This is a genomic window from Roseivivax marinus, from assembly GCF_900109705.1.
Classification (GTDB): Bacteria; Pseudomonadota; Alphaproteobacteria; order Rhodobacterales; family Rhodobacteraceae; genus Roseivivax; species Roseivivax marinus.
Window position 1 is genome coordinate 390,383 of sequence record NZ_FOAI01000001.1, and the last position, 111,978, is coordinate 502,360.

Below are 111,978 nucleotides of genomic sequence, written 5' to 3' on the forward strand. Positions count from 1 at the left end.
CGCCGCGTAGCCGTCCTTGGTGGTCTTGAACAGCACCCGCCATTCCGGCTCTTCGCGCAGGCCGTCCCAGTCGTAGACCGAGGCGATGGCGGTGATCTGGACGCAGGCGGCAAGCTTTTCGCTCACGGCGCGGCGCGCGAGGTCGCGGGCGCCGTCCTCGCTGTCGATGGTGGTGAAGACGGCGAGGGTGGTGGTCGGCGTGTCGGTCATGTCCGCTCCGTTCTCAGGACGAGTTCGAGGATCACGAGGTAGGGCAGGTAGAAACCCGCGAAATTGAACAAATCGAACGGGCCGGTGAAGTCCGGCGTCGAGCCCGCCCCGCCGGTGGCCGCATACCAGACCCAGTAGTGCAGTCGATAGAGGAACGACCCGAGTGCCAGAACCGTGAGCCTCAGCGCCCAGACCCGGTGCGCCGCACGGTTCTTGTCGAGCGCGTGGTAGACGGTGTTCGCCGCCGCGATCAGCAGGAGCGCGCCGTAGAGCGCGAACCCCGCCGTCATGAGCGGGCCTCCGATGGTGCCTTTCAGCGCGATGTAGAGAAGCCCCGCGATCCCGGTGATCGCGGCCGCGGCAAGCGTGACGTAGCCGAGTGTCCGGTGAACCCGGGGCCGCCGGGTGCGGATACGCTCGATCAGCTGGAACGGCGCGAGGAGGGTGGCGACCGCGCCGGTCGTCATGTGCGCGAAGATCAGCGCGGTCGGCAGCGGCGTGGTGTAGAACCGCGTCTCGCCCGAGAGGTCGGTCGCCAGCCCTGCCAGTCCGAACGCCCCGGCGTAGAGCACGAAGGGCAGGGCGAGGAGTGCGACACCGAGGGTCGCGAGGGTGGCGGCACGGGTCATGAGCGCGATGGTGCGGCGTGCATGGCGGTTGGGCAAGTGGGGTGGGGTGCCGCGTGCTTAGGTTCATTCGGTCGAGCGGTGCCCGGGCGCGGGGCCGAGGGCGACGCCCGCCGCGCCAGCGTCATGCCTCAGGCATGACCCCCCCCGGCGCGGCGCTGGCGCTGTGTCGGGATCGTGCGAGCCGTAGGTCGGCACCGGCGCGCGTGGCGGCTACCGGATGCCGTGCCGTGCGTCTTGGTTCGAGCGGTGCCCCGGGCGCGGAGTCAAGGGCGAAGCCCGCCGCGCCAGCGCCGACCCGCCCCCCGGGGCGGCGCTTTGGCTGGGCCTGGCGGGACCTTCGAGGTCTTTCGGATGTGGGGGGATAAAGCGCACCCGCTCGGAGGGCCGGAGCGCCGCCCCGCGGGTCGGCGCTGTCGCTTTTTGGGAGGTCGACTGGAATAATTTTCCTAAAATTCAGAATAACGTAAATAGCGGATAGCTAAGTCGGTAACCTGGAGTATAGCTCATAAGTAAATGCGCGTGGGCAATATGCGGCGTTGGCTGAAATTGAATTTCTGTAATCCATTTTTCTACATCATAGACGCTAAGCCAGTCTTCGTCAGTGTGTATAATCAAGAAGTCAATGCCGTCGAGGTGCGAGATATCTTTTCGAATTGAGCGCTGTTCATACTTACTATTGGCATCATGAACTATTTCGAGAATTTCTTTCTTAAATCTATCTCTGTTCCATTGTGTCTCATGAAAGACTTCCGGTGATGAGGAGGTAAGTGATATTCCACGTTTCCGAGCCCCATCAATCCTTCGGAGGGCCTCGCCATCAACCAGCTCCTTTAGTTCAACTGAGCGAAAACGCTTATCGATTTCTACGAAGGCATCGGGAGGGTCGTTTTCATTGAGCTGCCAATTTCCAATGCTTTGTTTTCCGCGGAGGGAGAGAGATTCGATCCAAGCTTTCAGAACTTCTGATTCTACAAGCGCTTTGTCTTCTGCGTCTCGTCTTGCGTACGCGGAGGCATGCCCTCGTGAATTTGTAATCTCGATATAATATCGCAGCCTGTTCTGTTCTTTAAGCGCTTTCCAATCTTTCTTATTCTTCACACCAACCTCGACACATCCTTCGCCGCCCGCACGAAATCCCGGAACAGCGGATGCGGGTCAAAGGGTTTCGACTTCAGCTCGGGGTGGAACTGGACGCCGATGAACCACGGGTGGTCGGACCATTCGACGATCTCGGGCAGCTTGCCGTCGGGGGACATGCCCGAGAACGTCAGGCCGCCGTCCTCCAGCGCCTTCTTGTACTGGATGTCGACCTCGTAGCGGTGGCGGTGGCGTTCGTCGATCGCGGTGGTGCCGTAGACGTCGGCCACGCGCGAGCCCTCGGTCAGAACCGCGTCGTAGGCGCCGAGGCGCATGGTGCCGCCCTTGTCGTCGTCGGGGCGGCGGTTGACCTTGGCGTTGCCCTGCACCCACTCCTTGAGGTGGTAGACCACCGGCTCGAAGCGCTTCTTGCCGGCCTCGTGGTCGAACTCCTCGGACCCCGCGCGCGAGACGCCGGCCACGTTCCGCGCCGCCTCGATCACCGCCATCTGCATGCCGAGGCAGATGCCGAGATAGGGCACCTTGTGCTCGCGCGCGAACTGGGCGGCCTTGATCTTGCCTTCGGTGCCGCGCTCTCCGAAGCCGCCGGGCACGAGGATCGCGTGGTAGCCCTGAAGGTGCGTGGCCGGATCCTCGCGCTCGAAGATCTCTGCGTCCACCCACTCGACATTGACCTTCACGCGGTTGGCGAGCCCGCCATGGGTCAGCGCCTCGGCGATGGACTTGTAGGCATCCTCGAGCTGCGTGTACTTGCCGACGATCGCGACCGTGACTTCGCCCTCGGGGTTGTGGATGCGGTCGGACACGTCCTCCCAGCGCGACAGGTCGGGCTTGGGCGCGGGGCTGATCTGGAACGCGTCCAGAACGGCCTGGTCCAGCCCCTCGCGGTGGTATGCGAGCGGCGCGTCGTAGATCGAGGACAGGTCCTGCGCGGCGATCACGCTGTCCGGGCGCACGTTGCAGAACAGCGCAAGCTTCTCGCGCTCCTTCTGCGGGATCGGACCTTCCGAGCGGCAGACGAGGATGTCGGGTGCGAGACCGATCGAGCGCAGCTCCTTCACCGAGTGCTGCGTCGGCTTGGTCTTGAGCTCGCCCGAGGCCTTGATCCACGGCAGCAGCGTCAGGTGCATCAGCGTGCACTGGCCGCGCGGCTTGTCCTGGCTGAACTGGCGGATGGCCTCGAAGAAGGGCAGGCCCTCGATGTCGCCGACGGTGCCGCCGATCTCGCAAAGCATGAAGTCCACCTCGTCCTCGCCGATCGAGATGAATTTCTTGATCTCGTCGGTGACGTGGGGAATCACCTGGATCGTCTTCCCGAGGTAGTCGCCGCGGCGCTCCTTCTCGAGGACGTTGGTGTAGATGCGACCCGACGAGATCGAATCGGTCTTGCGCGCCGGCACGCCGGTGAACCGTTCGTAGTGCCCGAGGTCGAGGTCGGTCTCGGCGCCGTCGTCGGTGACGAAGACTTCGCCGTGCTCGAAGGGCGACATCGTGCCCGGGTCCACGTTGAGATAGGGATCGAGCTTCCTCAGCCGGACGGAAAAGCCGCGCGCCTGCAGCAGCGCGCCGAGTGCCGCGGAGGCGAGACCCTTACCAAGCGAAGAGACCACACCGCCGGTGATGAAGATGAAGCGTGCCATGTCGTTCCCGTAGTCTGCTCGACGTCGTGCGAAATGCGCCTGCGTACCGCAGGACCACGGGATTTAAGTGTAAGCGGATTCGCATGCCGAAGGCAAGGCGAACCGCCAGATGTAGTCCCGCAAAAGCGCGTCGGCCAAGATGTTGTGGATATCTGTCAGGTTTGGGCCCGCCGGGATGGCGGGCCGGGCGCATTCATGGGCCCGCGCGGTCAGTCCGCGCGCGGCACCAGCGGCGCGTCGCCTTCGCCGTCCCCACCCTCGGCCGAGGGTGGCGGCAGCAGGCCGTCGGTGTCGAGGCCGCCGTCGGAGGCGGGCGCATCGCCGTCTTCGACCGTGGCCGGGCCGCCGTTCAGGCGGTCCATGATCGAGCTGCCAGAGCTGTCAGCGGCGGCGAAGATGGTCAGCAGCAGCGACGTGCAGATGAAGGCTGCCGCGAGGATCCAGGTCATCCGTCCCAGGGCCGTGCCGGCGCCACGGGCGCTCATGGCACCGCCGCCACCACCGCCCATGCCGAGGCCACCGCCCTCCGACCGCTGCAACAGCACCACGCCGATGAGCGACAGGGCGAGCAGCAGGTGAACGATGAGGATGACGTTTTCCATGAAGCGGGCCTCGCGCGTTTGCTGCGCGGTATCTAGGGAAATTCGTCACGGGCCGCAAGCCGCGCGGGCCGTGGCGCCCGTGGCGTCGCGTCAGATGTCGCCGGTGCCTGACGGGCCGGGCAGGCGACCCCACGTGATGCGCGCCCAAAGTCGTTCGTAAAGCACGTAGGTAATGAGACCGAGGCCTGCCGAGGCGAGCGCGAGCGTGCCGCCTGCGCCGACCGATCCTGTGACAAGCACGCCGAGCAATGTCATGACCGCAATGCCCAGAACCTGCCAGCCGATCGCCTTCACCCACGTGCGTGCGCGCGTCTCCATCTTGTCCTCCTGATGTTCGGATTTTCGTATCTAACGGAGGGGTAGCTGCACGCGCCGGTGTGGTGTATTCCCAATTTCGTGCCCAAAAATACGCAATTGGCGATAAAAATAAACAATGATTACCGTAACGGACAAACGGCATCGCGCCGAGGTGTTTCGAGAACGTCTGCGCAGCGCGCTGATCCACGCGGACACCAATCGCAGCGCGCTGGCGCGGGCCGTCGGCGCGAACCGGTCCACCATGTCCCAGCTGCTCGACGATGGCGGCGCCCGGCTGCCCAACGCGCACCTCGCGGCGGAATGCGCGCAGGCGCTCGGGGTCAGCACGGACTGGCTGCTGGGCCTGACGGACCGCCCGGAACGGCCGGGCGACGTGGTGGACGCGGCGGTGCAGCTGACCCAGGCCGAGCGCACGGCCTCCGACGACCAGCTTCTCGACTGGCACCGCGAGGCTGCGGGCTACAAGATCCGGCACGTTCCGGCGACCTTGCCCGACCTTCTCAAGACCGAGGCGGTGATGCGCTGGGAATACGCGGCCTTTCTCGGCAAGACGCCGGACCAGGCGATCCGGGCCATGCAGGGGCGAGTGGACCTGCTCTATCAGGGGCTCTCGGACTACGAGATCGCTCTGCCAGCGCACGAGCTCGACGCGCTGGCAGCGGGCGAGGGCTATTACCGGGGGCTGCCGGCGGCCGCGCGGACCGAGCAGATCGAGCGGCTGGCCGCGACATGCGATGAGTTCTACCCCGCGCTCCGGGTGTTCGTCTTCGACGCCCGGCGCGTGTTCAGCGCGCCGATCACGCTGTTCGGGCCACGGATCGGGGTGATCTACGTGGGCCGGTTTTACCTCGCGTTTCGCGAAAGCAGCCGCATCCGGTCACTGACGCAGCATTTCGACGGGCTCATCCGCGAGGCGTCGGTCGATGCACGCGACGCGGCGGCCTACCTCCGCGCGCTGACCGTCACGGGGTGAGGGCGCGGACGGTCCGCGCCCTCCGTCAGGTTCAGAAGTCGACCTGGAACGAGGTCTGGATGCGGTCCGTGCCGTAGGAGCCGCCGCCGAAGGTCTCGCGCTTGCCGTTGAAGTACTCGACCCCGAAGCTCGCCCGCTCGGTGATCTGGTAGCTGGCGTTGAGGTGGACCGACTGCAGGCTCTCGGTGTCGCCCATCAGGCCAGTCTCGTTCTCGCGCCAGCCGTAGATCGCGCGGAAGGTCCAGTCCTCGCCGACCTCCTGCGAGATGCCGGCATAGGCCGACTGCACCTCGATCGGGTCGCCGTTGGCGTCGAGGTCGTCGCCGAGGAACACCAGGTAGGACGCGATGCCCTCGCCGTAGGTGTAGGAGGCGTCGAAGCTGCCGCCTTCCCACAGCTGGGCGGTGGTCGACAGGTTGACGCCCCAGACGTCCTCGTCGCTGCCACCGTCATCCTCGACCTGGCCGCCGATCACCGAGGCGCGCAGCAGCAGCGGGTCGGTGTCGTAGGCCAGGGCGCCGATGACCACCGGCGTGTCGCTTCCCGCGTTCGAGTCCTCGAGCGCGACCGACGCGCTCATGTTGTTGCCGAACTCGTGGGTGTAGCGGATCTGTTCCTGCCGGGCGAAGGGAATGCCCGCAACGCCCTGGAAGTCGAGCGTGATCGGGTAGGACGACAGCGGCATGAACGTCGTCCAGTACTTGCCGATCCGCAGGCCGCCGAGCGTCGCCACGGCATGGCGCAGGCGCGGCTCGGGGCCAGCGTCCGCAAAGGCGCCCGATGCGCCGTAGAAGTCGATCTCGACCTGGGTGCCAAGCTCGCCCATGCCAGTCTGCGTGGTGGTGCGGAACCCGAGACGCGTCTGGTTCACCGTCGCGGTGAAGGCGTCCCCGTCCTCGGCGCCCGGGCCGATGCCCACGAGGCCGAACGTGGTGTTCCCGAGCTTGTAGCCGAAGTCGTAGATGAAGTCGGACTTGAAGTAGCCGTAGAACTCGAGCTGCGTACCGGTCTCGGTGCCGAAGGTCAGCGGCTCGCTGCGCGTCTCTTCGAGCTGCGCGACCCGCGCCTCGAGCGCGGCGATGCGCTGGGCGTCGGTCTGGGCGCTCTGGGCCTGAACCGTGGATGCAAGGCCGGTCGCCGCGAGGGCGACCGCGATGGCGGTCGTCGTGCGTGAAGTCATGTCGCCTCGTTTGTTTGCTTGTGATGCGGACCCGCGTGGTTCGGGACCGATCACTGTCAACCTGACACGACATGCGCGGAGGTCAGCCGATGTCACGGGATCGTGACGGCCGCGAGGCTGATTTTCGTCCGGGTCGATCCGACGCGCACAGAAAGCAGGATCTGCGAAAGTGGTTTTCCCGCCCGGCGCGCATCTGTAAGGAAGGCGCGTTTGACGACATCGAAGCGAGGCAGTGATGGCAAACGTCGTGGTCGTGGGCGCCCAGTGGGGCGACGAGGGCAAGGGCAAGATCGTTGATTGGCTGTCGGAGCGCGCCGACGTGATCGCGCGCTTCCAGGGCGGTCACAACGCGGGCCACACGCTCGTGATCGACGGCGAGGTCTACAAGCTGCATGCACTCCCGTCGGGCGTCGTGCGCCGCGGAAAGCTGTCGGTGATCGGCAACGGCGTCGTTCTCGACCCGTGGCACCTGGTGAAGGAGATCGCCGGCCTGCGCGAGCAGGGCGTCGAGATCACGCCCGAAACGCTGATGGTCGCCGAGAACACGCCGCTGATCCTGCCGTTCCACGGTGAACTGGATCGCGCCCGCGAGGCGCAGAACTCGGTCGCCAAGATCGGCACCACCGGCCGCGGCATCGGCCCGGCCTACGAGGACAAGGTCGGCCGCCGGGTGATCCGGGTGGCGGATCTCGGCGACGACGCCACGCTCGAGCTGCGCGTGGACCGCGCGCTGGTGCATCACAACGCGCTCCGCAGTGGCCTCGGTCTCGATCCCGTGGACCGCGACGCTCTACTGGCGGACCTGCGCGGCATCGCATCCGAGATCCTTCAATACGCCGGGCCGGTCTGGAAGGTGCTGAACGAGAAGCGCCGCGCCGGCCGCCGGATCCTGTTCGAAGGGGCGCAGGGCGCGCTCCTGGACATCGACTTCGGCACATATCCCTATGTCACGTCCTCCAACGTGATCGCGGGGCAGGCAGCCACCGGCACCGGCATCGGGCCGGGCGCCATCGATTTCTGCCTCGGTATCGTGAAGGCCTACACCACCCGCGTCGGCGAAGGCCCGTTCCCGACCGAGCTGCACGACGACGACGGCCAGCGCCTCGGCGAGCGCGGCCACGAGTTCGGCACCACCACCGGGCGTAAACGCCGCTGCGGCTGGTTCGACGCCTGCCTCGTGCGCCAGACCTGCGCGACCAGCGGCGTGAACGGCATCGCGCTGACCAAGCTCGACGTGCTGGACGGCTTCGAGACGTTGAAGATCTGCACGGGCTACGAACTTGACGGCCAGACGCTGGACCACCTGCCCATCGCCGCCGACCAGCAGGCCCGCTGCACCCCGGTCTACGAGGAAATGCCCGGCTGGTCGCAATCCACGGAAGGCGCCCGCAGCTGGGCCGACCTTCCGGCCGAGGCGATCAAGTATGTGCGCCGCGTGGAAGAGCTGATCGAGTGCCCGGTCGCGCTTCTGTCGACTTCACCCGAACGTGACGACACGATCCTCGTGACGGATCCATTTGCCGACTGATGCCTGAGCTGTCCCACAAGACCCGCCGGCGGTTGTCGCTGCTGGTTCTGATCGTCGGCCTGCCGGTCTACATCGTCGTCGCCTCGACGATCGTGACGCTGTTCGAGCGGCCGCCGATCCTTGTGGAACTGGCGATCTACGTGGCTCTGGGCGTGCTCTGGGCATTCCCGCTGCGCTTCGTGTTCAAGGGAGTGGGCCGCGAGGCCCCTCCCGAGGAGTAACGCGCCTCCCGCGCGGTGCTTGACACCCCCCGGCGAAGATCTCACCAACCAAGGCATGTTACGGTGCCGCCGTGGCACCACGGCGCCGTGTGCCCGTCCCGAGAAGGCCGGGCGATCCGCGTGCCCCGGACCCGCGGCACGCATCACTTGGGAGGACACCATGACGAATTTCACCCGACGCGGCGCCCTTGCGCTCGCCGCAGCTCTCGCGGCCGGTCCCGCGCTGGCACAGGACAGTGAGGACCTGACCGAGGTCAGCGTCGGCGCGCTGCGTTTCACCAGCCACGCGCCCAGCTTCATCGCCGCCGAGCGCGGCTACTTCGAGGATGCGGGCCTCGACGTGTCCTTCGAATTCTTCCAGGCGGCCCAGCCGATGGCCATCGCGATCGCCTCGGGCGATGCGGATTACGGCGTGACCGCGATCACCGGCGGCCTGATCTCGCTGGCGCAGAAGGGCGCGGCCAAGGTCATCGGCGGCGCGCTGTCCGAGGAGCCGGGTATCGACGGCCAGAAAATCCTCGCCTCGACGCAGGCCTACGAGGACGGTCTGACCGATCCCTCGCAGCTCGACGGGCGCAGCTGGGGTGTCACGCAGGCGGGCTCGTCCTTCCACTACATGGGGTCGCGCATCGCCGAGGCCGAGGGCGCCGAGCTGACATTCCGCCCGCTCCAGAAGGTCCCTGCGGTGATCGGCGCGCTCAAGACCGGCCAGATCGACGCGTGGTCCATCGTGCCGCACATCGCGAAGCCGCTGGCCGGGGCGGGTGCAGTGCAGGTGATTGGCAACGTCTCGGACTACCTGCCGAACTACCAGGTGACCACGCTCTTCACCTCGACCGACACCGCGGAGAACGAGCGTGAGCAGACCGAGGCCTTCATCGAGGCGTTCTCACGCGGGGCGGCCGACTTCAACGCGGCGCTCGTCGACAAGACCGCTTCGGACTCGGAAGTGGACGAGATCATCTCGATCATCGCGGGCTACGTCTATCCCGACCGCCCGGTCGAGGACGCGCGCGACGCCATCGTCAACGGCGCCATGCGCGTGAACCTCGATGGCGCGCTCAACGAGGAGTCGGTCCGCGATCAGCTCGACTGGTTCAAGTCCGAGGGTCTCGTCGACGAGGGCGTGACCTACGAAACGCTGGTGGACGACAGCTACGCCGGCGGCAATTCCTGACCATCGCGGCGGGGGCGGCGACGCCCCTGCCCATGACTGCCGAGGCGCCGATGGACCTCCGACTGAACTCGATCTCCCACCGCTACGACGATCTCGAGGTCCTGCGGGACATTTCCCTCGACATTCCGGCAGGGCGGATCGTGTGCATCGTCGGGCCATCCGGCTGCGGCAAGTCCACGCTGTTGCGCTTCATCGGAGGGCTCGAAAAGCCGACACGCGGAGAGGTTCTGCAGATCGGCGAGGCGCCCGCCGACAGCCTCAACCCGCTGACCTACGTCTTCCAGGATTTCGCCCTGCTGCCCTGGCGCACGGTCGAGGGGAACATTTCGCTGGTCCTGAACGACCACGGCGTGCGCGGCCGCGAGGCAGAAGAGATCATCGCCGACGTGCTCGCGCGCACTAAGCTGTCCGAGTTCCGCACCGCGTGGCCGCGGCAGTTGTCGGGCGGCATGAAGCAGCGTGTGGCCATCGCCCGCGCGCTGGCCGTGAACCCCGCCGCGCTGCTGATGGACGAACCCCTCTCGGCCCTCGACAGCCAGACCCGCGAGCTTCTCATGGACGACCTCGTGGGGCTTTGGACCCGCGCGCCGTTCACCGCGGTCTACGTCACCCACAACCTGTCCGAGGCGGTGCGCCTCGGGCATCGGATCGTGGTGCTGTCGCGGCGACCCGGCGAAATCCGCGAAATCGTGGAGATCGACTCCCCGCTGGCCGGTCGCGACCTCGCCGAACCGGAACTCGACGCGCGGCAAAAGCACCTCTGGGCGCTCATGCGCGCCGAGGCCGAGGCCGCCGACAAGGAACTTGCCCATGGCTGACGGCAGCCTGACCTCGCCCGGCGGGATCGCCACCGGAGACCGCCCCGAGGCTCGCCCGGTCCGTTTTCGCGGCGGCGGCTTCAACCCCACCTCGCCGCGCTGGGTCGGGGCGGCCGTCTTCGTGGTGCTGATCGCGTTCCTCGAATGGGGCACGCGCGCCGGCGTGATCTCGAACCTGACCATGCCGCGGCCATCGGACGTGTTCGCGACGCTGGTCGACCTCGCCCGCAGCGGCATGCTCTGGACCCACCTCGTGCCGTCCCTGACCCGCCTCGCGGTAGGCAGCGCGCTGGGTACGCTCGCTGGCATCTTCGTGGGCGTGATGATCGGGCTCTTCTCGGTGGCGCGCGCCGGCCTGGTGCCGCTGGTCGCGGCGCTGTTTCCGATCCCCAAGATCGCGCTTCTGCCGCTTTTCGTGATCTGGTTCGGCATCGACGAGGCGTCGAAATACGCGCTGATCGCCTTCGGGACGTTCACGCCCACGGTGGTCGCGACCTATGGCGCCGTGGACACCGTTGACCGGACGCTGATCCGCATGGGCCAGAGCTTCGGGCTGAAATGGCACACCATCGTGCTGCGGATCGTGCTGCCCGGCGCGATGCCGGGGATCCTGTCGGGCCTGCGCGTCAGCCTCGCCATCGCCATCATACTGCTCGTCGCGGCAGAGATGCTGGGCGCGGAATACGGGATCGGCGCCTATATCCTGCAGGCCGGTTCGCTCTACGACCTCGAGCGTCTTTTCGCAGGCGTGGCGATCCTGTCGCTTCTCGGTGTGCTGGTGAGCGCGGCCATCGGGCGGATCGAAGCGCGCCTCCTGCGCTGGCGGGGATAGGCCGCGCGGAGGTCTGAGGCGGCCGCCGGGTCAGGAGTGACCGGGTCGCCGATGGGCATTGTCCCTTCCGGAGCATGCGGTTGTCCCCCGGAAACGAAATCGGGGCGCCCCGGCCGGGACGCCCCGTTTCGGGACCGTCATGCTGCCGGTATCAGCCGGCGGCACGCTTGGGACGGAAGCCGATGCGGTCGGAGGCGGTGAAGCGACCGCCTTCGATCTTTGCGATCTTGCCCTCGCGCAGCAGTTGGCCGAACGAGCGCAGCCGATCTTCGCGGCTGGTGTCTGCGGGCTCGGCCTCGCGCAGCATGGTCATGAGCTGCGGGCGCGAGAATTGCGGACGCTGCTCGACGAAGGACAGATAGGCCGCCGCAGCCTCCAGCAGCTCCGAAAGGTCGTGCGCGCCGACCTTGGCGGCGTAGTCGGCAAAGCTCGGGCCGTCGGCGGCGGGCGCTTCGGTCGCCTCGACCGCGTCGCGATGGATACGGCGCGGACGAACGGCCTCGGCGGCCTCGGCCTCTTCGGCATTCACGCGCTGCTCGGCCACCAGCTTGAGCGGGGCTGGCCGCGCCGGGCTAGGACGCTGGCTGCGCGTTGCGGTTTCCGGAGCGTCGGCGACCGGCTGGGGCCGGCGCGGCCGCACGACGGTGGCCAGATCCTCGCGATAAGGTTCGGTCGCGGCGCTGTCATCCTTGCGCTTGCCCAGCAAGCGGTCGGCGCGGGTCGCGGCGACGGCGGCCCGCAGGTGCGCGATGGCCGAACGCCGGCGGTTGCCCTCGGGCTCGCGGAACTCGCGGTCGGTCTCGTCCATGAGGCGCGAGACGGCGGGTTCGTCCTCCTCGACCTTCTGCTCGGTGAGCATGGCGCGTGCCGGGCTCGACATCTTGACCGCGCGGCGGGCCTGCTCGTAGCGGGCGGCGTCCTCGCGAAGCGCCTCGTCGTCATCCTCGAAGCTGTCGTCGTGCTCGAGCGGCCTGCGGGCAGCGGGAGCGACCTCTTCGTCGTCCTCGTCCGGACCGAAATCGGCATCGGCGAAGGCGGCGTCGAGCTCGCGGCCGAACGCCTCGTCGTCGTCGGCATCGTCCTCGGAGGTATCGTCGTCCTGATCTTCCGTGGCCTCGTCCTCTGCCACGTCGTCCCAGTCTTCCTCCTCGTCGAACGCGTCCTCGTCGCTTTCGTCTGTCGCCAGGGCATCGGCACCGAGAAGGTAGGCGCCGGGCGCCGCTTCCGCCTCGTCGTCGTCCTCGTCGGGATCGGCCTCGGCGACGACCGGCTCGGGCGCATCGTCGCCTTCCGCGCTGTCGTCCTCGCCGGCAAGCTCCGCGCGAAGGGCGGCAAGCTCGCGGGCCAGGTCGTCCTCGTCCTCGTCGCTCAGGCTGCTGTCGCCCGGCGCGGGCGCTGTCGTTTCTGCCTGTGGCGCCTCGTCCTCGTCTTCTTCGAGCGCGCCGGACGCGACCACGGCATCGAAGTCGGCCTGTTTCACGCGCAGCACGCGGGGCGCTTCGGATGCAGCCTCGGGCAGGGTGTCGCCCTCGTCCTCGGCAGTTTCCTCCGATGCGACCTCGGCCTCGGTGTCGTCCTCGGCGAGATTCGCTTGGGCGTCGTGCTCGACGTCCACCTCGTCCTCGGGCGTGTCGGCGACTGCCTCGCTCTCGACCGTGTCCGAGAGGTCATCGGCCTCGTCCTCGGCGACGGCGGCATCCTCCGTTTCGCCGGTCTCTGCGGCGAAGAGGTTCTCGTCCTCGTCTTCTGCCTCGGCGGCAACAAGGTCGTCCCGCTCCTCGTCGGCGCTACGCTCTTCGGCGAGGTCGCTGAGGAAAGCAGCCAGCGAATCGTCGTCGCCGAGGTCGATGTCGGCTTCGTCGTCGTATTGCTCGACCCGCGGCGTGGGAGCCGCGGCGGCCGCAGCCGTCGCGGCGGCGCCGCCGGCGACCACGGCCCGGATCCGGGCGAGCTTGTCGCTGACGCTGGCATGGGTCTCGGTGGGTGCGGGGGCGATCGTCGCGGTCTTCGGGGCCTCGGCGACCGGTGCGGGCGCGGGAGCCTCGGTGACGGCGATGTCATCCTCGGCCACGTCCGGCGAGCCGGTTTCAGCCGCGTCCGCGATGGCGGGAGCTGCCGGGGCATCGGTGGGGGCGGCGGTCGCCTGCGGCGCATTGGCCTCGTCCGCGTCAGGCGGGAAGAACCCCGAGGCCGTGGCCAGCGGATCGAGCGGCGTCGCGCTGTCGCGATCAACCGGCGCGGCCTCGGCGCGGGTGTCCGGGGCAGGGGCGTCGGCAACCGTAGGTGCAACGGTCGGAGCGGGCGCTTTCGTTTCGACGGGGGCCGCCGCCGTGGGGGCAGGTGCGGCTTGCGCGGGTTGGGGGGCGGTCGCCTGTCCGGGGGCCGGAGTCGCGGCGGCCTGCGGCGGTGCCATCGGCGCCGGGGTCGTATGGGCCCCGGAGGCGGCCGCCGCGGCGAGCGAGGGCCGCAGAACGAAACCGCCGTCCTCAAGCCGCGCATCGACCCGCCGCGAAATCTCGCGCTCCGCGATTCGTGCCAGCATGTCCGCGTCGGGCGTCGGCGGTTCGGCTCCGAAATACCGGTCGTCCTGTGCGAGGTCGCGGAAGTACTCGGCGATCGCCTTCATGGTGTCGAACGAGTCGTCAAAGCCCTCCAGCGTGCAGGAGAACGTCCCGTACGAGACCGTAAGGATTTTGCTCGAACTCACCATATCCAGCTCACTCTCATCCGTGTCGCAACAAAGCGTTTACCATCGTCCTCGGGACGAAAGCGGACCGACTCTGTGCCCGTCACCGTATCATTTCATGACTTCATTGTGTTCCCGTTCGCTGAACGCCATCACGATGGAATGATGGAATCTTTGCTCAGACGGGCCGGACCGGCGCTTCTCGTGGGCGGCGGTGCGGTGGATCCGGGCCGCCTCGCGCGGGCTGCGCGGGACGCGGCCGGCGTGGCGGCGGCCGACAGCGGCGCGGACACATTGCTGGCAGCGGGTATCGTCCCGGACGCGGTGATCGGCGACATGGACTCGATCTCCGGGGCCGCCCGCGCCGCGCTGCCGCCGGGGGTTCTGCACGAGATCGCCGAACAGGACAGCACCGACTTCGACAAGGCGCTGCGCCACATCGAGGCGCCGCTGGTGATCGGCCACGGATTTCTCGGTGCGCGCATGGATCACGCGCTGGCGGTGCTCTCGGTGCTGGCGCGCTACCCCGAGCGGACGTGCCTGCTGGAGGGGCCGGAGGACGCCGTCGCGCTCCTGCCGCCCGAGATCACGCTCGATCTCGCGCCGGGCACGCGGGTGTCGCTCTGGCCGCTCGGTCCGGTGACCGGACGCTCGGAAGGGCTGCGCTGGCCGATCGACGGGCTGTCGTTTGCCCCCGACGCGACCGTCGGCACCTCGAACGAGGCGACGGGGCCGGTGCGCCTCCGGATCGACGCGCCCCGGATGCTGGTCATTCTGCCGGTGGCGGAGGCGGAAGCGTTGCGGCACGGACTTGCCGCGCGGCCCGCGACGTGGCCCGCTCGCGCAGGATGACGTAAAGGCCCGCGGCCATGGTCACCGCGATCCCCGCGGCCGCCATGCCATCGGGCAGGTCGCCGAAAAGCGCCCAGCCGTAGAAAGTGGCGAAAGGGATCTCGAGATACTGCATTGGCGCGAGCGTCGCCCCCGGGGCGAAGCGCAGCGACCACGTCATCAGCAGGTGGCCGACCGTGCCCAGCAGGCCCATCGCCAGCACGATGCCCCAGACGCCGGTCGGTGCGCTCCAGTCGAGCGTGCCCGGGGGGCCGAAGATCAGCACCGGCGCAAGGGCGACCACGGCCATGCCCGCCGACACGGCCTGCATCCCCACCGGATCGACCTCGCGCGCGATGGTGCGCGTGGTCAGCATGAAGGCGGCGAAGGTCACCGCCACCCCAAGAGGCAGGAGCGCCGCCGCGCCGACCTCCTGGAAGGCGGGCCGGATCACCATGAGCACGCCGGCGAATCCCACCGCGCAGGCGGCGATGCGGCGCGGACCGACCTCTTCGCCCAGGAGGAGCCAGCCCAGAAGCAGCAGGATGAAGGGCATCACGAAGGCGATGGCGATGGCGTCGGCCAGCGGAAGCACCCTCAGCGCCGAGAACATGAAGCCGATCCCGGCGATGTGGAACACAGTCCTCAGCGCGATCCGTGCCATCACCCCGCGCGGATAGCGCCAGTCCCGCCCGCTGGCGGCCACCAGCGGGGCGAGGATCGCCGCCTGGATCGCGAAGCGCAGGAACACGAGCTGCACCAGAGGCACGCGGTCCCCGACGATCTTCGCCAGAGCGTCGCCGAACGGGGCGAGCGCGCAGAAGCCGAGCATCAGAAGGATGCCGAGAGGAGGATTGTCGCGGGACATGCTGCCGGACGTTAGGGGCATCCCGCGCGAAACGCCATGAGCGGCGCTCCGCCGCCGGTGCGAAGGCGTCAGGGAACGCACCCCCCGGGGTCGGTGTTTGATCCGTGAAAGGCGAGCGGAGGGCTCGCACACGTAATCGGAGGAAGACCCATGTCGCTTGGAAATATCGTCCGCCGCGCCGTCTCCACCTACACCCGGAGCAAGCGTCGCACCACTGCAACGCCCACGCGCAACCGCCCGGTGCGTCGTCGCACCAGCGCCGAGGGCCAGGCCCTGAAAGGTGCCCTGCGCTTCGCCAAGAAGAAGCTCTGAGCCTGACGGCCAAGCGGAAACGCAAAAGGCCCGCAGCGACGCTGCGGGCCTTTTTCATGTCTGCGGGGGCGGTGCGCGGCCCGGCTCAGCGCGCGAACTTCTTGAACTTCACGCGCTTGGGCTCCACGGCATCGGGACCGAGACGACGTTTCTTGTCCTCTTCGTAGTCCTCGAAATTGCCCTCGAACCATTCCACGTGCGCCTCGCCTTCGAAGGCGAGGATGTGCGTGCAAATCCGGTCCAGGAAGAAGCGGTCGTGGCTGATGACGACGGCGCAGCCCGCGAAATCGGTCAGCGCGTCCTCGAGCGCGCGCAAGGTCTCCACGTCGAGGTCGTTGGTCGGCTCGTCGAGCAGCAGGACGTTGCCGCCGGACTTGAGCAGCCGCGCCATGTGCACGCGGTTGCGCTCACCGCCCGACAGCTGGCCCACCACTTTCTGCTGGTCGCCGCCCTTGAAGTTGAACGCGCCGCAATACTTGCGGCTGTTGATCTCGGCGTCACCCAGCTTGATGATTTCGGCGCCGCCGGTGATCGCCTCCCACACCGTGTCGGTGGGCGTCAGGTCGTCACGGGTCTGGTCGACATAGGACAGGTCCACCGTCTCACCGTATTCCAACGTGCCGGCATCCGGCTGTTCCTGCCCGGTGAGCATCTTGAACAGGGTCGACTTGCCGGCGCCGTTGGGGCCGATCACGCCCACGATGCCGCCCGGCGGCAGCGAGAAGCTCAGATCCTCGATCAACAGCTTGTCGCCCATCGCCTTGCGGAGGCCCTCGACCTCAATGACCTTCGAGCCCAGGCGCTGTCCGTTCGGGATGACGATCTGGGCCTTGCCGACGCGCTCCTTCTCGGACTGGCTGGCCATCTTCTCGTAGGCCGAGATGCGGGCCTTCGACTTGGCCTGGCGGGCCTTGGCGCCCTGGCGCATCCATTCGAGCTCGCGCGACAGGGTGCGCTGCTTGGCCTTGTCCTCGCGCGCTTCCTGCTCGAGCCGCTTCGCCTTCTGCTCCAGCCAGCTCGAGTAGTTGCCCTCGTAGGGAATGCCCCGGCCGCGGTCGAGTTCGAGGATCCAGCCGGTGATGTCGTCGAGGAAGTAGCGGTCGTGCGTGACGCAGAGGATCGTGCCCTTGTACTCGATCAGGTGGTTCTGGAGCCAGGCGATGGTCTCGGCGTCGAGGTGGTTCGTCGGTTCGTCGAGGAGCAGCATGTCGGGCGCCTCGAGCAGCAGCTTGCAGAGCGCCACGCGGCGCACCTCGCCACCCGAGAGGCTGGCCACGTCCGAGTCGTCCGGCGGGCAGCGGAGGGCCTCCATGGCGACGTCGATGCGGCTGTCGAGATCCCACAGGTTCTCGCCGTCGATCTCGTCCTGGAGCTGCGCCATCTCGTCGGCGGTCTCGTCCGAGTAGTTCATCGCCAGCTCGTTGAACCGGTCGAGCTTGGCCTGTTTCTGCGCGACGCCCAGCATGACGTTGCCGCGCACGTCGAGGTTCGGGTCGAGCTGCGGCTCCTGCGGCAGGTAGCCGATACGCGCGCCTTCCGCGGCCCAGGCCTCGCCGGAGAAGTCCTTGTCGAGCCCGGCCATGATCTTGAGCAGGGTCGATTTACCGGCGCCGTTGACGCCGACGACGCCGATCTTCACGCCGGGCAGGAAGTTGAGGCGGATGTTTTCGAAGCAGGTCTTGCCACCGGGATAGGTCTTCGAGACCCCGTCCATGTGGTACACGTACTGGTAGGACGCCATGGTCGCGCTCCGCTGTCTGGGAATGTCGGGTTGGCGGCGCTTGTAGGCGATTCCGCACCGCGCCGAAAGGGGCAGGGTGCACGGGGGCGTGGCATGCGCGCCCTGTCGTGCCGGGACCCGGCGCGGAACGTCCCGATCTTCACGCGACGCGCCGGACGGTGCCGCGGTCCGGCCGTCCGCGGAGCCTTCGAACCGGCACTCCGCGCCTCGATCGCCTCTTCCCGCGCAAAGCCTGCCGGGACCTGGCGCGGCCGGGAGCGTCTGCCGGCGCGTCAGCTCTCGCCGCGGCCCGGCTCCCGCCCTCGCCCGTTGATCGAAGGCCGGCCGCCTCCGCGCGGCCGCCCGCGTCTTCTTCTCGTGACAAATACTCCCGCCGGAGGCATGCCCCGGCCTCGCCGCCCGCGCGGGCGGCAGGTCATCAGACTGACACGGACGTCGCGGCGGTGCGGATCGCGCGGATGTTCTCGCCATAGGGGGCGGGGTCCGCGACCGAGCCGCCACGGAACACCGACGAGCCCGCGACCAGCACGTCGGCGCCGGCGTCCACGAGGCGGCGGGCGTTCGAGGCGCTGACGCCGCCGTCGATCTCGATGTGCAGGTCGGGACCGCCCCAGTCGCGCAGCTGGGCGACCTTGGGTATCGCGCTTTCGATGAAGCTCTGGCCGCCGAAGCCGGGGTTCACGGTCATCACGCAGACGAGGTCCACGAGGTCGAGAACCGGCCGCACCGCCTCGGCCGGCGTGCCGGGGTTCAGGGCCACGCCGGGGCGGCAGCCGGCGGCGCGGATCGCCTGCAGCGTGCGGTGAATGTGGGGCCCGGCCTCGACATGCGCGGTCAGGATGTCGGCGCCGGCCTCGGCGAAGGCGGCGATGTAGGGATCGACCGGTGCGATCATCAGGTGGACGTCCATCACCGTCTTGATGTGCGGACGCAGCGCGCGGCACATGTCGGGACCGAAGGTCAGGTTCGGGACGAAGTGGCCGTCCATCACGTCCACGTGCACCCAGTCGGCGCCCTGCGCCTCGACGGCTTCGATCTCGGCGCCGAAGGCGGCGAAGTCGGCGGCGAGGATGGACGGAGCGATCTTGACGGACATGGGCTGACTCTCCCGGATCAGAGTGCTGGGACGGTTGGGCGCGCGCTTCAGATGGCGTGGCGCGCGGCAAAGCGCAATGGGCTCAGTAGCCGCGGTCCCGGTCGACGAGGCCCTTCAGCGTCTCGCCCCGCTCGCATCGCGCGATGTTCGCCGCGACCTCGCGCGCCGCACTGTCGGTCCGGGTCTCAGAGGCGATGTGCGGCGTCACGGTCACCCGCGGGTGCGCCCAGAACGGGTGGTCCTGCGGCAGCGGCTCGGTGCGGAAGACGTCGAGCGTGGCGTGGGTCAGTTGGCCCTCGTCCAGCGCGGCCAGCAGCGCGTCGTCGTCGATCAGCGGGCCGCGTCCGGGATTGATGACCACGGCGCCGCGCGCCAGCCGGCCGATCGCGGCAGCATCCAGAACGTTGCGCGTCGCGGCGGTGTCCGGAAGCAGCAGGACCACGATGTCCGCGCCGTCCAGTGCCGTTCCGAAGCCCGCGTCGCCGTGGTGACAGGCGACATCCTCCACGGACTTCTCGGTCCGGCTCCAGCCGCGCATGTCGAAGCCCACCGTTGCCAGCATTCGCGCGCATGCCGTGCCCAGAGTGCCGAGTCCCAGGATCGTGACGGTCCGCTCGGCGGCCAGCGGCGGGGCTCGGTGGTCCCAGGCATGCTCGGGATTCACGATATGCGCGTCCATCCCGAGATGGTGGCGCAGCACGTGGCCGGTGACCCATTCGACCATGCCCTGGGTCAGACCCTCGTCATCGACCATGCGCGCCAGCGGCTGGGTCAGCGTGTCGTTGCCGACAATGCCCTCGACCCCGGCCCAGAGCGTCTGCACGGCTTTGGCGTTCGTGTAGGGGGTGAAGTCCTGCACCCAGCCGTTCGGTGCAGTGACGATGTAGTCGACATCCTCCGGCGCGGCCTCTGTCACGAGGCGGGCGTCGAGGCCGGCCTCGGAAAGCGCGCGCGTGAGGGGGGCTTCGTAGTCCGCGAAGGCGGCGTCGCCTGCGGCGAACAGGACAGTAAGAGTCATCGGGGCCTGTGGATGTGGGCGGATTGGACGAGGCCGAAGGCGACCATGAGCACGAGCATCGCCGACCCGCCGTAAGAGACGAGCGGCAGAGGCACGCCCACGACAGGGGCAAGGCCCATGACCATCGACATGTTGACCGCGAAGTAGAGGAAGAACGTCACCCCGATCCCGAGGGTCAGCAGCGACGAGAAGCGGTCGCGGTTCTGGATCGCCGAGACGATGCAGAACAACAGCACCAGCACGTAGAGGGCCAGCAGGGACACGCCGCCGACAAAGCCGAACTCCTCGGCGAGCGTGTTGAAGATGAAGTCGGTGTGCTTCTCGGGCAGGAAGTTCAGCCGCGACTGTGTGCCCTGCATGAAGCCCTTGCCGGTCCAGCCGCCCGAGCCCATGGCGATCTTGGCCTGGGTGATGTGGTAGCCCGCGCCGAGCGGATCCGAGGACGGGTCGAGGAAGGTGTCGATGCGGCGGAACTGGTAGTCCTTCAGAAGCTGCCAGTCGGTGCCCCGCGACTTGAACACGGTGGCCACGAAGCCGGACCCGGCGGCGATCACGGCGCCGAAATAGGCCCAGTGGACGCCGGCGAGGAACATCATCAGGCCGCCTCCGGTGATCAGCAGGATCGCTGTGCCGAGGTCGGGCTGCGTGAGGGTCAGGAAGGTCGGCAGCAGGATGATCAGCACCGGCAGCAGCACCCAGAGCGGCCGCGACACCTTCTTCATCGGCAGCCAGTCGTAATAGGCCGCCAGCACCATCACGAGGGCGATCTTCATCAGCTCGGAGGGCTGGAGACGCATGAAGCCCAGGTCGATCCAGCGCTGCGCCCCCATGCCCACGGTGCCGAAGAACTCCACCATCACCAGAAGTCCGAGCGAGACCAGATAGGCCAGCACCGACATGTTGCGCCAGAACCAGATCGGCACCAGGGCGACCATGAACATGACGAGCAGGCCGAGGATGTAGCGCTTCATCTGCGGCTCGGCCCACGGCGTGAAGCTGCCGCCGGCCACCGAGTAGAGCATCAGGAAACCAACGCCGGCCACCGCCGACAGCAGCAGGATGATCGGCCAGTTCAGGTAAAGCACCTTGCGCCAGCCGCCGGGGACCGTCTTGACGGTGTATTCGAGGTAGCTCATCGCGCAGGACCTTTCGCGAGGGGCAGGGCGCGGCGGTCCACGGCGCCGGGCCAGGGGCCGGCGGCAGCCATGACGCGACCGGACTGCGCGGCGCGCACGGGGCCACCGGTGGCCCGGACGGTCTGACGGAGCCTCGGGGTCATGCTCGGCTCGTGCCTCCGGCGGCGGGGGCGTCTCGGCGCTCGCGCAGTTCCTTCTGCAGTTCCTCGATCCGGCCGCGGTCGGCCGTCGGATAGGCCTCGAGCGGCGGGTCGCCGTCGTAGAGCGCCTGCAGCGTGACGTCGCGCGCGATGGGCGCCGCCGCGGACGAGCCGCCGCCGCCGTGTTCGACCACCACCGACACCGCGATGCGCGGATTCTCGTAGGGGGCGAAGTTGACGAACAGGCCGTGGTCCCGCCGGTTCCACGGCAGGTCCTCGTTGCGGATCACGCCGCGCGCACGCTCGGCCGCGGTGATGTTGCGGACCTGGCTTGTGCCGGTCTTGCCGGCCATGCGCATGTCCTCTGCGATGATGCGCGAGCGGTAGGCCGTGCCGCGCCGGTTGTTCGACACCTGGAACATGGCGTTGCGGATCATCCGCAGATGGTTCTCGTTCAGGCCGAGATCGGCGCCCGCGCGCGAAGGCTCCTCGACGCCGTCGATGGACTTCACGAGCCGCGGCTCGATCGCGCGGCCGGTGGCGACGCGTGCGGCCATCACCGCCAGTTGCAGCGGCGAGGTCAGAACGTCGCCCTGGCCGATCGAGCTGTTCACCGTGTCGCCGATGCGCCACTCCTGGCCCCAGCGTTCACGCTTCCACGCCTTGTCGGGCATGATGCCCTCGCCGACCGCAGACATCGGCACGTCGTGCGCCATGCCGAGGCCGAGCCGGCGGCCCATCTCGGCGATGCGGTCGATGCCCACCCGGAGCGCGAGCTCGTAATAGTAGACGTCGCAGGACTGCATCAGCGAGTTTTCGAGGTTCATGTGCCCGTGGCCCGCACGCTTCCAGCAGTGAAAGCGGCGTGATCCGACCTTGAGGTGGCCGGGGCACCAGACCGTCTCGCCGGGGCCGATAATGTTCGCCTCCAGCGCGGCGAGTGCGGTGACCATCTTGAACGTGGAGCCGGGCGGGTAGAAGCCCTGCACCGTCTTCGACACGAGCGGGTGCCGCTCGTCGCCCTGCAAGGTACCGTAATCGTTGTAGGAAATGCCGCGCACGAACTTGTTGGGATCGAAGCCCGGCGCCGAGACCGCGGCCAGAAGGTCACCGTCCACGAGGTCCATGACCACGACCGAGGCGCTGTCCTCGCCGATGCGGGCGTGGATGTAGTCTTGAAGGCCGGTGTTCACCGTGAGCTGCAGGTCGGCGCCGGCCTCGCCCTCGCGGCGGTCGAGTTCGCGCATGACCCGTCCGGCGGCGTTGACCTCCACGCGCTTCGATCCGGCACGTCCGCGGAGCATGTCCTCGTACTTGGTCTCGACCCCGATCTTGCCGAACTGGAAGCGCGGGATTCGCAGGACCGGGTCCGGGTCCTCGTACCGGGCGAGGTCGCGTTCGGAGACGGGCTGCACGTAACCCACGACGTGGGCGTAGATCTCGCCGTGCGGGTAGTGGCGCGACAGGCCCACCTCGGGGTTCACGCCGGGCAGGGCCGGGGCGTTGGCGGCGACGCGGCTGACCGCGTCCCAGCTCACCCGGTCGGCCACGGTGACGGGCAGGAACGGCGCGGATCGCTGCATCTCGGCCACCGCGCGCTCGATCTCGGCGGGGTCGAGCTCGACCAGCGTGGCGAGACGCGCGATGGTGTCGTCGAGATCGCCCGCGTCCTCGCGCACCACCGTGATGCGGTAGGCAGGCTCGTTCGCGGCGATGACCACGCCCTTGCGGTCGAAGATCTGCCCCCGTGCCGGCGGGATCAGCCGAAGGTTCACGCGGTTTTCCTCGGCGAGCAGGCGGAACTCCTCGCCCTGGTCGATCTGCATGTAGCGCATGCGCATGCCGAGCAGCGTGGCGAAGCCCAACTGCGCGCCGCCGAGGATCATGCCCCGGCGGGTGATCCGGCGCGCGCTGTCGGCGCTGTCCTTGGGTGTGCGTCTCATGTGCCTGTCCCGATTGCCTGTCCGGTCAGCCCAGAAGCGTGCGATCGCCCTCGCCCGGCCGGGCGCGCCGCAGCCCGAAGACCACGTGCGAGACCGCGACCACCGCCGGGTAGACGAGGATGGTCAGCACGGTCTGCGTGAGCAGCAGGGCACCGTTCGCGGTGGGGATTATAAGCAGGAGCAAAACGATTTGATAGGCCAGCGACATCACGATCAGCGCGACCGAGACCGAAACCCATTCGAGCGCGAAGGCGGTCTCGCGGCTGTGCCGGTCGCGGGCCTTCAGGCTCTCGGTCATGACCACGGTGAGTGCGGCCCAGAGCCCCGGCGGCCGTTGCAGCACGAAGTCCGCGAGCAGCAGCATCAGCGCCACCAGCGGTGCCGGCACCACGTCCGGGCGCCGGATCGCCCATGCGAAGGTCAGCGCGACGATCAGGTCCGGCCCCGCCATCCGCGCCGGCGTCATGTCGAGCGGCAGCAGGCTGAAGAACAGCACGGCAAGGCAGAGCGCCACGTAGAGCGCCCGCCGCGCCCAGAGGCGGATGATCGCGGCGTCTAGCATGGGCGGTGTCCCGGCATGGCGCGCATCGGATGGCCGGGGGCGCCGCCCCCGGACCCCCGGAGTATTTCGGACAAGGAGAAGGAAGGCGCGTCGCGCTCTTTCCCGCATGGAGGGAGAGGGTGGGCAGCGTATGCTGCGTGGGTTCTATCCCCGCACCTCCGGGATATTTTCGCCGTGAAGAAGGGATGGGGGTGGAGGTGGCGTTCCGGATGGGCACAGGACTCTTGTTCTGGCCGGCCGCCAGCGGAAGCGGCCAAGGCGGGGCTGGTCGCGCCGTCGCAAGCCGGGGAGCGGGGTGTGATTGTTCCCTCACGCACCGGTGGGCCGCTATCGTCGTGGGCGGTGCGCCTGTCCAGGGGTGGCCGTTGGAATGAAGCCACGTCAGCCATCGACGGCCTCGGGGACCGGAGCGTCCGAGGGTCCGTCCGCGGGGGCCTCCTGCGCCTCGCCCTCGGGGGCGGGCGCGGCCGGCGGCTCTTCCGGAGAGATCAGGCCCGAGGGCGTGGTCACCCGGCGCGCGCCGTGATCGCGCAGGACGCGCAGGAATTCGAGCCGTTCGTAGTCGGCGGCGAGACGGACCCGCAGGCGGCCGCCCGGATCCTGGGCGACCTGTCCGATCAGGAGGCCAGGCGGGAACACGTCGCCGTCGCCGCTGGTGACGATCCGGTCGCCGGGACGCACGAGGTCGGGGCTTTCGAGAAAGTCGATGGGCGGCGCGGAGGAGTTGTCCCCGGTGATCAGCGCGCGCTGGCCGGAGGGCTGGATCACCGCCGGGATGCGGCTGGTGGCGTCGGTCAGCAGGATCACCCGGCTGGTGTTCGCGCCGACGCCCGAGATCCGGCCCACGAGGCCGATGCCGTCCATGGTCGCCCATCCGTCGACGATTCCGTCGCGGCTTCCGACATTGATCAGCACCGTCTGCCGGAAGGGCGAGCCCGAATCCGCGAGCACCACGCCGGTGATGTACGTGAGCTCGGGGTCTAGGCGCACGTTGTTGAGGTCGCGCAGGCGGGCGTTCTCCTGCTCAAGCTGGAGCGCGGCCTCCTTCCAGGCGGTCATCTGGCGCAGCTCGCGGCGCAGTTCGCGGTTCTGGTCGTAGATGTTGCGGTAGCTCTCGAAGTCGCGGAACAGCTGGACGGTGGCCGCCACCGGCGCCATCGCCCAGTCCATGCGGGGGACCACCGCGTCCACCACCTGGGCGCGGAAGCGCTCGACCCTCGGGCTGTCGATGCGCCAGATCAGCAGCAGCGCGATCAGGCACAGGATCAGGACCGCCAGAAGCAGCCGCTTCAGCGGGCCGGCATAATCCTCAGTGGATCGGTCCCGTGCCAATGCATGTCCTCGCCGGGGTCACGGCGTCAGCTGTCGTAGTCGATGGCGTGGCGCAGCTGCTTTTCGTATTCCAGCGCCTTGCCGGTGCCCAGCGCAACGCAGTTGAGCGATTCGTCCGCGATCGACACCGCGAGACCGGTCTGCTCGCGCAGCGCGAGATCGAGGTCGCCCAGAAGCGCGCCGCCGCCGGTCAGCATCACGCCGCGGTCGACGATATCGGCGGCGAGGTCCGGGGGCGTGGCCTCGAGCGCGGTCATTACCGCCTCGCAGATGGTCTGCACCGGCTCGGCCAGCGCTTCGGCCACCTGCGCCTGGCTGATCTCGGTTTCCTTCGGCACGCCGTTCAGCAGGTCGCGACCGCGGATCTGCATCGAGGAGCCGCGCCCGTCGTCGGGCATCCGCGCGGTGCCGATGGAGGTCTTGATCCGCTCGGCCGTCGATTCGCCGATAAGGAGGTTCTGCTGGCGGCGCAGGTAGTTGATGATCGCCTCGTCCATGCGATCGCCCCCCACGCGGACGGAGCGTGCATAGACGATGTCGCCCAGCGAAAGGACCGCGACTTCGGTGGTGCCGCCGCCGATGTCCACGACCATCGAGCCGGTGGGATCGGTGATCGGCATTCCCGCACCGATTGCCGCCGCGATGGGTTCGGCGATGAGACCGGCCTTGCGTGCGCCGGCGGACAGAACCGACTGGCGGATCGCGCGCTTCTCGACCGGGGTCGCGCCGTGCGGGACGCAGACGATGATCTTGGGCTTCGAGAAGGTCGAGCGCTTGTGCACCTTGCGGATGAAGTGCTTGATCATCTCCTCGGCCACGTCGAAGTCGGCGATCACGCCCTCGCGCATCGGCCGGATGGCCTCGATCGAGCCGGGCGTGCGGCCCAGCATGAGCTTGGCGTCCTCGCCCACGGCGAGCACCTTCTTCTGCCCGTCCTTGACGTGATAGGCGACCACCGACGGCTCGGAGAGGATCACGCCGCGGCCCTTGACGTAGACCAGCGTGTTCGCCGTGCCGAGGTCGATGGCCATGTCCGCCGAAAAGGCGCCGAGAAATCTGTCCAACCCGAACATCGCGTGCCGTCCCCCGAATGGAATTGGGCCCGCGACTCTGGGAAAGAGATGCGGGCCGGCGTCCTTATAGGCAGGGCGGGACTATGGCGAAAGGCCCCCGGGGGACCAAATCAGCGTGTTCTTGCCAGATTGCGCTCAGCGCGGCCACGCGGCGGGCAGTCGGTCGCGGATCCGCTTCAGTTTCAGAAGCGGGATGTAGTTGTCGATGCGGTGATCCTCGCCGACCTCGGGCTCGTCCGGGGCCATCCAGTAGAGGCTGCCCATGTGACGGAAGCCCAGGAAAGGCGGCGGCACGTGAGCCACGGTGTCGTCGACGCGGTTGACGTTCACCACCCAGCCCTCGCCGCGAAGCTTGGTGCGGGTCTTGGTGGTGCGGGGCGAGGCGAACGCGATCGTGGGCACGGCGAGCGAGGCGCCCACGATCTGCGCCGAAGCCGCCCCGAGCGAGTGGCCGACAACGAATTTCGGCCGCAGTCCCTTGGCGAAGGTGTAGACGATCTGAGCGTGCTCGAGAAAGCCGCCGTGGTAGATCGCGCCGGAGTCGCCGGGCACCGTCTCGAAGCCGTGCCCCTCCAGCGCGACAGCGCCGATCTGCAGGTTGAAGTCGAACCAGTCGGAGAACTCGTTGGTGCCGGGAATGATCAGGGTGCCGTCGTGCAGATAGTGCGCCTGCACGCCGCGGACGTCGATCGTGGTGTGCAGCCGGTCGCCCAGATCACGGGCGTAGGCGTCGCGGATCAGGAGGGCCGCGTCGTCGAGGGACAGGGTGTGGGGCATGACAAATCTCTTTTGGCGCGAAAACGGAATCTGAAAACTCGCTCAGTATAGCACGTCGCGATCGGACCCGTATGTCGGTTTCGGCGCGGCGGGCGTCGCGCCAAACGAAGTGCGCCGGCATGGACGCGGTATTCGATCTCGAAACACGCTGCGGGAGTCGCGCCATGAAAGCCCAGGTCAAAGCCCTAGTCGTCGGCGGCGGTGCCGTCGGAACCTCGATCGCCTATCATCTGGCCCGGCATGGCTGGGACGACGTGATGCTGCTCGAGCGCGACGAGCTGACGAGCGGATCGACCTGGCACGCGGCCGGCCTGCTGCCCTACTTCAACATGTCGTATGCCACGACACACATCCACGACTACTCGATCAAGTTCTACAAGACGCTCGAGGAAGAGACCGGCCTGGACGCGGGCTTCTTCGTGGTCGGTAACCTGCGCATGGCGCAGACCGAGGAGCGGATGGACGAGTATCGCCTCTATGCCTCGACCGCCGAGACCTGCGACGTGCCGTTCGAGTGGATGACCCCCGACCAGATCAAGGCGCGCTGGCCGCTCATCAACACCGAGGACCTCAAGGGCGCGATCTACCATCCGACGGACGGCTACATTAACCCTGCCGACGTCACCATGGCGATGGCCAAGGGCGCGCGCCAGCGTGGCGTCACGATCGAGCGCAAGTGGCAGGTCGACGGCTACGAGTGGAAGGGCGACCACTGGGACGTGACGCTGACCAAGATGGTCGAGAAGGGGGGCAACCTCGTGCCTTCGGAGGAAACCACCGTGGTCTCCGCCGAGCACGTCGTCACGGCCACCGGCAACCACGCCCAGCGCACCGCGAAGCTTCTGGGCATCAAGATGCCGGCGATTCCGGTCGAGCACCAGTTCATCGTAACCGAGCCCGATCCCGCGCTGGTCGAGTACCGCAAGTCGAACGAGCAGCACCCGGTGATCCGCGACGCCGACGCCAAGTGGTACGTCCGCGAGGAGCGTGGCGGCTGGATCCTCGGCCCCTACGAGCGCAACGCGCCCGCGCGCTTCATCCATGGTGTGCCCGACAGCTTCCGCGCCGACCTCTTCCCGCTCGACCTCGAGCGGATCGAGGAGGAGTACATGTCGTTCATCCACCGCATTCCGTCCTCCGAGACGGTGGGCCTCAAGGACGATTTCAACGGCCCGATCTGCTACACGCCCGACGGCAACCCGCTGATCGGCCCGGCGCCGGGGCTGCGGAACATGTGGCTGGCCGAGGGCTTCAGCTTCGGCATCACCGCCGCGGGCGGTGCCGGTCACTACCTCGCGCAGATGATGGTGCACGGCGAGGCCGAGATCGACATGGCCTCGCTCGACCCCAAGCGCTTCGGCCAGGACTGGATGACCTCGGAATACGCCGCGCGCAAGAACGAGGAAGCCTACGACCACGTCTACGTGCTGCACCATCCCGACGAGGAGCGCCCGGCCTGCCGTCCGCTTCGGACCGCGCCGTGCTACGACCGGCAGAAGGCGCTGGGCGCGCAGTTCGGCTGCGTCAACGGATGGGAGCGTCCCAACTACTACGGCCCGCTCGACGCCGACGACAATTTCGACCACGACGCGCGGTCCTTCCGCCGCGGCGCCTGGTGGGAGCACGCCAAGGCCGAGGCCGAGGCGATCCGTTCGTCCGCGGGCCTGATCGATGCCACGGCCTTCGCCAAGCACGCCGTCACCGGTCCCGGCGCGGCCGAGTTCCTGTCGGGCTTCACCTGCAACAAGCTTCCGAACGTTGGGCGCATCAACCTCACCTACGCGCTGACCGAGGCGGGCACCGTCCGGACGGAGTACACCATCGTCCGGCGCGGCGAGCAGGACTTCTACCTGGTGTCCGCGGGCGCCTGGGCCGCCTATGACGGCGACTACCTCCGCAAGGCGGCCGAAGACTACATGGCGCAGGGCGGCGGCATGGTCATCGTGCAGGACATCACCACCCAGTGGGGCGTCTTCGCCATCGCGGGTCCGAAGTCGCGCGACATCCTGAACGCTCTGGTGGTCGACGCGGAGCCCGGCACCGTGCTGTCGAACAAGCGCTTCCCGTGGCTCTCGATGCGAAACATCGAACTCGGCATGGTCCCGGTCATGGCGCTGCGCGTGGCGTATACCGGCGAACTCGGCTGGGAACTGCACCACCCGATCGAGATGTCGACGTACCTGTGGGACCGGCTGATGGCGGCGGGCGCGGAGCACGGGCTGAAGCCGGTGGGCGGCCGGGCCCAGAACTGGCTGCGGCAGGAGAAGTCCTACCGCGCGTTCGGCCACGAGCTCGGCCGCGACGCGACCCCGCTCGAGGCCGGTCTGGACCGCTTCGTCGACTGCACCCGGCCCTATCACGGCAAGCCCAGGATGCTGGAGACCGGCATCCGTTCGAAGTGCTGCACGGTGCTGATCGACGGCCCGGCCGACGCCGATCCCTGGGGCCGCGAGGCGCTCTACACCCCCGAGGGCGATCGTGTCGGGCGCCTGACCTCGGGCGGTTACTCGGTGGCCTTCGGCAAGTCCATCGGCATGGGCTACGTGCGGCCGGGCCTCGCCCAGCCGGGCACCAAGCTGAAGGTTCGCATGATGGGCGATCTGTGGGATGCCGAGGTGACCGAGGACAGCCCCTACGATCCGAAGAACGAGACCATCCGCAAGGACGGGTGAACGTGGAGAAGGGGGCCGCGCGGCCCCCTTCTTCGTTTCGGGCCGATTGGCGCCGTCGGATGCGAGGGGCCAGCCCCTCGCGCTCCCCGGAGTATTTCGGACGAGAAGAAGCGCCGACGGGCGCCTGACCGGTTCGTGACTCGAAACCCGGGCGGCGGGGCTATCTTTCCGGTCATGTCCACCGGAGAGGAGACCGCCCGGATGAAGACCGTTCTCTGCCTGACCGCCGCGGCGCTTGCGCTGCCCGCCGCCGCCTCGGCGCAGATCGCCGGGGAAACGCACAGCTACACCGTCGGTGACCGCGAATACGAGGGCTATGTCGCGCGCCAGACCACGCTGGACGAACCGCTCGGCACGGTGCTGATCGTGCACGACTGGGACGGGCTGACCGACTACGAGATGCGCCGCGCCGACATGCTTGCGGCGCAGGGCTACACGGCCTTCGCCATCGACGTCTACGGGGCCGACGAGGACCCTCAGTCGGTGGACGAGAACCGGGCGCTGTCCGGCGCGCTCTACGAGGACCGCGAGGAGTTCCGCGCGCGGCTCATGGGTTCGATCGAGGCGGCCCGTGCGCTCGACGGCACGACCGACGCGATGGTGCTGATGGGCTATTGCTTCGGCGGGGCGGCGACGCTGGAGGCCGCGCGCGCAGGCGCGGACCTGGCCGGCTTCGCGACGTTCCACGCCGGTCTCGACCTGCCGGAGGGACAGGATTACGCGGGCGTCACCGCGCCGGTAACGCTGTTCCACGGTTCGGCCGACCCGGTGTCGGGCATGGACGCCATGGCCGCCACGCTGACCGCGATGCAGGAGGCGGGCGTCACGCACGATGCGCGCATCTTCGGCGGCGCGCGGCATTCGTTCACGGTCTGGGGCTCGGACGATTACGTGCTCGAGGCCGACCGCGAGTCGTGGGACGGGCTGATGACCTTCCTCGACGACACGTTCCGCTGATCGACACCGGCGCGGCGTGGGCGTAGGTCGGGGCGGCAGCCCTTTTCGGAGACCGCGCCCATGCCCAGCCTTGCCACCTACGCCCTGCTTGCCGCCGCGATCTGCGCCGAGGTCATCGCGACCACTGCGCTGGCCCGCAGCGACAGCTTATCGCGGCTGTGGCCTTCGGTCGTGACCGTGGTGGGCTACGCGCTGGCGTTCTATTTCCTGTCGTTCCCGATCCGCGTGCTGCCCACGGGCATCATCTACGCGATCTGGTCGGGGCTGGGCGTGGTGCTGATCACGCTGGTCGCCTGGCTCTGGGCCGGCGAGCGGCTGGACCTGCCGGCGACGATCGGCCTTGGCCTGATCGTCGCCGGGGTCGTCGTTATCAATGTCTTCTCGGACGCGGTGCGCCACTGAGGCGGCCGCGGGTGCCTCAGCGCGAGGCGCCCGAGGGCAGGGCGGCGCAATGCGCGCCGCCGGACGCCTGACCGGACCCGAGCGCGAGAATGGGCGGCTGGTTGTAGATGTCGACCGACGCACCGCCGGCGAAGTCGGCGACGGTGATGACGGCGAGGCCCGCGAGGGCCAGCAGCGCGATGGGCCAGCGTGTGGTCATGAGCGCGCCTCCAGCCCGAGGATCGGGCGCAGCTTGATGCCGTAATACGCGCCGCCGAAGGCCGCGGCGAACCAGGCCCAGCCGTGCAGGCTGCCGGTGGAGATGCCCGAGAAGAACGCACCCACGTTGCAGCCGAAGGCCAGCCGCGACGAGTAGCCGAGCAGGAAGCCCGCCACGATGGTCGCGACCCACGCGCGGGCCGGCAGCGAGGGAAGGCCGTTCGACAGGCTCGAGCGCCACGCGGCGACGAGGAACGCGCCACCGATGATGCCGAAGTTCGTCAGCGAGGTGACGTCGGTCAGGATCGGCTGGGCAAGGCGTTCGACGTTGCCCGGGGTGGACCAGAAGCCCGAGGCCGAGACGTCCGCGCCGAGCGCCGTGGCGCCCTTGGCGGCCCAGAGGCCGAGGCCGTAGATCACGCCCCAGGGCTGTCCCGCGACCACCAGGTTGGCGATGGCGAGGCCCGCCAGGCAGATCGCGGCGAGCCACATGCGCCGGGGAATCGTGCGCTTCTCGGCCGGGGCGCGCCACCACAGGAACGCGGCGACAGCGACCAGTGCGACCAAGGTGACGACCAGCCCGGTGGTGCCCGACAGAGCGACCGTGGGGGCCGAGCCGAGCGAGGTCCACCACAGCAGGTGGCTCGCGCCGAAGAACGAGCCGATGGCAAAGAACGGAAGGGCGACGAGGCTGACCGGATTGCCCGAACCCGCGTTCACCAGCGTGCCCGAGCCGCACCCCATGACGATCTGCATGCAGGCGCCGAACACGAAGGCACCGCCCACCATGGCGAACCCGATGGGCGCGTGCGCGCCGATCAGCTCCTCTCCGTGAGTGGCCAGCAGCGGGAAGGCCGCGAGGGCCACCAGCGCGATGGAGACGAGCTGCGCGACGGTGCCCGCCGGGTCACGCTCGCGGATGGTGCGGCGCCACGGACCGGCAAACCCGAAGCGGAAGCCCTCGAGGACGATGCCGAAGCCGAGCCCGATCAACAGGAGCAGGCCGTAGCGGGCGCCCACGAGGGTCGCGACGGCCGCGCAGACGAGAAGCGCGCCGAGGATCAGCCCGGCGCGCGGCAGCGCCCGGTTGCCCGGGCGCGCAGCGGTGTCGGAGGCAGTGGCCATGGATCAGAACACGCTCTTGATCTGGAACCACAGCTGGCGGATCGGGCCGGGGACGTTGGCCATCTCGTAGCCCGCGTTCGACCAGCCGACCATCGACTCGGGGTAGAGCTTCACGTTCTCGATCTCGGCCAGCTCGGAGAGGGCGAACCAGTTGGTGGCCGCCCAGTGGCCGGTGTTGCAGAACGAGATCAGGTTCTCCGCGCCGGTGAGCTCGTTTTCCTCGGCCAGCTGGCGCGCGGCCTCGGCGTCGATGATCGCCGGACCCGAGCTGAACCAGTTGGCGTGCTCGAAATACTGCGACTGCGGAAGCGTGCCCGGCTTGGCGGCCGCGGGGTGCGACTGCTCGCCGTTCCAGAAGCTCTCGGGACGGGCGTCGAGCAGCAGGGTGTCGTCGCCCTCGAGAGCGGTCTGAACGTCCTCGGCGCTTGCGGTCCACTGGTCATTCCAGGTGACCTCGATGTCGGAGGCCTCGGCGGTCACGGCATCCTGCGACAGGGCCATGTCCGCCTCGGACCAGGCGGCGAGACCGCCGTTGAGGATGGTCAGGTCCTCGATGCCCGAGGACTTCAGCGTCCAGTAGACCCGTGCGGCGGCGCCGAAATCGCTGACGTCCGAACCCTGGTAGGTGATGACCACCGGGGTGCCGGTCTCGAGGCCGAGCGATTGCAGCGTGTCGGTCAGCGCGTCTTCGCCGGGCACCTGGCCCGGGTTCTCGGACGGGCCGCGAAACAGGCCGTAGGGTGCGTTCACGGCGCCTTCGACGTGACCTTCGGCGTAGGCGTCCTCGGCGCGGATGTCGATCACGTCGACATTGCCGGCGGCCACGAGGTCCGACACCTCCTGCGGGCTGGCCAGGGGGCCGGGCAGGGTCTGGGCCGTGGCGGCGGTGCCGAGGGCCAGGACGAAGAAAGATGCGGGAGCGAGGGCTTTCATGGAATCCTCCGTCGCTTATGGATGGGAAACTGTCTCGCGCGACAAATTGCGCCGATCGGGCTCAGGTTCAAGCGCCGGGGCGCGGGATCGGCGACAGGACCATGGTAACACGTTCCGGGGTGGCCGCGGGCGGTCGGATCGGCGTTTGCGGCTCGGGGCCGGGGGCAAACATGCGTTCGCGCCCGGCGCCGCGCGTCGAACGGTGTTCTTTTTCAGGGCGCTGTGGCCGGGCGGCGCTCAGATCGACAGCAGGCCGCGCGCCATCGCGAGCGCCAGCGCCTGATCGGTGGAGCTGGAATCCATCTTGGTCCGTGCCCCGCTCAGGACCGCCATGATCTCGGCCTCGGACAGCTTCATGTCGTCGGCCACCTGCGCCTCGGTCCGGCCCTCGGCCAGCCGGCTGAGCACCTCGGCCTCCGCGCGGGTCAGGCGCCGCCAGTGGGTGCCGAAGGTGCGCGCACCGGGCGCCTCGGGCCCCGAGGGGCTCAGCGCAAGCGACATCATCGCGGCCACCGCCGACAGCGCGCGCTGGGTGCCGGGCCCGAAGAGATGGGCGGGGTCGTCGCGGGTGGCGATGGCAATGCAGGTCGAGACGTCGCCGTCGCGCCAGGCCTGCGTCAGCATGAAATTGTAGTTGTAGCGCATCATGCCGGCGTGCAGGCGCTTCAGGTCGCCCGTGGCGTGACGATCCTCGTCCCGCACCGAGTAGAACGGCGGAGGCGTGCCCGCGATCGCGGCGGCGAGCAGCGGATCGATTTCGTAGAGTTCCTCGTGCGCGTATTCCTCGAGCCATTCCGGCGCCATGCTGCTGCGCGTCCAGGCGATCTGCCTGGTCACGGGCAGGAAGGCGCCCGCGTTGACTGCCTCGCCGCCGATGCGCGAGACGATGGCCTCGATCCGCAGCCACGCAACCTCGCCATTACGGGCGTGCGACAGCGTATCGGCCGTGTCGATGAGAAGACGCGCGAAGCGCGTTGTCATGAAGGTGCCCCCGAAACATTCCCCGCAGGGTATGTAAGGGAGGGCCGGCGGTGACGTCAATCGACGTCAAATTGCGTCACCGCCTGTTGCCTTGAGGTCATCATTCCTCGCCGGCGTCGGGGCCGAGATCGGCGTCCGGCGGGGCGTCCTCGGTGGGCGTGCGGCCGGTGGTAGAGCCGCTGTCCGAAGCCCGGGCCGCCTTGCGTTCCTCCTCGCGCTCTTCCTGGCGATTGACGTCGCGCAGGCGCAGCACCTGGGTCGAGCCCGACTTGTCCTCGCCGAAGAACAGCGTTTGATGCGGGAACGGGATCTCGATGCCGCGCTCGTCGAAGAGCTTCTTGAGGATTTCGTTGAACGCGCGGCCGACGCCCCATTGGCTGCCCGGCTTGGTCTTGATCCGCGTGCGCAGGACCACCGCACTGTCGCCGAGGCTGTTGACGCCGAACCATTCCATGTCGCCGATGATCGGCTCGCCGGCCTCGGAGGCGCGCAGTTCGTCGAAGGCGTCGTGCATGGCCTGCTTCGCCTCGTCGATGTCCTCGCGGTAGGCGATGCCCATGTCGGTGACGGTGTAGGCGAACTCGCGCATGTAGTTCGACACCATGTCGAGCGAGGAGAACGGGATGATGTGGTAGGTGCCGTCCAGCGCCCGCAGGCTGACCGAGCGGATCGTCAGCTTCTCGACGGTGCCGGTGGTGCCGCCCACGGTCACCACGTCGCCCACGTTCATCGCGTTCTCGAGCTGGATGAACACGCCGGTGATGATGTCCTGAACCAGCTTCTGCGCACCGAAACCGATGGCGAGGCCGAGGACACCGGCGGAGGCCAGCAGCGGCCCGATGTTGATGCCGATCTCCGACAGCGCGAACATCAGCGTCAGGATGATCAGCACGATGGTCGCCGCGTTGCGGAAGAGCGACAGCAGCGTCGTCTCGCGCGAGCTGGGCGGTTTGCCGATCTCGGCGCTGAGGCGGTAATCGACCCACGAGTTCAGCGCGAGCCACAGCCCCGCCGCGACGATCAGGATCAGCGCGACGGACACCACGGCGCCCGAGAAATTCAGACCGCGGTCCGAGGACAGCCAGTCGGCGACGCCCAGAAGGCCGATGACGTTGATCGTGTAGATCGCCACGGCGAGCGTCACGAGGATCCGCAGGATCAGCAGGATTTTCGGCACGACGCTGTTCAGCCGGTGCTGAAGCAGGGGCATCTTGCGGTTCAGCTCGTCCGGCAGCCGGATGCCGTTCTTGGCGGCGCGCCCGAACGCGCCGACGATCATCGAGCCGATCAGCACCGCGAGCGCGATCTTGCCCGACGCCAGCAGGGTCGAGAACACGACGTCGGCGGGCCGCGTCATGATGATGACGAACATGACCGCGAGGTACGCCAGCATGAACCAGTGCCACAGCCGGATGAGCGAGCCGAGAACGCCCGAGGGCTTCATCCGGTCGGGGCGCTCGTCCGGAGTGTCGGTGTTCTCGGTCTCGTCGTGGAACTTGTTCATCGCGAGACGCCGCGCCAGCCAGTCCGCGACCGGGTTGCGGTAGCGCACGACCGCAACGAAGAGATAGAGCAGCACCAGAAGCGACAGCACCGCCGATACGCCGAGGCCGGCCGCGAAGGAGACGTTGCGGTTCACGATTGGGACGATCAGAAGCTGGCCGTAACCCAGCACGCTGACCACCACGTTCAGGATGCGGTAGAGCGTCTTTGCCCCCGCATCGCTCACGTTCACGAGCCGGAGGCCGCCCGACGCCGGAGCGATGATCATCCGGATCGCGACCTTCACCAGCTCCACGATCAGGAACGCATTGAGGTACAGCGCCTGACGGAAGCCGATCTGCCCGTAATCCCCCACAAGCAGGAGCGTGATCGCATAGCCGATGGCCCACGCCAGAACGACCACCACGATGTCCATCAGCGCCGAGCCGATGTAGAGCAGCACGGTGCGGACGATGCTGGCTTCTTCTGCGCGCGCGCCCATACGGCGGAAGATCGGCACGAAGGTCAGCCGCAGGCCGAGATAGACCGCGACCGTGATCGCGATTATGATGAAGAGGTTGCCGAAGGCGTCGACCAGAACGCCCAGCTCGTCGCCGCCCAGCCCGCTGAACACGTTGTTCGAAGAGTCGAAGGAGCGCAGAACCGCGTTCACCTGGTCGAGAATGTTCTCGCCGACGCTCGATGTGAACTCGGCGATGCGACCACCCAGCGACTGCCGTGGTTCCGTGGACAGAACGCCTTCATCGCCGGAGCCCTCGCCGGCCGAAGCACCCTCACCGCCCTCTTCGCCGGATGCGCCTTCGCCGGACTGGTCGAGCGCGGATTCGAGTTGGGTCACCAGCTCCTGCCGCGCTTCCTCGTTCTGCAGGACTTCGAGAAGACTCTGGAGCGCGAGCGCGGTGTCCACGCTGCCCTCTCCGGTGCCGCCGTCGCCCGATCCACCGTCTCCGGACCCGCCGCCGGATTGCTCCGAAGCCGCCGCGCCGCCTGCGCCCTGGGCGTGAACACTGCCCAAGGGAACGAGGGCTGCCGTCACGGCGAGGAGGAAGGCTGCAAAGAGGGCGAGCCAGCTCGAGGGAAGCCAGCGGAATCCGTGCGTCATCGTGTCCACCTAATCTGCGTCGCGCGGATACCTAGCGGACCGCCATGTGAGTGCAAGCAGGCCCCGACCCTGCACGAATCGCCGCCGCGCCTATCGGCGGGCGACCACCTGTCGCGCCTGGGTCGTATTGTCAGGAACGAAGGAAGAACTTATTAAGAACGCATGGTGAAGCGCACTCTTTCCGAGAAGCTCTCGATTCTCTCCGATGCGGCCAAGTATGACGCCTCCTGCGCGTCGTCGGGCGGCGAGCGCCGGGATTCGCGCGATGGCAAGGGGCTTGGCTCGGCCGGCGGGTCGGGCATCTGTCACGCCTACGCGCCGGACGGGCGATGCATTTCGCTTCTGAAGATCCTGATGACGAACTTCTGCATCTACGATTGTGCCTACTGCATCAACCGGGCCTCCAGCCGCGTCGAGCGCGCCCGCTTCTCGGTGGAGGAGGTCGTGTCGCTGACGGTGGAATTCTACCGGCGCAACTACATCGAGGGGCTGTTCCTGTCCTCGGGCATCATCCGCTCGCCCGACGACACCATGGCCGACATGGTCCGGATCGCCCGCACCCTGCGCGAGCAGGAGGGCTTCCGCGGCTATATCCACCTCAAGACGATCCCCTCGGCCAGCCAGGAGCTGCTGGACGAGGCCGGGCGCTGGGCGGACCGGCTGTCGATCAATATCGAGATGCCGACGGAGCAATCCTTGTCCCGGTTCGCGCCCGAGAAGTCCGCCAAGGGCATCCGCAAGTCGATGGCCGACGTGCGGCTGCGCCGCGAAGCCTCGCGCGAGGGCCCGACCTTCCGCGGCAAGCGCCCGGCCAAGTTCGCTCCGGCGGGGCAGTCCACGCAGGTGATCGTGGGCGCGGACGGGGCGGACGACCGCACCATCCTGACGCAATCCTCGTCGCTCTATGCCAGTTACGGGCTGAGCCGCGTCTACTACTCGGCGTTCTCGCCCATTCCCGACCCCGCCAAGGCGCTGCCGCTCAAGGCGCCGCCGCTGGTGCGGGAGCATCGGCTCTACCAGGCGGACTGGCTCCTGCGCTTCTACGGTTTCGGGGTGGAAGAGATCGGCGGTCGGAGCGGAATGCTGGACCTCGAGATCGACCCCAAGACCGCGTGGGCACTGGAGCACCGAGAGCGATTTCCCGTGGACGTGAACCGCGCCAGCCGCGAGGACCTGCTGCGCGTGCCGGGCTTCGGCACAAAGACGGTGGGCCGCATCCTTGCCGCACGGCGCAGGGGCCTCGTGCGGTATGAGCACCTCAAGGCCATGGGGGCGGTGCTGAAGAACGCCAAGCCGTTCATCATCGCCGGTGGCTGGTCGCCGCGGGGCATGCTGGAGGCGGAGGCGCTGCGCGCGCGGTTCGCCCCGCAGCCAGAGCAGATGGCGCTGTTCTGAGATGCGGCAGGTTATCCTTCCCCGCGTGCACACGGTGGCCGCATGGCGCCGCGAGGCGCGCGCGCTGGCGGCCGAGGGCGTGCCGGCCGAGGACGTGATCTGGTCGGTGGGGGAGGCGCCGCGAGACCTGTTCGCCGGGGCGTCCGGCGGCGGGGGGCGGACCGGGGCTCTGCCCCGGACCCCGGAGTATTTGGCGCGAGAAGAAGGTGCGGGCGATCGCTTGAGGGTGTCGCGCAAGGCGCTCGACAGTATCGAGAGCGCGCTGTGCCATTCGGACCCCGAGCGGTTCGGGCGGGGCTACCGCCTCGTGCTGCGGCTGTCGGCGGGGGCGGTGACGTGGGGCGACCGGGCGGACCGCGACGTGCGCGCTGTGCTCGAACACGCCATGGCCATCGGGCGCGACATCCACAAGATGCATGCCTTCGTGCGGTTCCGGGAGGTGCCCGCGGACGGGCCGCGCCGCGCTTTCGCCGCCTGGTTCGAGCCAGAGCACAACTGCGTCGAACGCGGCACACCGTTCTTCGCCAAGCGCTTCGGTGACATGGACTGGGTGATCGCGACGCCTTCCGTCACGGCCCGGTTCGAGGGCGGGCGGCTGAGCTTCGAGGAAACGGTATCGCAGCAGCGCCCGCCGGAGGACGCGACCGAGGACCTGTGGCGGACCTACTACGCGTCGATCTTCAATCCGGCCCGGGTGATGGTGAAGGCCATGTGCGCCGAGATGCCGAAGAAGTACTGGAAGAACCTGCCGGAGGCGGAGCTGATCCCCGGCCTTGTCCGTGACGCCGAGGCGCGGGTGCGCGAGATGGCCGAGACCGCGCCGGCGTCGATGCCGGATCGGCGCACCGAATCGCTGCGCGAAACGACGCGGGCGCTGCTGGCCGAGGCGGAACCGCAGGACGCGCTGGGTCGGCTGAACCGGCAGATCGGTGCCTGTGCGCGCTGCGGGATTTGCGCGCAGGCCACCGGCGCGGTTCCGGGAGAGGGGCCCGCCGATGCCGCGCTCATGGCGGTGGGCGAGCAGCCGGGCGACCGGGAGGACCTCGCGGGGCGGCCCTTCGTGGGCCCGGCGGGTCAGGTGTTCGACCGCGAGGCGCAGGCCGCGGGGCTCGATCGCGCGGCGGTCTACGTCACCAACGCGGTCAAGGGCTTCAAGTTCGCGCCGCGTGGCAAGCGGCGCATCCACCAGCGTCCGGACGCGGGCGAGGTAGCCCACTGCCGGTGGTGGCTCGACCTGGAGCGGCAGCTGGTGCGGCCGAAGCTGATCCTCGGCATGGGCGCGACCGCGGCGGAGGCGCTGACCGGCTCGGGGCGCGACATCGGTCGGCGCCGCGGTCGGATCGAGGAGGCCTCGGACGGCACGCCGGTGCTGTTGACGGTCCATCCGTCCTACCTCTTGCGGCTGCCGGACCGGGCACGGGCCGAGGCCGAGACCGAGCGCTTCCGCGGCGATCTCGCCGCCGCGGCGCGGATCGCCGACAGCCTGGCTTGACCTAGGTTTGCGATTCGCGGGCGGGCATGGCAGCCCGGACGCCATTCCGACGACTCCGCGACCCGTCCGAAAGGCCCGAGACATGTCAGACCTTACCATCCGGAAGAACGCGCCGTTCGAGCTGATCACGCTCGGCGAGATGCTGACCGACGAAGACGAGATGAAGCTCGTGAATCCCAACGCCAAGTTTCCCTTCGATCCGCAGGAATGGGCCGAGAAATGGCTGAACGAGCCTGACGATGCCTCGTTCTACATCCTCGACGAGACCGGGCAGCCGGTGGGCTTCTTCGCGCTGCGGGTGGGCGTGGGGCCGGAGGTGCGTCACCTCACCTACGTCTTCGTCGCGCCCGAGGCGCGGGGCGGGGCCGGTGCGCAGATGGCGGCGCTGGTGGAACAGGCGGCGCGCCAGTTGGAGGCACTGACCCTGACCCTGAAGGTCGAGACCGACAACGAGCCGGCGCACAACGCCTACCTTTCGGCGGGATACGAGGAACTGTCGCGGCGCAATGGAATGGCCACCATGCGTCGCGATCTTGGTTGACGGGGCCGTCGCGCACGAAAAAGGGCCGCCCGGAAGGACGGCCCTGATCCCGTGATCCAACCGGGATCAGTTGCGCGCGGTGGTCTCGGTCGGACCGGTCTCGATCGCCGCGGCGAACTGGTCACGCGACATGTCGAGCATCAGGCCTTCTTCACCGGCCATGAGCGAGCGCACCTGCACGGCCACGCGCTCGACGCCATCACGCGCGATCTGGTTCTCCATCTCGCCGTCGAGGTCGATCAGCACGCGGTCGCCGTCGAGGTCGGTGCGGTAGATGGTGCCGACGATCTCGCCATCGGAGGAGCGCACGATGGCGTCCTCGGTCACGGCGGCGTCGATCTGTGCGGCTGCGTTGCTCGCCGCGCCATAGGTCTCTTCGGCACCTTCGACGACCGCGCCTGCGGCGGCCTGACCGGTGTCGACGATTTCCTGGCCGGCATCGGCGGCCTGACCGGTCACGGTCATGTCGTCGTCGGGCGTCTGCATGGTTTGCGCGCCGGCGGCGCCTGCCAGGACGAGTGCGGCTGCGGTGGTGCTGAGGATGCGCGTCTTCATGATGGCCTCCTTGGTCTTTTCCGTCGTCGTAAATCGTGCCCCTCGGGGCGGTTCACGGCCATAACGCCGACCCCGGGGGTGGGTGTTCCAAGATGGTGTCGGGGAAGGGGACGGCGGTGGCGAGACCCTGCCGACGCGCGCGGTGCGCCACCCGAACAGAACAAAAAAAGGGCCCGCGCGAGGCGGGCCCTAGTCTGTCAGGTCGGTTCAGACCCTATGCCACCAACTTCGGGCTGGCATTCCCTTTGCCCATGAACTGGTCATGGAGCGTTTTCACGCATTTGTCGCGATCGTCGCGGTGGACGACGAACTGGGCGTCCACGGTGCGCGTCGTCTGGTGCGCCGAGATGACGTCGATCCCCTCCTCGCGGAGGCATCCGAGGCCACGTTCGAGCACGTGCAGGCCGCGCAGGTCGCGGCCGATCACGGACACGATGGCGGTCTGGCGCACGTCGACCTCGGAGCTCGGATAGATCTCGGTCAGTTCCGACTGCACCTGCCGCATCGAGTCGAGGGGCGCGTCCACGTAATGCGTGATCGTGTTCGCGTTCGACGTCTTGGACACGATCCGAAGGCTGTGGCGCGTCAGGATGTCGAGGGTCTTGGCGTCGTAGCCCTTCACCCCGACCATGTCCTGCTCGAACAGTTCGAGCGCGAAGACATCGAGACCGCAGACGATCTCGGCGACGCCCTTCTCGGCTTCCTGATCGTCGATCAGCGTGCCGGGGTCCTCGGGCTCGAACGCGTTGGTCACACGCAACGGCACCTCGGTCTGGCGCAGCGCCTTGGCCGCAGTCGGATGGATCGCCTCCATCCCCATGTTCGACAGCTGGTCGGCCACGTCGTAGTTGGTGTGACCCAGCTTGCGGACGTTGTCTTCGCCCACGAGCTTGGGATCCGCCGAGCTGAGATGAAATTCCTTGTGGATGATCGCCTCGCGCGCCTTCGTGCTCGCGGCGATCTGGCTGAACGTGACCTCGGAATATCCACGGTCGAACTTGTTCATCAGACCTTCGGCACATTGCGCGTAGCCGGTGACGATCGGCATCTCGGTGGCGAAGTCCACGCTGTCGAGGCCGTCGGCGATGCGCTCGTCGAGCGTCATCACTCGGTCGTCGCGCCAGCCCGACAGGTCCACGAAACGCGCGTTGACGCCGTGCCGCTTGAGCAGGAGCGCAGTCACGAAGGCTGAATGCGCCTCGCCCAGGCCCGACAGCAGTTCACGCGTCTCGGCCATGTGGGTCGACAGGCGGAAGTGCCCGTAGCTGCACAGGCGGTGCAGGTCGATCAGGCAGTTGCGCGCGCCCTCGATCCGGTCCCGGACGAAGTCGTCGGCTTCCTGACGGTCGCCCTTGTGCTCGAGCAGCTTCTCGTGGGCTTCCCGCATGGCGCGGTCGACGCGGTTCAGCGCGCCCATCCAGCCATGTTCCTGGGTCTCGTTGGCGAACTCGGCATAGACGCCGGCCTCGCCGCTCTTCTTGTGTTCGAGCAGGAGGTTCGTGATCCCGCCGAAGGCGGAAACCACGAAAATCCGGTCGTACTTGGGGTTCGAGACCTTGAAGAGGGGATCGAGAAGTTCGTCGAGGCGGGACATAGTCGTCCCGCCAATCTTCTCGACGGTATGGTTCTTCAGTTCGGTGCTCATATGGTCCTCGCGGGTCGCTTAGGCCGCCTCGTCGGGGGCAGCATAGGAGCCGTCTTCACGGTGCACTTCCTTGCCGGTGACCGGCGGGTTGAAGCAGCACGCCATGACCAGCTCTTCCTCGGCGCGCACGGTGTGCTTGTCGTGCTGGTCGAGGGCATACATCACGCCCGGCTTGATCTCGTGGGTCTCGCCGGTGCCGAGGTCGGTGATCGAACCCTTCCCCGAGATGCAGTAGACGCTCTCGAAGTGGTTCTTGTAGTGGAACGTGTGCTCCGACCCGGCCTTCAGGTACGTGATGTGGAAGGAGAACCCCATCTGGTCGTCTGCGAGTAGCATCCGGACCGAGGTCCACTCGGCATCGGACACCGCGCGATCGGAGTTTTTCAGCTGGTTTTCGTCACGAACGATCATTGTCTCTTACTCCGCTGCGATCTTGTTGTTCTCGGTGACCTCGCGTGCCGCCTCGAGCAGAATGTCGAGACCCTTGCGCAGGTTTTCCGGCGAAACGGTGAGCGCCACGAGCACCTTGACCACCTCGTCGTCGGCGCCGGACGTTTCGATGATGAGGCCCTTCTCGAAGCACTTGGCGCAGATGGCCTCGGCCACGTCGCCCGAACCGACGTCGACGCCCTGCATCATGCCGCGGCCCTTGAGCTTGGCGCCCGGAACCACGTCCGCGACGGCTTGCAGGCCCGTGGTGAGCATCACGGCCTTTTCCTGGACCTTCGACTGGAACTCGTCGGTCTTCCAGAACTTCTCGAGCGTCACACGCCCGGTCACGAAGGCATGGGTGTTGCCGCGGAAGGTGCCGTTGTGCTCGGCCGGCTTCCAGATGTCGTGCTCTTTCTTCACGAGGAGGCATGCGAACGGCAGGCCGAAGCCCGACAGCGATTTCGCCTGGGTGATCATGTCCGGTTCGACGTCCATGCCCTCGAAGGCAAAATAGGTGCCCGAGCGGCCGCAGCCCGACTGGATGTCGTCCACGATCAGCATGGCACCGTGCTTCTTGGCGAGGCGCGCAACGCCTTCCATCCATTCCTTCGACGCGGCGTTGAGGCCGCCTTCGCCCTGGATCGGCTCGAAGATGAACGCGGCGGGTGCGTCGATGCCCGAGGACGAGTTGTCGAGCATCATCTCGACCTGCTTGAGCGTGTCGACACCGTCGCCGAACGCACCGTCATAGGGCATGTGGGTCACGCCGCAGAGCGAACCGCAGCCCGCACCGTTCCGCTTGCCGGCGTTGCCGGTCAGCGAGAGCGCACCCATGGTCATGCCGTGGAACGCGTTGGTGAAGGACACGATGTTTCGGCGGCCGGTGATTTTGCGCGCGAGCTTCATCGCCGCCTCGACGGCGTTGGTGCCCGTGGGCCCGGTCATCATGATCTTGTAGTCGTCCATCCCGCGCGGACGCAGGATGATGTCCTCGTAGGCTTCGAGCCACGCGGCCTTTTCGGCGGTGAACATGTCGAGGCCATGGGCGATGCCGTCCGCGGACACGTGGTTCATCAGGGCGGCCTTCATGTCGGGGTCGTTGTGCCCGTAGTTGAGCGACGAACACCCGGCGAGGAAGTCGATGTAGGTGGTGCCGTCCTCGGCAGTCATTTCGGAGCCGACCGCCTTGGTAAAGACGGTATCGAACGAACGGCAGTAGCTGCGCGCCTCGGATTCGCGGCGCGCGAAGATCTGTTTGTCTGTCGACATGAGAATAGTCCTTCGGACTGTCTAAAAGAGGGTAACGCGATTTGCGGGAGCGCGGTTTCAGGCCGCGCTCTGCACCGCATCGCGGAAGGTGATGGTCACCATGTGCTCGGTCGCGTGTTCACCGGCGAAGTGCGTGTCGCGGGTGAAATGCGCGTCCGAGGTCAGGTCCGCGTTGTTGCGCGAGGCAAACTTGCGGAAGAGGCCCCAGGAGGCATCGTTGTCGAGCGTGATGGTCGTCTGCATGCGCTTCACGTCAGCGCATTCCTCACGCTCCATCAGCGACGAGAGCATGCGGCCGCCGACGCCGAGGCCGCGTGCCTTTTCAGACACGGCCACCTGCCAAACGAACACTGTCTCGGGGTCGTTCTGCTTCACGTAGGCCGACACCCAGCCGACGATGTCGCCGTCTTTCTCGGCGACGACGCACGTGTCGCTGAAGTGATCGCTCTGAAGCAGGTTGCAGTACATCGAGTTCTCATCGAGCGGTTTGCAGCTGCGGATGAGCTCGAAGATCGCTGCACCGTCTTCACGGACCGGTTTGCGGAAGGTGACGGCACCTTCGTTATCAACGCTTTGCAGTGTCTGCACGGATCTGAACCTTTGTTGGCGCTTTATCTTTCGTAAGCCTAAGTATAGGTGGTTTTCACCATAGTTCAAGTTGCAAAGTAATTTTCTTCCCCGGGTCCCGTGAGGTGCCATGTAAGCGTCTACGTTGCTGTAAAATAAAGGAAGTGTCGCCCTCGCGTCAAAATAATAGTTCGCACATGGGAACAGAATCGCGACTCGTGATGCGACATTCGGATTGCCGCCGTTGCACCGGTCGATTACAAGACTAAGTATCCATGCATGTTGGATCAAACCAAAGATACGAGTTGCGCCGCGGTCAGTTCCCTTGGGGGGCCGACGCACGCGGTGCTCGAGACGAGTGACGAATCGATGGATCGAACTGACGACAGCCTGATCGCACTGCGGCGCATCCTGCGGGCGACGGAGCTTTACGGCCGCGACCTTGCGCGCGACGCGGGTCTGACGGCCGTACAACTGCGCGTGCTTCAGATCGTTGCCGAGCGCGGCTCGTGTCACCCGTCCGACGTGGCGAGCCAGATGGGCGTCAGCCAGGCGACGATCTCGGTCCTCATCAAGAAGCTCGTGTCCTACGGCCTGATCGCGCGGCAGATTTCCGCGACGGATCGCCGGCAGGTGGACCTCAGCATCACGTCCGCTGGCCGGGAAAAGGTTGCCGTGGCGCCCGACGCGCTTCAGCAGAAATACGTGGCGCAGTTCGAGGGTCTGCCGGAATGGGAGCAGGCGATGGTCGTCTCCGTGCTCGAGCGCGTGGCCGGAATGCTCGACGCCGGGGACATCGACGCGGCCCCGGTCCTGGCGGTAGGGGAGATCACGCGCCACAACGGTGCGGGGCAGGGGGCCCCGACCTCCGAGCGGGAACGGTCGGCAGACGTTCCCGAAGATCAGGCAGACCAGCGCAAGGCCAGCTGAACGAGGCGGCGCGGTTCTGACGCTCGCGGTTCCGATTGCCGGACCCTGCACCGCGCGGCGCCACGATACACCCGACATGACATGCACGAAGGCCGCCCGTGGATGGGCGGCCTTTTGCGTCGACGGTTTGTCAGAATGTGCGCGACCGGCGAGCCTGACGGGCAGGGGCCATGTGGCGCCCCCGCTCGTTCTCCGATCAGTAATCGCGCTCGTAGTAGATGCCGACGCCGGTGTTGCCGGTGCTCGTCGCCGTGCCGCGGGCGGTGATGTTGGGGGTGACCGTCAGGTTGAGGTTGATCTCGGTCTCACCCGCGCTGTTCACGGTCACGTCCGTGTAGGCGCGCTCGTTGATGTAGCGGCCCACGCGCAGTTCGGTCTGGCCATCGGCCCCGGTCTGGATGTCGATGTCGTCGAGGCCAGTGGACTGGCGCAGGTTCTCCAGGATACCGCCGCCGCCGTTGCCGGCGAGCGTGTTCACCGCCGCCGCGATCCGCAACGCCTGAAGCCCCGAGATCTCGGACAGGTCGCGCCCGAACAGCAGGAGCGCCAGTACCTCTTCCTCGGGCCGATCCGGCGTGGACTGGAACGTGACCTCGGGATCGTTCACCGGCCCCTCGATGATGATCGAGATGGTGTTCTCGTCGCGCTGGGTGTCGGCGCGGACGTAGATGAACGGATTGAAGTCGCCGAGAAGCTGGACGTAGGCCTCCGACAGCGTGATCCGCTGGCCGAGGATGTCGAGCCGGCCGCGGATCAGGTCGAAGCGGCCCTGCGGCACAGGGTTCTGGAGCGTGCCTCCAATCTGCAACTCGCCGCCCAGCTCCGCGTCCAGGCCGCGGCCCCGCACGAAGATCTGCGCCGGCGCCGAGATGGTCAGGTCGAGGCCGTAGTTCACCCCGCCGCCACCGCCTCCGGAGCCGTCGCCGCCCTCGTCCGAGCCGTCGTCGAGCAGACCTGCCCGGGCACGGGTCGCGCGCACGTCCGCGGGCTCGTTCACGTGGTCGATGTTGAAGCTCAGGCTACCGGCACTCGGCCCCCCCGAGGGGACGCGGACCTCGGTGCGTCCGACGTCGATGGTGCCCGCCAGCGTCGCGGTCGAGGCCAGCGGTCCGGTCAGCGACAGCTGCCCGTTCACGATCGTCTCGTAGAGGCCGGGATCGACCACCTGCAGTTCATTGAGCGCGATGGCGAGATCGCCGTTGAAGCCGCCCGACAGCGTGACCGGGCCGGACACCGTCAGTGTGCCGCCGGTCGACAGCCCGCCGGTCAGGTCGATGGTCGCCTGACCGCCGGACAGCGCCACGGTGGCGTCGATGCGCTGCACGATGATGCCCTGCGAGGGCAGCACGAATTCCGCGCCCGAGGCGTTGACCTGTCCCGACACCGAGGACAGCGCCAGCGGCCCGTTCACGCCGAGCGAGAAGGACGCGTTGCCGGTGAGGATGTTGGGCTCGATGAACGGGTTCGCGACGCCCAGCGGAAGAACGCCGTCCGCCGAGAGGTTCGCGCTGCCGAAATCCTGCGCGATGGAGCCCGAGATGTCTGCGTCGATGCCCCCCGGCCCGGTGACCGCGGTGTTCAGCTGGTAGCCCTGTCCGGTGATGTCGGCCGAGCCGGTGGCGGTCACGGGGCCGCTCAGCTCGGGCACGAAGAGGCCGAGGTTCGCGAGCCGCAGGTCGTAGTCGAGGCTGCCGCCGTTCGGGCCGTAGGTGCCGTCGACGCTGGCGTCGATCTGCGAGCCGTCGACCACGAGCCGGTCGATCACGATCGGGCCGGTCGCCCCGCGCGAAGCGGTGGCGCCGAAGGTGGTGGTGCCGCCCAGCAGCTGGTCCGCCGCCGCGATTCCGGTGCGCAGGTTGGTCGCGCGGCCGTCCGCGTTGGCCTCGAACGCGCCGGTATCGAGCGTGTAGGCGCCCGAGCCTTCGACCGTGACCGCGCCGCCGAGGTTAAGGTTCGCCACCGCACCATAGGGCGCGAGGTTGCCGACAGACACGGTGCCGGATCCCTCGATCCGTTCCGGCATCAGGTCCACCACCCGGGCGGTGCCGTCGATGTCCGCCGCCGCGCCGCCGGGGCCCTGCGCGTCGAGCGTCAGGTCCCACGTCCCGGGGCCGGTCTGGGTGGCCTGTCCGTCAATGGAGGCGGCGCCGTTCAGCCCGTCGACCACGTCGGCGAGGTTCTGCATCTGCGCCTGGAAGGTCAGGTCCGAGTTCTGTGCGGCATAGGTGCCGTTCGCGGTGACCGAGGCGCGGGGCGCCACGATCCGCAGGGTGTCGATGACGATGCCTTCGTCGTTGCGCGTGGCGTCCACGTCGTAGTTCACGGTGCCGGCCAGCAGCGTGTCCGCCTGCTCGATCCCGGTGACGATGTCGGTGGAGGTGCCGGTCACGTCCGCGTCGAAATAGTAGGTTTCGAGATCGACCTCGCCCGATCCCTCGAACCGCGCGCGCCCCGCCAGCTCGCGGCCGGCGAGGGGGCTGTAGGCGCCGAGGTTGTCGATGGCGACGGAGCCTTCGGCCGCCACGGCGGTGGGCGTGGTGCCGTCGAGCGTGGCATTGCCCGTCAGGTCGATGTCCGCATCGCCGGGGCCGGAACCCGTCACGTCGAAGGCCACCGCGTCGCCGTCCTGCTGCGCGGTGCCCTGCACCGTGGCGCCGCCGGTCATGCCCGGCACGATTTCGGACAATTCGGCGATGGTCGCGTCGAACTCAGCGCGGCTGCCGGTTTCGGCGTAGACGCCTTCGCCGGTGACGGTGATCTGCGGATTGCGGATGTCGAGCGTCCGGACGGCGATTCCGTTCTGGTCGCGGGCGGCGTCCACGTCCATCGTGGTGGTGCCCTCGAGCAGCGCGTCGGCCTGCTCGATGCCGGTGACGATGTCGCGGGTTTCGCCGGTGAGGTCCGCCGTGAAGAACTGCGTCTGCAAGTCGTAGGAGCCCGCGCCGTCGAACGAGGCCGAACCGCCCAGCTCGCGGCCCGCGAGCTCGGAATAGGGGGACAGGCTGTCGACCCCGAGCGTGCCCTGCGCCTCGACTGCGGTGACGTTCATCTGGTCGAGTGTCGCAGTGCCCTCGATGTCGGCGTTCGCCCCGCCGGGGCCGGATCCGGTCACGTCGAAGCTCAGCCGGTCGCCATCCTGCTGGGCGGAGCCCTGAAGCGTGGCGCTGCCCGACATGCCCTCGACGATGTCGGACAGCTCGTCGATGGTGGCGTCGAAATTGGCACGGCTGTTCTCGGCCGAGTAGACGCCGTCGCCGGTGATAGAGAGGCGCGGCGACTGGACGTCGAGGGTGTCGACGATGATGCCGCGCTCGTTGCGCTCGGCGTCGATCTCGTATGTGGTCTGCCCTTCGAGGATGGCATCGACCTCGGCGATGCCGACGGCGAGATCGGTGGATTGCCCGGTCACGTCCGCCGAGAAGAACTGCGTGTCGAGCGTGTAGCTCCCCTCGCCCGAAAGCCGGAGCGACCCGCCCAGCTCGCGCTGCGCAAGCTCGGAGTAGGGCGCCAGGTCGTCCGCGGAGACGTCGCCCGAGGCCGCGATGGCCTGCAGGTTCATGCCCACCGCCTCGGCGGTGCCGTCCACGTCGATCGCGACCCCGCCGGGGCCGTTGCCGGTGACGTCGAAGGTCCATTCCTCGCCGTCCTGCGACGCGGTGCCCGAGAGTTGCGCGCTGCCCGAAAGGCCCTCGACCACCTGGCCGAGCTCGCTGAGCGAGATGTCGAACCGGGCCTGGCTGCCGTCCTGCTGGAGCGAGCCGTTCGCGGTGATGGAGGCACGCGGCGTGGTCAGGTCGAGCGTCTGGAGGCTGATGTTGCCCTCGCCGTCGCGCGAGCCGTCGAGGGTGAACTGCGCCTGCCCGTCGAAGAGGGCGTCCACCTCGTCGATGCCCACGGCAAGGTCGTTCGACGAGCCGGTGACGTCCGCGCTGGCCGCGCCGGTGTCGAGGTTGTAGCTGCCCGAACCGCTGACCGACACGGCGCCGGCAAGCTCGCGCCCGGCGATCTGGCTGAAGGTGCCCAGCGTGTCGACCTGGACGTCGCCGTTGCCCGATACCGCCTGAAGCACGTTTTCGATCACGGTCGCGGTCACGTCCGCGTCGATGCGTGCACCGCCGGGGCCGTTGCCGGTCACGTCGAGGGTGTAGTCATCGCCCTCTTGCGCGACCGTGCCCTGAAGGTTCACCGGGCCCGAAAGCTCGGACCGCACGCGCGAGATGTCGTCGATGGCGATGTCGAAGCGCGCATCGCTGTTGGTGTCGGCGATGGTGCCCTCGGCGGTGACAGACAGCGTCTCGGACTGCACGTCGAGGCCGCGCAGGGTGATGCCGGTCTCGTCGCGCGCCGCGTCGATGGCCAGGTCGATCTGGCCCGCGATCAGGCCGTCGACCTCGGGAATGCCGGTCTCGATGCCGGTGCCGTCGCCGTTCACGGCCATGTCGAAGGCGCCCGAGACGGGCTCGTAGGTGCCCTGCGCCTGCACGTCGATGCCACCTGCGAGGTCACGCCCCGCGACGCCGGAAAAACGCGAAATGTCCTCGGCCGCGACGCGAAGGTCGGGCGCGATGACGATGTTGAGGTCGTCGGTGAGGCCGCTGATCTCGACCGCGCCTTCGGCGGCGACGCCCGCGCCGTCGAGGTCGATGCCGGTGATCGCGAGCGGCTGGCCCTCGGTCCAGTCGAAGTTCAGCACGCCCGACAGGGTGCGGCCCACCGCCTGCGCCACGTCCTCGTCGGAGAACTCGAGGCCCTCGGCGCCGATCTCGATCGCGCCCGAGGCACCGCCCTGGGTCTCGCCGCCGCCGCGCACGAGGGTGCCGTCGCCGGTCAGGGTGAAGCTCTCTGCGGTCAGGCCCTCGCGGTCGAGGCCTGCGACCTCGATGTCCGCGGTCCAGCCGTTGCCGCTTTCGGAATCGTAGGCGACGTCGATCTCGGCTCGGTCGAGCAGGGTTTCCTGGCCCGGGATTGGCAGCGCCACGCGGCCGCCGTCCGGGCCTTGCATGTTGCCCTGCAGCGAGAAACGCACGGGCCACTGTTCCTCGGACAGGATCAGATCGCCTGTCAGAGTGATCGCGTCGGATTGCAGGTCGAGCGTGTCCACCTGAAGCGCACCCGAGGGAAAGCGCTGCCCGACCACGTCGAGCGACAGGTTCGGCCCGAAGAACTCGCGGTTCTCGGGCGTCAGGAGCGGACGGATGTCACCGTCGATGGCGACGTTGAAGCCGCGCGCGCCGCCGTCGGTTTCCGCGATCTCGACCTGGCCGGCCAGTCGGTCCTCGCCGTCGGTGGCGAGCGCGAGGTCGGCGGTGAAGTCGGTCAGCGGGCCCTGGCCATCGACGCTGAGGTTCAGCGCGGGCTCACCCGGAATGCCGGCGAGCGAGGCGACAATGCCGCCGGGGGCCTCGTCGACCAGAAGCGACAGGGCCAGTTCGTTGGATTCGTTGGAATAGGAGCCTTCGAGCGACACCGTGCCCTCGGTCCCGTCGGTGCGCTCGATGTTGAGCGCGGCCTCGCCTTCGCCGCCGGCGAGGCTGGCGGACCCCTCGAGCCGGAATTCGACCGGCTGGCCGATCACGGTAGAGCCCAGCTCCACCCGCTCGGCCGAGATCTCGCCGATCTGGAGGGACACCGGCAGCTCGGGCAGCGAGAACGGCTCGGCGGCGGCGTCGGGCACTTCGACCGGCGCATTGTTGTTGGGGCCGGGGAGGCGGTTCAGGACGATCTCGTCGGCCGTCAACGCGTTGACCGAGACCCGCCCGCGCAGCAGCGCGGTCCGGTTCCAGTCCAGCACCACGCCGCGCATCTCGAGCCACGTGCCGGTATCGTCCGAAATCGTCAGGCTCTCGAGCTGCGCCTCGGAAGACAGCGCGCCGCGGAAGCCTTCGATGTCGATCTGCATCCCCTCGGCCGAGAGGTTGTCCTCGATCAGACGTTCGAGGCGGCCGCGGTCGTCCTGCTGACCCGACAAGGTGGCGGGCACGAGAACCCCGAGCCCGAGCGCGGTGACGGTGACGATACGTCTCAAAATGCCTGTCCGATCCCGATGTAGAACTGAACCCCGTCGCCGGTGTCGCCCATGGTGGGGCCGGCGACGTCGAAGCGGATGGGCCCGATGCCGGTCTGGTATCGCACGCCGAGGCCCGCGCCCGCGTGCCAGTCGCCCGATCCGTCGTAGAAGCTTTCCGACCCGATGTATCCGGCGTCGTAGAAGGCCACGAGGCCGAGGTTCTCGGTCACGTCGCGGCGGAACTCGGTGGAGATGCCGACGAAGCTGCGCCCGCCGATCTCGTCGCCGTCGCCGAGGTCGACGTTCAGCGACTGGTAGGGCTGGCCGCGCACGGTGCCGCCGCCGCCCGAGTAGAACAGGTAGTCCGGCGAGGTCTCGGTCAGGTCCGATCCGACGATCGAACCGGCCTGGAACCGCGCCGCGATCACGTTCGGGTCGCCGTCGCCGAAGCCCAGGTAGTAGCGCGCATCGCCGTAGAGGCGGGCGCCGGACTGGGTGTCGTTCAGGCCCACATAGGGCGTGGCCGTGGCGTTCAGGTAATAGCCCTGCCGGGGGTTCAGCTCGTTCGAGCGCTTGTCGAGGGTCAGCGCGGCGGGGAAGGTCAGCAGGAAGAACTCGCGTTCGCCGAGGTCGTCCTCCACGTCCGAGTAGCGCAGGCCGATGCCCAGCTCGACCTCGAGGTGGTCGGTGATCTCTCGCGTGGCGCCGAAGCCGAACTCGACGCGCGAGGCGGTGTAGAGCGGCTCGTCCTCGTAGGCCAGCAGCGACTGGACGTAGCCGTCGGTGCGCGGGCCATAGATCGCCGGAATGTCGAGGCGCGTGGACAGCCGGTAGTCGATGCCGCTTTCCGACGAGCCGATGTTCGACACCGAGCCGTCGATGCGGAACCGCTCGGCGCCGCCGAAGAGATTGCGGTGCAGCCAGAACGCCGACAGCGCGGCGCCTTCCTGCGTCGAGACCTCGGCGCCGAAGCCGATGCGGCGCGGCTTCTGGTCAGACACCGCCAGCTCCATGTCGAGCGTGTTGCCGGGGCCGAGCGCCTCCTGCTCCTGCAGGGTGACGGACGAGAACGCACCGGTGTCGCGCAGGCGCTCCAGCACGTTGGTCACTTCGGACGGGGCGAAGCGTTCTCCCTCGGGGAAACCGGCGATGCGGCGGATCGCGCTTTCGCGGACATAGGACGGCGTGGTCACGATCATCCGCCCGAAGGTCACGTTGGGACCGGGGGCGATGCCGATGCGGCTGTCGAGAAGCGCCTCGGCGTGGAACGCGGTGACCTCCTGGCTCGAGACGTCCGCCTTGGCGTTCCCGTCCTCCCGCCAGGCGGTGATCGCGGTGTCCACGGCCTCCTGGATCACGCTGCTCTCGGCGACCTCGCCCTCGTCGTAGCCTTCGGGGATCTCGGTGCGGCGCGAGGGCAGGGGGCCGATCTCGGCGGTGCGGAAGCGGAACTGGGGGCCGGTCTCGACACGCACGTTGATCCGGCTGATCTGGCTCGGCAGATCGAGCAGCGGGATCTGCTCGGCCTCGCGGCCGTCGATCTGGATGCTGACCACGGGGCTGTAATAGCCGCGCGTGTAGAGCGTCTCGACCAGCCGCTGGTAATCGGCGAGCGCGGTCGCCACGAGGTCCTGCGGATCGGTCCGGCCGTCGTTCTCGGCCTCCGAGATCAGCGAAACTCCGCGCAGGAGATCGCGCATCTCGACGCGTTGCTCCTCGGTCGGTGCGGTGACCGAGTAAGAGACGTCGTCGAGCGCGGTCGCGGTGCCGGCAGAGAGGAAGAGGCCGAGGCCCGCGAGGCCGTAGCCGGTTCGTTTGACAGTCACGTTTGTTGTCCGCCCTCGTTCAGAGTGTCGGGCATTTTTCCATCCCACGCAGGCCACATTAACCGCGGGTCAGGAACCGGGCCAGCCTTGCGGCGATCACATTGTCCACAGTCCGGATACTGTTGCCGTGCCGCCGAACCGGCGGAAACGTGCCGATCCGCGACGCGCTGGCGTCAGCCGAAGCGCTGGCGCAGCTCGGCCTTCTGGACCTTGCCCATTGTGTTGCGCGGCAGCGCGTCCACCACCTCGTAGGACGAGGGGTGCTTGTAGCGCGCGAGCTTGTCGGCGACCGCCGCGCGGATGGCCTCGAGATCGGGCGCGGTGCCGGGCTCGGGGACCAGAACGGCGACCGGGGTCTCGCCGAAATCGGGATGCGGCACGCCGATCACCGCGCTTTCCACGATGCCCTGGAGGGCGTCGAGCACATCCTCGATCTCCTTCGGATAGACGTTATAGCCACCCGAGATCACGAGGTCCTTGTTGCGACCGAAGATCGTCACATAGCCGTCCCCGGACCGCTGTGCGAGGTCGCCGGTGATGAAAAAGCCGTCCTTGCGCAGTTCCTCTGCGGTCTTTTCGGGCATCCCCCAGTAGCCTTCGAAGACGTTCGGTCCGCGCACCTCCAGCACGCCGATCTCGCCGTCGGGGAGGGTCTCGCCAGTGGCCGGGTCGCAGACCTTTGCCTCCACGCCCGGCAGGGGCAGGCCCACGGTGCCCGCGCGCCGCTCGCCGTCGTAGGGGTTAGAGGTGTTCATGTTGGTCTCGGTCATGCCGTAGCGCTCGAGGATGCGATGCCCGGTGCGGGCCTCGAACTGGCGGTGCGTCTCGGCCAGAAGCGGCGCCGAGCCGGACACGAACAGCCGCATATGACCCGCGAGGTCGCGGTCGAAGCGGTCGTCGGACAGAAGTCGGGTGTAAAAGGTCGGCACGCCCATCATGGCCGTGGCGTCCGGCAGCGCGGCCAGCACCGCGTCGAGGTCGAATTTCGGCAGGAAGATCATCGACCCGCCGGCGGTCAGCGTGACGTTGCACGCCACGAACAGCCCGTGGGTGTGAAAGATCGGCAGCGCGTGGAGCAGCACGTCGTCTTCGGTGAAACGCCACGCCTCGGCCAGCGCGGCGGCGTTCGACAGAAGGTTGCGCTGGCTGAGCATCGCGCCCTTCGAGCGTCCCGTGGTGCCGGATGTATAGAGAAATGCCGCGAGGTCGGTTTCCTCCCGCTGAGCCGTCTCGAAGCTGTCGGGCGCCGCCGCGGCCTTGTCCGCCAGGCTGCCGGTGCCGTCCGAGGCCAGCGTCTCGACCTTGGCGCCGCAGCGCGCGGCGACCGGCGACAGAGTGTCGGTCGCGCCCGGATCGCAGATCAGCAGTCCGGCGCCGGAATTTTCGACGAAATAGGCCATCTCGTCGGCAGTGTAGGCGGTGTTGAGCGGCAGGAAGATCAGCCCGGCCTGCGCACAGGCGGCGTAGATCGCCAGCGCCTCGGGGGACTTCTCGACCTGCACGGCGACGCGGTCGCCGGGCGCGAGGCCCGCCGCGGTCAGAACGTGCGCGATCTGCGCGGCGAGCCGAAGAAAAGCGTCGTAGGACAGCGCGGTGCCGTCGGGGCGCCGGATCAGCGGATCGGTGCGTCCCGCGTGGCGGGCAAAAAGCGTATCGTAAAGCGGGTTTGCCATGAGCCGATGCCTCCTCCGAACGGGCCGTTCGCCGGTTTCACCACGCCCCGACCGGTCCGACAAGCGGAACGGATCGCCGGGCCGCCTGTTTCCTTGACACAAGGGAAGAGCAGGATAGGGCTGGGCATGGCGCGTGGGGCGGACCAACGAGGCAACATGACCGGGGCGGCGGAAACGGAATTGCGATGGATGCGTGCGGTTCAGCAGACCCGCAGCAAACGCACCCAGACCACGTTGCTCGACGCGGCCGAGGGCCTCTTTGCGGAAAAGGGCCTCGACGAGACCTCGGTGACCGACATCGCCGCCCGTGCGGAGGCCTCGGTGGGGGCGCTCTACCACCACTTCAACAACAAGCACGCGCTCTATCATGCCGTGATCGAGCGTATCCGCGAGGAGATGCGCGCGACCAATGCCGCCGCGCTCTGCCCGACGCGGTGGGAAGGTGCCGGGATCGAAGAGATCCTGCGCGGCTATCTGACTTTCACGATCCTCGAGGTCGGTCCGTCGCCGATCCTGCGTCTGCTTGAATCGCCCGATCTGCGTCGCACGCCCGAGCTGATGGCCCGCATTCTCGAGGTGAAGGCCGAATTCAACCAGGGTCTCGCGGAGCTCCTGCTCGAGCGGCGCGACGAGATCGGCCATCCCGATCCCGAGGTCGCCGTGGACTTCGTGGTGGACCTGGTGGCGGCCCTGTCGAAGTGGCGTCCCGACCACGTGATCTGGCCGCGCCGGACCAATCGGATGAGCGACAGCGACTACATCGACCACGCGTTGAGCGCCGCAATGTGCTATCTTCGGACACGCGACAGTTGACGCGACCACGTGCCGATCCATGTCGGTACCTCGAGGAGAGACAAGGCAGCCTTGACGCCCACGCGACGGGCTGCGATTACAGAACCATAATTCGGATTCTGAAATCCCGATTTTCGGACATGCCGTTGCCCCGCGGTGCGTCCAGTCAGCCCGCCGGACGTGCGTCCGGCCGCCAACCAGCAGGGAGACGGTTCAATGGCCAAGCTCACCGTGAACGGAGAAGAGGTCACGCTCGACGTGCCCGAGGATACGCCCCTCCTGTGGGCGCTTCGGGACGAGATGCGCCTGACCGGAACCAAGTTCGGCTGCGGGATCGCCCAGTGCGGCGCCTGCACCGTGATGGTCGACGGGATGCCGCGGCGCTCGTGCGTGACGCCCGTCGGCTCGATCGACGGCGGCTTCGTCGAGACGATCGAGGCCATGGAAGGCCCCGAGGCCGAGGCGGTCCAGAATGCCTGGACCAATATCGACGTGCCGCAATGCGGCTGGTGCCAGTCGGGCCAGGTGATGAGCGCCACCGCACTTCTGCGGATGAACCGCGTGCCCACCGACGAGGACATCGATAACGCCATGGCCGGCAACATCTGCCGCTGCGCCACCTATGTCCGCATCCGCCGCGCGATCCACGACGCGGCCGAGACGCTGGAGGGCTGATCCGATGACCGTTCAGAACCGCCGCCAGTTCCTGGCTTCCTCCGCCGGTCTCGTGATCGGCGTCGCGCTGCCGCTCAAGGGCCGCGCGCAATCCGGCGCCGCCGCCGCGCTGGGCGATGGCACCATCGCCGAGGGCGCGTTCGCGCCCAACGCCTTCATCCGCATCGCGCCCGACAACACCGTGACGGTGCTTTGCAAGCACATCGAGTTCGGGCAGGGGCCCTATACCGGACTTGCCACGCTGGTGGCCGAAGAGCTGGACGCCGACTGGTCGCAGATGCGGGTCGAATCCGCCCCGGCGAACGACGAGCTTTACAAGAACCTCGCATTCGGACTGCAGGGCACCGGCGGCTCGACCGCCATGGCCAACTCGTTCATGCAGATGCGCCAGGCCGGCGCCGCTGCGCGCACGATGCTGGTGTCGGCCGCGGCCGACCGCTGGGGCGTCGATCCCTCGACCGTGTCGGTGGAGAAGGGCGTCGTCTCGGACGGCAGCAACTCCGCGACGTTCGGCGAACTGGCCGACGCCGCCGCCGAGGCGCGCGTGCCGGTGGAGCCGGCGGTCAAGAACCCGTCCGAGTTCACCCTGATCGGCACCGACGTGCCCAAGGTCGACAGCCAGGCCAAGTCGAACGGTACGGCGATGTTCACCATGGACGTCTACCGCGACGGAATGGAAACGGTGGTGACCCGCCGCCCCTCCGTCATCGGCGCGACCGTGGCGTCCTACGATGACAGTGCCGCGCTCGAGGTGCCGGGCGTGACCGCCGTGCGACAGATCCCGCAGGGCATCGCGGTCTACGCGACCTCGACCTACGCCGCTCTCAAGGGCCGCGAGGCCCTGCGCGTCGAGTGGGACATGTCGAACGCAGAGACCCGCTCGTCCGACGAGATCTTCGCGGACTTCCGCGAGATGGCGAACAGCCAGGGCACCGTCGTCGAAGAGACGGGCGACAGCGCGGGCGCCATCGAAGGCGCCGAGACGGTGCTCGAGGCGACCTTCGAGTTCCCGTTCCTCGCCCACGCCCCGATGGAGCCGCTGGATGCGGTGATCGAGGTCACCGACGGTGCGGCCGAAGTGTGGATGGGGGCCCAGTTCCCCACCGCGGACAAGGGCGTCATCACGCAGACCCTCGGGCTGAACCCCGAGGACGTGACCATGAACGTGATGCTGGCCGGCGGCTCGTTCGGCCGGCGCGCCCAGCCCACGGCGCATATCGGCGCCGAGATCGCCGAGATCGCGAAGGCGGCGGGCGGCAACGGTTCGTGGAAGCTCGTCTGGACCCGCGAGGACGACCTGACCGGCGCCTATTACCGGCCGATCACCGTGCACAAGATGCGCGGCGGCATCGACGCCGAAGGCAACATCGTCGGCTGGGAGGACCGCGTGGTGAACCAGTCGATCACGGCGGGCACCCCCTTCGATCAGGGCGGCGCCGACCCGACGTCATTCGAGGGCTCGACCAAGATGCCCTACGACCTGCCCAACGTGACCGTGGACTGGGTCAAGGCAGACATGCCGGTGCCGGTGCTCTGGTGGCGCTCGGTGGGGCACACCCACACGGCCTACGCGACCGAGGTGTTCCTCGACGAGCTTCTCGAAGCCGCGGGAAAGGACCCCGTCCAGGGTCGCCTCGATCTCATCAAGGACGAGGCGGGACGCGACCGCGGCGTGCTGGAGCGCGTGGCCGAACTGGCGGGCTGGGACGGCCAGCGCGTGAAGGGTGATCGGGCCTACGGCGTCGCCGTGCACGAGAGCTTTTCGTCCTACGTCGCGCAGATCGTCGAGGTCTCGGACCAGGGCGGGATGCCGAAGGTCCACAAGGTCTGGTGCGCGATCGACTGCGGCGTGGCGGTGAACCCCAACGTCATCCGGGCGCAGATCGAGGGCGGCGTGGGCTACGGCCTCGGCACCGCGCTCTTCAACGCGCTCGAACTCGGCGAGGGCGGCGAGGTCCGGCAGAAGAACTTCGACACCTACCGGATGCTCCGGATCTCGGAGATGCCCGACGTCGAGGTCGCCATCATCGAAAGCGAGATGGATCCCACCGGCGTGGGCGAACCGGGCACTCCGCCCATCGCCCCGGCCGTCGCGAACGCGTGGCGTGCGCTCAAGGGCGAAAGCCCGCGCCGTCTTCCCTTCAAGCAGGCAGGTGTGTGACCTCATGCGCAAACTGGCAATGATCCTGGCGGTGGTGGCAGCCCCCGCCACGGCCGAAACCGTGAACGGCCTCAAGACCGCGGACGAGTTCGACGGCATCGAGGCGGAGGACGAGCGCTCGGTCGCGCTCTTCGAGGAAGTCCTGAAGGTGGTGGAGCATCCGCGCTGCCTGAACTGCCACCCCAAGGGCGACACCCCGCTCCAGGGCGACGACATGCAGCCGCACCAGCCGCCGGTGGTGCGCGGCGCCAACAACTTCGGCGCGCCGGGCATGCAGTGCACCACCTGCCACGGGGCCGAGAACGTGGCCTTCACTACCGGCGAGGGCTCGATCCCGGGGCACGAACCGTGGCACCTCGCGCCGAAGTCCATGGCGTGGGTGGGGCTTTCGGGCGCGGAGATCTGCGCCCAGCTCAAGGACCCCGAGCGCAACGGCGACCGCGACCTCGCCGCGATCCACGAGCATATGGCCGAGGACGGCCTCGTCGGCTGGGGCTGGCACCCGGGCGAGGGTCGCGAGCCGGCGCCGGGCAGCCAGGAGGTGTTCGGCGAGCTGGTGAAGGCGTGGATCGACACCGGCGCGGCCTGCCCGACCGGAAGCTGAGGACCGGCCGCCCCGCCGCGCGGGGCACGCCGTCCGCCCTCCCACCCCGTCGCGCCCCGCGCGGCGGGGTCTTTCGTCGGCGGGGTTCGGCCTGCACGGAATGCAACGCGGCGTTGCGGGCGAAATCGGCGATATACAGACGATCCGGTTTGCGCTAGGGAAGCGGCTCTTCCTTCCTGTCCTGTCGACAGAATGCGGCGCGATACGGCGCCGCCGCCTACCTTTCCAGATCGGTTCCCTGATGCTCAAGACCCTCTCCGATGCGCTGTCCGAGCGCGGCTACGACACGTTGACGCCCGTGCAGGAGGCGGTCACCGACCCCGCCCTGCAAGAGGCCGACCTGCTGGTGTCGGCGCAGACCGGGTCGGGCAAGACGGTGGGCTTCGGCCTGGCCATCGGACCGACGCTGATGGACGCGGACGAGACTCTCGGCCCGGCGGGCACGCCGCTGGCGCTGATCGTGGCCCCGACGCGCGAGCTGGCCTTCCAGGTCACGCGAGAACTGGAGTGGCTCTATGCCAAGGCGGGCGCGCGGGTGACCTCGTGCGTGGGCGGCATGGACATGCGCGACGAGCGCCGCGCGCTCGAGCGGGGGGCGCATATCGTCGTCGGCACGCCCGGCCGTCTGCGCGACCATATCGAGCGGGGCTCCCTCGACCTGTCGGAATTGCGCGCTGTGGTGCTGGACGAGGCCGACGAGATGCTCGACCTCGGCTTCCGCGAGGACCTGGAGTTCATGCTGGGCGAAGCGCCGGAGACGCGCCGCACGCTGCTGTTCTCGGCCACGGTGCCGCCGAGCATCGCGGCGCTGGCCAAGGACTACCAGCGCGACGCCGTGCGGGTGACCACGCTTGCCGAGAAGGGCCAGCACGCGGATATCGCGTACCACGCCCTGCGCGTCGCCCCGCAGGACGCCGAAACCGCCATCGTGAACCTGCTGCGCTTCCACGAGGCGCAGAACGCCATCGTCTTCGCGAACACCCGCGCCACGGTGAACCGCCTCGCGGCGCGCTTCGCCAACCGCGGCTTCGCCGTCGTCACGCTTTCCGGCGAACTGAGCCAGACCGAACGCACACACGCGCTGCAGGCGATGCGCGACGGGCGCGCGCGGGTCTGCGTGGCCACCGACGTGGCGGCGCGCGGTATCGACCTGCCGAACCTCGAACTGGTGATCCACGCCGAGCTGCCGTCGAACTCCGAGGGTCTTCTGCACCGCTCGGGCCGCACCGGCCGGGCCGGGCGCAAGGGTATCTCGGCGCTGGTCGTGCCGCCCAAGGTGCGCAAGCGCGCCGAGCGACTGCTGCAAAGCGCGCGCATCACCGCCGAGTGGATGACGGCCCCCAGCGCCGAGGAAATCCTGCGGCGCGACGAGGAGCGGCTGCTGGCCGATCCCGCGTGGTCCGAGGAGGTCGGCGAATCCGACGCGGCCTTCGCCGCGCGCCTTCTGGCCGAACGCACGCCCGAGCAGATCGCCGCGGCGTACCTGCGGCTTTACCGCCAGAAGCATTCGGCCCCTGAAGAGCTGTCAGATCCCGACACCCGCGCCCCCGAGAAGGAGCGCGCGCCGTTCGGCCCCAGCGCCTGGATCGCTCTGTCGGTCGGGCGCGGCGACCGCGCCGAGCCGCGCTGGCTGCTTCCGCTGCTGTGTCGCGCGGGCGGTCTCGACAAGGCGGCCATCGGCGCGATCCGCGTGCAGGAGAGCGAAACCTTCGTGGAACTGTCCGAGCCGGTGGTGGCGGGCTTCCTGTCTTCGCTCGGCGAGGGCGGTGTTCTGGAAGAGGGCGTGAGCGTCCGCGCGGTCGAGGGCACGCCGGAATTTGCGTCCTCCGGGCCGCGTCCGGGCGGGCCGGACCGGCGGCCGCGCAAGGACGCGCCGGGCGGAAAACGTGACGATCGCAAGGCGCCGCGAAGCGAGGCCAAGCCGCGCTCGAAGCCGGTCGACGCCGATGCGCCGGGCTCCGAGCTGGCGGGGCGTGCGCCCAAGCCGGACGAACGCCCGCAGCGCACCGAGCGTCGCGATACCGAGGCGCGCGGGCCGCGTCCCGACCGCGATGCGCGCCCGCGCGGCGACGACCGCGCCGAGCGTTCCGGTCCGGCGGGCGGCAAGCGGGTCGACCGCGACCGCGATGCCCGTCCCCCGCGCAAGGATCGTCCGGAAGGTGGCCCGGGCGCCAAGCGGCGCGACTGGTCCGACAAGCCGCGTCGGGACGACCGCGCCGACGCGCCGAAGCCGGGTCCGAAAGGCGGCAGGCGCGACTTCGCCGACCGCAAGGCGGGACCGAAGCCCGGCGGCAAGGGCAAGTTCGGCAAACCGGATTTCGGTGACGCCCCGCGCGGCGGCAAGGGCGGACCGGCCCGCAAGGGCCCCGAGACAGGCGGCGATGAGCGTCCGCGCTGGGCCAAGCCCGGCACCGGCCCGCGCGGTGGCGCCGGGGGAGCGAAAGGCCAGGGCAAACGTCGCGATGCGTCGGACACCTCGAAGCGGTTCACCCCGCCGAAGCGTGCGCAGGGCGCAGGCCCGGCGCGGAGCCCCGGCGCCCGCGACGGCTCGCAACCGCCCCGCCGCGGCAAGAAGACCTGAGGCGGCGCGCCGGACTGGCGTCCGCCCGCATCCCGCAGACACGAAAACGGCCCGGCGATCCCCCGCCGGGCCGTTTCTCGTCGTAAGGTCGGTGCCGCCGCCGCCTCAGGCCAGCAGGCGCCGCGCGATGACCTGCGCCTGGATCTCGCCCGCGCCCTCGAAGATGTTGAGGATGCGCGCGTCGCACAGCACGCGGCTGATCGCGTATTCCAGCGCGAAGCCGTTGCCGCCGTGGATCTGCAACGCGTTGTCCGCCGCCGCCCACGCCACCCGGGCGCCGAGCAGCTTGGCCATGCCGGCTTCGAGGTCGCAGCGGTGGCCGTTGTCCTTCTCGAGCGCCGAGAAGTAGGTGAGCTGCCGCGCCACCATGATCTCGACCGCCATCATCGCGAGTTTGGAGGCCACGCGCGGGAAGGCGATCAGCGGCTTGCCGAACTGCTTGCGATCCTGCGCGTAACGCATCCCGAGGTCGAGCGCGGACTGCGCCACGCCCACGGCGCGCGCGGCGGTCTGGATGCGGGCGCTCTCGAAGGTCTCCATGAGCTGCTTGAAGCCCTTGCCCTCTTCGCCGCCCAGCAGGTTCTCGCCCTTCACCTTGAAGTCGTCGAAGCCCAGCTCGTATTCCTTCATGCCGCGGTAGCCGAGCACCTCGATCTCGCCGCCGGTCATGCCCTCGGTGGGGAAGGGGGCCTCGTCCGTGCCGGGCTCCTTCTCGGCGAGGAACATCGACAGGCCCTTGTAGTCGGTCGTGTCCGGATCGGTCCGGGCCAGCAGCGTCATCACGTGGGTGCGCGCGGCGTGGGTGATCCAGGTCTTGTTGCCGGTCACGCGCCAGTCGCCGTTCTCGTCCTTCTTCGCGCGGGTGCGCAACGACCCGAGATCCGAGCCGGTATTGGGCTCGGTGAAGACGGCAGTGGGCAGCGTCTCGCCGCTGGCAAGGCGTGGCAGCCACTTTTCCTTCTGGGCGTCGGTGCCGCCCGCGATGATCAACTCGGCCGCGATCTCGGACCGGGTGCCGAGGGAACCCACGCCGATATAGCCGCGCGACAGTTCCTCGGAAACGACGCACATGGACGCCTTCGACAGGCCGAGCCCGCCGTATTCCTCGGGGATGGTCAGGCCGAAGACGCCCATCTCGGACAGTTCCTCGATCACCTCCATCGGGATCAGCTCGTCCTTGAGGTGCCAGTCATGCGCGTGCGGCTCGACCCGGTCGACGGTGTAGCGGCGGAACTGCTCGCGGATCATCTCGAGCTCTTCGTCGAGGCCGCTGCGGCCGACCGTGATCTCGGCGGCACGCTCCTGCATCAGCTCGACCAGCCGCAGCCGGGCGGCTTGGGTGTTGCCGGACCGGGCAAGCCGCGTGGTCGCGTCGGTCCAGAAGGTCGCGCATTCCGCGTCGGTGAGGCCGAGGTCGTGCAGGCGCACGGTTTCGCCCTGGTTCATCGAGATGCCACCGGCGATCTGCGCGACGTACTCGCCGAAGGCGATCTGGTGGATCAGGGCCTCGACCTCGGAAAGCGCGCCTTCGGCGTCCAGCTTCTCGGCCCAGGACTGCATCTGGCGCAGGGCCTCGACATAGGTGGCCAGCCAGGCGAGGCCGTGGACCGCGTCCTGATGTGCCTCGACCGCGGCGCCCGAGACACGGCCATCCGACACGACCACGTCGCGCAGATGCGCCTTGGCAGCGTCGAGGAGGGCTTCGGCGGGCGGGATCGCCGCGCGGCCGGTCGCCAGAAGATCGGCGAGCCGCACGTCGCCCGAGAGGGTGGGGTCCTGTCCGTCATGGGCCATGATGCGCGTCCTTCCATCGGGGTTCCGGGTGGAGATAGATTGTTCGCAGGTGCAGCGCAACAAAAATACCCGGACCTGCGTCACCGTGTTCTAATGTTACGTCACCGATTTTTGCGGCGGGTGCGAAGCTGGGTTGGTAAGACCCCGCCATGGATACGCTTTTCACCCTCGTCGCACCGGACGCCCTGGCGCTCTGTCTCGCCATAGCCCTGCTGTCGGGGATCGTGAAGGGCATGGTGGGCTTCGCCATGCCGATGATCATGATCTCGGGCATGAGCTCGGTGCTGACGCCGGACCTCGCGCTGGCGGGGCTGATCCTGCCGACGCTCGTGTCGAACGGAATGCAGGCGCTGCGACAGGGGCCGCGGGCGGCGTGGCACTCGGTGGTGCACTTCCGGGTCTTCCTGATCGTCGGTGCGGTGATGCTGCTGCTGTCGGCGCAGCTGGTGGCGGTGATGCCGACCCGGGTGCTCTTCGCGCTCATCGGCGGGCCGATCGTCCTGTTCGCCGCGGCGCAGCTTCTGGGCTGGAACGGCCGCCTGCCGGGGCACGGCCGGGTGGCCGAGGTGGTGATCGCGGCCTTCGCGGGCTTCATCGGCGGGTTCTCCGGCGTCTGGGGGCCTCCGACCGTGGCCTACCTGACGATGCTGGGCACCGAGAAGGCCGAGCAGATGCGCGTGCAGGGGGTCATCTATGGCCTCGGGGCGGTGATGCTGACGGCGGCGCACGTCGGATCGGGGGTCCTGAACGGCACGACGGTGTGGCTGTCGCTGGCGCTCTTGCCCGCGGCGGTGATCGGCATGTGGCTGGGCGGCCGGGCGCAGGACCGCATCGACCAGCGCGCGTTCCGCCGCGCCACCCTCGCCGTGCTGCTGATCGCCGGTCTGAACCTTTTGCGCCGCGCCTTCCTCGCCTGAGACCTTCGCCCGGGCCCGCGTGGCTCAGGACATCGGCACCGATCCGCATGCGCCGGCGATCTCGGGTGCCTGTGCGGGCGGCACGACCTCGAACCGGGCCGAGTAGATCTCGTCCCCGTTCTGCTCGGCGGTGAAGGTCCACGTTCCGGTGACGCGCTCTTCCTCGGTGTCGAAGGTATAGGCGTTGATCGATTCGGAGGCGCCGCCGATCATGGTGACGTAGCTCTGCCGCGTGGCGCCCGACTCGCGGAAGGGCGGGTGGGTCAGGGTGATTGTCACACCGTCGAGGATCAGCCCCCGCACCGCCTGCGTCTTGATCCCGAAGCTGATGCCGTCGACCGCCGGAACCACGTGGGTGCGCCACTGGAACTCGGGCACGACCGAGAAGAGCTCGATCCGTCCGGCGACGGTGCCGGGCGCCTCGAGCTCGCCTTCCGAGGGGACTTCGCAGAACACGCCCTGAACGGCGCGGAAACGCTCTTCGTCGAAACGCAGGGGCGCGGTGTCCTCCTGCGCCACGGCGGGCAGGGCAGCGATCAGGGCGAGGGGGATGAGGGCGCGGATCATGGCGCCAGAGGGCGCCGAGAGGGGACCATTGTCAACCGCGCCGGGGGGCGGTGTGGGCGACCCGCCGCCGGTCCGGCGATGAAAAAGGCGCGCCCCGCCGGACGCGCCTTTGGCATGCGTTCGGGCACAGGCCTCAGCCGATGGCCGCAGCCTTCACGTCGTCGTCGATGTAGGGGGCGTACTGGGCGAAGTTGTCGGCGAACATCTGCACCAGCTTCCCGGCCTGCGCGTCGTAGGCGGACTTGTCATCCCAGGTCCGGCGCGGGTCGAGCAGCAGCTCGGCCACGCCCTCGACCTTGACCGGCACCTCGAAGCCGAAGTTGGGGTCCTTGCGGAACGGCGCGTTGGCGAGGCTGCCGTCGAGCGCCGCGGTCAGCAGCGCGCGCGTGGCGCGGATGGGCATCCGCGAGCCCTGGCCGTAGGCACCGCCGGTCCAGCCGGTGTTCACCAGCCAGCAGGTCGCGCCGTGCTTGGCGATCTTGTCGCGCAGCAGGTTGCCGTAGACTTCGGGACGGCGCGGCATGAACGGCGCGCCGAAGCAGGTCGAGAAGGTCGGCTGCGGTTCGGTCACGCCACGCTCGGTGCCGGCGACCTTGGCGGTGAAGCCCGACAGGAAGTGGTACATCGCCTGCGCCGGGGTCAGCCGCGCGATGGGCGGCAGCACGCCGAAGGCGTCGCAGGTCAGCATGATGATGTTCTTGGGGTGCCCGCCGAGCGCCGTCTTGGAGGCGTTCGAGATGTAGTCCAGCGGGTAGGCGCAACGCATGTTCGCGGTCAGGCTGTCGTCGTCGAAGTCGAGAGCGAAGGTCTCCTCGTCGTAGACCATGTTCTCGATGACGGTGCCGAACTTCGAGGTGGTGTCGTAGATCTCGGGCTCGGCCTCGCGGCTGAGGTTGATCGTCTTGGCGTAGCAGCCGCCTTCGAAGTTGAAGATGCCGCGGTCGGACCAGCCGTGTTCGTCGTCGCCGATCAGCACGCGGTCGGGGTCGGCCGAGAGGGTCGTCTTGCCGGTGCCGGACAGGCCGAAGAAGATCGCGGAATCCACCGGGTTGCCGCGCGCGTGGTTGGCCGAGCAATGCATCGGCATCACGCCCTTCTGCGGCAGCAGGTAGTTGAGCAGGGTGAAGACGGACTTCTTGTTCTCGCCCGCGTACTCGGTGTTGCCGATCAGGATGAGCTTCCGGTCGAAGTTCAGTGCGATCACCGTCTCCGAGCGGCAGTCGTGCTTCTTGGGGTCGGCCTTGAAGCTCGGGCAGTTGATGATCGTGAAGTCGGCGAGGAAGCGGTCGAGGTCCTCGCGGTCCGGGCGACGCAGCATGTGACGGATGAAGAGGCCGTGCCAGGCCAGCTCGGTGACGACGCGGACCTTGATGGCGTGGGCCGGGTCGGCGCCGCCGGTCAGGTCCTCGACGAAGTAGTCGCGGCCCTTCATGTGCTCGAGCATGTCGGCATAGAGCGCGTCGAAGCCCTCGGGCGACATCGGCGCGTTGTTCTCCCACCAGATCTCGTCCTCGACCGAGGGCGTGCGCACGACGTGCTTGTCCTTCGGCGACCGGCCGGTGAAGGCCCCCGTGGAGACGAGGAATGCGCCGCCGCGGCCCAGTGCGCCTTCGCCGCGCTTGAGCGCCTCGTCGATCAACGCCGGCTCCATGAGATTGTAATAGACGGATCCGAGGCCCTCGATCCCCTGATCTTCGAGCCGGAACTGCGGGTTCACCCGTCCAGATGTCATGGTTCTTCTCCTCGTGTCGCGCCGATGCACGAACTCTGCGCTATACCGCGCCGGTATGCCGGCGTGTGCCGGCTCTAGCATGACGATTTCGGCGGTGAACAGGCCGGTTCAAGCCGGTTAGCGCAACCAAGCCCGGTTTAGCGCAATCATCTTTCGCGCAGGGGGTGAGAGGATGGCGACCGGATGGCGCTTAACCGCTTAGTCACGGCAATGGGGTTGCATTATGGCCGCGGCGTGACGGTGATTCGCACATGGCAATTGCCGGACGGGGCGAAGGGTCTCATACTGGGAAAAAACATGTCATGAGCAGTACGAGGAAAGCCCCAATGTCCAAAATCGCCCTTGTGGACGATGACAGGAACATTCTGACGTCGGTGTCGCTCACGCTCGAGGCGGAAGGCTTCGAGGTGGAGACCTATAATGACGGTCAGTCCGCGCTCGATGCCTTCAACAAGAAGATGCCGGACATGGCCGTCTTCGACATCAAGATGCCCCGGATGGACGGCATGGATCTGCTGCAGCGCGTGCGCCAGAAATCCAAGATGCCGGTGATCTTCCTGACCTCGAAAGACGACGAGATCGACGAGGTGCTCGGCCTGCGCATGGGCGCGGACGACTACGTCAAGAAGCCGTTCAGCCAACGCCTTCTGGTGGAACGTATCCGCGCGCTCCTGCGCCGTCAGGAAGCCGTGGCCACCGGCGCCGTGGGCGAGACCGAAGAGACCAAGCTGATGGTCCGCGGGTCGCTCACTATGGATCCGCTGCGCCACTCGGTGACATGGAAGGGGCAGGACGTGTCGCTTACCGTGACCGAGTTCCTGCTGCTTCAGGCGCTCGCCCAGCGGCCGGGCTTCGTGAAGTCCCGCGATCAGCTCATGGACGTGGCCTACGACGATCAGGTCTACGTCGACGACCGCACCATCGACAGCCATATCAAGCGTCTCCGCAAGAAGATGCGTTCGGTCGATACCGAGTTCTCGGCGATCGAGACGCTCTACGGGATCGGCTACCGCTACAACGAAGAGTGAGCATGGCCCTGGCCGAGCGGATCGACTCGCCGGACGACACGCGCGACGAGCGCCGCGACGACGACGTGGTGCTCGGCGACGACTGGGTCGCCCCCGACAGCACCGTGGAGCGGGAGCTGCGGGAAAGCCGTGCCCGCCGCGGTTTCTTCTCGCTGAACCGCTCGCCGCTCACGCGCAAGATCATCACGTTCAACCTCATCGCGCTGAACGTGATGGTGGCCGGGATCCTGTTCCTCAACGCGTCGCGTGACACGCTCGCGATCCAGCGCGCCAATGCCGCTCAGGCCGAGGCCGAGCTGATCTCGGACGTGTTCGAGGCGCAGGTGCCGAGCGCGGCCCCCGTGAACCTCGCCACCGGCGACGGCATCGACGTGCGCGATACCCTGGACGGGCTCGAACTGCGCGACGGCACGCGCCTGCTGGTTTTCGACGCGCGCACGGTTCTCGTGGGCGAGGCCATCGGCGCGCTGCCCGCGGCAACTGACGCTCAGGCGGAGCAACCCACGGTCATTTCGGACTTCCTCGCGGCATTGTGGCAGGTGACCTCGGGGCTCTTCACGATCCTCTCGGGCGACGAGCCGATCACGCTGGAGGATCGCCTGCGCCGGTTGATCGAAGCCGATCCTCCGCGTGATACCCAGGTGCTCCAGTCCACCGCCGACAGCGGCGAAACCGAGTTCACCGCGCTCACGCCGATCGAGCAGGGCGAGCGCATCATCGGCTATATCGGCGTGGTCACGCCCGCCGCCGAGATCGACGCCGCCGTGCGGATGGAGCGCGAGCGTGTGCTGCAGATGTTCATGATCGCCACGTTGGTGTCGATCGGGCTGAGTCTGGTGCTGGCCTCGACCATCGCGCACCCGATCTCGGATCTGGCCGAGGCCGCCGAGATCGGGCGCGAGCGCAACCGCGCGAAGGGCGCGTCCGGCCGCATCCGCATCCCCGACCTGACCGCGCGCCCCGACGAGATCGGGCGCCTGTCCGGCGCGCTGCGCGGCATGGTCGGCGCGCTTTACGACCGTATCGACGGCAACGAGCAGTTCGCCGCCGACGTCGCGCACGAAATCAAGAACCCGCTCGCCTCGCTGCGCTCGGCCGTGGGCTCGTTGCGCATGGTCAAGAAGGAGGAGCACCGACAGAAGCTCCTCGACGTGATCGAGCACGACGTCCGCCGGCTCGACCGGCTGGTCTCCGATATCTCGAACGCCTCGCGTCTCGACAGCGAGTTGGTCAAGGAGGAGGAGCAGGAGTTCAACCTGCTCGAGATGATCGACAACATCGCCCAGTTCCTCGGCCAGGACGCCAAGAAGAAGGGCATCGAGTTCATCACCGATCTGCCGCCTCGCCCGATCCGCATTCACGGGCTGGAGGCGCGCCTCGCTCAGGTCTTCGTGAACCTCATCACCAACGCCATCTCGTTCTGCGAGGACGGCGACGCGATCCGGGTCTGGGCGCGGCGCCGCGAGAACCGCGTGCTCGTCGTGGTAGAGGACACCGGCCCCGGCATCCCGGACCAGGCACTGACCAAGATCTTCAAGCGCTTCTACTCGCAGCGCCCTGAAACGGACTTCGGCAACAATTCCGGCCTCGGCCTCGCGATCTCCAAGCAGATCGTCGAGGCGCATGGCGGTGTGATCTGGGCCGAGAACATCCGGCCGACCGAGGCCGACGTGACCTCCGAGCCGCTGGGCGCACGCTTCGTCGTGGGCCTGCCGCTCTGACCGGCGAGCCGCTCGTCCTCCACGCCACCGCGGTCGCGGTCGACGGGCACGCGGCGCTGATCCAAGGGCCTTCTGGCAGCGGCAAGTCCGTGCTCGCGCTCGAGATGATGGCGCGCGGTGCGGTCCTCGTCTCGGACGATCGCGTGATTCTGCGCGATCAAGACGGTGAGCTCGTCGCGTCCGCCCCCGACCCGATACAAGGCATGATCGAGGCGCGGGGGGTCGGCCTTCTCGGTGCCGACACTGTGCCCCACGCGGCGGTGTGTGTCGTGGTGGACCTCACGCGCACGGAAAGCGATCGCCTGCCGCCCCGTCGCACGGTTTCGCTCTTGTCACGCGAGGTCGCGCTCCTTCACAAGGTCGAGCATCCCCACTTCGCTGCGGCGCTGGTCCAATATCTGAAGGGCGGGCGAAAGGAGTAGGCGCAACATGACCCCATCGGAAGCGCGCGTGGTCCTCGTGACCGGCCCGTCCGGCGCGGGACGCACGACGGCGATCAACGCGCTCGAGGACCTGGGCTTCGAAGCAATCGACAATATGCCGCTGAGCCTGATCCCGCGGCTTCTGGACGGTCCCCGGCTGGACCGCCCGATGGCGCTGGGTCTGGACGTCCGGAACCGCGATTTCTCGGTGGACGCGCTGCTGGCGCTGCACGGGCAGGGCGCAGAGGCCGACGGCGCCCAGCTGGAGCTGCTCTACCTCGACTGCGCGATCAACGTGCTCGTCCGGCGCTACTCCGAGACCCGCCGCCGGCACCCGCTGACGCCCGACGCCGCGCCCTCCGAGGGGATCGAGCGCGAGCGTGCGTTGCTGGAACCGGTGCGCGCCCGCGCCGACACGCTGATCGACACCACGGAACTGACGCCGCACGATCTGCGGGCCGTCCTCGCCGACCGCTACGGCACGGGCGAGGCGCGGCACCTGTCGGTGTCGGTGGTGTCGTTTTCCTACAAGCGGGGCCTGCCTCAGGGCGCGGACATGGTCCTCGACTGCCGGTTCCTGCGCAATCCGCACTGGGATCCGGAACTGCGTCCGTTCACGGGGCTCGATACCGCGGTCGTGGAGCACGTCACCGCCGATCCGCGCTATTCCGGGTTCGAGGACCGGGTGCTGGACATGCTGGACTTCCTGCTCCCGCAGCATCGCGCCGAGGGCAAGGCGCACGTCACCATCGCGTTCGGCTGCACCGGGGGACGTCACCGCTCCGTGACCGCGACGGAACGGGTGGCCCGCGCTCTTGCAGATCGTGGCTGGAGCGTGTCACTTAGACATCGCGAGCTGGATCGGCAGGGGCTCGGCCCGCGCGCCAACCGGTCCGAAGACCCGAAGTGCGGAGAGACGAACGCGTGATCGGCATCGTGATCGTGGCCCATGGTGGACTTGCGCGGGAATATCTTTCCGCGGTGGAGCATGTCGTCGGTGTGCAGGACGGCATGCGGGCGATCTCGATCGAGGCGGAGCACGACCGCAGCGACAAGCAGTCCGAGATCTGCACCGCAGCCGACGCCGTAGACCAGGGCGACGGCGTGGTGATCGTCGTGGACATGTTCGGCGGCTCGCCCTCGAATCTCAGCCTGCGCGCCTGCCAGCCCGACAACCGCCGGATCCTTTATGGCGCCAACCTCCCCATGCTCATCAAGCTAGCGAAGTCGCGGCAGAAATCGGTGGGCGACGCGGTCCGCATCGCCTTGGAAGCAGGGCGAAAATACATTGACAGCCAGAACATCAAGCCGGAATACGGCACGGATGCAGAGACGCGCTCGGCCTGAAAGGGCAGGGCCGCGGCGCGTCCGGGGAGTGAGATGACCACCACCGTCCGCAAAGAGCTGAAGATCGTGAACGAAAAAGGCCTGCACGCCCGCGCGTCGGCCAAGCTCGTTGAAGTGGTGGAGGGGTTCGACGCCTCTGCCGAGGTCAGCCGCGATGGCCAGAGCGCCTCGGGTGACAGCATCATGGGGCTTCTCATGCTTGCTGCGGCAAAGGGCTCAACGATCGAGATCGAAACGTCCGGCGCCGATGCCGAGGCGCTGGCCGATGCGATCGAGGCGCTGATCGCGAATCGCTTCGGTGAGTCATGCTGACGCCGGACCCGACCGCGCCCGCGCGACGCACGGGCGTGGAGTCCCATACCCGCCGCGATGTGCCGCACCGTCTGGCCCCGGTCCCGGCTCCGCCGCAGGCGCCATACGACAAGCGCAAGCTGAGCTACGCCGGTACGTTCGAGAACCCGTGGAAGCGCGGCACGATCCGCGCGATGGAGTGGGCGACCGGCAAGCTGCCGCTTCTGCACATGGTCCGCCGCTTCGAGCGGATCGGCCCAGCCGAGGGGCAGGCGTTCTGGGCGCAGGCGCTGTCGATCATGGGAATCGCGCTCGAGACGCCCGAGGATCAGATCGCGCGCATCCCGCGTGAGGGGCCGGTGGTGCTGGTTGCCAACCACCCGCACGGTCTGGTGGACGGCATGGTGCTGGCGGAGCTGATCGGCCGGGTCAGGCGCGACTACAAGATCCTCACCCGCTCGCTCCTGACCGGCGTGCGCGAGGTCGAGCGCTTCATGATCCCCGTGCCGTTCCAGCACGAGATCGACGCCAAGGAGCAAGGGCTCGAGATGCGCCGCCGCGCGATGGGGCATCTGCAGGACGGGGGGCTCGTGGCGCTGTTCCCCTCGGGCGTGGTCGCCGCGTCCGAGCGGTGGTTCGGCCCGGCGGTGGAGGCTGCCTGGAACCCGTTCACCGCCAACCTGATCCAGCGCTCCGGGGCCACCGTGCTGCCGGTGCATTTCCCCGGTCAGAACAGCCGCGCCTACCAGGTGGCGAACAGGCTGTCGGCGACGCTTCGGCAGGGCCTGCTGATCCACGAGGTGGTGGCGGCCTGCAACCGGCCGCAGGCGCCGGTGATCGGCGCTCCCATCGGCCCCGACGAGATCCGCGGCATGGGCCTGGGCGGGCGCGACCTGGTGGCGCGCCTGCGTGAGATCACGATGGAACTCGGCGCGACCCGCGGCTGAGGGCGACGGCCTTCTCCATTCGCAGAAACTGACGCGCACAACCCGCACCGTAGGAGCGGGCACGCGTTCGTCAGCTGTAGGCGCGCTCCACCCCGGCGGCGATCGCGTCGCGCAGCTTGCGTTCGAGCGCCTTCTGGCGCGGCTTGGAGTGCAGCTTCAGCCCGAACATGTCCTTGACGTAGAAGCTGTCGACCACCTGCTCGCCGTAGGTCGCGATGACGGCGCTGGCGATGTAGATGTTCTGTGCCGCCAAGGTCCGCGTCAGGTCGTAAAGCAGGCCTGGCCGGTCGCGGGTGTCGACCTCGATGATCGTGTAGATTTCCGACCCGTCATTGTCGAAGGTGATCGAGGTGGGGACGCGGAAGGCGCGTTCGCGCTTGTTGATCTTGTCCTTCGACTTGATCGCCTCGCGGGCCACGACCTCGCCCAGCAGGGTTTTTCGGATGGTGTCGCGCAGGCGGGGCAGGCGCTCGGCCTCGTAGGGGTTGCCGTCGCCGTCCTGGATCCAGAAGGCCGCCGTCGCGTAGCCGTCCTTGGTCGTGTAGGTGCGCGCATCGACCACGTCCGCGCCGGCCAGTGCCAACGCTCCGGCCAGCCGCGAGAAGATGCCGGGGTGGTCCACCAGCGCGAAGGCGACCCGGGTGGCGTCGCGATCCTCGTCCGGGTGGATGTCGATGCGGATCTCGTCGTTCGAGATGTCCCGCAGAAGGTTCGCCAGCACCACGTGGGCGGTGACGTGCAGTCCCTGCCAGTAGGGGTCGTAGTGACGGTCGATCTCGGCCGCGAGCGCGTCGTCGTCCCAGTCCGAGAGCTGCTCCGCCAGAAGCCGCTTGGCCTCGGCCCCGCGGTTGGCGCGGTTGAGATCTTCCATGCCCGACTCGAGCGCCCGCCGGGTCTGGCGGTAAAGCGCGCGCAGCAGAGCGGCTTTCCAGTTGTTCCAGGTGTTCGGCCCGACACCGCGGATGTCGCAGACCGTCAGCAGAAGCAGCAGGTCCAGCCGCTCTCGACTTTTCACCGCCTTGGCGAAGTCGCGCACGGTGCGCGGGTCTGCAATGTCGCGCTTCTGGGCCATGTCGGACATCAGCAGGTGGTGGCGCACCAGCCACTCGATGGTTTCGCACTCGTCCTCGTCGAGGCCGAGGCGGGGGGCGACCTTGCGGGCGATCTTGGCGCCGACCACCGAGTGATCCTCGTCCCGGCCCTTGCCGATGTCGTGAAGGAGCAGCGCGACGTAGAGGATACGGCGGTTCACGCCCTCCTCGAGGATCGAGGTCGCGACGGGCAGGTCCTCGACCAGGTGGTGCTCTTCGATCTCGGAGAGGTGCCAGATGCACTGGATGGTGTGCTCGTCCACCGTGTAGCTGTGATACATGTTGAACTGCATCATCGCGACGATGGGCTCGAACTCGGGGATGAAGGTGCCGAGCATCCCAAGCTCGTTCATCCGCCGCAGCGCACGGCTCGGGCTGCCGTCGCCGAGAAGCAGGTCTAGGAAGATCGCCTGCGCCTCGGGGTTGCGGCGCATGTCCTCGTCGATCAGGTGCAGGTTCGCCTTGATGAGCCGCAGCGCCTCGGGGTGGATCTGCACGCCGGTATGCTCGGACTCCCGGAAAATCCGCAGCAAGTTCAGCTTGTCCGACAGGAATTCCGTCGCGTTCTCGAAGATCAGGCGGCCGGTTTCGGTGGTGTAGCCGGCGCCGACGCGCGGCGCGCGCGAGAACATCCGCTTGAGCAGCGGCGGCTCCTTGCGCTGCTGCGCCTCCAGCGAGGTCAGCACGATGCGTGTGAGGTCACCCACCGCGGTGGCGTGACGGAAATAGGCCTGCATGAAGATCTCGACGCCGCGGCGGCCTGCCCGGTCCTCGAAGCCCATGGCGGCGGCGACCTCGACCTGCATGTCGAAGGTCAGCTGCTCCATCGCGCGGCCCGCGATCAGGTGCAGCTGGCAGCGCACGGCCCACAGGAAGGCTTCGGCCCGGCGGAAGGTCTCGTGCTCCTCGCGCCGGAAGACGCCCAGCTGCACCAGCTCGGCGGTGTCCTCGGTGCGGTAGACGTATTTGGTGATCCAGAACAGCGATTGCAGGTCACGCAGCCCGCCCTTGCCCTCCTTCACGTTGGGCTCCACGAGGTAGCGTTGGCCGCCCTGCTTGCGGTGCCGTTCGGCCCGCTCCTCGAGCTTGGCCTCGATGAACTCGCGCTCGGTCCCGGCGAAGAGATCGTCCCAGAGACGTTCGTGCAGCTCGTCCGCGAGCGGCGCGTGCCCGGCGAGGTAGCGCATCTCGAGCATCGATGTGCGGATGGTGAAATCCTCGCCCCCCAGCCGCAGGCAGTCCTTCACCGTGCGCGAGGCATGGCCGACCTTCAGCTTCAGGTCCCACAGGATGTAGAGCAGCGACTCGATCGTGCTCTCGGCCCAGGCGGTGATCTTGTAGGGCGTGAGGAACAGCAGGTCGACGTCCGAGTGCGGCGCCATTTCGCCCCGGCCGTAGCCGCCCACGGCGAGCACCGCGAGCCGTTCGGATTCGGTCGGCGTGGGATTCCGGTGCAGGCGCCCGGTCGCGACGTCGAGCGCGGCACGCACCAGCCCGTCGGTGAGGTAGCTGTAGGCGTGGGTGATCTCGGGGGCGGCCATCGGGTTGGCCCGGGCGGCGGCGGCGATGACCTCGCGGCCTGCTTTCCGCCTGGCAGAGAGGACCTGCACCGTCGCGCGACGAACGCTGGGTTCGTCCGTGGCCTCGCCGATCGCGGCGTCCAGCTCGGCGGTCACCGTCTCGGGGTCGAAGATCTCCGCGGCCGGCGCAATCAGCGCAGGCGCAGAGGGATCGGCCGGGCCGCCCTGGGCCCGGTCGGGTGTCGTGTCGGGGGCCGGATCAGAAGCCGGCGCCGCGGAAGCCGCCTGGGGCTGGGTCAAGGATCACCACCTGCTGGTTCCGCACGGTCGCCACGGCGAGGCCGCGCTGGTTCGTGCCATCGGGTCTCAGGCGGAATACCCCGGTCGCGCCCTGGAAGCCAGAGCCCTGCGTCAGCCCGCGGGCGCTGAGGGCGTCCGAGCGGCCCTGCGCGGCCAGCGCTCCGATCGCCGCGATGCCGTCGAAGCCGAGTTCGGCAAGCGCCGGCGGGGCCGACCCGTATGCCGCCTGGTAGCGGCTCTCGAACCGCTGGCGGGCGCTGCGGTCCGGCATGGTGAAGTAGGCGCCTTCGACGCCGGGCAGGTTGAAGCCGTCCGGCCGGGTGTCCCAACGGGTGAGGCCCATGTACTGCACCGCATCGGGCGAGAGGCCCTGCTCGGGGCCGAGCTGAAGGACCACCGACAGGCCGCCTTCCCAGGTGTCGGTCAGGAAAAGACCGTCGGCCTGCCCATTGGCGACCAGCGGCTGCACACGTCCGATTGCGCCGCTCAGGCTTTCGGAGTTGAGGTCGTAGCCCTCGGCGGCCACCACGCGCGCACCGTTCCGCGCGGCGGCGGACTGGATCGCGTTTCGGCCGATCTGGCCGGCGACGTTGTTGGTGTAGAGCACGGCGAGGTCGTCGGTGCCCTCGTTCGAGGCGTAGGATACCAGCCGGTTCGCGCTGTTCTCGAAGGTCGAGCCCAGCACATAAAGATTGCCGCCGGCCACCTGCGTGTTGTTCGAGAAGCTCAGGACGTTGACGCCCTCGTCGGCCACGGCGACGGCGGCGGCGTTGGCGGCCTCGCCGTAGAGCGGCCCGAGGATGATACCCGCACCCTCGTCGACGGCGCGCTGCGCCACGGCGGCGGCGGTGCCGGTCTGGCCGGCGGTGTCGTAGACCCGCAGATCGATCTCGGCGCCCTGGAGATCGGCAAGCGCGAGACGCGCGGCGTTCTCGAGGCCGCGCGCGACGGGCGCGGCGCCGGAATCCGACTGCGGAAGCAGCAGCGCGACCTGGACCGGCTGGCCCGGCGTCATGCCGGGGCCGCCGGACATCAGCGGCGCGTCACAGGCGGCGAGGCCCAACAGGGCCAGACCCGCCGCCGCGCGGCCGATCGCCTTGCGGGCGGGTGCAAAACGGGCAAACATGGATGGAAACTCCCTCGATCTGTCGGATTGTGGGGCGCGGGCCGCCGACACCGCGCCGATTTGTCGCGAAAGTGTAGAGCAGCGCATGGACCGGTCCAACAGTGAATGCGGACCCGGCGCAGACAGTAAACGGAGCGTTCGCGAGGTGGCCCCGGGGCTTTACCTCGTGGCGACGCCGATCGGGAACGCCCGGGACATCACCCTGCGCGCGCTCGACCTTCTGGCCGGGGCCGACGTGCTGGCCGCGGAGGACACGCGCTCGCTGCGCCGGTTGCTCGAGATCCACGGGGTCGCGCTGAACGGCCGGCCCTGCATCGCCTACCACGACCACAACGGCGCCAAGGCCCGGCCCAAGCTGATGGCCGCACTCGAGCAGGGACGGTCGGTGGTCTACTGTTCCGAGGCCGGCACGCCGCTGGTGTCGGACCCGGGCTTTGACCTCGTGCGCGCGGCGACCGAGGCCGGGCACCCGGTGACCACCGCGCCCGGCCCGGCCGCTGCCATCGCCGGACTGACGCTGTCGGGCCTGCCGAGCGACCGGTTCCTCTTCGCGGGCTTCCTGCCGCAGGCCAAGGGCGCGCGCGACAAGACGCTGGCCGAGATCGCACCTGTGCCCGCGACGCTGATCCTCTACGAATCTCCGCGCAGGCTGGGCGCGACGCTGGCCGCAGCGGCGCGGATCATGGGCGAGACGCGCCCGGCGGTGGTCGCGCGAGAGCTGACCAAGCGGTTCGAGGAGGTCCGGAGGGACAGTCTCGGGGCGCTGGCCGCCCATTACGACGAGGCCGCGGCCAAGGGCGAGGTGGTGCTGCTGATCGGGCGCGGCGATTCACCGAAGGTTAGCGAAGAGGAGATAGACCGGGCGCTGACCGAGGCACTGCGGAACATGTCGGTGCGGGACGCGGCCGACTCGGTGTCGTCGCGTTTCGGCGTGTCGCGACGGCCGGTCTACCAGCGTGCCATGGCGCTCGAACGCGAAGGGGGCGGCGATGACGACGACTGACCGGATGCACCGCGGCGCGGTGGCCCACAGGGCGGGGCAGGCGGCCGAGATGGCCGTTGCCGACGACTACCGGCGTCGTGGCTACGGCGTTGCCTGCATGCGCTGGCGCGGCCGGGCAGGAGAGGTCGACCTCATCGCGCGCGACGGTGACGGCCTCATCTTCGTCGAGGTCAAGCGCGGGCGCTCGTTCTCCCGTGCGGCGGAACGGCTCGGACGGCGCCAGATGGACCGGCTCTGCACCACTGCCCAGGAATTCTGTGCCACCGAACCGCACGGAAGCCTGACGGAGATCCGCTTCGACGTCGCTCTGGTGGACCAGTACGGCGCGGTGCGCGTGATCGAGAACGCCTTCGGCAACGCCTGAGCGCAGGACCTGCGCGCGGCACGGCCATTGCCCTCACGGGTCCGCTGCCCCATCTATGGGCCCGACCGACGCCGCGAGGACAGACATGAAAATCGCCTTCCAGATGGACCCGATCGGGCCCGTCAACATCGACGCCGACAGCACCTTCCGCCTTGCCGAGGAGGCACAGGCAAGGGGGCACGAGCTGTTCTATTACACGCCCGATCACCTCGCCTACGAGGAGGGGCGCATCACCGCCCGCGGTCAGGACCTGCGCGTCCAGCGTGTGAAGGGCGACCACGCCAGCCTCGGCGAGATGCGGCATGTGGACCTCGACGAGTTCGACGTCGTGTGGCTGCGGCAGGATCCGCCCTTCGACATGCACTACATCACCACGACGCACCTGCTGGAACGGCTCGGGCCCGGCACGCAGGTGGTCAACGACCCGTTCTGGGTGCGCAATTCGCCCGAAAAGCTGCTGGTGCTGAACTTCCCCGAATTGACGCCGCCGACTGCCATCGCGCGCGATCTCGAGACGCTGAAGGCGTTCCGCGCCCGCCACGGGGACGTCATCCTCAAGCCGCTCTACGGCAACGGCGGGGCCGGTATCTTCAAGCTGGGCGCCGATGACCGGAACCTCTCGTCGCTGCACCAGATGTTCACCGGCTTTTCGCGCGAGCCGCTGATCGTGCAGAAGTTCCTGCCGGCGGTAACGAAGGGCGACAAGCGGATCATCCTCGTCGACGGCGAGGCGGTGGGCGCCATCAACCGCGTCCCGGCCGAAGGCGAGGTGCGCTCGAACATGCATGTGGGCGGGCGCCCCGAGAAGGTCGAGATGACCGAACGGGACCACGAGATCTGCGCCGCCATCGGCCCGATCCTGCGCGAGAAGGGTCAGATCTTCGTCGGCATCGACGTGATCGGCGACTGGCTGACCGAGATCAACGTGACCTCGCCCACCGGAATTCAGGAACTCGAACGCTTCGACGGAATTAACGTAGCAGGGCGGATCTGGGAGGCCATCGAGGCGCGACAGGGATGAGCTGGCAATCGAAGTTGTTGGGTCTGCACATGCGCTGGACGGTCAAACCCTGGCTGGCCCGCGTTGAAAACCCCGGCGACTTCTCCAGCGACGTCGACATGCTGCGTCCGCTGCTGCGGCGTCCGCCGTTCCTGCGGCGGTTCTCGCGGCCCGACGGGCTCACCTGGATCAGCGCGAGCCTCACGCGCGAGAACGCGGCGATCCTCTATTTTCACGGCGGTGCCTACGTTGCAGGCTCGCCGGACGGATACGTCGGGCCTCTGGCGCAGCTTTCGACCCTTTCGGGTGTGGAGATCTGCGCGCCGCGCTACCGCCTCGCACCCGAGCACCCCTTTCCCGCTGCCTTCGAGGATGCCGTCCGCGCTTGGAAGAAGCTGCGCCGGCTCGGCTACCGTCCACGCGACATCGTCATCGGCGGCGACAGCGCCGGTGGCGGTCTTGCCCTCGCCCTCCTGTCGCGCCTCTGCCGGCGCGGCACGCCGCCGTTGGCTGCCTTCGCCTTTTCCCCGTGGACCGACCTTGCCATGACCGGCGACAGCCTGACCGAGAATGCCGATCTCGACGCCATGCTGCCGGCAGACCGCATGGCCGAAGTCGTGGATCTCTACCTCAACGGACGCAGCCCCACCGACTGGCGCGCATCGCCGCTTTATGGGGTGTTTCCCGACTGCCCCCCGGTGCTGCTGCAATACGGCGAGTCGGAGATCCTGCGCGACGACTCTGTCCGCATGGCCGCGCGTCTGCGCCAGTACGGCGCGACGGTGACCGAAGAGGCGCTGCCCGATGTGCCGCATGTCTGGCAGATTCTCGATGGCTGGATCCCCGAGGCACGCGCCAGCCTCGAGAGCACCGGGCGCTTCGTTCAGTCCGCGTTCGAGGACGCGACGATCCGGTAGCTCACCGCCTCCGCCACATGCGGGCGGCGGACCGCGTCGCTGCCGTCGAGATCGGCGATGGTGCGAGCCACACGCAGAATCCGGTGATAGCCCCGCGCCGAGAGGCCGAAGCGCTCGGCGGCGCGCGACAGAAGGGCCGTGCCGTCTGCATCCGGTGCCGCCACCTCTTCCAGACGCGCGCCCTCGGCATCGGCGTTCGTTCGACCCGCGCCCCGGTCCTCGTAGCGTTTCGTCTGCACCTCCCGGGCGGCCGCAACACGTGCTGCCACGACGTCGGAGGCATCGCCCGAGCCCGGCAGCGCGAGGTCTGTATAGGCCACCGGCGGCACCTCCACACGCAGGTCGAAGCGGTCCATCAGCGGCCCCGAGATCCGGCCCATGTAATCCTCGCCGCAGGCCGGCGCCCGCGAGCAGGCCCGCTCGGCGTCCGCAAGGTGCCCGCAGCGACACGGGTTCGCCGCCGCGACCAACGAGAACCGGCAGGGATAGCGGACATGCGCGTTGGCCCGCGCGACCATGACCTCGCCGGTCTCGATCGGCTGGCGCAGGGTCTCCAGCACGGTGCGGGGGAACTCGGGAAATTCGTCCATGAACAGCACGCCATTGTGCGCGAGGCTGATCTCGCCCGGTTTCGCGCCGCGCCCGCCGCCGATGATCGCGGCCTGGCTGGCGGTGTGGTGCGGCTCGCGGAAGGGACGCGCCATGGAGATCCCGCCCTCGTCCAGCAGCCCCGCGAGCGAATGGATCATCGAGGTTTCCAGCGCTTCTGCGGGCGTCAGCGGCGGCAGGATCCCGGGCATTCGCGCAGCCAGCATCGACTTGCCCGAACCAGGTGCCCCCACGAGTATCAGGTGGTGCCGGCCGGCGGCGGCGATCTCGAGCGCGCGCTTGGCGCGTTCCTGTCCCTTCACGTCGCGCAGGTCGCGCGCGCCGGAGGGCCGGGCGATCTCTCCGGCGGTGCAGGGCGGCAGGACCGACTGCCCGGTGAAATGTTTCACGACCTCCAGCAGCGTGCGCGGCGCGATCACCGGGCAGGCGTCGACCCACGCGGCCTCGGGACCCGAGGCGTGCGGGCAAAGCAGGCCGCGCCCGTCCTCGGCGGCTGTCATGGCCGCCGGCAGAGCCCCGATCACCGGCATTAGCGCTCCGTCGAGTGACAACTCGCCAAGCGACACGGTCGCCGCGGCGGCGTCGCGGGGCACCACGTCGAGCGCGGCGAGCAGCCCGAGCGCGATAGGCAGGTCGAAATGCGAGCCCTCCTTGGGCAGATCCGCGGGCGAGAGGTTCACGGTAATCTTGCGCGAGGGCAGGGCGATCGACAGCGCAGACAGCGCCGCCCGTACGCGGTCGCGCGCCTCGCTCACCGCCTTGTCGGGCAGGCCCACGATCGAAAAGCCGGGCAGGCCCGGGGTGACCGCGCACTGCACCTCGACGAGCCGCGCTTCCACGCCCTCGAACGCCACCGTGTAGGAATGTGCCACCATGCGCCGCCCCGGGCCCGCTTGCGCCTCGAGGGTCGCCGCAACGACGTTTCAACTTGGTTAACACTGAGCACGGCACAGAACGCATTGTCCCGGTGTCGCCCATCTTGCGCGCAGCGTTGCGGGCCTGCTGCATTCAACCTGTGCGAATGGTGGATGCGCCCTAAGCGATATTTGCGCGATGTCGAGGGGTTCCGACATTTTTTTGCAACCAAGGCTGATCCGGCTGCGTTCCGCCTCCGTAAGGGCAAGTGAGGGTCGCGATCATGGCGGCCACCCACCGGAACACGGGAGTCACCATGGCACTGGAAACCTTCAACGATCAGACGCTGTCCCGTCGCGCCATGAAGGCCGAGTTGCTCGATGCCGAAACCGAGTTGAAACTTGCTTATGCTTGGCGGGACGAGCGCTGCGAGAAAAGCCTGCATCGGCTGATCACCGCCTATATGCGGCTCGCGATCTCCATGGCATCGAAGTTCAAGCGCTACGGCGCGCCGATGAACGACCTGATCCAGGAAGCCGGCCTCGGTCTGATGAAGGCGGCCGACAAGTTCGATCCGGACCGCGGCGTGCGCTTCTCGACATACGCGGTGTGGTGGATCAAGGCCTCGATCCAGGATTACGTGATGCGGAACTGGTCGATGGTCCGCACCGGCTCGACCTCGTCGCAGAAATCCCTGTTCTTCAACATGCGCCGCGTTCAGGCCCGGCTCGAGCGCGAGGCCGCCGCGAGCGGCGAGAGCCTCGACCGCCACCAGCTGCGCCAGCTCATCTCGACCGAGATCGGCGTGCCGCTGCACGACGTCGAGATGATGGAAGGCCGCCTGTCGGGCTCCGACTATTCGCTCAACGCGACGCAGTCGGTCGAGGACGAGGGCCGCGAGTGGATCGACGCGCTGGAGGACGACAGCGCGCAGGCGTCCGAGCTGGTCGAGAACACCCACGACACCGAACAGCTGCGCGAGTGGCTGCTGGCGGCGATGTCGGCGCTGAACGACCGCGAGCGCTTCATCGTGCGCGAGCGCAAGCTGCGCGACGATGCCCGCACGCTCGAAAGCCTCGGCAACGAACTGGGGCTCTCGAAGGAACGTGTGCGCCAGCTCGAGGCTGCGGCTTTCCTCAAGATGCGCCGCTCTCTCGAGACGCAATCGCGCGAAGTCCACGCCTTCCTCGCGTGATCCGGGCCCTTGCCCTTGTTCTCGCCGCCTCGGCCGGCATGGCCGGGGCGGCGGAGTTCGATGACGCCGACATCGTCTTTCTCGGCGAACAGCACGACAATCCCGCACATCACGCCCGCCAGGCCGAGCTGGTTGACGAGATCGCGCCCGCCGCGCTCGTCTTCGAGATGATGACGCCCGCGCAGGCGGCGGCCGTTACGCCGGAATTGATCGGTGACGAGGCTGGTTTGGAAGCGGCGCTTGGCTGGGCCGAGAGCGGCTGGCCCGACTTTTCCCTGTATTACCCCATCTTTGCGGCGGCCCCAGAGGCGGCCTTCTACGGCGCGGCCCTGCCGCGTGAGGAAGCCCGGCAGATCATGGATCGCTCCATCGCCGAAATGTTCGGCGCGCAGGCGGCCGAATATGGCCTGACCGATCCGCTGCCCGACGATCAGCGCGAGGCCCGTGAGGCGTTGCAGGCCGAGGCCCACTGCGACGCGCTTCCCGACGAGATGCTGCCGGTGATGATCGATATCCAGCGCCTGCGGGACGCCTATATAGCCCGTGCCGCGCTCGAGGCGCTCGACGCGACCGGCGGGCCGGTCGCGGTCATCACCGGCAACGGTCACGCGCGGCTAGACTGGGGCGCGCCGTCCTACGTCGCGAGGGTGGCGCCCGAGGTCGCGGTCGCCGCGTTCGGGCAGGGCGAAGCCGCCCACGGTGCGCCCGAAGGCGGCTTCGACTTCACCGAGATCGGCCCGGACGTGGACCGAGGCGATCCCTGTGCGCAGTTTCGCGACGGCTGAGGGCGCTGGCCCTCGCTTGTCCTTCGCCGGTGCGGGGCTTACGTTCCGCCTCGTCCCACCGGCCGGAGTTTCATCCCCATGCTTGCTGGCAAGCGCATCCTCCTGATCGTCGGCGGCGGCATCGCGGCCTACAAGTCGCTCGACCTGATCCGCCGTTTCCGCAGCGCCGGGGCGTCGGTCACCCCGGTCCTCACCCGCGCCGCCGAGGAATTCGTGACGCCGCTGTCCGTCGCCGCCCTGGCCGGAGAGCAGGTCCACCGCGACCTTTTCGACCTGACCAACGAGGCGCAGATCGGGCACATCCAGCTGAGCCGCGTGGCCGATCTGGTGATCGTCGCGCCTGCGACGGCGGACCTGATGGCGAAGATGGCGCAGGGTCACGCCGACGATCTCGCCTCGACGCTCCTGATGGCCACCGACACACGGGTGATGATTGCGCCAGCCATGAACGTCCGGATGTGGGAGCACCCCGCAACGCAGCGCAACGCCGCGACGCTGGCGGGTGACGGCGTCCTGACCGTGGGCCCGAATTCCGGCGACATGGCCTGCGGAGAGCATGGCCCCGGCCGAATGGCCGAGCCGGCCGAGATCGTCGCCGCCGCCGAAGACGCGCTCGCCGACGGGCCTCTCCGGGGGCGCCGGATCGTCGTGACCTCCGGACCCACGCACGAGCCCATCGACCCGGTGCGCTACATCGCCAACCGCTCGTCGGGGGCACAGGGAACCGCCATCGCCACGGCGCTTGCCGGGCTCGGCGCAGAGGTCGTCTTCGTCACCGGGCCCGCCACCGTGCCTCCGCCCGCGGGCGTCGAGGTGATCCGGGTCGAGACCGCGCGCGAGATGCACGCCGCCGTGCGCGCCGCGCTGCCCGCCGACGCCGCGATCTGCGCCGCGGCCGTGGCCGACTGGCGCATGGCGGCGGAGAGCGGATCGAAGATCAAGAAGGGCGCCGACGGTCCGCCGACGCTGCACTTCGCCGAGAACCCCGACATCCTCGCCGAGGTCTCGCAACTGGCCGAGGGACGGCCCCGGCTGGTCGTGGGGTTCGCCGCCGAAACGGACGACGTGATCCGCCACGCCACCGAGAAACGGGCCCGCAAGGGCTGCGACTGGATCCTCGCAAACGACGTGTCGCCCGCGACCGGCATCATGGGCGGGCCCGAGAACGCGGTGACGCTGATCTCGGCCGACGGCGCCGAGACATGGCCCCGCGTCGGCAAGGACATGGTGGCCCGCAAGCTGGCCGAGCGCGTGGCCGAAACGCTGGGAGAGGGCACATGAGCGACGGCATGGAGCAGGTGCGCGTGGGCTTCCTCTGGGATGAGGGGGCAGACCGGACCGTGGGTCTTCCGAGCTATGCCAGCGACGGCGCGGCGGGCGCGGATCTGCGCGCGAACTTTCCCGGCCGCACGGGGCAGGACATCGCGCCGGGCGGCCGTGCGGTGATCCCCACGGGCCTGCGGATCGCCGTGCCCACCGGCTACGAGGCGCAGATCCGCCCGCGATCGGGCCTTGCGCGCGATCACGGCATCACGCTGCCGAATTCGCCGGGCACCATCGACAGCGACTATCGCGGGCCGCTCGGGGTGATCGTGATGAACCTCGGGGACGAGACCTTTCATATCTCGCACGGCGACCGCATCGCGCAGCTGGTGCTGGCGCCGGTGGTGCGCGCGGTGTTCGAGGAAGCGACGCATCTCGATGACACCCGCCGGGGGTCCGGCGGCTTCGGCTCCACGGGCCGCCGCTGATGCTTCTGGTCCTGTTCATCGCCGCGATGCTTTGGGGGATCGGGCACTACATGGGCACCCCGCGATCGGCGCGGCTCTACATGCTGGGGCTGCTGTTCCTCGCGGTGCTCGCGCTTCAGGTCGTGCTGCCCGCCGGGCACCCGGCGCGCGAGGCCACGGGAGGCAGCGCAGGACAGTGGCTGGTGGCGGCGGGGCTCGTTGCGCTGATCGTCGCCTACCGCGCGGTGCTGAAACGGGTGCGCGCCCGCGCCGAGGAGAACGAGGCCGAGGTTGCCCGTGAGGAGGCCGCCGAGGCGCCGCCCCGGCAGGCCGGAACCTTCGGTGCGACGGAGCTGGAGCGCTACGCGCGGCATATCGTTCTGCGAGAGGTCGGAGGTCCGGGGCAGAAGGCGCTCAACTCCGCGCGTGTCCTGGTGATCGGGGCGGGCGGCCTCGGCGCGCCGGCGCTGCAATACCTTGCGGCGGCCGGGGTGGGCACGGTGGGCGTCATCGACGACGACGTGGTGGAAAATGCCAACCTCCAGCGGCAGGTGATCCACGACGATGCCGACATCGGAAAGCCCAAGGTCTTTTCCGCCGAGGCCGCGCTGAAGGCACAGAACCCGTTCGTGGCGGTGAAGCCCTATCATCGCCGGCTCGAGCCCGGGATCGCCGAGGAGCTGTTCGCCGACTACGACGTGATCCTCGACGGCTCGGACAATTTCGACACCCGCTACCTTGCCAACCGTGCCGCTGTCGCGCGCGGGCTGCCGCTGATCTCCGGGGCTCTCAGCCAGTGGGAGGGACAGATCTCGGTCTTCGACCCCGCGCGCGGCGCGCCGTGTTACCAGTGCGTTTTTCCCGAACGTCCGGCGCCCGGCCTTGCGCCGTCCTGCGCCGAGGCCGGCGTGATCGGGCCGCTGCCGGGGGTGGTGGGCTCGATGATGGCCGTCGAGGCGATCAAGCTCGTCACCGGCGCCGGACAGCCGCTGCGGGGCGAGATGCTGATCTACGACGGGCTCTGGTCCGAGACCCGGAAGATCGCGCTCAAGCGCCGTGCCGACTGTCCGGTCTGTGGAACGGCCTGATTGCCGCGACGGGGCGGGGCGTGGACGCGCCGCTCCAGCCACACCATATCCAGTCCGGGCCCCGGCCCGACCGCCCGAAAGGAGACCGTCATGACCAATCCGCTTCTCGCCGAGTGGGACACGCCCTTCGGCCTGCCGCGCTTCGACCGCATCTCGGACGACGATTTCGGCTCGGCGTTCGAGACCGCCCGGATCGAGCATCTCGCCGAGGTGGCGGCGATCGCGGAGAATCCCGAGCCGGCCACGTTCGAGAACACCATCGTCGCGCTCGAAGGGGCGGGGCGGGCGCTCGACCGGGTGCTGACGGTGTTCTTCTCGTTGGCCGGGGCGGATTCGAACCCGGCCCGTCAGGCCCTGCAGCGCGACTTCGCGCCCAAGCTCGCCGCCCACGGCGCGGCGATCACCGGCAACCGCGATCTGTTCGAGAGGATCGAGGCGCTGTGGCAAGACCGTGGGGCGCTGGACCTCGCGGCGGAAGAAGCGCGGCTTCTGGAGCTCACCCACCGCAGCTTCGTGCGGGCGGGTGCCGCGCTGACCGGCGCGCAAGCCGACCGGATGACCGAGATCAAGTCGCGTCTGTCCGTGCTGGGTACGCAGTTCACGCAGAACCTTCTGGCAGACGAGAGCGGCTGGCAGATGGAGCTGAGCGAGGGCGACCTCGAAGGTCTGCCCGAGACCGTGTGCGCCTCGGCGCGCGCCGCCGGCGCGGAGCGTGGTGCCGACGGACCGGTCATCACGCTTTCGCGCTCGCTGATCGTGCCGTTCCTCCAGTTCTCGACCCGCCGCGACCTGCGCGAGACCGCGTGGCGGGCATGGACCTCGCGTGGCGCGATGGGCGGCGAGACCGACAATCGCGCCATCGCCGCCGAGGTGCTGAAGCTGCGCGAGGAGCGCGCCAAGCTGCTCGGCTACGACACGTTCGCGGCCTACAAGCTGGAACCGGAGATGGCCAAGTCGCCCGAGGCGGTGCGCGAGTTGCTGACCTCGGTCTGGCAGCCGGCCCGCGCCCGTGCGCTCGAGGATCAGGAAAAGCTCCAGGCATTGATGGCCGATGACGGGGTGAACGGCACGCTCGCGCCATGGGACTGGCGCCACTACGCCGAGCGCCGCCGCCGCGCCGAGTTCGACATCGACGACACGGCGCTCAAGCCGTACCTGCAGCTGGAGCGGATGATCGAGGCGGCGATGGACTGTGCCAACCGCCTGTTCGGTCTGGAGTTCCGCGAGGTGGACGTGCCGCTTTACCACGCCGACGTCCGCGCCTGGGAGGTGACCCGCGACGGCGCGCACGCGGCGGTTTTCGTGGGCGACTACTTTGCGCGGGCGTCCAAGAGGTCGGGCGCGTGGTGCTCGGCGCTTCGCAGCCAATCGAAGAGGCCCGAGGCGCGCACGGCCGTTCCGGTGAACGTCTGCAACTTCGCGAAGCCGGCGGCGGGCGAGCCGGCGCTTCTGTCCTACGACGACGCGCGCACGCTCTTTCACGAGTTCGGCCACGCGCTGCATCACATGCTGTCGGACGTGGAGTTCGGTTCGATCTCGGGCACGAGCGTGGCCCGCGACTTCGTCGAGCTGCCCTCGCAGCTGTTCGAGCACTGGCTTGACGAGCCCGAGGTCCTGCGCCGCTTCGCCACCCATGTCGAGACGGGCGAGCCGATGCCGCAGGACATGCTCGACCGGATGAAGGGCGCGGCGCTGGCCAACCAGGGCTTCGAGACGGTGGAATACCTTGCCTCGGCGCTGGTGGACCTCGAGTTCCACGCCGGACCGGCGCCCGCCGACCCGATGGACCGACAGGCCGAGGTGCTGGAAGAGCTCGGGATGCCCGAGGCCATCGTCATGCGCCACGCCACCCCGCACTTCGCCCACGTCTTCGCGGGCGACGGATATTCCAGCGGTTACTACAGCTACATGTGGTCCGAGGTCATGGACGCCGATGCCTTCGCCGCCTTCGAGGAGAAGGGCGATGCGTTCGACGGCGACACCGCCCAGGCGCTTGAGGAGCGGATACTCTCGCGCGGCGGATCGGCCGAGCCGGACACGCTCTACGTCGATTTCCGCGGCCGGATGCCGGGCGTCGAGGCGCTCTTGCGGGGGCGCGGTCTCGCAGCCTGATCCCGTGCGCCGCGGGCGGCGGATCCGTCGCCCGGAGGAGCTGTCATCGGGAGGGGAGGCGGTTCCGGGCTGACCCGCCGGGACGGGCCGGCCCTCGCAGTTCGTGCATCCGTCTGGCGGGCGTCATTCGGGCGTCGCGAAGGGCGCCCGTGTCAGTGTGAAGCCTTCCGCCTCCAGCAGCGCGGCCAGGCCGGTTTCGCCCTGCAGGTGCGCCGCTCCGGCGGCGACGACCACCGGCTGTGCGGTCTCCTCGACGGCGTCGAGGATGACGGGCAGCCAGGCCTCGTTGCGGGCGGTCAGAAGGGTCGCTTCCATCTGGTCGAAGCTCTCGTCCACCTCTTCGGGAGGAAGCGGGGAGGACCGGCGCGACATCAGGCGCGACAGCTCCCAGCTCGCGGCCGTGCGCTCTTCGAAATAGGTGGCGATCAGGGTGGCCATCATGTCGCTGCCGTCATCGCCGGGCACGATGGCGGCGCGCAGCATCTCGAGCTGGTCCTCCATGGGCGCGTCCTGAAATAGCCGGAACACCGTGTCCACGTCCTCAAGCGCCTGCATCTGTGTGCCGGTATCCTTGGCGATCCTCTGAAGCCGTGCGTCGAGTCCGTCGAGGACCGACGGGCTTTCGGTCGCGCAGCCGGGCAAGGCAAGGACCATCGACAGATACCAGGGCTGGAACTTGGCGGCCATGACCGGTGGAATGCCCCGCGCCTTCGCCGCCTCGGCGAGGCGCTGCCATTCGGCCTCCTCCATCAGCTCGGGCAGGGCGGTGTCCTTGAGGACCAGCATTCCCGGATCCTCGCGCATCCGGCGCTCGAGATCCTCCATGCCGCCCGGGGTCATCTCCAGAAGCAGTAGCCCGGAGCCATCGATCGTCTCGCGCAGCCCCTCGGCCGGCGCGGCGAGCCGCGGGTCCGAGATGTGGATGGTGCCGACGAGGTGGATGACCTCGCCGTCTCGCTCGGCGATCCAGTGGTTGCCCTCTCCGAAGGGGGTGGAGGCCGTGGCCTCGTCCAGCAGGGCACGCTCGGCGTCCGAAAAGTCGGGCCGCATGTCGCGCCCCTCGCACGCCGCCGCGGCCGTCGCGGTCCAGAGGGAGAAGGCCGCGAGGGCGGCAAGCACGAGGCGCATGGGGGGCTCCGGGATTTTGTCTGCGCCGCAGGCTAGGGGAGCGCCTTGCCACCGGCAAGCGGGCGGGTCAGCTTGGCCGGCGTGGAACGGGAACGTGATCTCTACGCGCCGCTGAAGGCGCATCTCGAGGCACTGGGCTACGCCGTGAAGGGCGAGGTCGGTCCGGCGGACCTCGTGGCGGTGCGGGACGATGCCCCCCCGGTGGTGGTCGAGCTCAAGCGCACCCTGTCGCTCAAGCTCTATCACCAGGCGCTGGCGCGGCTCTCGCTGACCGATCACGTTTACATCGCCGTTCCCGCGCCGAAGGGCCGGCAGGCGCGGCGCATCCTGACGGACAACACCCGAATGTGCCGGCGGCTGGGCCTCGGCTTCATCACGGTGCGGCCGGATGGCCGGGTCGAGGTGCGCTGCGACCCCGGTCCCTATGTCCCGCGCCGCAACCGCAAGGGGGCGGAGAAGCTGCTTTCGGACTTCGCCCGGCTGCGCGGCGACCCCAACGACGGCGGCGCGACGCGGCACGGGCTGGTCACGGGCTACCGCCAGGACGCGCTGGCCTGCGCGGCTCATCTCTCCGACACCGGGCCCGACAAAGTCGGCTCGATTCGCTCCGCCACCGGCGTCTCGGCGGCGCAGCGCATCCTTGCGGACAATCACTACGGCTGGTTCGAGCGCACCGCGCGCGGGGTCTATGGTTTGACCGAGGCCGGGCGTGCGGGGCTCGTTCACTGGGCCGGCAGCTGGGAAGACAACGGCTAGGCAAGCACTTGCCGGCGCCCCCGGCGGGCGACCGCCGTCCGCGGCGGCGATCCCCTTTCGACGATCGCCTCGAATACCGACATTTCTGCAGCGCGAGCGAGTTGACAGAGCCGTGAGGCTTTCCTATCTCCGGCGCGTTAGCACTCGACTAGGGTGAGTGCTAAAGGCCCGCCTGACCGAGGGGGGCTGGATATAAACTTTGAGCCAAGGAGACTCGAAGATGGCATTCAAACCGCTTCATGACCGCGTGCTGGTTCGTCGTGTCGAGAGCGACGACAAGACCAAGGGCGGTCTGATCATCCCCGACAGCGCGAAAGAAAAGCCGGCTGAGGGTGTGATCGTTGCGTGTGGCGACGGCGCGCGCAAGGACTCGGGCGAACTGATCGACATGGCCGTGAAGGCCGGCGACAAGGTGCTGTTCGGCAAGTGGTCGGGCACCGAAGTTTCGATCGACGGCGAAGACCTTCTGATCATGAAGGAATCGGACATCCTCGGCATCATCGAGGACGCATCGCAGGCCGCCGCGGCCTGATCGCACTCCCGACGATCGCCAGAATTTTCCCGTATTTTAGGAGCGAAACGAAATGTCTGCCAAGGACGTGAAATTCGATACCGACGCCCGCAACAAGATGCTTCGCGGCGTCAACATCCTCGCCGACGCGGTGAAGGTCACGCTCGGTCCCAAGGGCCGCAACGTGGTCCTCGACAAGTCGTTCGGCGCGCCCCGCATCACCAAAGACGGTGTGTCGGTCGCCAAAGAGATCGAGCTTGAGGACAAGTTCGAGAACATGGGCGCGCAGATGGTCAAGGAAGTGGCCAGCCGCACCAACGACGAAGCCGGTGACGGCACGACCACCGCGACCGTTCTCGCGCAGTCGATCGTCAAGGAAGGCGTGAAGGCCGTGTCCGCGGGCATGAACCCGATGGACCTCAAGCGCGGCATCGATCTCGCCACCGCGAAGGTCGTGGACCAGATCAAGGGCGCAGCCCGCAAGGTCGAGAACTCCGACGAAGTCAGCCAAGTCGGCACCATCTCGGCCAACGGCGAAGCATCGATCGGCAAGATGATCGCGGACGCCATGCAGCGCGTCGGCAACGAGGGTGTCATCACCGTCGAGGAGAACAAGGGCACCGAGACCGACGTCGAAGTCGTCGAGGGCATGCAGTTCGACCGCGGCTACCTGAGCCCCTACTTCGTCACCAACTCCGAGAAGATGATCGCGGAGCTCGACGACTGCCTCATCCTGCTGCACGAGAAGAAGCTCTCGTCGCTGCAGCCGATGGTCCCGCTCCTCGAGCAGGTCATCCAGTCGCAGAAGCCGCTTCTCATCATCGCTGAAGATGTCGAAGGCGAAGCTCTCGCAACTCTCGTCGTGAACAAGCTGCGCGGCGGCCTCAAGATCGCAGCCGTGAAGGCACCGGGCTTCGGCGACCGCCGCAAGGCCATGCTGCAGGACATCGCGATCCTGACCGGCGGCCAGGTGATCTCGGAAGATCTCGGCATGAAGCTCGAGAACGTCACCATGGACATGCTCGGCTCGGCCAAGCGCGTGGCGATCTCGAAGGACGAGACCACCATCGTTGACGGCAACGGCGACTCGGGCGAGATCGAAGCGCGCGTCAGCCAGATCCGCGGCCAGATCGAGGAGACCACCTCGGACTACGACCGTGAGAAGCTGCAGGAGCGTGTTGCCAAGCTGGCGGGCGGCGTGGCCGTCATCCGCGTCGGCGGTGCGACCGAGATCGAGGTGAAAGAGCGCAAGGACCGCGTCGATGACGCCCTGAACGCGACCCGCGCGGCCGTGCAGGAAGGCATCGTCGTCGGCGGTGGCGTCTCCCTCATCCAGGGTGCCAAAGCGCTCGAGGGTGTCGAGGGTGCGAACTCCGACCAGAACGCCGGTATCGCGATCGTCCGCAAGGCGCTCGAGGCGCCGCTGCGCCAGATCGCCGAGAACGCGGGCGTGGACGGCTCGGTCGTCGCGGGCAAGATCCGCGAGAGCCAGGACCTCAAGTTCGGCTATAACGCGCAGACCGACGAGTACGGCGACATGTTCAAGTTCGGCGTGATCGACCCCGCGAAGGTCGTACGCACCGCGCTTGAGGACGCCGCGTCGATCGCAGGCCTGCTCATCACCACCGAAGCGATGGTCGCCGACAAGCCGCAGAAGGACGGCGGCGCCGGTGCCGGTGGCGGCATGCCCGACATGGGCGGCATGGGCGGCATGATGTAATCAGCCGTCCCGTCCGACCGGACGAGACAGGGGCCCGGCGGCAACGCCGGGCCCTTTTTCGTGCCATCGGGGTCTGCGAGGGACCGGGATTCCCGGCAGGCGGGCCTGAATGCGGCGCAGTGCGCCGGGAATCGGACCAAAAGTCACATTAGGCTTGACGAAGATGTCGGCCGGCCGAACGCCGGGCGCGGTGTTGCCCCCGCGTCAAGGGATTTTCTTGCGTCCCTCGTGGGTTGCGTTGCCTGACCCAACGTAAGAATCGGCTCGAAACGTGTCCCGCGGCCAGTGTCCGACCCGACACATATGGCGCCTCTTGAGGCCTGCGCCGCCACGTTCCGCTTCCCTTCGGCGGAACCCTGCCGGATTGTCCTCGTTAATCGGGCAGACAAGGAAACGAGAGCCATGACACCCACGATCATCTACCTGCTCATGTTCGCGAGCGTTGCAGGCATGTTCCTTCTGACTGCCGCCGTCATCGCGTTCGTCGGCCGTCTGCCTGCCGATGCCCAGACCGGCCAGACGCCGAGCCGCGTGGCCGGCGCCGGCTGAGGCCGAACACATCTCTATGCAACCGGAAAGGGAGTGCCTCGGCGCTCCCTTTTCTTTTCCCCGGTCCCGCACCGCCGGGATGTTTCCGCCAAGCAGAAGACGTTGCCATTCCGCGGCCTGAGGGCGGTCAGATAGCCATCGAGGCCGCGGCGGGAACGTAGTCGCCCCGCGCGCTGTTGGCCCCGCGGGGAGGCGTCATACCAGACCAAGGAGACCACCATGCAGCGTTTCACCGACAAGACCGTCATCGTCACCGGCGCTGGGTCCGGCATCGGCGCCGCGACCGTCCGCCGCTTCCACGACGAGGGTGCGAACGTGGTCCTCGTGGGCCGCACGAAGGACAAGCTCGAAAGCGCGGCCGAAGGGCTCGAGCGAACGCTCTGCGTTTCGGCAGACGTGGGCAGCGAGGACGACTGCGCCCGGGTGGTCGAAGAGGCGCACGACACGTTCGGCCCCGTCGACGTGCTGGTGAACAATGCCGGCGTCGTGGCGCAGGGCCGGGTCGAGGAAGTCTCGGTCGAGGACTGGGAAAAGGTCATCCGCATCGACCTGACCGGCGTGTTCCTGATGTCCCGCGCGGTGATGGACGACCTGTCGAAACGGGGCGGCTCGGTGGTCAACACCTCGTCCGTTTCGGGCACCGGCGGCGACTGGGCGATGGCGGCCTACAACGCGGCCAAGGGCGGCGTGACCAACCTGACCCGTGCCATGGCGCTCGATGCCAAGCGCACCGGCGTGCGCTGCAACGCGGTCTGCCCGTCGATGACCGACACCGACATGGCCTCGGGGATCAAGGACAACGACGATACCTTCGAGACGTTCAAGGGCCGCATCCCGCTGGGTCGCCCGGCGGACCCGGCCGAGGTGGGCGACGTGATCGTGTTCCTCGCAAGCTACGACGCGCGCTTCGTCAACGGGGTGAACCTGCCGGTGGACGGGGGGCTTTCGGCCTCGAACGGTCAGCCGGACATGGCCTGAGCCTCTGCGCGCTTCGGTCTCCGGGGCCGAAGTTCAGTAAAGGCGAATCCACCGGGCGGCGCGGGCCCCCTCCCGCCCGCGCTGCCGGCGTGATAGCGACGGGTGACACCGTCGCGGGGAGGACATCCGATGTTCCGAAACCAGTTCATGCGCGAGATGCACGCGGGCGAGGAAGATGCCGTGGAGGCGCTTTTGCGCGCGGCGTTCGGCCAGCCCGACGAGGCGACGCTGGTACGCAAGCTGCGCAAGCAGGGCGTCATCGCCGGTGAGGCCGTCGTGCCGGGCGAAGACGGGCCGGTCGGCTACGTCGCGCTGTCGGACATGGTCGCGCCCAAGGGCTGGCTCTGCCTCGCGCCGGTGGCCGTGGCGCCGGATCAGCAGGGTCAGGGGATCGGGCGGCGCCTTTGCGGGATGATCTCGGAATGGGCGCGGCAGGCAGGCCAGACGGTCGTGGTGCTGGGTGAGCCGGGCTTCTACCAGCGCGCCGGCTTTTCACTGGAACGCGCGCAGAAGCTGGCCTCGCCGTTCCCGCTGGATCATACGCTGATCGCGCGGCCGGGCGAGGACATGCCGAAAGACCGGCTGGTCTATCCCAAGGCGTTCGGAGCCACAGAATGAGCCGACGCGACCCGAGGCGCACCCTGCGCGTGCCGGTGACGGACTGTGGCGTCGCGCATCTGCGGGCACGGGCGCGGGGGCGCAGCCTGGCCGATGCGTTGCGGCGGATCGCCGAGAGCCACGAGGGAGACATTCCGCCCGCGCCCGAGGACACGCACCGCCTGCTGCCGGTGCAGCTGCCCGCCCGCCTGCGCGCGACGCTCGCGGCACGTGGCGCGGACGAGGGGCGCGGGGCGGCAGACACGCTGGCGGGCATTCTCGGGGCGGCGACGGAGGGGCGGACCTGATGCGCCTGTTTCTCCTGACCGCGCTGACGATGGTCGCCTTCGCCGCGAATTCTGTCCTGAACCGCCTCGCGCTGGCGTCCGGAGAAATCGAGGCCGGGACCTTCGGCACGGTGCGCCTGATCGCCGGCGCGGTCACCCTCGGCGCGCTGTGCCTCCTGCGCGACGGGCGGCTCCGGCTGGGCGGACCTGGCCGGGCGGTCGCCGTGGCTGCGCTTGTCGTCTACATCTACGGCTTCTCGGCGGCCTACCGCGCGCTCGATGCGGGGCTCGGGGCGCTGATCCTCTTCGGCACGGTTCAGGTGACCATGTTCGCCGGCGCGCTGCGCGGAGGAGAGCGTCCACCCGCGCAGAAATGGATCGGAGCTGCCGTTGCCGCGGCGGGTCTGGTCTGGCTGCTCTGGCCGGGCGAGGGTCCGCAGACCTCGACGCTGCACGGACTGGCCATGGTCGCCGCCGGGGCGGGCTGGGGCGTCTACTCGCTGGTTGGGCGCGGGGCGCCGGACCCGCTCATGGGCTCGGCCGCGAATTTCGTCCTGGCCGCGCCGATCGGGCTGGCGATCGGGCTGATCCTCGAAGGCGGTGTCGGGGCCATCTCGGCGTTCGGGCTGGTCCTTGCGGTGCTGTCGGGAGCGGTGACATCCGGGCTGGGATACGCCCTGTGGTACACGGTCCTGCCCCGGCTTCAGGCCAGCACCGCCGCGGTCGCCCAGTTGAGCGTGCCGGCCATCGCCATCGCCGGTGGCTGGCTGGTGCTGGGAGAGGCGCTGACGGCAGAGGCCGCGCTTGCCGCGCTCATCGTGCTGGGGGGCGTCGCGCTGGCCGTGCTGGCGCCGAGGCGCCCATGAGCGTGGCGCTGACCTTCACCGGCGCCGAGGTGCTGCGCCCCGACGGTTGGGACGACGGCCCGGTGTCCGTGACCGACGGACTGCTGCGCGACGGGACCGGTGCTCGGGCGGTGGACCTTTCGGGCTTCCGCCTGTTGCCGGGGATCGTGGACCTGCACGGCGACGGCTTCGAGCGGCACGTCGCCCCCCGGCGCGGTGCGCTGCGCGAGACCCGGGCGGGCCTCGTCGCGACCGAGGCGGAGCTGGCGGCGAACGGGATCACCACCGGCTATCTCGCACAATTCTGGAGCTGGGAGGGCGGTCTGCGCGGCCCGGACTTCGCCACCGCGCTGATCGAGGCGTGGGCGTCGCTGCGGGACAGCTTCGACACCGACCTGCGGATGCAGCTGCGGCTCGAGACCCACATGCTGGGCGACTACGACAGGGTCGCCGCGCTCGTGGCAGAGCAACGGATCGGCTATCTTGTTTTCAACGATCACCTCCAGCACGAAAGACTGGCCGAGGGCCGACGGCCCAAGCAGATGACGGGACAGGCGCTCAAGAGCGGGCGCTCGCCCGAGGCGCACTTTGCCCTGATGACGGCGCTGCACGACCGAAGCGGCGAGGTGCCCGAGGCGGCCGCGGCGCTGGCACATCGTTTGTCCGGGCAGGGCGTGGCCATCGGCAGCCATGACGACGCGGATGCCGACGAGCGCAACACTTGGCGCGACCGCGGCGCACGGATCGCCGAGTTTCCTGAAACCCGCGCGGCGGCGGAGGCCGCGCGGGCGGCGGGCGAGCCGGTCATCCTCGGTGCGCCGAATGTTGTGCGAGGGGCGAGCCACAAGGGCAACGTGTCGGCGGCGGAGCTGGTGGCCGAGGGGCTCTGCGACGCGCTGGCATCGGACTACCATTATCCCGCCCCGCGCGCCGCCGCCCTGCGGCTCGCCGAGACCGGCGTGATCGACCTGGCCACCGCGTGGCGGCTGGTGTCGGAAGGACCGGCGCGTGTCATGGACCTCGCCGACCGGGGGCGCATCGCCGACGGCCTGCGCGCGGATCTCGTGGTGCTCGACGCCGAGGATCGCGTCGCGGCGACGTTCGCGGGCGGCGCGGTCACTTACATGCGCGGAGAGGCGGCGCGTCGGATCGTGGGCTGAGGCCGGTTGCAACACCCGTTCAATGCGAAGACGGTCCTGCGATCGGCTTCGCGGAAGGCTGCGCGTGGATCGGCGTGCTCGACACTGGGGCGGACGGGCCGACAGCGCGCGCCGAAGTTGCCTAGCGGAGCGGCGGCCGCGATGGTCCGGTTTCCGAAACGCGCGAGACAGGCCCGCAACGCACGCGCAAAGCTTTGGCCGGGGACACGACCGCCCCGTCTGGCGGCTCAGCGGCGTACGCGGTTGACGTGGCCCATCTTGCGGCCGGGCCGGGCGTCGCCCTTGCCGTAGAGATGGAGCGCCGCGTCGCTCTCTCCGGCGATCCGCGGCACCGCGTCGATGTCGTCGCCGATCAGGTTCTCCATGACCACGTCGGCATGGCGCTGCCCGTCGCCCAGGGGCCAGCCGGCCACCGCGCGGATATGCTGTTCGAACTGGTCGACGGTGCAGCCGTTCTGGGTCCAGTGGCCGGAGTTGTGGACGCGTGGCGCGATCTCGTTCACCACGAGGCCGGCATCGGTCACGAACAGCTCCACCCCCATGACACCGACGTAGTCGAGCGCGTTGAGGATGCGCGCGGCCAGCAGCACGGCGTCGGTCGCGACGGAGCCGGGCACCGAGGCGGGAACGGTCGTAGTCCGCAGGATGCCGCCCTCGTGCACGTTCTCGCCCGGATCGAAGCAAGACACGGCGCCATCGAGCCCGCGCGCTGCGATGACGGAGATCTCGCAGCGGAAATCTACGAAGCCTTCCAGCACCGAGGGCGCGCCGCTGACGGCCTCCCAGGCGGAGCCTGCCGCGTCAGGGGTCGAAAGCCGCGCCTGTCCCTTGCCGTCGTAGCCGAAGCGACGGGTCTTGAGGATCGCGGGGGTGCCGACGCTTTCCAGTGCCGCGGCGAGGCTGTCGGGATCGTGCACCTCGGCCCATGGCGCGACTTTCAGGCCAAGCTCTTCGAGGAACGCCTTCTCGGTGGCGCGGTCCTGGCTCACCCGGAGCGCCTCGCGGCCCGGCCGGATGGGGCGGATGCTCTCGATCCGGTCGAGCGCCTCCGTGGGGATGTTCTCGAACTCGTAAGTGACCACGTCCACGCTTTCGGCGAAGGCGTCGAGGGCGGCGAGGTCGTCGTAGCCCGCCGTCGTGACCTTGTGTGCCACGTGGCCCGCCGGGGCGTCGGCGCCGGGGTCGAAGACATGGGCCCTGAGGCCGAGGCGAGCGGCGGCGACCGACAGCATCCGGCCGAGCTGACCGCCGCCGAGGATGCCGATGGTGCTGCCGGAAGGAAGGGGGGACGTCATGGGGGCCTCGTGCGTGATGGTGGGCGCCGGGCCGGACCGACGCCGGACAGGGTCAGTCGCGGACCGGTTCGTCGGGGATGGACGCCGACAGCTCGGACCGCCAGGTGTCGAGCCGCTCGGCCAGCTTCGGGTCGTTCAGGGCCAGGATTTGCGCGGCCATGAGGCCTGCGTTCGCCGCGCCCGCGCCGCCGATCGCCATGGTGGCCACCGGGAATCCGCGGGGCATCTGGACGATTGAATAAAGGCTGTCGACGCCCGAAAGCGCCTTCGTCTGCACCGGCACGCCGATCACCGGCACGCGGGTCTTGGACGCCATCATGCCCGGCAGGTGCGCGGCGCCACCGGCGCCGGCGATGATGACCTGCAATCCGCGCCCGACCGCCTCGCGTCCGTAGCTCCACAGCCGGTCCGGGGTGCGGTGTGCCGACACGATCTTGACCTCGTGGTCGATGCCCAGCGTGTCGAGGATGTCGGCGGCCTCCTTCATGGTGGACCAGTCCGACTGGCTGCCCATGACGATGCCCGCACGGGGCGCGCGCTCTGCGCTCATGCTGCGCTCCTTGCCGTTGATTGGGCGGGGTTATACCCCGCCGCGCGGCTTACGCAATGATGTCGGGGAAGAGCCGGTCCTCGATCCACGAGATCCGGTCCTTGAGCGCCAGCTTCTTGCGCTTCAGACGCTGCAGCATCAGCGCGTCGGAACTGCTGCGCTCCTGCAGGGCGCGGATCGAATCGTCGAGCTCGCGGTGCTCGCGTTTGAACCATTCCAGCTCCACGCGCAGCACGTCGTCGCTTTTCATGGACAGGTCGGTCGGGGCGTTCATCGCGGGTGGATCCCTTGCAGTCAGAGGGCATCAGCATACACGAACCGCCCGCACGCGGGAAGGCGCGCGTTCCCGCTTTGGGCCGTGCGCGACTTGCACGGAAGCGGACGTCACCCCATATTTCTCCCAGGGCCGCCGTACCGGGGTCCGATTGACGGTCGCTTGCCTAGAGGACGTGTCGATGACCAAACTCACCTTGGGGTCTCATCCCCACATGCTCGGGTTCGAACAGCTCGAGCGCCTTCTGGAACGGACCGCCAAGTCTGGAAACGAAGGCTATCCGCCCTACAACATAGAACAGACGTCCCAGACGTCTTACCGGATCACGCTCGCGGTGGCGGGCTTTGCCGAGGACGACCTCTCGATCACGATCGAGGACCGGCAGCTTGTCATCCGGGGCCGCCAGACCGACGACGGCACCGAGCGGGTGTTCCTGCACCGCGGAATCGCCGCGCGCCAGTTTCAGCGGAGCTTCGTGCTCGCAGACGGCGTCGAGGTCGAGGAAGCAGTCATAGAGAACGGACTGCTGCACGTGGATTTGCGCCTGTCCCGCCCGGAAACGGTGGTGCAGACGATCGACATCAGAAAGGGGTGAGTTCCATGGACACTCAGGTTGATCTCAAGATGCTCGACACAGGCCGCACGGTCTACGTTCGTCCGGTGGCGGTGGACGAACTGCCCGAGGATGTGCGCGAGCAGGCCGAGGGCCTCGACACCATCTATGCCGTGCACGCCGCCGACGGCGAACGCCTCGCCCTGGTGCGCGAGCGGAACCTCGCCTTCGTGATCGCGCGCCAGAACGACATGACGCCCGTGACGGTGCACTGACGTCGGCGACGGGCGCGCCGCAGTCGATGCCCGTTGTTTGAGAAATGGAAAGACCGGCCGCACTTGGGTGCGGGCCGGTCTTTTTCGTTCCGGGCGGTCCGTCGACAGGGGCGCACTGGGGCGCTGCGCGGGGCCGCATCGCTCACGCGCTTGGCCGACATCACCTGCCACGACATCGGGGGTTTTCGCATAGAAAAAGGCCCCGGTCCGAGTGGCGGACCGGGGCCTCTGTCTGTTCTGACGTGCCTTTCGCGGGGTCAGCCCGCGATCAGGCCCATCTGCTCGAGCTTCAGCACCACCTGGTGGGCGCAGTTGTCCACGTCCTGGCCTTCGGTGTCGACGCGCAGTTCCGGGTTCTCGGGCGTGTCGTAGGGATCGGAGATGCCGGTGAACTCCTTGATCTTGCCCTCGCGTGCCAGCTTGTAGAGACCCTTGCGGTCCCGCCGCTCGCATTCCTCGAGCGAGGTCGCCACGTGAACCTCGACAAAGGCGCCGTAGCTTTCGATTTCCTCGCGAACGGCGCGCCGGGTGGCCGCGTACGGCGCGATCGGGGCGCAGAGCGCGATGCCGCCGTTCTTGGTGATCTCGCTTGCGACATAACCGATGCGGCGGATGTTGAGGTCGCGGTGCTCCTTCGAGAAGCCGAGCTCGGAGGACAGGTTCTTCCGCACGATGTCACCGTCGAGGAGCGTCACCGGGCGACCGCCCATCTCCATCAGCTTGACCATGAGCGCGTTGGCGATGGTCGACTTGCCCGACCCCGAGAATCCGGTGAAGAACACGGTGAAGCCCTGCTTCGAGCGCGGCGGCTTGGTGCGGCGCAGCTCCTGAACCACCTCGGGGAACGAGAACCAGTCGGGGATCTCGAGACCTTCCTGCAGGCGGCGGCGCAGCTCGGTGCCCGAGATGTTGAGGATGGTCACGTCATCCTTGTCGGCGATCTCGTCCGACGCCTCGTACTGTGCGCGCTCCTGCACGTAGACCATGTGCTTGAACGGCACCATCTCGATGCCGATCTCGTCCTTGTATTCGTTGAACAGGTCCTGCGCGTCGTAGGGGCCGTAGAAGTCCTCGCCCTGGCTGTTCTTGCCGGGGCCGGCGTGGTCACGGCCGACGATGAAGTGGGTGCAGCCGTGGTTGCGGCGGATCAGGCCGTGCCAGACCGCCTCGCGCGGGCCGGCCATGCGCATCGCAAGGTTCAGCAGGCTCATCGTGGTGGTCGAGGCCGGGTACTTGTCCAGAACCGCCTCGTAGCAGCGGACCCGCGTGAAGTGATCGACATCGCCCGGCTTGGTCATGCCCACGACGGGGTGGATCAGCAGGTTTGCCTGGCTCTCGCGCGCCGCGCGGAAGGTCAGCTCCTGGTGGGCGCGGTGCAGCGGGTTGCGCGTCTGGAACGCGACGACCTTGCGCCAGCCCAGCTTGCGGAAGCGCGCGCGCAGTTCGTTCGGCGTGTCGCGGCTGGCGCGGAAATCGTAGTGCACCGGCTGCTGGATGCCGGTCACGGGGCCGCCGAGATATACGTTGCCCGCGGTGTTGTGCAGGTAGTTGACCGCCGGGTGTGCGCTGTCGTCCGCGCCAAAGACCTTCTCGGCCTCGCGCGCCTTGTTCGGCACCCACTTGTCGGTGACGGTCATGGTCGCGAGGATGACGCCCTCCTGGTCCCGCAGGGCGATGTCCTGACCTTCCTCGATCTTCTCGGCGAATGCCTCGGTCACGTCCAGCGTGATCGGCATCGGCCAGAGCGAGCCGTCGGCGAGGCGCATGGTCTCGACCACGCTGTTGTAGTCCTCTTCCGTCAGGAAGCCCTTCAGCGGGTTGAAGCCGCCGTTCATCAGAAGCTCGAGGTCACAGATCTGGCGCGGGCTGAGGTCGTGGCTGACCAGGTTGCCGGCCTCCACCTTCATCTTCTGCGCGCTCTCGTAGGACACGTAGAGTTCCGGGATCGGGGCGAGGTTCGGCAATTGCATGGTCATGGCACGGTCCGTTGGCGGTTCGAGGTCGGTGCGGCGGCGGGGACACGCACGGGCGCGGCGGCGTCGGAAGATCGTCGGCGCGGGGAGCGGGCCCCATGAAAGTCGCGCGGACGTAGACCCGAAGCCGTCGCCAGTGCAAGGGCAGCCGGCAGCCCCGAGCAAAAAGAGGCAAAAATACCCCGAAGGCCTGCCACGGCGAACATGCGTCCGTCCCCGCGAGGCCTGTCGCGAACGATGGTTTTCGTCAGGAACAGCACAAGGATGCGCGGGTTGTCACCGACACAACACCGCGAGGGAGAGCACGCATGAGCGACAGCACCGATCTTGGCACCATGACTGCGGCGGAGTTGTCGCGTCTCTTCCGGGCAAAGGAGGCATCCCCGCTGGAGGCGACGCGCGCGGCGCTCGACCGGATCGAGCGCTTCAACCCGGCGGTGAACGCCTACGTTCACGTCGACCGCGAGGGCGCCGAGAAGGCGGCCCGCGCTTCCGCGCAGCGCTGGGGCCGGGGCGAACCGCTGTCGCCGCTCGACGGTGTTCCGGTCTCGATGAAGGACCTGACCGAAGTCGCCGGGATGCCGGCACGTGACGGTTCGCTCCTGTCGTCGGACGAGCCCTGCGAGACGGACGCTCCGCCCGCCGCGCGGATGCGCGAGGCCGGCGCGGTGATCCTCGGCAAGACCAACACGCCGGAGTTCGGCTGGAAGGGCGTGACCGACAACCGCGTGTTCGGGGCCACCCGGAACCCGTGGGACACGTCGCTGACACCGGGCGGGTCGTCGGGAGGGGCTGCTGCTGCCGCGGCGCTGAACATGGGCGCGCTGCACCAGGGCGGCGATTCGGGTGGGTCGATCCGGATCCCGGCCGCATTCACCGGCACCTTCGGGTTCAAGCCGACCTTCGGCTGGACGCCGCAATGGCCCCCCGCCAAGGTTCCGACACTGTCGCATATCGGCCCGATCACCCGCACGGTCGAGGACGCGGTGCTAATGCTTAACCACATCGGCCGCTACGATCACCGCGACCCGTACGCCGTGCGCGGTATGCCCGACGACTGGGGCGACGGCGTCATGGACGGCATCTCGGACCTGCGCATCGCGTTCTCGCCGACACTGGGCGGTGTCGAGGTGGACCCGCAGATCGCGCGCCGCGTGGCCGAGGCCGCCAAGGCGTTCGAGGACCTCGGTGCCGAGGTGGTCGAGGCGGAGCCGCCGGAGTTCGACTGCCCGATCGACACCTACAAGCGGATCTGGTGGACCGCCTCGCGCGATCTCTACCTTTCCCTGTCGGAAAGCGATCGCGAAAAGCTCGATCCGGGCCTCGTGGACAATGCCATCGCCGCCGAAAGCTGGACGGCCGTCGACCTCTTCCGGGCCGAGGCGCATCGCGCGGAACTGACCCAGAGGCTCGAGCGCTTCAATCAGGAATACCACCTGCTGCTGTGCCCGACTCTTCCGATCCAGCCGTTCCTCGCGGAGCACGACGTGCCGCCCGGCTCGGGGATGACAGACTGGACCGAGTGGTCGCCGTTTACTTACCCGTTCAATCTCAGCCAGCAGCCGGCCGCGTCGATCCCCTGCGGCTTCACCGCCGAAGGACTGCCGGTGGGCCTCCAGCTGGCGGGCGGCAAGTACGACGACCGGCGCGTGCTGCGCGCCGCGGCGGCATACCTGAACGCACATCCCGCACGTTTCCCGACGGTCCCGGATCCGGCCGAAACCGCGGTCTGACACCTCTTTCCAGTGGCCCCTCACTCAGCACCACCAATCAGGAGAGCCGCAATGATCGTTCGCCAGAAGGCCGACGCCGAGAAAACCGCCGTGGACGAGGACAAGTTCGTGTCCAAGCGCTACACGCTGCGCAAGGACGGCATGGGCCATTCCGTCCACGAAACATACATCAAGCCCGGCCAGTCGCTGCACATGTGGTACAAGAACCACAAGGAAACGGTGATCTGCACCGAGGGCCGCGGCAAGATCGAGGATCTGACCGAAGGCGGGTCGTGGGACCTCGAACCAGGCGTGCTCTACGCGCTCGACAAGCATCAGAAGCACATCCTGTCGAGCGAGGAGGGCATGACCGTGCTTTGCGTCTTCACGCCCTCGCTCGTCGGGCCGGAGGATCATGACGAAGAGGGCAGCTATCCGCTCTACGAGGACGACGGGACCGTCGTGAAGCACTGATCCTAGGCACGTGCGGTCTGTCTCTGAAGGCCAGCGCCGCCCTGTGCTTGCCCTTGGGGTAGCGTCGCGGCATGCCATGTCCGGGCCCGGGACGGGTGAGAGCAGAAGGAGGGACAGCATGTGCAAGGCAGGTGGCGGAACGGCGACCGGAACGGTCCTGATCGAGAACGAGCGTGTCCGCGTGACCGAATGGCAGTTTGCGGCGCGCGGCGACAACACCGGCTGGCACCGGCACGACTGCGATTACGTGGTCGTGCCGAAATTCGACGGCATCCTCGAAGTGGACTCGGGCGGCGATGCGCCGGTGCGGGTCGAGACGCGCGCCGACGCCCCCTATTTCCGCCAGCGTGGCGTGGAACACGACGTGATCAACGGCAACGACTTTCCCTGCGCCTTCGTCGAGATCGAGCTTCTGGAGAACGGGCGAGGCTGAGGCGCGTCCCCGCAGCGAAAAGGGCGCGTCCCGCGACGCGCCCCTCTTGCTGATCTGGTCGTATGTGTCCGGCGCGGTTACTCCGCCGCCGGCTCCACCGGGGCGCCGTAGCCGAGCGGTTCGGTTTCGTCCTTGCCCTCGTCGAGGTCCTGTTCGGCCAGCCAACGCTCGGCCTCCAGCGCGGCCATGCAGCCCATGCCGGCCGAGGTCACCGCCTGGCGGTACTTGTGGTCGGTCAGATCGCCCGCGGCGAAGACGCCGGGGATCGACGTCTCGGTCGAGTCGGGCTTGGTCACCACGTAACCGCCCATATGCGTCTCGAGCTTGTCCTTCACCAGCTCGTTCGCGGGCGCGTGGCCGATGGCGATGAAGACGCCCTTGGCGGGGATCTCGGTGACCTCGCCGGTCTTGACGTTCCTGACGCGCACACCCTCGACGCCGAGCGGGTTCTCGGTGCCGGTCACCTCTTCGAGGCCGTGGTCCCACAGCATCTCGATCTTGGGGTTCTTGAAGAGGCGATCCTGCAGGATTTTCTCGGCGCGCAGTTCGTCGCGGCGGTGGATCAGCGTGACCTTGGAGGCAAAGTTGGTCAGGAACAGCGCCTCTTCCACGGCGGTGTTGCCGCCGCCGACCACGACGATCTCCTGGTTGCGGTAGAAGAAGCCGTCGCAGGTGGCGCAGGCCGAGACGCCGAAGCCCTTGAATTTCTCCTCGGACGGCAGGCCCAGCCACTTGGCGCGGGCACCGGTCGCGAGGATGATCGCGTCGGCCTCGTAGACCGTGCCGCTGTCGCCGTGCGCCTTGTAGGGCCGGGTGTCCAGATCGAGCGAGGTGATGATGTCGCCGATGATCTCGGTGCCCATCGCCTTGGCGTGGGCCTCCATGCGGACCATCAGGTCGGGACCTTGCACCTCCGTGTCGCCGGGCCAGTTCTCGACCTCGGTGGTGGTGGTCAGCTGCCCGCCGGGCTCGATGCCCTGGACGAGGATGGGCTCGAGCATGGCGCGGCTGGCATAGACGCCCGCGGTGTAGCCCGCGGGCCCCGAGCCGATGATCAGAACCTTGGTGCGGCGCGTGTCGGACATGAGGCCGGCCCCCTTCGTGACGTGTCTCTCGGTCTGGCGTGTCGTCGGCATATAGGCGAGGCGGCGCCGATGCGAAAGGCCCGTGCGCGGGGTGCAGGGCGGGCATCGCTCCGGTGCAGGGCGTCAGGTCTTGCATTGGCGCGCGGACCGTGCACAACGCGCTACAGCCCCGAAAAGCATCACCCAGACGCAACATTCTTGTGACAGATTGAAACTTTATTGCGTCGGGCGAGGCTAGGGGGTAAGTATCCGCTCAATTCCACAAGGAGACGACGATGGCAGGCCACAGGCTCGATGCGATCGACCGCAAGATCCTCGCCGAGCTTCAGCAGGACGGGCGCATGACCAATGTCGAGCTGGCCAAGCGCGTGGGCATTTCCGCTCCGCCGTGCCTGCGGCGGGTGCGCGCCCTCGAGGAGCAGGGCTTCATCCGCGGCTACCATGCCGAGGTCGACCCGCGCGAGCTGGGCTTCGAGGTGCAAGTCTTCGCGATGGTCGGACTTCAGAGCCAGGCCGAGGCCGACCTGTCGGCGTTCGAGGCGCGCTGCCGGGAATGGCCCCTCGTGCGCGAATGCCACATGCTGAACGGCGAGGTCGACTTCATCCTGAAATGCGTCTCGCCGGACCTGTCGACCTTCCAGTCCTTCCTGACCTCGCAATTGCTGACCGCGCCCAACGTCGGCAGCGTGAAGACCTCGCTGGTGATCCGTGGTGCCAAGGACGATCCCGGCGTGCCGTTCGAGATCCTGGAAGAGCGTCTGTCGCGGTCGGCCTGACGGCCGCCGCACAATCCGCGCGCGTCGGGCGGTCCGCGGGACGCGCGGTCAGCGCGACCCGAGGCTGTCGAGCACTTCCCGCGTCGTGCGCGGCAGGTTGAGCTCGCCGAACCCGTCGAACCCTTCGAGATGCGGGAAAAGCTTGCGGAAGAGCGGCATGGTCTCTTCGTCCAGGCGGCGCTTGATCGTGGTGCCGGGATGATAGCTTTCGAGCTCGAGCCCGCCGACGCGGATGGTGCCGTGGTGGCGCAGCGCGAGGTGATAGAGGTCAACGGACCCCGCCGGACGGATCTCGAGGATGCGGTCGCCGTCGCGTTGATCGGTCACCGGAACCAGCACGCGCGACTGTCCGATCAGCGTCTTGAGGCGGGCGCAGTCTTCGACCATCCGCGCGCCGGGTCCGAGAACGAGGTCGTTGCCGGGCTTGGCCGGTCCCATCGCCTCCGCCACAATCCGCGTCAGAGCGAGCAGACCGCTGTCCGTGCTCTGGACGTTCGGGATGAAGCTGGTGGAGCCGATCCAGACCACCGGCTCCGGGCCGCGCGTGGTTTCGAGGTAGTCGCCGGGCAACAGGTCCTCGACCGCGACCGGACCACCGACCGTCTGCACCAGCGTGCCGCGTGCGAAGGCGGCGGTCGCCTCCTCGAACACCGGCAGGGCCGGGGCGGTGACGCTGGTGTGGCGGATGGTGAGGTCGGGAAGGAGCGCGGCGGCCTCGTATCGGCGCATGAGAGAGGGTGCGCGACGAGGCCGCCCGTCCGAACGAGCAAACCGGTCCCGGGGGACCGTCAGAGAGAGGGCGTCGCGATAGTCCGTTTGGTACGGCGCGGGGCGAGTCATGTGATGAGTCCCAATTGCTTGGGTCGCATCCGTGTTGGCCCCCACCAACAACGACAGACGGACGATTGCGGCTCTGTATGATGACAAAAGGCCGTAATCTGTCCCGAGTGTCAAAAAAAGCCCCGAATTGACGGCGCGAAGCCGACCAATTCGGGGCTATCTGTCGGGATTGTCGCCCCGAAGGCGCCGGTGGCGCCACATTTTCGAAAACGACGTCGATTCGACGCCGCCGATCGTTCAGGCCGTGCGGCGGATGACTGCCGCGGGCACTTCGACACGCCGTTCCGACAGCGGCTTGCGATGGCCGCGTGCGAAGGGCAGAGCCGGGGTTTCGGTGGTACCGGCTGTCCGGATCACGGACTGGATGAATCGGGACTTCATGGCGGCTCTCCTACTCGACGGGTCCTTGTTTGGTTAACGGTGCCGCGCCATTGCGGCGCGGGCGTGACCAATCCGGGGAAGCTGAAGGGAATGTCGATGGCGGCGCAACGACACGTCGCCGCGATCTGCGCTCAGAGCCGGATCGCCGAGATCAGTCGACCGTAATCCGCCTCGCGGGCATGCGTCGCGCGGCGGTAGGAGAAGAACCGCCCGGCGTCGTGGTAGGTGCAATGGCGCGTCCACTCGGCCTCGATCCCGGCCTCGCGCAACCGGTGAACGCCAAAGCCCGGCAGGTCGAAGTGCAGCCGGTCGCCATCGCCGCCGGCGAAGAAGCGGGCATTGGCCGGATCCTCGTCCATGAAGGATTCGAAGAAGTCCGGGCCGACCTCGTACGCGCGCTGACTGATCGAGGGGCCGACCACGGCACGGATGCCCTCGCGGCTGGCGCCGAGCCGGATCATCGCATCCACCGTGGCTTCGAGCACGCCATCGAGCGCGCCGCGCCAGCCGGCATGTGCGGCGCCGATCACGCCGGCCTCGGCGTCGGCGAACAGGACCGGCTGGCAATCCGCCGTCAGCACCGCGATCGCCAGTCCCGGCGTCGCCGTCACCAGCGCGTCGGCGCGCGGGCGGCTGCCGTTGAGCGGCGTCGTGACGTGCACGACCTCGGCAGAATGGACCTGATGCACGGTCACGAGATTGTCGGGTTCGACCCCCATGGCGTCGGCCGCGCGGGTCCGGTTGATCTGCACCATTTCGCGCTGGTCGGTCGATCCGGTGCCGCAGTTCAAGCCCGCGAACACTCCGGAGGACGCGCCGCCGCGGCGGGTGAAGAACCCGTGCCGCACGGGGGCGAGGGTCTTGGCGGTAATCAGTTCCAGCGTCATTCGCTCAGCCCGGGAATTGCGGCGGCGCCCTCGGGCCGCAGGCCGAGGACCTTGAACACCGTTCCCATTTCGTCGGGGTGGGTCAACCGGCGATGGGCGGCGACGTGCTGGCGGAGCGCCTCGCCGCTCAGTCCGCGCGCAAGCGCCTGCGCGCGGGCGGTGATGCCCAGACGTTCTAGGAACACGCCCTGTGTCGTCAAACGGCTCGGCACGGCGGGACGGGCGGCCTCGGCCAGCGCCTCGAAGTCCACGTGGGCGGTAAGGTCGGCCTCGCCCGGCGCCGCGAAGGGGTTCACGGTCTCGTGTCCCGCGACCGCCTGGAACGTGTCGCCGAGACTGCGCCAGTCGCCGTAATCGATCAGCAGTGCCGCGCCGCCCTGGGCCGCGATGCGGTCGCCGAGGACGGACACCGCCGCCGTCGCCGGCGCGCAGGTTTCGACCACGTCGCCTTCGGCGGTATCTGACAGCCGGTGCGCCAGTTCGTCCCGCGGCGCGGCGGCGCCGAGGCCGAGCGTCAGCCCGCCCTCGGGATCCGGACCGACCATGCGCTCGGCCCAGGCGTCGCCGACGCGCTGGAACTGGCGGATGGGCAGGGCATCGAAGAACTCGTTCGCCACGACGAACAGCGGTACGTCCCCGGGCAGGGTGTGCACGTCGTGATGCCAGGCGGGCGCATGGGCCGAGAGTGTGTCGGCCTGTCGCGCCCGCAGGGGCCGCGATGCCTCGACGAGGTGCACCGACGCGGCCGCGTGGAAGCCCGGCACCCGTGCGGTGGCGCGCAGGATGTCGGCCATGAGCGTCCCGCGGCCGGGGCCGAGCTCCGCCAGCGCGATCCGTGCCGGTGCGCCCTGGTCGGCCCAGGCCTGCGCCAGCGCAAGGCCCAACAGCTCTCCGAACATCTGGCTGACCTCGGGGGCGGTGACAAAGTCGCCGGTCGTGCCGAGCGGGTCGCGGGTGGCGTAATAGCCGTGCTCTGTATGGAGCAGGCACGCCGCCATGTAATCGGCGAGCGTCATGGGCCCCTCGACGGCCACGCGCTCGGTCAGGACGCGGGCGAGGGGGGTCATGCTGGACGGGCGTCCGGCGACGGGTCGTGGCGCCGTGCGCGCAGGATCAACACTGCGCCCAGCACGATCAGCGGCAGCGACAAGAGCTGCCCCATGGTCAGGCCCCAGCCGCCCACGTGCAACGCAAGGCCCAGCGGGTTGCCCGGCGACTGGAACTGCGCGTCGGGCTGGCGGACGAACTCGACGAGGAACCGGCTGACGCCGTAGCCCGCGGCGAACACGCCGGTGACAAGGCCCGGCCGCTTGAGCGCACGGGTGAAGAAGGCCAGCGCGATCAGCACGAGCCCGAGGATCAGCCCCTCGAGCGCGGCCTCGTAGAGCTGCGACGGGTGCCGGGCGCACAGCTCGCCCGCCGGCTGGCCGCAGTCCTGCGCCCGCGAGCCGGGGAAGATCACGCCCCACGGCACGTCGGTCGGACGCCCCCAGAGCTCGGCGTTCACGAAATTCGCGATGCGGCCGAGCATGAGGCCCGGGGGTGTCGCCAGCGCCATCATGTCGGCGGTCTGGAGCATTGGGGCGCCGGTGGCGCGGCACCACAGCAGGAACGCAGTCGTCACCCCGATCAGCCCGCCGTGGAAGGCCATGCCACCCTGCCAGATCATCGGGATTTCCCACGGATTGGCGAGGTAATGGCCCGGTTGGTAGAACAGCACGAAGCCCAGCCGCCCGCCGATGATGACGCCAAGCACGACCCAGGTCATCAGGTCCTCGACCCGGCCCGGGGCCATCGGCGCGACGTTGCCCGGCCAGAGCCGGTCGCGCTTGACCGCCTGCACCGCGAGGAACCATCCGATCAGGATGCCCGCTATGTAGGCCAGCGCGTACCAGCGCAGGGCCAGTTCAAACCCGCCGATGGTGATCGAGACGAGTTCCGGAGAGATCGGCGGGAAGGGGATCGCGGCATACATCACGGCGCATTCCTTTGCCGAGGGCGCGGGGGGTGTCAACCTTGAGACGGCGGCCGTCCGGGGCCATATAGGCACCAGAGATCACGATGCAGCGACACAGCGGAGACAGCCGATGCAGACCCGGAACAAGGTGTTCGACGACCTGAGCCAGCTCATGACCAACGCGATGGGCGTGGCGCAAGGCGCGCGCTCCGAGGCAGAGACCGCGATGAAGGGCATGATCGACCGCTGGCTGGCCGACCGCGACTTCGTCACCCGCGAGGAATTCGACGCGGTACGAGCGATGGCCCAGAAGGCCCGCGAGGAGAACGAGGCCCTGAAGGCGCGGATCGACGCGATGGAGAAGGGCGGCGCCTGATCGACGCGCCTCGCCGGTAGAGGGTGTCGCAAAAGGTGCGCCTGTCGCCAGCTTGCTTCCCCGCACGCTATGAACAGAAGGGCCGGGCCGGGCGCGACCCGGCCCTTCGTCCGTCCGGCGGAGGTGGCGCTCCCGGCCGCGCCCACGTCCTGCGCGAGGCTGACCCGATGCTCGGCGCGGCATTGTTTTCATGTCGCTTCGGACGGGCCCCGAGGACAAAGCGTCTGCGATTTGCCCCGTATCCGAAGGTGTCGGCGCCTTCTTCGTCCGGCTGACTGGCGGCGGGGACGGGTACAGTGCTGTGCTCGGGCTGCCGCTCGGCGCACTGGTAGGCGGGGCTATTGGTGGATGCCTGCGCGCGTCGATGCTCTGGCCCTTCCCGCGGCGCTTGCCGGACGCCCATCGCTCGGCTCGTGGCTCGGTCCGCAAGAGGCGCCTCATCGTCGTAGCCGTGGCTCGCATAGGCTGCCATTATCGGCCCCGGGGCGCGATCCGACGCCCGATCCGGCCAAAGGCGCCTCCGACATGTCCCAGAGCGATCCCATTACCGTCCAGACGCTTGTGAGTGCCCCGCCCGAGGCGGCGTGGGCAGCGTTCACCGACCCCGACGCGATCACGCAGTGGAATTTCGCCTCGCCGGACTGGCATTGCCCGTCGGCCTCGGTCGATCTGCGCGAGGGCGGGCGACAGTCCGCGCGGATGGAGGCGCGGGACGGCTCGATGGGGTTCGAGTTCGGAGGAACCTACGAGGAGGTGGACGCGCCGAACGCGCTTGCCCTGCGCCTTGACGACGGGCGATTGTCGCACACCACGTTCGAGGCCGCCGAGGCTGGCACCCGCGTGAGCACCACCTTCGATCCCGACGGCACCGCGCCCCCCGAGATGCAGCGGGACGGCTGGCAGGCGATTCTCGACAACTACAAGCGCTATACCGACGGTCAGGTCGGGTCGGGCTGACCTTCCCACGGGGCGCCTACGCCACCGGACTTCCGAAGATATCGTCGCGGCAAATCCGGAGACCGCCCATCGGCATCCCTATCCGCGCAGCGCCCGGATGATCGCGAACAGCGCGTCGGTCAGGTCTCCGGTGCGTGCCAGCAGGTGCTCCGGCGCGAGGCTCTCGGCATCGCCGCTGGCATCGAGCCGTGCGATCAGGCGATGCAGGCGCCTGCGGTGGGCGCCCATGGCCTTTTGCACCGGGTCCGCCAGCACCCCCGCGAAGGTCGTCACCACCGATGCGATCAATGCCAGCGCGAAGGCCACGGTCATGATCTCTCCGGCGCTCGCGCTGGCGGGGAACAGACCGTAATAGGCCTGCCCGAGCCGTTCCCCTGCCCAGAAACCGCGCGCGGCTTCGATCTGGGCCAGCCGGTCGGCGACCGAGGG

General features: G+C 68.5%; 104 protein-coding genes (2 of these 104 only partly in view). 55 read left to right on the forward strand and 49 right to left on the reverse strand.

Annotated features, from left to right (window positions below):
• The 6 genes from cutA to BMX29_RS01840 all read right to left on the reverse strand — a co-directional run.
• Positions 1–210, reverse strand: the 5' portion of a protein-coding gene (cutA, locus tag BMX29_RS01820; protein WP_043845568.1) for a divalent-cation tolerance protein CutA. It extends 114 nt beyond the left edge of the window; 210 of the gene's 324 nt are visible here — the first part of the coding sequence; the start codon lies at positions 208–210; the stop codon falls past the left edge of the window.
• A complete protein-coding gene (locus BMX29_RS01825; RefSeq protein WP_092810165.1) occupies positions 207–839 on the reverse strand; it encodes a DUF2306 domain-containing protein in 633 nt (210 codons plus the stop codon). The genes cutA and BMX29_RS01825 overlap by 4 nt, the downstream gene beginning before the upstream one ends.
• Before the next feature lie 453 nt (positions 840–1,292).
• A complete protein-coding gene (locus tag BMX29_RS18730; RefSeq protein ID WP_139196901.1) occupies positions 1,293–1,937 on the reverse strand; it encodes a hypothetical protein in 645 nt (214 codons plus the stop codon).
• Positions 1,934–3,577, reverse strand: a complete 1,644-nt coding sequence (locus BMX29_RS01830; protein WP_092809859.1) for a CTP synthase — start codon at positions 3,575–3,577, stop codon at positions 1,934–1,936. Before BMX29_RS01830 ends, BMX29_RS18730 begins: the two co-directional genes overlap by 4 nt.
• Positions 3,578–3,786: 209 nt before the next feature.
• On the reverse strand, positions 3,787–4,179 hold the full coding sequence (gene secG, locus BMX29_RS01835; RefSeq protein WP_043845564.1) for a preprotein translocase subunit SecG: 393 nt from the start codon (positions 4,177–4,179) through the stop codon (positions 3,787–3,789).
• 90 nt (positions 4,180–4,269) lie between these two features.
• Positions 4,270–4,497, reverse strand: coding sequence for a DUF2061 domain-containing protein (locus tag BMX29_RS01840; protein WP_092809861.1), 228 nt, complete (start codon positions 4,495–4,497; stop codon positions 4,270–4,272).
• Between the two features lie 115 nt (positions 4,498–4,612).
• Here BMX29_RS01840 and BMX29_RS01845 point away from each other — a divergent pair, with 115 nt between their 5' ends.
• Entirely contained in the window at positions 4,613–5,470 is an 858-nt protein-coding gene (locus BMX29_RS01845; RefSeq protein WP_092809863.1) for a helix-turn-helix transcriptional regulator, read from the forward strand.
• A gap of 31 nt (positions 5,471–5,501) precedes the next feature.
• Here BMX29_RS01845 and BMX29_RS01850 read toward each other — a convergent pair whose 3' ends face one another.
• Positions 5,502–6,650, reverse strand: a complete 1,149-nt coding sequence (locus tag BMX29_RS01850; RefSeq protein ID WP_092809865.1) for a DcaP family trimeric outer membrane transporter — start codon at positions 6,648–6,650, stop codon at positions 5,502–5,504.
• 235 nt (positions 6,651–6,885) lie between these two features.
• Here BMX29_RS01850 and BMX29_RS01855 point away from each other — a divergent pair, with 235 nt between their 5' ends.
• From BMX29_RS01855 to BMX29_RS01875, 5 genes are all read left to right on the forward strand, one after another.
• Positions 6,886–8,178, forward strand: a complete 1,293-nt coding sequence (locus tag BMX29_RS01855; RefSeq protein ID WP_043845558.1) for an adenylosuccinate synthase — start codon at positions 6,886–6,888, stop codon at positions 8,176–8,178.
• Entirely contained in the window at positions 8,178–8,399 is a 222-nt protein-coding gene (locus tag BMX29_RS01860) for a DUF2842 domain-containing protein (protein WP_043845556.1), read from the forward strand. Before BMX29_RS01855 ends, BMX29_RS01860 begins: the two co-directional genes overlap by 1 nt.
• A gap of 160 nt (positions 8,400–8,559) precedes the next feature.
• Positions 8,560–9,576: an ABC transporter substrate-binding protein gene (locus BMX29_RS01865; protein ID WP_092809867.1), complete on the forward strand. Its 1,017-nt coding sequence runs from the start codon at positions 8,560–8,562 to the stop codon at positions 9,574–9,576.
• A 50-nt stretch (positions 9,577–9,626) separates the two neighbouring features.
• Positions 9,627–10,394 (forward strand): ABC transporter ATP-binding protein, encoded by a 768-nt coding sequence (locus BMX29_RS01870; RefSeq protein WP_092810166.1) that lies wholly within the window; start codon positions 9,627–9,629, stop codon positions 10,392–10,394.
• Entirely contained in the window at positions 10,387–11,226 is an 840-nt protein-coding gene (locus tag BMX29_RS01875; protein WP_092809869.1) for an ABC transporter permease, read from the forward strand. The genes BMX29_RS01870 and BMX29_RS01875 overlap by 8 nt, the downstream gene beginning before the upstream one ends.
• A 151-nt stretch (positions 11,227–11,377) precedes the next feature.
• On the opposite strand, the gene BMX29_RS01880 is transcribed toward BMX29_RS01875, so the two are convergent.
• Positions 11,378–13,933 (reverse strand): coiled-coil domain-containing protein, encoded by a 2,556-nt coding sequence (locus BMX29_RS01880; protein ID WP_139196903.1) that lies wholly within the window; start codon positions 13,931–13,933, stop codon positions 11,378–11,380.
• Positions 13,934–14,077: 144 nt separating this feature from the next.
• Here BMX29_RS01880 and BMX29_RS01885 point away from each other — a divergent pair, with 144 nt between their 5' ends.
• Complete coding sequence (locus BMX29_RS01885; RefSeq protein ID WP_342342370.1) at positions 14,078–14,764, forward strand: thiamine diphosphokinase; 687 nt, start codon at positions 14,078–14,080, stop codon at positions 14,762–14,764.
• On the opposite strand, the gene BMX29_RS01890 is transcribed toward BMX29_RS01885, so the two are convergent.
• Positions 14,682–15,611: a DMT family transporter gene (locus tag BMX29_RS01890; RefSeq protein ID WP_092809928.1), complete on the reverse strand. Its 930-nt coding sequence runs from the start codon at positions 15,609–15,611 to the stop codon at positions 14,682–14,684. The two genes, BMX29_RS01885 and BMX29_RS01890, sit on opposite strands and share 83 nt — an antisense overlap.
• 150 nt (positions 15,612–15,761) lie before the next feature.
• Between BMX29_RS01890 and BMX29_RS19085 the strand changes: the two genes are divergently transcribed.
• Complete coding sequence (locus BMX29_RS19085) at positions 15,762–15,923, forward strand: hypothetical protein (RefSeq protein WP_157835892.1); 162 nt, start codon at positions 15,762–15,764, stop codon at positions 15,921–15,923.
• A gap of 85 nt (positions 15,924–16,008) precedes the next feature.
• On the opposite strand, the gene ettA is transcribed toward BMX29_RS19085, so the two are convergent.
• The 9 genes from ettA to BMX29_RS01935 all read right to left on the reverse strand — a co-directional run bounded on the left by ettA (position 16,009) and on the right by BMX29_RS01935 (position 26,741).
• Positions 16,009–17,664, reverse strand: coding sequence for an energy-dependent translational throttle protein EttA (ettA, locus tag BMX29_RS01895; RefSeq protein ID WP_092809930.1), 1,656 nt, complete (start codon positions 17,662–17,664; stop codon positions 16,009–16,011).
• A 418-nt stretch (positions 17,665–18,082) separates the two neighbouring features.
• Entirely contained in the window at positions 18,083–18,760 is a 678-nt protein-coding gene (gene rpe / locus BMX29_RS01900; protein ID WP_043845544.1) for a ribulose-phosphate 3-epimerase, read from the reverse strand.
• 82 nt (positions 18,761–18,842) lie between these two features.
• Complete coding sequence (locus BMX29_RS01905) at positions 18,843–19,778, reverse strand: 2-hydroxyacid dehydrogenase (RefSeq protein WP_092809932.1); 936 nt, start codon at positions 19,776–19,778, stop codon at positions 18,843–18,845.
• On the reverse strand, positions 19,775–20,914 hold the full coding sequence (gene rodA, locus BMX29_RS01910) for a rod shape-determining protein RodA (RefSeq protein ID WP_092809934.1): 1,140 nt from the start codon (positions 20,912–20,914) through the stop codon (positions 19,775–19,777). Before rodA ends, BMX29_RS01905 begins: the two co-directional genes overlap by 4 nt.
• Before the next feature lie 139 nt (positions 20,915–21,053).
• Entirely contained in the window at positions 21,054–22,997 is a 1,944-nt protein-coding gene (gene mrdA / locus BMX29_RS01915; protein WP_092809936.1) for a penicillin-binding protein 2, read from the reverse strand.
• Positions 22,998–23,022: 25 nt separating this feature from the next.
• Complete coding sequence (locus tag BMX29_RS01920) at positions 23,023–23,559, reverse strand: hypothetical protein (protein WP_043845540.1); 537 nt, start codon at positions 23,557–23,559, stop codon at positions 23,023–23,025.
• A 381-nt stretch (positions 23,560–23,940) separates the two neighbouring features.
• A complete protein-coding gene (mreC, locus tag BMX29_RS01925) occupies positions 23,941–24,891 on the reverse strand; it encodes a rod shape-determining protein MreC (protein ID WP_043845539.1) in 951 nt (316 codons plus the stop codon).
• 26 nt (positions 24,892–24,917) lie between these two features.
• A complete protein-coding gene (locus BMX29_RS01930; RefSeq protein ID WP_043845538.1) occupies positions 24,918–25,964 on the reverse strand; it encodes a rod shape-determining protein in 1,047 nt (348 codons plus the stop codon).
• A gap of 135 nt (positions 25,965–26,099) precedes the next feature.
• On the reverse strand, positions 26,100–26,741 hold the full coding sequence (locus BMX29_RS01935) for an alpha/beta hydrolase family protein (protein WP_043845537.1): 642 nt from the start codon (positions 26,739–26,741) through the stop codon (positions 26,100–26,102).
• A gap of 164 nt (positions 26,742–26,905) precedes the next feature.
• Here BMX29_RS01935 and BMX29_RS01940 point away from each other — a divergent pair, with 164 nt between their 5' ends.
• The 3 genes from BMX29_RS01940 (at position 26,906) to BMX29_RS01950 (ending at position 30,772) form a co-directional block, all read left to right on the forward strand.
• The gene (locus BMX29_RS01940) at positions 26,906–29,413 is read left to right on the forward strand and encodes a GcvT family protein (protein WP_092810167.1); all 2,508 of its coding nucleotides are present in this window, start codon (positions 26,906–26,908) and stop codon (positions 29,411–29,413) included.
• 201 nt (positions 29,414–29,614) lie between these two features.
• Positions 29,615–30,370, forward strand: coding sequence for a dienelactone hydrolase family protein (locus tag BMX29_RS01945; protein ID WP_092809938.1), 756 nt, complete (start codon positions 29,615–29,617; stop codon positions 30,368–30,370).
• Positions 30,371–30,430: 60 nt separating this feature from the next.
• Positions 30,431–30,772 carry an SMR family transporter gene (locus tag BMX29_RS01950; RefSeq protein WP_092809940.1) on the forward strand — a complete coding sequence of 114 codons (342 nt, stop codon included), beginning with the start codon at positions 30,431–30,433 and terminating at the stop codon, positions 30,770–30,772.
• Between the two features lie 16 nt (positions 30,773–30,788).
• On the opposite strand, the gene BMX29_RS01955 is transcribed toward BMX29_RS01950, so the two are convergent.
• The 5 genes from BMX29_RS01955 to BMX29_RS01975 all read right to left on the reverse strand — a co-directional run bounded on the left by BMX29_RS01955 (position 30,789) and on the right by BMX29_RS01975 (position 36,614).
• Entirely contained in the window at positions 30,789–30,971 is a 183-nt protein-coding gene (locus BMX29_RS01955) for a hypothetical protein (protein WP_092809942.1), read from the reverse strand.
• Positions 30,968–32,095: a YeeE/YedE family protein gene (locus BMX29_RS01960; protein WP_092809944.1), complete on the reverse strand. Its 1,128-nt coding sequence runs from the start codon at positions 32,093–32,095 to the stop codon at positions 30,968–30,970. The genes BMX29_RS01955 and BMX29_RS01960 overlap by 4 nt, the downstream gene beginning before the upstream one ends.
• A 3-nt stretch (positions 32,096–32,098) precedes the next feature.
• On the reverse strand, positions 32,099–33,028 hold the full coding sequence (locus tag BMX29_RS01965) for a sulfurtransferase (protein WP_092809946.1): 930 nt from the start codon (positions 33,026–33,028) through the stop codon (positions 32,099–32,101).
• 237 nt (positions 33,029–33,265) lie between these two features.
• A complete protein-coding gene (locus BMX29_RS01970; protein WP_092809948.1) occupies positions 33,266–34,009 on the reverse strand; it encodes an autoinducer binding domain-containing protein in 744 nt (247 codons plus the stop codon).
• Positions 34,010–34,109: 100 nt separating this feature from the next.
• Positions 34,110–36,614, reverse strand: a complete 2,505-nt coding sequence (locus BMX29_RS01975) for a mechanosensitive ion channel domain-containing protein (RefSeq protein ID WP_092810168.1) — start codon at positions 36,612–36,614, stop codon at positions 34,110–34,112.
• Between the two features lie 162 nt (positions 36,615–36,776).
• Here BMX29_RS01975 and BMX29_RS01980 point away from each other — a divergent pair, with 162 nt between their 5' ends.
• From BMX29_RS01980 to BMX29_RS01990, 3 genes are all read left to right on the forward strand, one after another.
• Positions 36,777–38,009 carry a putative DNA modification/repair radical SAM protein gene (locus tag BMX29_RS01980; protein WP_175471098.1) on the forward strand — a complete coding sequence of 411 codons (1,233 nt, stop codon included), beginning with the start codon at positions 36,777–36,779 and terminating at the stop codon, positions 38,007–38,009.
• A 1-nt stretch (position 38,010) separates the two neighbouring features.
• Positions 38,011–39,501: a UdgX family uracil-DNA binding protein gene (locus BMX29_RS01985; protein WP_092809950.1), complete on the forward strand. Its 1,491-nt coding sequence runs from the start codon at positions 38,011–38,013 to the stop codon at positions 39,499–39,501.
• Between the two features lie 82 nt (positions 39,502–39,583).
• Positions 39,584–40,042, forward strand: coding sequence for a GNAT family N-acetyltransferase (locus BMX29_RS01990; RefSeq protein WP_043845528.1), 459 nt, complete (start codon positions 39,584–39,586; stop codon positions 40,040–40,042).
• Between the two features lie 66 nt (positions 40,043–40,108).
• Here the strand turns inward: BMX29_RS01990 and BMX29_RS01995 are convergent, their stop codons facing one another.
• From BMX29_RS01995 to ectA, 5 genes are all read right to left on the reverse strand, one after another.
• The gene (locus BMX29_RS01995) at positions 40,109–40,597 is read right to left on the reverse strand and encodes a hypothetical protein (protein ID WP_092809952.1); all 489 of its coding nucleotides are present in this window, start codon (positions 40,595–40,597) and stop codon (positions 40,109–40,111) included.
• Positions 40,598–40,811: 214 nt separating this feature from the next.
• Positions 40,812–42,242, reverse strand: a complete 1,431-nt coding sequence (locus BMX29_RS02000) for an aspartate kinase (protein ID WP_092809954.1) — start codon at positions 42,240–42,242, stop codon at positions 40,812–40,814.
• An 18-nt stretch (positions 42,243–42,260) separates the two neighbouring features.
• Complete coding sequence (locus BMX29_RS02005) at positions 42,261–42,653, reverse strand: ectoine synthase (protein ID WP_043845523.1); 393 nt, start codon at positions 42,651–42,653, stop codon at positions 42,261–42,263.
• 6 nt (positions 42,654–42,659) lie between these two features.
• Complete coding sequence (gene ectB, locus BMX29_RS02010; RefSeq protein ID WP_092809955.1) at positions 42,660–43,943, reverse strand: diaminobutyrate--2-oxoglutarate transaminase; 1,284 nt, start codon at positions 43,941–43,943, stop codon at positions 42,660–42,662.
• 57 nt (positions 43,944–44,000) lie between these two features.
• Positions 44,001–44,531, reverse strand: a complete 531-nt coding sequence (gene ectA / locus BMX29_RS02015; RefSeq protein WP_081749809.1) for a diaminobutyrate acetyltransferase — start codon at positions 44,529–44,531, stop codon at positions 44,001–44,003.
• 348 nt (positions 44,532–44,879) lie between these two features.
• Here ectA and BMX29_RS02020 point away from each other — a divergent pair, with 348 nt between their 5' ends.
• The gene (locus BMX29_RS02020; protein ID WP_092809959.1) at positions 44,880–45,440 is read left to right on the forward strand and encodes a MarR family winged helix-turn-helix transcriptional regulator; all 561 of its coding nucleotides are present in this window, start codon (positions 44,880–44,882) and stop codon (positions 45,438–45,440) included.
• Positions 45,441–45,636: 196 nt separating this feature from the next.
• Here BMX29_RS02020 and BMX29_RS02025 read toward each other — a convergent pair whose 3' ends face one another.
• The 3 genes from BMX29_RS02025 to BMX29_RS02035 all read right to left on the reverse strand — a co-directional run bounded on the left by BMX29_RS02025 (position 45,637) and on the right by BMX29_RS02035 (position 54,946).
• Complete coding sequence (locus BMX29_RS02025; RefSeq protein ID WP_092809961.1) at positions 45,637–51,465, reverse strand: translocation/assembly module TamB domain-containing protein; 5,829 nt, start codon at positions 51,463–51,465, stop codon at positions 45,637–45,639.
• Positions 51,462–53,273: an autotransporter assembly complex protein TamA gene (locus BMX29_RS02030; RefSeq protein WP_092809963.1), complete on the reverse strand. Its 1,812-nt coding sequence runs from the start codon at positions 53,271–53,273 to the stop codon at positions 51,462–51,464. Before BMX29_RS02030 ends, BMX29_RS02025 begins: the two co-directional genes overlap by 4 nt.
• 173 nt (positions 53,274–53,446) lie before the next feature.
• The gene (locus tag BMX29_RS02035; RefSeq protein WP_092809965.1) at positions 53,447–54,946 is read right to left on the reverse strand and encodes a malonate--CoA ligase; all 1,500 of its coding nucleotides are present in this window, start codon (positions 54,944–54,946) and stop codon (positions 53,447–53,449) included.
• 156 nt (positions 54,947–55,102) lie between these two features.
• Between BMX29_RS02035 and BMX29_RS02040 the strand changes: the two genes are divergently transcribed.
• From BMX29_RS02040 to BMX29_RS02060, 5 genes are all read left to right on the forward strand, one after another.
• A complete protein-coding gene (locus BMX29_RS02040; protein WP_157835891.1) occupies positions 55,103–55,759 on the forward strand; it encodes a TetR/AcrR family transcriptional regulator in 657 nt (218 codons plus the stop codon).
• 195 nt (positions 55,760–55,954) lie between these two features.
• Positions 55,955–56,413, forward strand: coding sequence for a (2Fe-2S)-binding protein (locus tag BMX29_RS02045; RefSeq protein ID WP_092809967.1), 459 nt, complete (start codon positions 55,955–55,957; stop codon positions 56,411–56,413).
• A 4-nt stretch (positions 56,414–56,417) separates the two neighbouring features.
• Positions 56,418–58,574: a xanthine dehydrogenase family protein molybdopterin-binding subunit gene (locus BMX29_RS02050; RefSeq protein WP_092809969.1), complete on the forward strand. Its 2,157-nt coding sequence runs from the start codon at positions 56,418–56,420 to the stop codon at positions 58,572–58,574.
• Positions 58,575–58,578: 4 nt separating this feature from the next.
• Positions 58,579–59,178 (forward strand): hypothetical protein, encoded by a 600-nt coding sequence (locus tag BMX29_RS02055; protein WP_043845513.1) that lies wholly within the window; start codon positions 58,579–58,581, stop codon positions 59,176–59,178.
• Between the two features lie 241 nt (positions 59,179–59,419).
• Positions 59,420–61,759, forward strand: coding sequence for a DEAD/DEAH box helicase (locus tag BMX29_RS02060; RefSeq protein ID WP_092810170.1), 2,340 nt, complete (start codon positions 59,420–59,422; stop codon positions 61,757–61,759).
• 105 nt (positions 61,760–61,864) lie between these two features.
• Here BMX29_RS02060 and BMX29_RS02065 read toward each other — a convergent pair whose 3' ends face one another.
• Entirely contained in the window at positions 61,865–63,553 is a 1,689-nt protein-coding gene (locus tag BMX29_RS02065; RefSeq protein WP_092809970.1) for an acyl-CoA dehydrogenase family protein, read from the reverse strand.
• A 149-nt stretch (positions 63,554–63,702) separates the two neighbouring features.
• Here BMX29_RS02065 and BMX29_RS02070 point away from each other — a divergent pair, with 149 nt between their 5' ends.
• A complete protein-coding gene (locus BMX29_RS02070; RefSeq protein ID WP_092809972.1) occupies positions 63,703–64,470 on the forward strand; it encodes a sulfite exporter TauE/SafE family protein in 768 nt (255 codons plus the stop codon).
• Positions 64,471–64,494: 24 nt separating this feature from the next.
• Here BMX29_RS02070 and BMX29_RS02075 read toward each other — a convergent pair whose 3' ends face one another.
• Positions 64,495–65,037, reverse strand: coding sequence for a DUF3859 domain-containing protein (locus tag BMX29_RS02075; protein ID WP_092809974.1), 543 nt, complete (start codon positions 65,035–65,037; stop codon positions 64,495–64,497).
• 133 nt (positions 65,038–65,170) lie between these two features.
• Entirely contained in the window at positions 65,171–66,769 is a 1,599-nt protein-coding gene (locus BMX29_RS02080; protein WP_092809976.1) for a phosphoenolpyruvate carboxykinase, read from the reverse strand.
• 326 nt (positions 66,770–67,095) lie between these two features.
• Between BMX29_RS02080 and BMX29_RS02085 the strand changes: the two genes are divergently transcribed.
• From BMX29_RS02085 to BMX29_RS02115, 7 genes are read left to right on the forward strand one after another with little or no spacing between them, the layout of a single operon-like run.
• Positions 67,096–67,797 carry a response regulator transcription factor gene (locus BMX29_RS02085; protein ID WP_043845505.1) on the forward strand — a complete coding sequence of 234 codons (702 nt, stop codon included), beginning with the start codon at positions 67,096–67,098 and terminating at the stop codon, positions 67,795–67,797.
• A gap of 2 nt (positions 67,798–67,799) precedes the next feature.
• A complete protein-coding gene (locus tag BMX29_RS02090) occupies positions 67,800–69,518 on the forward strand; it encodes a sensor histidine kinase (protein ID WP_092809978.1) in 1,719 nt (572 codons plus the stop codon).
• A 59-nt stretch (positions 69,519–69,577) separates the two neighbouring features.
• The gene (locus BMX29_RS02095) at positions 69,578–69,940 is read left to right on the forward strand and encodes an HPr kinase/phosphorylase (RefSeq protein WP_342342371.1); all 363 of its coding nucleotides are present in this window, start codon (positions 69,578–69,580) and stop codon (positions 69,938–69,940) included.
• Between the two features lie 7 nt (positions 69,941–69,947).
• Positions 69,948–70,868 (forward strand): RNase adapter RapZ, encoded by a 921-nt coding sequence (gene rapZ, locus BMX29_RS02100; RefSeq protein WP_043845500.1) that lies wholly within the window; start codon positions 69,948–69,950, stop codon positions 70,866–70,868.
• Entirely contained in the window at positions 70,865–71,287 is a 423-nt protein-coding gene (locus tag BMX29_RS02105; protein ID WP_092809982.1) for a PTS sugar transporter subunit IIA, read from the forward strand. Before rapZ ends, BMX29_RS02105 begins: the two co-directional genes overlap by 4 nt.
• Positions 71,288–71,320: 33 nt before the next feature.
• Positions 71,321–71,599 (forward strand): HPr family phosphocarrier protein, encoded by a 279-nt coding sequence (locus BMX29_RS02110; protein ID WP_043845497.1) that lies wholly within the window; start codon positions 71,321–71,323, stop codon positions 71,597–71,599.
• Positions 71,600–71,634: 35 nt separating this feature from the next.
• Entirely contained in the window at positions 71,635–72,525 is an 891-nt protein-coding gene (locus BMX29_RS02115; RefSeq protein ID WP_244889119.1) for a lysophospholipid acyltransferase family protein, read from the forward strand.
• 70 nt (positions 72,526–72,595) lie between these two features.
• Here the strand turns inward: BMX29_RS02115 and BMX29_RS02120 are convergent, their stop codons facing one another.
• Positions 72,596–75,436, reverse strand: coding sequence for a [protein-PII] uridylyltransferase (locus BMX29_RS02120; protein ID WP_092809984.1), 2,841 nt, complete (start codon positions 75,434–75,436; stop codon positions 72,596–72,598).
• Positions 75,396–76,562, reverse strand: coding sequence for a penicillin-binding protein activator (locus BMX29_RS02125; RefSeq protein WP_043845495.1), 1,167 nt, complete (start codon positions 76,560–76,562; stop codon positions 75,396–75,398). The genes BMX29_RS02120 and BMX29_RS02125 overlap by 41 nt, the downstream gene beginning before the upstream one ends.
• Before the next feature lie 85 nt (positions 76,563–76,647).
• Here BMX29_RS02125 and rsmI point away from each other — a divergent pair, with 85 nt between their 5' ends.
• The 4 genes from rsmI to BMX29_RS02145 all read left to right on the forward strand — a co-directional run bounded on the left by rsmI (position 76,648) and on the right by BMX29_RS02145 (position 79,846).
• Complete coding sequence (rsmI, locus tag BMX29_RS02130; RefSeq protein ID WP_092809998.1) at positions 76,648–77,565, forward strand: 16S rRNA (cytidine(1402)-2'-O)-methyltransferase; 918 nt, start codon at positions 76,648–76,650, stop codon at positions 77,563–77,565.
• Entirely contained in the window at positions 77,552–77,929 is a 378-nt protein-coding gene (locus tag BMX29_RS02135; protein WP_092810000.1) for a YraN family protein, read from the forward strand. The genes rsmI and BMX29_RS02135 overlap by 14 nt, the downstream gene beginning before the upstream one ends.
• An 85-nt stretch (positions 77,930–78,014) precedes the next feature.
• Positions 78,015–78,950, forward strand: coding sequence for a glutathione synthase (gene gshB, locus BMX29_RS02140; RefSeq protein WP_092810002.1), 936 nt, complete (start codon positions 78,015–78,017; stop codon positions 78,948–78,950).
• A complete protein-coding gene (locus BMX29_RS02145) occupies positions 78,947–79,846 on the forward strand; it encodes an alpha/beta hydrolase (protein ID WP_092810004.1) in 900 nt (299 codons plus the stop codon). The genes gshB and BMX29_RS02145 overlap by 4 nt, the downstream gene beginning before the upstream one ends.
• Here BMX29_RS02145 and BMX29_RS02150 read toward each other — a convergent pair.
• Positions 79,813–81,330 (reverse strand): YifB family Mg chelatase-like AAA ATPase, encoded by a 1,518-nt coding sequence (locus BMX29_RS02150; protein ID WP_092810005.1) that lies wholly within the window; start codon positions 81,328–81,330, stop codon positions 79,813–79,815. The genes BMX29_RS02145 and BMX29_RS02150 overlap by 34 nt on opposite strands.
• Positions 81,331–81,626: 296 nt before the next feature.
• Here BMX29_RS02150 and BMX29_RS02155 point away from each other — a divergent pair, with 296 nt between their 5' ends.
• The 6 genes from BMX29_RS02155 (at position 81,627) to BMX29_RS02180 (ending at position 88,220) form a co-directional block, all read left to right on the forward strand.
• Positions 81,627–82,505 (forward strand): RNA polymerase factor sigma-32, encoded by an 879-nt coding sequence (locus BMX29_RS02155; protein WP_043845485.1) that lies wholly within the window; start codon positions 81,627–81,629, stop codon positions 82,503–82,505.
• Positions 82,502–83,290 carry a ChaN family lipoprotein gene (locus BMX29_RS02160; RefSeq protein ID WP_244889120.1) on the forward strand — a complete coding sequence of 263 codons (789 nt, stop codon included), beginning with the start codon at positions 82,502–82,504 and terminating at the stop codon, positions 83,288–83,290. The genes BMX29_RS02155 and BMX29_RS02160 overlap by 4 nt, the downstream gene beginning before the upstream one ends.
• A gap of 78 nt (positions 83,291–83,368) precedes the next feature.
• Positions 83,369–84,571: a bifunctional phosphopantothenoylcysteine decarboxylase/phosphopantothenate--cysteine ligase CoaBC gene (coaBC, locus tag BMX29_RS02165; protein ID WP_092810007.1), complete on the forward strand. Its 1,203-nt coding sequence runs from the start codon at positions 83,369–83,371 to the stop codon at positions 84,569–84,571.
• The gene (gene dut / locus BMX29_RS02170) at positions 84,568–85,041 is read left to right on the forward strand and encodes a dUTP diphosphatase (RefSeq protein WP_244889121.1); all 474 of its coding nucleotides are present in this window, start codon (positions 84,568–84,570) and stop codon (positions 85,039–85,041) included. The genes coaBC and dut overlap by 4 nt, the downstream gene beginning before the upstream one ends.
• On the forward strand, positions 85,041–86,108 hold the full coding sequence (locus BMX29_RS02175) for a HesA/MoeB/ThiF family protein (RefSeq protein WP_092810008.1): 1,068 nt from the start codon (positions 85,041–85,043) through the stop codon (positions 86,106–86,108). Before dut ends, BMX29_RS02175 begins: the two co-directional genes overlap by 1 nt.
• A gap of 90 nt (positions 86,109–86,198) precedes the next feature.
• Positions 86,199–88,220: a M3 family metallopeptidase gene (locus tag BMX29_RS02180; protein ID WP_092810010.1), complete on the forward strand. Its 2,022-nt coding sequence runs from the start codon at positions 86,199–86,201 to the stop codon at positions 88,218–88,220.
• A gap of 123 nt (positions 88,221–88,343) precedes the next feature.
• Here BMX29_RS02180 and BMX29_RS02185 read toward each other — a convergent pair whose 3' ends face one another.
• Positions 88,344–89,348, reverse strand: coding sequence for a TraB/GumN family protein (locus BMX29_RS02185; protein ID WP_092810012.1), 1,005 nt, complete (start codon positions 89,346–89,348; stop codon positions 88,344–88,346).
• Between the two features lie 81 nt (positions 89,349–89,429).
• Here BMX29_RS02185 and BMX29_RS02190 point away from each other — a divergent pair, with 81 nt between their 5' ends.
• The 9 genes from BMX29_RS02190 (at position 89,430) to BMX29_RS02225 (ending at position 96,751) form a co-directional block, all read left to right on the forward strand.
• Positions 89,430–90,104, forward strand: coding sequence for a DUF2161 domain-containing phosphodiesterase (locus tag BMX29_RS02190; RefSeq protein WP_092810176.1), 675 nt, complete (start codon positions 89,430–89,432; stop codon positions 90,102–90,104).
• A 220-nt stretch (positions 90,105–90,324) separates the two neighbouring features.
• On the forward strand, positions 90,325–90,636 hold the full coding sequence (locus BMX29_RS02195) for a co-chaperone GroES (protein ID WP_043845479.1): 312 nt from the start codon (positions 90,325–90,327) through the stop codon (positions 90,634–90,636).
• Positions 90,637–90,688: 52 nt separating this feature from the next.
• Positions 90,689–92,335 (forward strand): chaperonin GroEL, encoded by a 1,647-nt coding sequence (groL, locus tag BMX29_RS02200; protein ID WP_043845478.1) that lies wholly within the window; start codon positions 90,689–90,691, stop codon positions 92,333–92,335.
• A gap of 402 nt (positions 92,336–92,737) precedes the next feature.
• A complete protein-coding gene (locus BMX29_RS19090) occupies positions 92,738–92,884 on the forward strand; it encodes a hypothetical protein (RefSeq protein ID WP_175471099.1) in 147 nt (48 codons plus the stop codon).
• A gap of 219 nt (positions 92,885–93,103) precedes the next feature.
• Positions 93,104–93,862 carry a meso-2,3-butanediol dehydrogenase gene (gene budC / locus BMX29_RS02205; protein ID WP_092810014.1) on the forward strand — a complete coding sequence of 253 codons (759 nt, stop codon included), beginning with the start codon at positions 93,104–93,106 and terminating at the stop codon, positions 93,860–93,862.
• A gap of 129 nt (positions 93,863–93,991) precedes the next feature.
• A complete protein-coding gene (locus BMX29_RS02210) occupies positions 93,992–94,480 on the forward strand; it encodes a GNAT family N-acetyltransferase (protein WP_092810016.1) in 489 nt (162 codons plus the stop codon).
• Positions 94,477–94,767: a hypothetical protein gene (locus BMX29_RS02215; RefSeq protein ID WP_092810018.1), complete on the forward strand. Its 291-nt coding sequence runs from the start codon at positions 94,477–94,479 to the stop codon at positions 94,765–94,767. The genes BMX29_RS02210 and BMX29_RS02215 overlap by 4 nt, the downstream gene beginning before the upstream one ends.
• Positions 94,767–95,612: a DMT family transporter gene (locus BMX29_RS02220; protein ID WP_092810020.1), complete on the forward strand. Its 846-nt coding sequence runs from the start codon at positions 94,767–94,769 to the stop codon at positions 95,610–95,612. The genes BMX29_RS02215 and BMX29_RS02220 overlap by 1 nt, the downstream gene beginning before the upstream one ends.
• Positions 95,609–96,751, forward strand: coding sequence for an alpha-D-ribose 1-methylphosphonate 5-triphosphate diphosphatase (locus BMX29_RS02225; protein ID WP_092810022.1), 1,143 nt, complete (start codon positions 95,609–95,611; stop codon positions 96,749–96,751). Before BMX29_RS02220 ends, BMX29_RS02225 begins: the two co-directional genes overlap by 4 nt.
• 227 nt (positions 96,752–96,978) lie before the next feature.
• Here BMX29_RS02225 and BMX29_RS02230 read toward each other — a convergent pair whose 3' ends face one another.
• The 3 genes from BMX29_RS02230 to BMX29_RS02240 are packed head-to-tail and all read right to left on the reverse strand — an operon-like array spanning position 96,979 to position 98,870.
• Positions 96,979–98,046, reverse strand: coding sequence for a 5-(carboxyamino)imidazole ribonucleotide synthase (locus BMX29_RS02230; protein WP_092810024.1), 1,068 nt, complete (start codon positions 98,044–98,046; stop codon positions 96,979–96,981).
• Between the two features lie 52 nt (positions 98,047–98,098).
• Positions 98,099–98,596, reverse strand: coding sequence for a 5-(carboxyamino)imidazole ribonucleotide mutase (gene purE, locus BMX29_RS02235; protein ID WP_092810026.1), 498 nt, complete (start codon positions 98,594–98,596; stop codon positions 98,099–98,101).
• Positions 98,597–98,645: 49 nt separating this feature from the next.
• Positions 98,646–98,870, reverse strand: a complete 225-nt coding sequence (locus BMX29_RS02240) for a YdcH family protein (protein ID WP_043845465.1) — start codon at positions 98,868–98,870, stop codon at positions 98,646–98,648.
• A 181-nt stretch (positions 98,871–99,051) separates the two neighbouring features.
• On the opposite strand from BMX29_RS02240, the gene BMX29_RS02245 reads away from it, so the two are divergent.
• Together BMX29_RS02245 and BMX29_RS02250 are read left to right on the forward strand one after the other, a co-directional pair.
• A complete protein-coding gene (locus BMX29_RS02245) occupies positions 99,052–99,465 on the forward strand; it encodes an Hsp20 family protein (RefSeq protein ID WP_092810028.1) in 414 nt (137 codons plus the stop codon).
• A gap of 5 nt (positions 99,466–99,470) precedes the next feature.
• Positions 99,471–99,698 carry a DUF1150 family protein gene (locus tag BMX29_RS02250; protein WP_043845461.1) on the forward strand — a complete coding sequence of 76 codons (228 nt, stop codon included), beginning with the start codon at positions 99,471–99,473 and terminating at the stop codon, positions 99,696–99,698.
• Between the two features lie 257 nt (positions 99,699–99,955).
• On the opposite strand, the gene BMX29_RS02255 is transcribed toward BMX29_RS02250, so the two are convergent.
• Positions 99,956–101,668: a bifunctional sulfate adenylyltransferase/adenylylsulfate kinase gene (locus tag BMX29_RS02255; RefSeq protein WP_043845631.1), complete on the reverse strand. Its 1,713-nt coding sequence runs from the start codon at positions 101,666–101,668 to the stop codon at positions 99,956–99,958.
• Positions 101,669–101,979: 311 nt separating this feature from the next.
• On the opposite strand from BMX29_RS02255, the gene BMX29_RS02260 reads away from it, so the two are divergent.
• The 3 genes from BMX29_RS02260 (at position 101,980) to BMX29_RS02270 (ending at position 104,290) form a co-directional block, all read left to right on the forward strand.
• Positions 101,980–103,404: an amidase gene (locus BMX29_RS02260; RefSeq protein ID WP_092810030.1), complete on the forward strand. Its 1,425-nt coding sequence runs from the start codon at positions 101,980–101,982 to the stop codon at positions 103,402–103,404.
• A gap of 51 nt (positions 103,405–103,455) precedes the next feature.
• Positions 103,456–103,857 carry an ectoine synthase gene (locus BMX29_RS02265; protein WP_043845458.1) on the forward strand — a complete coding sequence of 134 codons (402 nt, stop codon included), beginning with the start codon at positions 103,456–103,458 and terminating at the stop codon, positions 103,855–103,857.
• A 118-nt stretch (positions 103,858–103,975) separates the two neighbouring features.
• Positions 103,976–104,290 (forward strand): cupin domain-containing protein, encoded by a 315-nt coding sequence (locus BMX29_RS02270; RefSeq protein WP_092810032.1) that lies wholly within the window; start codon positions 103,976–103,978, stop codon positions 104,288–104,290.
• Between the two features lie 77 nt (positions 104,291–104,367).
• Here the strand turns inward: BMX29_RS02270 and trxB are convergent, their stop codons facing one another.
• On the reverse strand, positions 104,368–105,375 hold the full coding sequence (gene trxB / locus BMX29_RS02275; protein ID WP_092810034.1) for a thioredoxin-disulfide reductase: 1,008 nt from the start codon (positions 105,373–105,375) through the stop codon (positions 104,368–104,370).
• 275 nt (positions 105,376–105,650) lie between these two features.
• Here trxB and BMX29_RS02280 point away from each other — a divergent pair, with 275 nt between their 5' ends.
• Positions 105,651–106,151, forward strand: a complete 501-nt coding sequence (locus tag BMX29_RS02280) for an Lrp/AsnC family transcriptional regulator (RefSeq protein ID WP_043845452.1) — start codon at positions 105,651–105,653, stop codon at positions 106,149–106,151.
• A 48-nt stretch (positions 106,152–106,199) separates the two neighbouring features.
• On the opposite strand, the gene BMX29_RS02285 is transcribed toward BMX29_RS02280, so the two are convergent.
• The 5 genes from BMX29_RS02285 to lgt form a co-directional block, all read right to left on the reverse strand.
• On the reverse strand, positions 106,200–106,880 hold the full coding sequence (locus tag BMX29_RS02285; RefSeq protein WP_043845450.1) for a Hint domain-containing protein: 681 nt from the start codon (positions 106,878–106,880) through the stop codon (positions 106,200–106,202).
• A gap of 348 nt (positions 106,881–107,228) precedes the next feature.
• Complete coding sequence (locus BMX29_RS19095; RefSeq protein ID WP_175471100.1) at positions 107,229–107,372, reverse strand: hypothetical protein; 144 nt, start codon at positions 107,370–107,372, stop codon at positions 107,229–107,231.
• A 131-nt stretch (positions 107,373–107,503) separates the two neighbouring features.
• Positions 107,504–108,259, reverse strand: coding sequence for a peptidoglycan editing factor PgeF (pgeF, locus tag BMX29_RS02290; protein ID WP_092810036.1), 756 nt, complete (start codon positions 108,257–108,259; stop codon positions 107,504–107,506).
• Entirely contained in the window at positions 108,256–109,326 is a 1,071-nt protein-coding gene (locus BMX29_RS02295) for a class I SAM-dependent methyltransferase (RefSeq protein ID WP_092810038.1), read from the reverse strand. The genes pgeF and BMX29_RS02295 overlap by 4 nt, the downstream gene beginning before the upstream one ends.
• A complete protein-coding gene (gene lgt / locus BMX29_RS02300; protein ID WP_092810040.1) occupies positions 109,323–110,234 on the reverse strand; it encodes a prolipoprotein diacylglyceryl transferase in 912 nt (303 codons plus the stop codon). Before lgt ends, BMX29_RS02295 begins: the two co-directional genes overlap by 4 nt.
• A gap of 112 nt (positions 110,235–110,346) precedes the next feature.
• On the opposite strand from lgt, the gene BMX29_RS02305 reads away from it, so the two are divergent.
• Together BMX29_RS02305 and BMX29_RS02310 are read left to right on the forward strand one after the other, a co-directional pair.
• Positions 110,347–110,592: an accessory factor UbiK family protein gene (locus tag BMX29_RS02305; RefSeq protein WP_043845444.1), complete on the forward strand. Its 246-nt coding sequence runs from the start codon at positions 110,347–110,349 to the stop codon at positions 110,590–110,592.
• A gap of 525 nt (positions 110,593–111,117) precedes the next feature.
• Positions 111,118–111,549 (forward strand): SRPBCC domain-containing protein, encoded by a 432-nt coding sequence (locus BMX29_RS02310; RefSeq protein ID WP_092810042.1) that lies wholly within the window; start codon positions 111,118–111,120, stop codon positions 111,547–111,549.
• Between the two features lie 78 nt (positions 111,550–111,627).
• Here the strand turns inward: BMX29_RS02310 and BMX29_RS02315 are convergent, their stop codons facing one another.
• Positions 111,628–111,978 carry the 3' portion of a DUF6635 family protein gene (locus BMX29_RS02315; protein WP_092810044.1) on the reverse strand. It continues 459 nt past the right edge of the window, so the window shows 351 of its 810 coding nt (coding positions 460–810); the start codon falls outside the window, past its right edge; the stop codon is at positions 111,628–111,630.

Coding starts and splice junctions, on each gene's coding strand:
- BMX29_RS01825 (WP_092810165.1), bottom strand. CDS start 839: ATGACCCGTGCCGCCACCCTCGCGACCCTCGGTGTCGCACTCCTCGCC.
- BMX29_RS01830 (WP_092809859.1), bottom strand. CDS start 3,577: ATGGCACGCTTCATCTTCATCACCGGCGGTGTGGTCTCTTCGCTTGGT.
- secG (WP_043845564.1), bottom strand. CDS start 4,179: ATGGAAAACGTCATCCTCATCGTTCACCTGCTGCTCGCCCTGTCGCTC.
- BMX29_RS01840 (WP_092809861.1), bottom strand. CDS start 4,497: ATGGAGACGCGCGCACGCACGTGGGTGAAGGCGATCGGCTGGCAGGTT.
- BMX29_RS01845 (WP_092809863.1), top strand. CDS start 4,613: ATGATTACCGTAACGGACAAACGGCATCGCGCCGAGGTGTTTCGAGAA.
- BMX29_RS01850 (WP_092809865.1), bottom strand. CDS start 6,650: ATGACTTCACGCACGACGACCGCCATCGCGGTCGCCCTCGCGGCGACC.
- BMX29_RS01855 (WP_043845558.1), top strand. CDS start 6,886: ATGGCAAACGTCGTGGTCGTGGGCGCCCAGTGGGGCGACGAGGGCAAG.
- BMX29_RS01860 (WP_043845556.1), top strand. CDS start 8,178: ATGCCTGAGCTGTCCCACAAGACCCGCCGGCGGTTGTCGCTGCTGGTT.
- BMX29_RS01865 (WP_092809867.1), top strand. CDS start 8,560: ATGACGAATTTCACCCGACGCGGCGCCCTTGCGCTCGCCGCAGCTCTC.
- BMX29_RS01870 (WP_092810166.1), top strand. CDS start 9,627: ATGGACCTCCGACTGAACTCGATCTCCCACCGCTACGACGATCTCGAG.
- BMX29_RS01875 (WP_092809869.1), top strand. CDS start 10,387: ATGGCTGACGGCAGCCTGACCTCGCCCGGCGGGATCGCCACCGGAGAC.
- BMX29_RS01885 (WP_342342370.1), top strand. CDS start 14,078: ATGGAATCTTTGCTCAGACGGGCCGGACCGGCGCTTCTCGTGGGCGGC.
- BMX29_RS01890 (WP_092809928.1), bottom strand. CDS start 15,611: ATGTCCCGCGACAATCCTCCTCTCGGCATCCTTCTGATGCTCGGCTTC.
- BMX29_RS19085 (WP_157835892.1), top strand. CDS start 15,762: ATGTCGCTTGGAAATATCGTCCGCCGCGCCGTCTCCACCTACACCCGG.
- ettA (WP_092809930.1), bottom strand. CDS start 17,664: ATGGCGTCCTACCAGTACGTGTACCACATGGACGGGGTCTCGAAGACC.
- rpe (WP_043845544.1), bottom strand. CDS start 18,760: ATGTCCGTCAAGATCGCTCCGTCCATCCTCGCCGCCGACTTCGCCGCC.
- BMX29_RS01905 (WP_092809932.1), bottom strand. CDS start 19,778: ATGACTCTTACTGTCCTGTTCGCCGCAGGCGACGCCGCCTTCGCGGAC.
- rodA (WP_092809934.1), bottom strand. CDS start 20,914: ATGAGCTACCTCGAATACACCGTCAAGACGGTCCCCGGCGGCTGGCGC.
- mrdA (WP_092809936.1), bottom strand. CDS start 22,997: ATGAGACGCACACCCAAGGACAGCGCCGACAGCGCGCGCCGGATCACC.
- BMX29_RS01920 (WP_043845540.1), bottom strand. CDS start 23,559: ATGCTAGACGCCGCGATCATCCGCCTCTGGGCGCGGCGGGCGCTCTAC.
- BMX29_RS01930 (WP_043845538.1), bottom strand. CDS start 25,964: ATGTTCGGGTTGGACAGATTTCTCGGCGCCTTTTCGGCGGACATGGCC.
- BMX29_RS01935 (WP_043845537.1), bottom strand. CDS start 26,741: ATGCCCCACACCCTGTCCCTCGACGACGCGGCCCTCCTGATCCGCGAC.
- BMX29_RS01940 (WP_092810167.1), top strand. CDS start 26,906: ATGAAAGCCCAGGTCAAAGCCCTAGTCGTCGGCGGCGGTGCCGTCGGA.
- BMX29_RS01945 (WP_092809938.1), top strand. CDS start 29,615: ATGAAGACCGTTCTCTGCCTGACCGCCGCGGCGCTTGCGCTGCCCGCC.
- BMX29_RS01950 (WP_092809940.1), top strand. CDS start 30,431: ATGCCCAGCCTTGCCACCTACGCCCTGCTTGCCGCCGCGATCTGCGCC.
- BMX29_RS01955 (WP_092809942.1), bottom strand. CDS start 30,971: ATGACCACACGCTGGCCCATCGCGCTGCTGGCCCTCGCGGGCCTCGCC.
- BMX29_RS01960 (WP_092809944.1), bottom strand. CDS start 32,095: ATGGCCACTGCCTCCGACACCGCTGCGCGCCCGGGCAACCGGGCGCTG.
- BMX29_RS01965 (WP_092809946.1), bottom strand. CDS start 33,028: ATGAAAGCCCTCGCTCCCGCATCTTTCTTCGTCCTGGCCCTCGGCACC.
- BMX29_RS01970 (WP_092809948.1), bottom strand. CDS start 34,009: ATGACAACGCGCTTCGCGCGTCTTCTCATCGACACGGCCGATACGCTG.
- BMX29_RS01975 (WP_092810168.1), bottom strand. CDS start 36,614: ATGACGCACGGATTCCGCTGGCTTCCCTCGAGCTGGCTCGCCCTCTTT.
- BMX29_RS01980 (WP_175471098.1), top strand. CDS start 36,777: ATGGTGAAGCGCACTCTTTCCGAGAAGCTCTCGATTCTCTCCGATGCG.
- BMX29_RS01985 (WP_092809950.1), top strand. CDS start 38,011: ATGCGGCAGGTTATCCTTCCCCGCGTGCACACGGTGGCCGCATGGCGC.
- BMX29_RS01990 (WP_043845528.1), top strand. CDS start 39,584: ATGTCAGACCTTACCATCCGGAAGAACGCGCCGTTCGAGCTGATCACG.
- BMX29_RS01995 (WP_092809952.1), bottom strand. CDS start 40,597: ATGAAGACGCGCATCCTCAGCACCACCGCAGCCGCACTCGTCCTGGCA.
- BMX29_RS02000 (WP_092809954.1), bottom strand. CDS start 42,242: ATGAGCACCGAACTGAAGAACCATACCGTCGAGAAGATTGGCGGGACG.
- BMX29_RS02005 (WP_043845523.1), bottom strand. CDS start 42,653: ATGATCGTTCGTGACGAAAACCAGCTGAAAAACTCCGATCGCGCGGTG.
- ectB (WP_092809955.1), bottom strand. CDS start 43,943: ATGTCGACAGACAAACAGATCTTCGCGCGCCGCGAATCCGAGGCGCGC.
- BMX29_RS02020 (WP_092809959.1), top strand. CDS start 44,880: ATGGATCGAACTGACGACAGCCTGATCGCACTGCGGCGCATCCTGCGG.
- BMX29_RS02035 (WP_092809965.1), bottom strand. CDS start 54,946: ATGGCAAACCCGCTTTACGATACGCTTTTTGCCCGCCACGCGGGACGC.
- BMX29_RS02040 (WP_157835891.1), top strand. CDS start 55,103: ATGACCGGGGCGGCGGAAACGGAATTGCGATGGATGCGTGCGGTTCAG.
- BMX29_RS02045 (WP_092809967.1), top strand. CDS start 55,955: ATGGCCAAGCTCACCGTGAACGGAGAAGAGGTCACGCTCGACGTGCCC.
- BMX29_RS02050 (WP_092809969.1), top strand. CDS start 56,418: ATGACCGTTCAGAACCGCCGCCAGTTCCTGGCTTCCTCCGCCGGTCTC.
- BMX29_RS02055 (WP_043845513.1), top strand. CDS start 58,579: ATGCGCAAACTGGCAATGATCCTGGCGGTGGTGGCAGCCCCCGCCACG.
- BMX29_RS02060 (WP_092810170.1), top strand. CDS start 59,420: ATGCTCAAGACCCTCTCCGATGCGCTGTCCGAGCGCGGCTACGACACG.
- BMX29_RS02065 (WP_092809970.1), bottom strand. CDS start 63,553: ATGGCCCATGACGGACAGGACCCCACCCTCTCGGGCGACGTGCGGCTC.
- BMX29_RS02070 (WP_092809972.1), top strand. CDS start 63,703: ATGGATACGCTTTTCACCCTCGTCGCACCGGACGCCCTGGCGCTCTGT.
- BMX29_RS02075 (WP_092809974.1), bottom strand. CDS start 65,037: ATGATCCGCGCCCTCATCCCCCTCGCCCTGATCGCTGCCCTGCCCGCC.
- BMX29_RS02080 (WP_092809976.1), bottom strand. CDS start 66,769: ATGACATCTGGACGGGTGAACCCGCAGTTCCGGCTCGAAGATCAGGGG.
- BMX29_RS02085 (WP_043845505.1), top strand. CDS start 67,096: ATGTCCAAAATCGCCCTTGTGGACGATGACAGGAACATTCTGACGTCG.
- BMX29_RS02090 (WP_092809978.1), top strand. CDS start 67,800: ATGGCCCTGGCCGAGCGGATCGACTCGCCGGACGACACGCGCGACGAG.
- rapZ (WP_043845500.1), top strand. CDS start 69,948: ATGACCCCATCGGAAGCGCGCGTGGTCCTCGTGACCGGCCCGTCCGGC.
- BMX29_RS02110 (WP_043845497.1), top strand. CDS start 71,321: ATGACCACCACCGTCCGCAAAGAGCTGAAGATCGTGAACGAAAAAGGC.
- BMX29_RS02125 (WP_043845495.1), bottom strand. CDS start 76,562: ATGTTTGCCCGTTTTGCACCCGCCCGCAAGGCGATCGGCCGCGCGGCG.
- rsmI (WP_092809998.1), top strand. CDS start 76,648: ATGGACCGGTCCAACAGTGAATGCGGACCCGGCGCAGACAGTAAACGG.
- BMX29_RS02135 (WP_092810000.1), top strand. CDS start 77,552: ATGACGACGACTGACCGGATGCACCGCGGCGCGGTGGCCCACAGGGCG.
- gshB (WP_092810002.1), top strand. CDS start 78,015: ATGAAAATCGCCTTCCAGATGGACCCGATCGGGCCCGTCAACATCGAC.
- BMX29_RS02145 (WP_092810004.1), top strand. CDS start 78,947: ATGAGCTGGCAATCGAAGTTGTTGGGTCTGCACATGCGCTGGACGGTC.
- BMX29_RS02150 (WP_092810005.1), bottom strand. CDS start 81,330: ATGGTGGCACATTCCTACACGGTGGCGTTCGAGGGCGTGGAAGCGCGG.
- BMX29_RS02155 (WP_043845485.1), top strand. CDS start 81,627: ATGGCACTGGAAACCTTCAACGATCAGACGCTGTCCCGTCGCGCCATG.
- coaBC (WP_092810007.1), top strand. CDS start 83,369: ATGCTTGCTGGCAAGCGCATCCTCCTGATCGTCGGCGGCGGCATCGCG.
- dut (WP_244889121.1), top strand. CDS start 84,568: ATGAGCGACGGCATGGAGCAGGTGCGCGTGGGCTTCCTCTGGGATGAG.
- BMX29_RS02175 (WP_092810008.1), top strand. CDS start 85,041: ATGCTTCTGGTCCTGTTCATCGCCGCGATGCTTTGGGGGATCGGGCAC.
- BMX29_RS02180 (WP_092810010.1), top strand. CDS start 86,199: ATGACCAATCCGCTTCTCGCCGAGTGGGACACGCCCTTCGGCCTGCCG.
- BMX29_RS02185 (WP_092810012.1), bottom strand. CDS start 89,348: ATGCGCCTCGTGCTTGCCGCCCTCGCGGCCTTCTCCCTCTGGACCGCG.
- BMX29_RS02195 (WP_043845479.1), top strand. CDS start 90,325: ATGGCATTCAAACCGCTTCATGACCGCGTGCTGGTTCGTCGTGTCGAG.
- groL (WP_043845478.1), top strand. CDS start 90,689: ATGTCTGCCAAGGACGTGAAATTCGATACCGACGCCCGCAACAAGATG.
- BMX29_RS19090 (WP_175471099.1), top strand. CDS start 92,738: ATGACACCCACGATCATCTACCTGCTCATGTTCGCGAGCGTTGCAGGC.
- budC (WP_092810014.1), top strand. CDS start 93,104: ATGCAGCGTTTCACCGACAAGACCGTCATCGTCACCGGCGCTGGGTCC.
- BMX29_RS02210 (WP_092810016.1), top strand. CDS start 93,992: ATGTTCCGAAACCAGTTCATGCGCGAGATGCACGCGGGCGAGGAAGAT.
- BMX29_RS02215 (WP_092810018.1), top strand. CDS start 94,477: ATGAGCCGACGCGACCCGAGGCGCACCCTGCGCGTGCCGGTGACGGAC.
- BMX29_RS02220 (WP_092810020.1), top strand. CDS start 94,767: ATGCGCCTGTTTCTCCTGACCGCGCTGACGATGGTCGCCTTCGCCGCG.
- BMX29_RS02225 (WP_092810022.1), top strand. CDS start 95,609: ATGAGCGTGGCGCTGACCTTCACCGGCGCCGAGGTGCTGCGCCCCGAC.
- BMX29_RS02230 (WP_092810024.1), bottom strand. CDS start 98,046: ATGACGTCCCCCCTTCCTTCCGGCAGCACCATCGGCATCCTCGGCGGC.
- purE (WP_092810026.1), bottom strand. CDS start 98,596: ATGAGCGCAGAGCGCGCGCCCCGTGCGGGCATCGTCATGGGCAGCCAG.
- BMX29_RS02240 (WP_043845465.1), bottom strand. CDS start 98,870: ATGAACGCCCCGACCGACCTGTCCATGAAAAGCGACGACGTGCTGCGC.
- BMX29_RS02245 (WP_092810028.1), top strand. CDS start 99,052: ATGACCAAACTCACCTTGGGGTCTCATCCCCACATGCTCGGGTTCGAA.
- BMX29_RS02250 (WP_043845461.1), top strand. CDS start 99,471: ATGGACACTCAGGTTGATCTCAAGATGCTCGACACAGGCCGCACGGTC.
- BMX29_RS02255 (WP_043845631.1), bottom strand. CDS start 101,668: ATGCAATTGCCGAACCTCGCCCCGATCCCGGAACTCTACGTGTCCTAC.
- BMX29_RS02260 (WP_092810030.1), top strand. CDS start 101,980: ATGAGCGACAGCACCGATCTTGGCACCATGACTGCGGCGGAGTTGTCG.
- BMX29_RS02265 (WP_043845458.1), top strand. CDS start 103,456: ATGATCGTTCGCCAGAAGGCCGACGCCGAGAAAACCGCCGTGGACGAG.
- BMX29_RS02270 (WP_092810032.1), top strand. CDS start 103,976: ATGTGCAAGGCAGGTGGCGGAACGGCGACCGGAACGGTCCTGATCGAG.
- trxB (WP_092810034.1), bottom strand. CDS start 105,375: ATGTCCGACACGCGCCGCACCAAGGTTCTGATCATCGGCTCGGGGCCC.
- BMX29_RS02280 (WP_043845452.1), top strand. CDS start 105,651: ATGGCAGGCCACAGGCTCGATGCGATCGACCGCAAGATCCTCGCCGAG.
- BMX29_RS02285 (WP_043845450.1), bottom strand. CDS start 106,880: ATGCGCCGATACGAGGCCGCCGCGCTCCTTCCCGACCTCACCATCCGC.
- BMX29_RS19095 (WP_175471100.1), bottom strand. CDS start 107,372: ATGAAGTCCCGATTCATCCAGTCCGTGATCCGGACAGCCGGTACCACC.
- pgeF (WP_092810036.1), bottom strand. CDS start 108,259: ATGACGCTGGAACTGATTACCGCCAAGACCCTCGCCCCCGTGCGGCAC.
- BMX29_RS02295 (WP_092810038.1), bottom strand. CDS start 109,326: ATGACCCCCCTCGCCCGCGTCCTGACCGAGCGCGTGGCCGTCGAGGGG.
- lgt (WP_092810040.1), bottom strand. CDS start 110,234: ATGTATGCCGCGATCCCCTTCCCGCCGATCTCTCCGGAACTCGTCTCG.
- BMX29_RS02305 (WP_043845444.1), top strand. CDS start 110,347: ATGCAGACCCGGAACAAGGTGTTCGACGACCTGAGCCAGCTCATGACC.
- BMX29_RS02310 (WP_092810042.1), top strand. CDS start 111,118: ATGTCCCAGAGCGATCCCATTACCGTCCAGACGCTTGTGAGTGCCCCG.